Source organism: Tenacibaculum dicentrarchi (assembly GCF_964036635.1).
Lineage (GTDB): Bacteria > Bacteroidota > Bacteroidia > Flavobacteriales > Flavobacteriaceae > Polaribacter > Polaribacter dicentrarchi.
This window is the reverse complement of sequence record NZ_OZ038524.1, coordinates 2,153,357-2,268,699: the sequence shown is the minus strand read 5'-3', so window position 1 is coordinate 2,268,699 and position 115,343 is coordinate 2,153,357. Positions and strand designations below refer to the sequence as shown.

Annotated in this window: 87 protein-coding genes, 7 tRNA genes and 2 pseudogenes (2 of these 96 running past the window's edge); 52 read left to right on the top strand and 44 right to left on the bottom strand. The window is 30.2% G+C overall.

Annotation, left to right across the window (positions count from 1 at the left end):
- Positions 1 to 1,134, bottom strand: the 5' portion of a protein-coding gene (locus tag ABNT14_RS09815; RefSeq protein ID WP_101903042.1) for an NAD(P)/FAD-dependent oxidoreductase. Its footprint begins 423 nt before the window's first position; 1,134 of the gene's 1,557 nt are visible here — the first part of the coding sequence; it begins with the start codon at positions 1,132 to 1,134; its stop codon lies off the left edge, out of view.
- 124 nt (positions 1,135 to 1,258) lie between these two features.
- Between ABNT14_RS09815 and aat the strand changes: the two genes are divergently transcribed.
- Complete coding sequence (gene aat, locus ABNT14_RS09810; protein ID WP_101903041.1) at positions 1,259 to 1,882, top strand: leucyl/phenylalanyl-tRNA--protein transferase; 624 nt, start codon at positions 1,259 to 1,261, stop codon at positions 1,880 to 1,882.
- Between the two features lie 3 nt (positions 1,883 to 1,885).
- On the opposite strand, the gene ABNT14_RS09805 is transcribed toward aat, so the two are convergent.
- From ABNT14_RS09805 to ABNT14_RS09790, 4 genes are all read right to left on the bottom strand, one after another.
- Positions 1,886 to 3,481, bottom strand: a complete 1,596-nt coding sequence (locus ABNT14_RS09805) for a hypothetical protein (RefSeq protein WP_101903040.1) — start codon at positions 3,479 to 3,481, stop codon at positions 1,886 to 1,888.
- Positions 3,482 to 3,625: 144 nt separating this feature from the next.
- On the bottom strand, positions 3,626 to 5,569 hold the full coding sequence (locus ABNT14_RS09800) for a CocE/NonD family hydrolase (protein ID WP_101903039.1): 1,944 nt from the start codon (positions 5,567 to 5,569) through the stop codon (positions 3,626 to 3,628).
- Between the two features lie 482 nt (positions 5,570 to 6,051).
- On the bottom strand, positions 6,052 to 8,544 hold the full coding sequence (locus ABNT14_RS09795) for a zinc-dependent metalloprotease (RefSeq protein WP_101903038.1): 2,493 nt from the start codon (positions 8,542 to 8,544) through the stop codon (positions 6,052 to 6,054).
- Between the two features lie 150 nt (positions 8,545 to 8,694).
- Positions 8,695 to 10,554 carry a peptidase M61 gene (locus ABNT14_RS09790; RefSeq protein ID WP_101903037.1) on the bottom strand — a complete coding sequence of 620 codons (1,860 nt, stop codon included), beginning with the start codon at positions 10,552 to 10,554 and terminating at the stop codon, positions 8,695 to 8,697.
- A gap of 125 nt (positions 10,555 to 10,679) precedes the next feature.
- Between ABNT14_RS09790 and ABNT14_RS09785 the strand changes: the two genes are divergently transcribed.
- Together ABNT14_RS09785 and ABNT14_RS09780 are read left to right on the top strand one after the other, a co-directional pair.
- Positions 10,680 to 12,815, top strand: coding sequence for a YgiQ family radical SAM protein (locus ABNT14_RS09785; RefSeq protein ID WP_101903036.1), 2,136 nt, complete (start codon positions 10,680 to 10,682; stop codon positions 12,813 to 12,815).
- A 166-nt stretch (positions 12,816 to 12,981) separates the two neighbouring features.
- Complete coding sequence (locus tag ABNT14_RS09780; protein ID WP_101903035.1) at positions 12,982 to 13,809, top strand: GIN domain-containing protein; 828 nt, start codon at positions 12,982 to 12,984, stop codon at positions 13,807 to 13,809.
- 90 nt (positions 13,810 to 13,899) lie between these two features.
- Here the strand turns inward: ABNT14_RS09780 and ABNT14_RS09775 are convergent, their stop codons facing one another.
- Together ABNT14_RS09775 and ABNT14_RS09770 are read right to left on the bottom strand one after the other, a co-directional pair.
- A complete protein-coding gene (locus ABNT14_RS09775; RefSeq protein ID WP_101903034.1) occupies positions 13,900 to 14,811 on the bottom strand; it encodes a hypothetical protein in 912 nt (303 codons plus the stop codon).
- A gap of 49 nt (positions 14,812 to 14,860) precedes the next feature.
- Entirely contained in the window at positions 14,861 to 15,943 is a 1,083-nt protein-coding gene (locus tag ABNT14_RS09770) for a DUF6688 domain-containing protein (RefSeq protein WP_101903033.1), read from the bottom strand.
- A gap of 172 nt (positions 15,944 to 16,115) precedes the next feature.
- On the opposite strand from ABNT14_RS09770, the gene ABNT14_RS09765 reads away from it, so the two are divergent.
- The 8 genes from ABNT14_RS09765 to ABNT14_RS09730 all read left to right on the top strand — a co-directional run bounded on the left by ABNT14_RS09765 (position 16,116) and on the right by ABNT14_RS09730 (position 21,908).
- Complete coding sequence (locus tag ABNT14_RS09765; protein ID WP_159459547.1) at positions 16,116 to 16,286, top strand: hypothetical protein; 171 nt, start codon at positions 16,116 to 16,118, stop codon at positions 16,284 to 16,286.
- Between the two features lie 71 nt (positions 16,287 to 16,357).
- Positions 16,358 to 18,220 carry a hypothetical protein gene (locus ABNT14_RS09760; RefSeq protein ID WP_101903032.1) on the top strand — a complete coding sequence of 621 codons (1,863 nt, stop codon included), beginning with the start codon at positions 16,358 to 16,360 and terminating at the stop codon, positions 18,218 to 18,220.
- Positions 18,221 to 18,447: 227 nt separating this feature from the next.
- Positions 18,448 to 18,621, top strand: coding sequence for a hypothetical protein (locus ABNT14_RS09755; RefSeq protein WP_159459546.1), 174 nt, complete (start codon positions 18,448 to 18,450; stop codon positions 18,619 to 18,621).
- Positions 18,622 to 18,731: 110 nt separating this feature from the next.
- Positions 18,732 to 18,983 (top strand): hypothetical protein, encoded by a 252-nt coding sequence (locus tag ABNT14_RS09750; RefSeq protein WP_101903031.1) that lies wholly within the window; start codon positions 18,732 to 18,734, stop codon positions 18,981 to 18,983.
- A gap of 21 nt (positions 18,984 to 19,004) precedes the next feature.
- Positions 19,005 to 19,211 (top strand): DUF6140 family protein, encoded by a 207-nt coding sequence (locus tag ABNT14_RS09745; protein ID WP_101903030.1) that lies wholly within the window; start codon positions 19,005 to 19,007, stop codon positions 19,209 to 19,211.
- An 85-nt stretch (positions 19,212 to 19,296) separates the two neighbouring features.
- Complete coding sequence (locus ABNT14_RS09740) at positions 19,297 to 21,033, top strand: hypothetical protein (protein WP_101903029.1); 1,737 nt, start codon at positions 19,297 to 19,299, stop codon at positions 21,031 to 21,033.
- A gap of 2 nt (positions 21,034 to 21,035) precedes the next feature.
- Positions 21,036 to 21,560, top strand: coding sequence for a hypothetical protein (locus ABNT14_RS09735; RefSeq protein WP_101903028.1), 525 nt, complete (start codon positions 21,036 to 21,038; stop codon positions 21,558 to 21,560).
- A gap of 3 nt (positions 21,561 to 21,563) precedes the next feature.
- A complete protein-coding gene (locus ABNT14_RS09730; RefSeq protein WP_101903027.1) occupies positions 21,564 to 21,908 on the top strand; it encodes a hypothetical protein in 345 nt (114 codons plus the stop codon).
- 175 nt (positions 21,909 to 22,083) lie between these two features.
- On the opposite strand, the gene ABNT14_RS09725 is transcribed toward ABNT14_RS09730, so the two are convergent.
- Positions 22,084 to 22,168, bottom strand: a tRNA-Ser gene (locus ABNT14_RS09725).
- A 128-nt stretch (positions 22,169 to 22,296) separates the two neighbouring features.
- Positions 22,297 to 22,381 (bottom strand) — tRNA-Ser (locus ABNT14_RS09720).
- 291 nt (positions 22,382 to 22,672) lie between these two features.
- Here ABNT14_RS09720 and aroC point away from each other — a divergent pair.
- Complete coding sequence (gene aroC / locus ABNT14_RS09715) at positions 22,673 to 23,734, top strand: chorismate synthase (RefSeq protein WP_101903026.1); 1,062 nt, start codon at positions 22,673 to 22,675, stop codon at positions 23,732 to 23,734.
- A 139-nt stretch (positions 23,735 to 23,873) separates the two neighbouring features.
- On the opposite strand, the gene ABNT14_RS09710 is transcribed toward aroC, so the two are convergent.
- The 8 genes from ABNT14_RS09710 to ABNT14_RS09675 all read right to left on the bottom strand — a co-directional run bounded on the left by ABNT14_RS09710 (position 23,874) and on the right by ABNT14_RS09675 (position 32,164).
- Positions 23,874 to 25,511 carry a pyruvate dehydrogenase complex dihydrolipoamide acetyltransferase gene (locus tag ABNT14_RS09710; protein WP_101903025.1) on the bottom strand — a complete coding sequence of 546 codons (1,638 nt, stop codon included), beginning with the start codon at positions 25,509 to 25,511 and terminating at the stop codon, positions 23,874 to 23,876.
- A gap of 3 nt (positions 25,512 to 25,514) precedes the next feature.
- Positions 25,515 to 26,510, bottom strand: coding sequence for a pyruvate dehydrogenase (acetyl-transferring) E1 component subunit alpha (pdhA, locus tag ABNT14_RS09705; RefSeq protein WP_101903024.1), 996 nt, complete (start codon positions 26,508 to 26,510; stop codon positions 25,515 to 25,517).
- Between the two features lie 142 nt (positions 26,511 to 26,652).
- Complete coding sequence (locus ABNT14_RS09700; protein ID WP_101903023.1) at positions 26,653 to 27,333, bottom strand: hypothetical protein; 681 nt, start codon at positions 27,331 to 27,333, stop codon at positions 26,653 to 26,655.
- Between the two features lie 233 nt (positions 27,334 to 27,566).
- Positions 27,567 to 28,259: a M15 family metallopeptidase gene (locus tag ABNT14_RS09695; protein WP_101903022.1), complete on the bottom strand. Its 693-nt coding sequence runs from the start codon at positions 28,257 to 28,259 to the stop codon at positions 27,567 to 27,569.
- 35 nt (positions 28,260 to 28,294) lie between these two features.
- Positions 28,295 to 29,581, bottom strand: a complete 1,287-nt coding sequence (locus tag ABNT14_RS09690; RefSeq protein ID WP_101903021.1) for a DUF445 domain-containing protein — start codon at positions 29,579 to 29,581, stop codon at positions 28,295 to 28,297.
- A gap of 89 nt (positions 29,582 to 29,670) precedes the next feature.
- Positions 29,671 to 31,359 (bottom strand): PspC domain-containing protein, encoded by a 1,689-nt coding sequence (locus tag ABNT14_RS09685; protein WP_101903020.1) that lies wholly within the window; start codon positions 31,357 to 31,359, stop codon positions 29,671 to 29,673.
- Positions 31,352 to 31,696 (bottom strand): PadR family transcriptional regulator, encoded by a 345-nt coding sequence (locus tag ABNT14_RS09680; protein WP_101903019.1) that lies wholly within the window; start codon positions 31,694 to 31,696, stop codon positions 31,352 to 31,354. The genes ABNT14_RS09685 and ABNT14_RS09680 overlap by 8 nt, the downstream gene beginning before the upstream one ends.
- Positions 31,697 to 31,714: 18 nt before the next feature.
- Positions 31,715 to 32,164 carry a DUF4870 domain-containing protein gene (locus ABNT14_RS09675; protein ID WP_101903018.1) on the bottom strand — a complete coding sequence of 150 codons (450 nt, stop codon included), beginning with the start codon at positions 32,162 to 32,164 and terminating at the stop codon, positions 31,715 to 31,717.
- Positions 32,165 to 32,384: 220 nt separating this feature from the next.
- Between ABNT14_RS09675 and ABNT14_RS09670 the strand changes: the two genes are divergently transcribed.
- Together ABNT14_RS09670 and ABNT14_RS09665 are read left to right on the top strand one after the other, a co-directional pair.
- Positions 32,385 to 33,734 (top strand): pentapeptide repeat-containing protein, encoded by a 1,350-nt coding sequence (locus ABNT14_RS09670; RefSeq protein WP_101903017.1) that lies wholly within the window; start codon positions 32,385 to 32,387, stop codon positions 33,732 to 33,734.
- A gap of 28 nt (positions 33,735 to 33,762) precedes the next feature.
- Positions 33,763 to 34,227, top strand: coding sequence for a DUF4442 domain-containing protein (locus ABNT14_RS09665; RefSeq protein WP_101903016.1), 465 nt, complete (start codon positions 33,763 to 33,765; stop codon positions 34,225 to 34,227).
- Between the two features lie 74 nt (positions 34,228 to 34,301).
- Here ABNT14_RS09665 and ABNT14_RS09660 read toward each other — a convergent pair whose 3' ends face one another.
- Both ABNT14_RS09660 and ABNT14_RS09655 read right to left on the bottom strand, forming a co-directional pair.
- Positions 34,302 to 35,699 (bottom strand): TlpA family protein disulfide reductase, encoded by a 1,398-nt coding sequence (locus tag ABNT14_RS09660; protein ID WP_101903015.1) that lies wholly within the window; start codon positions 35,697 to 35,699, stop codon positions 34,302 to 34,304.
- A 159-nt stretch (positions 35,700 to 35,858) separates the two neighbouring features.
- On the bottom strand, positions 35,859 to 38,411 hold the full coding sequence (locus tag ABNT14_RS09655) for an ATP-dependent Clp protease ATP-binding subunit (RefSeq protein ID WP_101903014.1): 2,553 nt from the start codon (positions 38,409 to 38,411) through the stop codon (positions 35,859 to 35,861).
- Positions 38,412 to 38,711: 300 nt separating this feature from the next.
- On the opposite strand from ABNT14_RS09655, the gene gyrA reads away from it, so the two are divergent.
- On the top strand, positions 38,712 to 41,222 hold the full coding sequence (gene gyrA / locus ABNT14_RS09650; protein ID WP_101903013.1) for a DNA gyrase subunit A: 2,511 nt from the start codon (positions 38,712 to 38,714) through the stop codon (positions 41,220 to 41,222).
- Positions 41,223 to 41,240: 18 nt separating this feature from the next.
- On the top strand, positions 41,241 to 42,476 hold the full coding sequence (locus ABNT14_RS09645; RefSeq protein WP_101903012.1) for a tetratricopeptide repeat protein: 1,236 nt from the start codon (positions 41,241 to 41,243) through the stop codon (positions 42,474 to 42,476).
- Positions 42,477 to 42,559: 83 nt separating this feature from the next.
- Here the strand turns inward: ABNT14_RS09645 and ABNT14_RS09640 are convergent, their stop codons facing one another.
- Entirely contained in the window at positions 42,560 to 43,372 is an 813-nt protein-coding gene (locus tag ABNT14_RS09640; RefSeq protein ID WP_101903011.1) for a C40 family peptidase, read from the bottom strand.
- Positions 43,373 to 43,402: 30 nt separating this feature from the next.
- Positions 43,403 to 44,578: an acetyl-CoA C-acyltransferase gene (locus tag ABNT14_RS09635; protein ID WP_101903385.1), complete on the bottom strand. Its 1,176-nt coding sequence runs from the start codon at positions 44,576 to 44,578 to the stop codon at positions 43,403 to 43,405.
- Between the two features lie 95 nt (positions 44,579 to 44,673).
- Between ABNT14_RS09635 and ABNT14_RS09630 the strand changes: the two genes are divergently transcribed.
- From ABNT14_RS09630 to ABNT14_RS09590, 9 genes are all read left to right on the top strand, one after another.
- The gene (locus ABNT14_RS09630; RefSeq protein WP_101903010.1) at positions 44,674 to 46,722 is read left to right on the top strand and encodes an HD family phosphohydrolase; all 2,049 of its coding nucleotides are present in this window, start codon (positions 44,674 to 44,676) and stop codon (positions 46,720 to 46,722) included.
- A gap of 100 nt (positions 46,723 to 46,822) precedes the next feature.
- Positions 46,823 to 46,906, top strand: a tRNA-Ser gene (locus tag ABNT14_RS09625).
- Between the two features lie 17 nt (positions 46,907 to 46,923).
- Positions 46,924 to 46,998 (top strand) — tRNA-Pro (locus ABNT14_RS09620).
- 30 nt (positions 46,999 to 47,028) lie between these two features.
- Positions 47,029 to 47,102 (top strand) — tRNA-Arg (locus ABNT14_RS09615).
- 816 nt (positions 47,103 to 47,918) lie between these two features.
- Positions 47,919 to 48,506 carry a restriction endonuclease subunit S gene (locus ABNT14_RS09610; RefSeq protein ID WP_101903009.1) on the top strand — a complete coding sequence of 196 codons (588 nt, stop codon included), beginning with the start codon at positions 47,919 to 47,921 and terminating at the stop codon, positions 48,504 to 48,506.
- A gap of 262 nt (positions 48,507 to 48,768) precedes the next feature.
- The gene (locus ABNT14_RS09605) at positions 48,769 to 50,283 is read left to right on the top strand and encodes a type I restriction-modification system subunit M (protein WP_101903008.1); all 1,515 of its coding nucleotides are present in this window, start codon (positions 48,769 to 48,771) and stop codon (positions 50,281 to 50,283) included.
- Positions 50,267 to 51,514 (top strand): restriction endonuclease subunit S, encoded by a 1,248-nt coding sequence (locus ABNT14_RS09600; protein ID WP_101903007.1) that lies wholly within the window; start codon positions 50,267 to 50,269, stop codon positions 51,512 to 51,514. The genes ABNT14_RS09605 and ABNT14_RS09600 overlap by 17 nt, the downstream gene beginning before the upstream one ends.
- A 151-nt stretch (positions 51,515 to 51,665) precedes the next feature.
- Complete coding sequence (locus tag ABNT14_RS09595; RefSeq protein ID WP_101903006.1) at positions 51,666 to 54,920, top strand: type I restriction endonuclease subunit R; 3,255 nt, start codon at positions 51,666 to 51,668, stop codon at positions 54,918 to 54,920.
- A 4-nt stretch (positions 54,921 to 54,924) separates the two neighbouring features.
- Positions 54,925 to 55,632 carry a M48 family metallopeptidase gene (locus tag ABNT14_RS09590; RefSeq protein WP_159459544.1) on the top strand — a complete coding sequence of 236 codons (708 nt, stop codon included), beginning with the start codon at positions 54,925 to 54,927 and terminating at the stop codon, positions 55,630 to 55,632.
- A 77-nt stretch (positions 55,633 to 55,709) separates the two neighbouring features.
- On the opposite strand, the gene ABNT14_RS09585 is transcribed toward ABNT14_RS09590, so the two are convergent.
- The 5 genes from ABNT14_RS09585 to ABNT14_RS09565 form a co-directional block, all read right to left on the bottom strand.
- On the bottom strand, positions 55,710 to 56,993 hold the full coding sequence (locus ABNT14_RS09585) for a DUF3987 domain-containing protein (protein ID WP_101903004.1): 1,284 nt from the start codon (positions 56,991 to 56,993) through the stop codon (positions 55,710 to 55,712).
- Positions 56,974 to 57,291 carry a hypothetical protein gene (locus ABNT14_RS09580; protein WP_101903003.1) on the bottom strand — a complete coding sequence of 106 codons (318 nt, stop codon included), beginning with the start codon at positions 57,289 to 57,291 and terminating at the stop codon, positions 56,974 to 56,976. Before ABNT14_RS09580 ends, ABNT14_RS09585 begins: the two co-directional genes overlap by 20 nt.
- 1 nt (position 57,292) lies before the next feature.
- Positions 57,293 to 57,580 carry a helix-turn-helix domain-containing protein gene (locus ABNT14_RS09575; RefSeq protein WP_101903002.1) on the bottom strand — a complete coding sequence of 96 codons (288 nt, stop codon included), beginning with the start codon at positions 57,578 to 57,580 and terminating at the stop codon, positions 57,293 to 57,295.
- A gap of 151 nt (positions 57,581 to 57,731) precedes the next feature.
- On the bottom strand, positions 57,732 to 58,694 hold the full coding sequence (locus ABNT14_RS09570) for a hypothetical protein (RefSeq protein ID WP_101903001.1): 963 nt from the start codon (positions 58,692 to 58,694) through the stop codon (positions 57,732 to 57,734).
- Positions 58,695 to 58,699: 5 nt separating this feature from the next.
- Positions 58,700 to 59,962 carry a tyrosine-type recombinase/integrase gene (locus tag ABNT14_RS09565; RefSeq protein ID WP_159459543.1) on the bottom strand — a complete coding sequence of 421 codons (1,263 nt, stop codon included), beginning with the start codon at positions 59,960 to 59,962 and terminating at the stop codon, positions 58,700 to 58,702.
- 751 nt (positions 59,963 to 60,713) lie between these two features.
- On the opposite strand from ABNT14_RS09565, the gene ABNT14_RS09560 reads away from it, so the two are divergent.
- Positions 60,714 to 63,944 (top strand): Eco57I restriction-modification methylase domain-containing protein, encoded by a 3,231-nt coding sequence (locus ABNT14_RS09560; protein ID WP_101902999.1) that lies wholly within the window; start codon positions 60,714 to 60,716, stop codon positions 63,942 to 63,944.
- A 262-nt stretch (positions 63,945 to 64,206) separates the two neighbouring features.
- Here ABNT14_RS09560 and pafA read toward each other — a convergent pair whose 3' ends face one another.
- The gene (pafA, locus tag ABNT14_RS09555) at positions 64,207 to 65,847 is read right to left on the bottom strand and encodes an alkaline phosphatase PafA (RefSeq protein WP_101902998.1); all 1,641 of its coding nucleotides are present in this window, start codon (positions 65,845 to 65,847) and stop codon (positions 64,207 to 64,209) included.
- Between the two features lie 119 nt (positions 65,848 to 65,966).
- Here pafA and ABNT14_RS09550 point away from each other — a divergent pair, with 119 nt between their 5' ends.
- The 4 genes from ABNT14_RS09550 (at position 65,967) to ABNT14_RS09535 (ending at position 67,819) form a co-directional block, all read left to right on the top strand.
- Positions 65,967 to 66,710 carry an MlaE family ABC transporter permease gene (locus ABNT14_RS09550; protein ID WP_101902997.1) on the top strand — a complete coding sequence of 248 codons (744 nt, stop codon included), beginning with the start codon at positions 65,967 to 65,969 and terminating at the stop codon, positions 66,708 to 66,710.
- Positions 66,711 to 67,475 carry an ABC transporter ATP-binding protein gene (locus tag ABNT14_RS09545; RefSeq protein WP_101902996.1) on the top strand — a complete coding sequence of 255 codons (765 nt, stop codon included), beginning with the start codon at positions 66,711 to 66,713 and terminating at the stop codon, positions 67,473 to 67,475.
- 134 nt (positions 67,476 to 67,609) lie between these two features.
- Positions 67,610 to 67,682, top strand: a tRNA-Lys gene (locus tag ABNT14_RS09540).
- A 54-nt stretch (positions 67,683 to 67,736) separates the two neighbouring features.
- Positions 67,737 to 67,819 (top strand) — tRNA-Tyr (locus tag ABNT14_RS09535).
- A gap of 56 nt (positions 67,820 to 67,875) precedes the next feature.
- Here the strand turns inward: ABNT14_RS09535 and ABNT14_RS09530 are convergent.
- The 5 genes from ABNT14_RS09530 to ABNT14_RS09510 form a co-directional block, all read right to left on the bottom strand.
- Positions 67,876 to 68,427: a sigma-70 family RNA polymerase sigma factor gene (locus tag ABNT14_RS09530; protein WP_101902995.1), complete on the bottom strand. Its 552-nt coding sequence runs from the start codon at positions 68,425 to 68,427 to the stop codon at positions 67,876 to 67,878.
- 354 nt (positions 68,428 to 68,781) lie between these two features.
- Positions 68,782 to 69,240: an FKBP-type peptidyl-prolyl cis-trans isomerase gene (locus ABNT14_RS09525; RefSeq protein ID WP_101902994.1), complete on the bottom strand. Its 459-nt coding sequence runs from the start codon at positions 69,238 to 69,240 to the stop codon at positions 68,782 to 68,784.
- A gap of 41 nt (positions 69,241 to 69,281) precedes the next feature.
- A complete protein-coding gene (locus tag ABNT14_RS09520; protein WP_101902993.1) occupies positions 69,282 to 70,895 on the bottom strand; it encodes an amidohydrolase in 1,614 nt (537 codons plus the stop codon).
- 37 nt (positions 70,896 to 70,932) lie between these two features.
- Entirely contained in the window at positions 70,933 to 72,732 is a 1,800-nt protein-coding gene (locus ABNT14_RS09515; protein WP_101902992.1) for a hypothetical protein, read from the bottom strand.
- Between the two features lie 27 nt (positions 72,733 to 72,759).
- Positions 72,760 to 75,783, bottom strand: a complete 3,024-nt coding sequence (locus ABNT14_RS09510; RefSeq protein ID WP_101902991.1) for a tetratricopeptide repeat protein — start codon at positions 75,781 to 75,783, stop codon at positions 72,760 to 72,762.
- A gap of 136 nt (positions 75,784 to 75,919) precedes the next feature.
- Between ABNT14_RS09510 and ABNT14_RS09505 the strand changes: the two genes are divergently transcribed.
- Positions 75,920 to 76,603 carry a cell division ATP-binding protein FtsE gene (locus ABNT14_RS09505; protein WP_101902990.1) on the top strand — a complete coding sequence of 228 codons (684 nt, stop codon included), beginning with the start codon at positions 75,920 to 75,922 and terminating at the stop codon, positions 76,601 to 76,603.
- Between the two features lie 99 nt (positions 76,604 to 76,702).
- On the opposite strand, the gene mdh is transcribed toward ABNT14_RS09505, so the two are convergent.
- The 6 genes and pseudogenes from mdh to asnB all read right to left on the bottom strand — a co-directional run bounded on the left by mdh (position 76,703) and on the right by asnB (position 85,289).
- Positions 76,703 to 77,629: a malate dehydrogenase gene (gene mdh, locus ABNT14_RS09500; protein WP_101902989.1), complete on the bottom strand. Its 927-nt coding sequence runs from the start codon at positions 77,627 to 77,629 to the stop codon at positions 76,703 to 76,705.
- Positions 77,630 to 77,768: 139 nt separating this feature from the next.
- A complete protein-coding gene (gyrB, locus tag ABNT14_RS09495) occupies positions 77,769 to 79,706 on the bottom strand; it encodes a DNA topoisomerase (ATP-hydrolyzing) subunit B (RefSeq protein WP_101902988.1) in 1,938 nt (645 codons plus the stop codon).
- Positions 79,707 to 80,056: 350 nt separating this feature from the next.
- Positions 80,057 to 81,748: pseudogene (locus ABNT14_RS09490) on the bottom strand (biotin/lipoyl-containing protein); the annotation flags it as partial.
- An 845-nt stretch (positions 81,749 to 82,593) separates the two neighbouring features.
- Entirely contained in the window at positions 82,594 to 83,175 is a 582-nt protein-coding gene (locus ABNT14_RS09485) for a hypothetical protein (protein ID WP_101902987.1), read from the bottom strand.
- A gap of 63 nt (positions 83,176 to 83,238) precedes the next feature.
- Positions 83,239 to 83,403 carry a hypothetical protein gene (locus tag ABNT14_RS09480; protein WP_159459542.1) on the bottom strand — a complete coding sequence of 55 codons (165 nt, stop codon included), beginning with the start codon at positions 83,401 to 83,403 and terminating at the stop codon, positions 83,239 to 83,241.
- Between the two features lie 221 nt (positions 83,404 to 83,624).
- A complete protein-coding gene (asnB, locus tag ABNT14_RS09475; RefSeq protein WP_101902986.1) occupies positions 83,625 to 85,289 on the bottom strand; it encodes an asparagine synthase B in 1,665 nt (554 codons plus the stop codon).
- A 371-nt stretch (positions 85,290 to 85,660) separates the two neighbouring features.
- Here asnB and ABNT14_RS09470 point away from each other — a divergent pair, with 371 nt between their 5' ends.
- The 9 genes and pseudogenes from ABNT14_RS09470 to recQ all read left to right on the top strand — a co-directional run bounded on the left by ABNT14_RS09470 (position 85,661) and on the right by recQ (position 94,995).
- Positions 85,661 to 87,052 (top strand): anthranilate synthase component I family protein, encoded by a 1,392-nt coding sequence (locus tag ABNT14_RS09470; protein ID WP_101902985.1) that lies wholly within the window; start codon positions 85,661 to 85,663, stop codon positions 87,050 to 87,052.
- Positions 87,053 to 87,240: 188 nt separating this feature from the next.
- Positions 87,241 to 87,819, top strand: coding sequence for an anthranilate synthase component II (locus tag ABNT14_RS09465; RefSeq protein WP_101902984.1), 579 nt, complete (start codon positions 87,241 to 87,243; stop codon positions 87,817 to 87,819).
- A gap of 13 nt (positions 87,820 to 87,832) precedes the next feature.
- Positions 87,833 to 88,822: an anthranilate phosphoribosyltransferase gene (gene trpD, locus ABNT14_RS09460; RefSeq protein ID WP_101902983.1), complete on the top strand. Its 990-nt coding sequence runs from the start codon at positions 87,833 to 87,835 to the stop codon at positions 88,820 to 88,822.
- A 26-nt stretch (positions 88,823 to 88,848) separates the two neighbouring features.
- Positions 88,849 to 89,209 (top strand): annotated as a pseudogene (locus ABNT14_RS09455) (four helix bundle protein).
- Between the two features lie 29 nt (positions 89,210 to 89,238).
- Positions 89,239 to 90,027 (top strand): indole-3-glycerol phosphate synthase TrpC, encoded by a 789-nt coding sequence (gene trpC / locus ABNT14_RS09450; RefSeq protein ID WP_101902982.1) that lies wholly within the window; start codon positions 89,239 to 89,241, stop codon positions 90,025 to 90,027.
- A gap of 2 nt (positions 90,028 to 90,029) precedes the next feature.
- On the top strand, positions 90,030 to 90,692 hold the full coding sequence (locus ABNT14_RS09445; RefSeq protein ID WP_101902981.1) for a phosphoribosylanthranilate isomerase: 663 nt from the start codon (positions 90,030 to 90,032) through the stop codon (positions 90,690 to 90,692).
- 29 nt (positions 90,693 to 90,721) lie between these two features.
- The gene (gene trpB, locus ABNT14_RS09440; protein ID WP_101902980.1) at positions 90,722 to 91,897 is read left to right on the top strand and encodes a tryptophan synthase subunit beta; all 1,176 of its coding nucleotides are present in this window, start codon (positions 90,722 to 90,724) and stop codon (positions 91,895 to 91,897) included.
- A gap of 7 nt (positions 91,898 to 91,904) precedes the next feature.
- Positions 91,905 to 92,672 carry a tryptophan synthase subunit alpha gene (gene trpA / locus ABNT14_RS09435; RefSeq protein WP_101902979.1) on the top strand — a complete coding sequence of 256 codons (768 nt, stop codon included), beginning with the start codon at positions 91,905 to 91,907 and terminating at the stop codon, positions 92,670 to 92,672.
- A gap of 214 nt (positions 92,673 to 92,886) precedes the next feature.
- Positions 92,887 to 94,995: a DNA helicase RecQ gene (gene recQ, locus ABNT14_RS09430; protein WP_101902978.1), complete on the top strand. Its 2,109-nt coding sequence runs from the start codon at positions 92,887 to 92,889 to the stop codon at positions 94,993 to 94,995.
- A 69-nt stretch (positions 94,996 to 95,064) separates the two neighbouring features.
- Here recQ and ABNT14_RS09425 read toward each other — a convergent pair whose 3' ends face one another.
- The 4 genes from ABNT14_RS09425 to ABNT14_RS09410 all read right to left on the bottom strand — a co-directional run bounded on the left by ABNT14_RS09425 (position 95,065) and on the right by ABNT14_RS09410 (position 100,404).
- Positions 95,065 to 95,487 (bottom strand): hypothetical protein, encoded by a 423-nt coding sequence (locus ABNT14_RS09425; protein WP_101902977.1) that lies wholly within the window; start codon positions 95,485 to 95,487, stop codon positions 95,065 to 95,067.
- 119 nt (positions 95,488 to 95,606) lie between these two features.
- Positions 95,607 to 99,047, bottom strand: a complete 3,441-nt coding sequence (locus tag ABNT14_RS09420) for a methylmalonyl-CoA mutase family protein (RefSeq protein ID WP_101902976.1) — start codon at positions 99,045 to 99,047, stop codon at positions 95,607 to 95,609.
- Between the two features lie 71 nt (positions 99,048 to 99,118).
- Positions 99,119 to 99,442 carry a hypothetical protein gene (locus tag ABNT14_RS09415; RefSeq protein WP_101902975.1) on the bottom strand — a complete coding sequence of 108 codons (324 nt, stop codon included), beginning with the start codon at positions 99,440 to 99,442 and terminating at the stop codon, positions 99,119 to 99,121.
- A gap of 77 nt (positions 99,443 to 99,519) precedes the next feature.
- Positions 99,520 to 100,404 carry a LysR family transcriptional regulator gene (locus ABNT14_RS09410; RefSeq protein WP_101902974.1) on the bottom strand — a complete coding sequence of 295 codons (885 nt, stop codon included), beginning with the start codon at positions 100,402 to 100,404 and terminating at the stop codon, positions 99,520 to 99,522.
- A 79-nt stretch (positions 100,405 to 100,483) separates the two neighbouring features.
- Here ABNT14_RS09410 and hutH point away from each other — a divergent pair, with 79 nt between their 5' ends.
- From hutH to ABNT14_RS09385, 5 genes are all read left to right on the top strand, one after another.
- Positions 100,484 to 101,971 carry a histidine ammonia-lyase gene (gene hutH, locus ABNT14_RS09405; protein ID WP_101902973.1) on the top strand — a complete coding sequence of 496 codons (1,488 nt, stop codon included), beginning with the start codon at positions 100,484 to 100,486 and terminating at the stop codon, positions 101,969 to 101,971.
- Between the two features lie 14 nt (positions 101,972 to 101,985).
- The gene (locus ABNT14_RS09400) at positions 101,986 to 104,022 is read left to right on the top strand and encodes a urocanate hydratase (protein WP_101903384.1); all 2,037 of its coding nucleotides are present in this window, start codon (positions 101,986 to 101,988) and stop codon (positions 104,020 to 104,022) included.
- An 11-nt stretch (positions 104,023 to 104,033) separates the two neighbouring features.
- Positions 104,034 to 104,579 carry a DUF4136 domain-containing protein gene (locus tag ABNT14_RS09395; protein WP_101902972.1) on the top strand — a complete coding sequence of 182 codons (546 nt, stop codon included), beginning with the start codon at positions 104,034 to 104,036 and terminating at the stop codon, positions 104,577 to 104,579.
- Positions 104,580 to 104,682: 103 nt separating this feature from the next.
- Complete coding sequence (locus ABNT14_RS09390; protein ID WP_159459541.1) at positions 104,683 to 104,847, top strand: DUF5522 domain-containing protein; 165 nt, start codon at positions 104,683 to 104,685, stop codon at positions 104,845 to 104,847.
- A gap of 74 nt (positions 104,848 to 104,921) precedes the next feature.
- Positions 104,922 to 105,641: a DUF4197 domain-containing protein gene (locus ABNT14_RS09385; protein WP_101902971.1), complete on the top strand. Its 720-nt coding sequence runs from the start codon at positions 104,922 to 104,924 to the stop codon at positions 105,639 to 105,641.
- A 153-nt stretch (positions 105,642 to 105,794) separates the two neighbouring features.
- On the opposite strand, the gene ABNT14_RS09380 is transcribed toward ABNT14_RS09385, so the two are convergent.
- The gene (locus ABNT14_RS09380) at positions 105,795 to 106,589 is read right to left on the bottom strand and encodes a LytR/AlgR family response regulator transcription factor (protein WP_101902970.1); all 795 of its coding nucleotides are present in this window, start codon (positions 106,587 to 106,589) and stop codon (positions 105,795 to 105,797) included.
- Between the two features lie 282 nt (positions 106,590 to 106,871).
- On the opposite strand from ABNT14_RS09380, the gene ABNT14_RS09375 reads away from it, so the two are divergent.
- The gene (locus tag ABNT14_RS09375) at positions 106,872 to 110,105 is read left to right on the top strand and encodes a SusC/RagA family TonB-linked outer membrane protein (protein ID WP_101902969.1); all 3,234 of its coding nucleotides are present in this window, start codon (positions 106,872 to 106,874) and stop codon (positions 110,103 to 110,105) included.
- A gap of 20 nt (positions 110,106 to 110,125) precedes the next feature.
- Positions 110,126 to 111,595, top strand: coding sequence for a RagB/SusD family nutrient uptake outer membrane protein (locus ABNT14_RS09370; protein WP_101902968.1), 1,470 nt, complete (start codon positions 110,126 to 110,128; stop codon positions 111,593 to 111,595).
- Positions 111,596 to 111,690: 95 nt separating this feature from the next.
- On the opposite strand, the gene pyrF is transcribed toward ABNT14_RS09370, so the two are convergent.
- Entirely contained in the window at positions 111,691 to 112,518 is an 828-nt protein-coding gene (gene pyrF, locus ABNT14_RS09365) for an orotidine-5'-phosphate decarboxylase (protein WP_101902967.1), read from the bottom strand.
- 63 nt (positions 112,519 to 112,581) lie between these two features.
- Here pyrF and ABNT14_RS09360 point away from each other — a divergent pair, with 63 nt between their 5' ends.
- The 5 genes in view from ABNT14_RS09360 to tpiA are tightly spaced (at most 35 nt apart) and all read left to right on the top strand, a layout consistent with a single transcriptional unit that may run on beyond the window.
- Positions 112,582 to 113,658 carry an ABC transporter permease gene (locus ABNT14_RS09360; RefSeq protein WP_101902966.1) on the top strand — a complete coding sequence of 359 codons (1,077 nt, stop codon included), beginning with the start codon at positions 112,582 to 112,584 and terminating at the stop codon, positions 113,656 to 113,658.
- Between the two features lies 1 nt (position 113,659).
- Positions 113,660 to 114,154: a TlpA family protein disulfide reductase gene (locus ABNT14_RS09355; RefSeq protein WP_101902965.1), complete on the top strand. Its 495-nt coding sequence runs from the start codon at positions 113,660 to 113,662 to the stop codon at positions 114,152 to 114,154.
- Between the two features lie 26 nt (positions 114,155 to 114,180).
- The gene (locus tag ABNT14_RS09350; protein WP_101902964.1) at positions 114,181 to 114,678 is read left to right on the top strand and encodes a thioredoxin-like domain-containing protein; all 498 of its coding nucleotides are present in this window, start codon (positions 114,181 to 114,183) and stop codon (positions 114,676 to 114,678) included.
- A 29-nt stretch (positions 114,679 to 114,707) separates the two neighbouring features.
- Positions 114,708 to 115,199, top strand: coding sequence for a TlpA family protein disulfide reductase (locus ABNT14_RS09345; protein ID WP_101902963.1), 492 nt, complete (start codon positions 114,708 to 114,710; stop codon positions 115,197 to 115,199).
- A 35-nt stretch (positions 115,200 to 115,234) separates the two neighbouring features.
- Positions 115,235 to 115,343: the 5' portion of a triose-phosphate isomerase gene (gene tpiA, locus ABNT14_RS09340; RefSeq protein ID WP_101902962.1), read on the top strand. 650 nt of this gene lie beyond the right edge of the window; 109 of the gene's 759 nt are visible here — the first part of the coding sequence; its start codon is at positions 115,235 to 115,237; the stop codon falls past the right edge of the window.

Sequence of the window (115,343 nt, the reverse complement as noted above, 5' to 3'; positions counted from 1 at the left end):
AAATTCTAATCCTTTTAAAGCACCAAAATGTTCGTATTTTCTAAAATCTTTATCAATATTTAATTCAACAACAATTCCTGAGTTTGCAAATTTATTATTTCTTCGAGATGGAGACATTCCATTTACAACAACTTCACCATTCGCAGTTGCAGCTGGTACAATAAATCCACCAGGACACATACAAAATGAATAAACTCCTCTGTTATTTACTTGTTGTACTAAACTATAAGCTGCGGCAGGTAATAATTCATCTCTTTGACCATCACAACTATATTGAATTTGGTCAATAATTTCTTGAGGATGTTCTACACGAACTCCCATTGCAAATGATTTTGCTTTTAATAAAATATTTTTTCGGTTTAATAATTCGTAAATATCTCTAGCAGAATGACCAGTTGCTAAAATTACAGAATTAACAGTCATTTCGTTACCATTATTTAATCGTAATGCTTGTATTTTGCTACTTTTTATAACAAAATCGGTAACACGAGTATCAAAATGAACTTCTCCACCATATTTTATAATATTCTCACGGATATTCTGAATAATTTTAGGTAATTTATTAGTTCCAATATGTGGATGTGCATCAATTAAAATATCTTCTGTAGCTCCATGATATACTAAATTTTCAAATATTCGACGAACATCACCACGTTTTAAACTTCGAGTATATAATTTTCCATCAGAATACGTTCCTGCACCACCTTCACCAAAACAGTAGTTAGAATCTTCATTTACAAAATGCTCTTGATTAATAGCACGTAAATCTCTACGACGGTCTTGTACATTTTTTCCACGTTCTAAAACAATCGGTTTATAACCTAGTTCAATACAACGAAGTGCAGCGTACATTCCCGCAGGGCCAAACCCAATAATATGAATTTCTTTTGCATTTGAAACATCTTGATAATTAAAGATATAATCAGGTGTATCAGGCAAAGGTTCATTTATATAAACAGCTACTTTATAATTAAAAATCACATCTTTTTTACGTGCATCAATCGATTTACGTAATACTTTTACCGTAGTTATGTCTGAAATAGCGATTCCTAATTTTATAGAAGCTTTCTTTTTTAAAATATCAGCTTTCTTTTCTTCTATTAAATTAACGCGTAGTTGAAGTTCTTTTACCATTTTGCAAAATTATGCAAAATAATATAGATTTGATTAGATAGCTCTTTATTTTGATAAGAATTATTGATGTATTTTTTTGTGATTATATTTGTGATATTTATTAATATTTATAAGTGTTTTTTAGATGATTTGGTTACCTGAAGAAATAGTATTTCCACCACATGAATTTGCAAATGAAGAAGGAGTTTTGGCATTTGGCGGCGATTTATCGGCAGAACGTTTAGAGTTTGCTTATAAAAATGGAATTTTTCCGTGGTTTAATGAGGGAGAGCCAATTGTTTGGTATGCGCCACCACAGCGTATGGTTTTATTTCCTGATGAGGTAAAAGTTTCAAAATCTATGAAACAGGTTTTGCGAAAAGATAATTTTGTAATTACAGAGAATAAAGCTTTTAATGATGTTATTTTTAATTGTAGACATATTAACAGAAATGACCAGTTAGGAACTTGGATTACTGATGATATGGAAGATGCTTATATTAATTTACACGATAAAGGAATTGCAAAATCGATAGAAGTTTGGCAAGATGATAAATTAGTAGCTGGCTTGTATGGTATCGATTTAAAAAATGGTGTTTTTTGTGGCGAAAGTATGTTTAGCAAGGCTAGTAATATGAGTAAAGTGGCGTTTATTCATTTGGCTAAAAACTGTGGATATAAATTAATAGATTGCCAAGTTTATAACGAACACCTAGAGAGTTTAGGTGCTCGTGAAATTGATAGGAATGATTTTTTGGAGTTGTTATAGTTATTATTTCCTATATTTTATTTTTACTTTTTTGAACATCGTTTTGTTATCACTAACGTTTAGAGGTTTTCCTGATGCTGTAGTTACATTTTTTAGAAATACCTTTTTTGTTGTGATATAGTGAAATTCTTCATCGAAAAAAAGGTTAGATATTTTTGGATTGAAATCTGAAAAAATATTAATGCCTTCATAATTTTTTGGGTATTTTGAATCATCAATATAAAGATTTTCTATAGTGATTCGCTTAGGCATATAGCAGGTATAACCAAAATTGTGTCTTCCATAATTTTCCCCTCCAATTAAATTAATATTATTAGATTTTCTTTTACTAGGTGAGAAAATTACATCATTAATAATGATATCACCTTGCCATGTACTACCGTAGTCAGAACGTAAATTTACAAGGTTGTTTCCGTAAATAGTAGAATTTTTAATAGTTAAAATTCCAGTACCAATAACACTAATTCCCATATGTCCGAGTGTTGAGTTTTGTATAGTGGCATTAGCAACTCCCATATGAGCATCAAATCGAGAAAGAGTACAATTATCATAAATAATATTTTTACAATAGTTAGCTCCCATAATTCCCCAGTACTTTTTATCATTAATATCATTTGTTTGGGTACAATTTATAAATGATATATTAACAGCACGTGTTATTAAAATATCATAAGAGCCCATTGAACTATGTTTTCCATTTGAGTTAATAGTTACATATTTTTTGTGTCCAGATAGAACTGTGTTTTTTACAGTTACATTAGCACAGTCACGAATACTAATAAAGCCTGCATAAGGCGCACCATGACTTCCTTCACCTATAATTTTATGTTCAAGACCATCTACAATAACATTAGACCGTTTAATTATAATGTTTCTACTATAGTAAGTGTATTTAGATGGAGCTTTATTTGCAATTGTTGTAAAACAACCTCCTGTTATTTTTAAAGGTTTTTCATCTATAGGTAAAGCGGTTATTTTTGTTATTTTATCAAAATTCCATATTACGGGAGTATCTATATTTCCATTTTTATCTACAAGAAGAATATCTGTTTGAGAAGCTCCATTGTTTTTATTGGCTCCATATCTGATGTAGCGTTTTATATTTGAATTTTTAATAGTAACTAAACAGTTTTTAGGTAGGTTAGCCTTAATTTTTTTCTGATTTTTTTTAAGTGAAGATATTCCTTCAATTTTAAAACGTTTTTGTTTAGAACTAACTAGAAAAATAGATGATTTAATATCTTTAACTTCTGTATCATCAATAATAAAATTAGCTGTTCCAAAATCAGTATCAGTTAAAATATTTATAGGCTGTTTTTTTCCTGAAATATAATATGTTGCTCCATCATCAGCTTTAACTGTAAGATTATGCTTATTAGCAAATTTATGAGTTGCTGAAATATTATTTATATCATCTGTTTTACCATCTCCTATAGCACCAAAGTCGCTATAATGTACAAATCTATTAGCTTTAAATTTAGCAATATCTATTGAAGATATATTTATATTTGATTTTTTATTTTTATACTTAACTTTAACTTGCCCATACAAGGTTATTTTACATGTAAATAATAAGATTAATAAAGGTAGATATTTCATTTTTTCAAAGCATTTTTTATTTTAAATAATGTTATTTATAGTGAATCTAGTATTTTTTGAGCGGATAAATTTAGCTTGAATTAAAAAACCTCGCAATAAAAATCACGAGGTTTTTTTATATTAAAATTATATCAAAAAAAGTTATTATTCCAAAACAGAAAACTCAATACTAGAATCTGAAAAAACAGTATGTGTTTGGTTTTTGAAATCTTTTTCATCGGCTTTAAAAATGTTGTCAACATACGTTTGAGGATTCAAATCAATTAAAGGAAACCACGTACTTTGCACTTGAATTTGTAATTTATGTCCTTTTTTAAAGGTGTGAAAAACATCTTGTAATTTAATATTTACAGCTGTTTTCTTGTTTGGCGTAAACGGTTCAGGTTTTGAAAAACTGTTTCTAAAACGCCCACGCATCACTTCACTACGAACCATCATATGATAATTACTTAATTTTAAGTGCGTTTGCATATCTTTATTATCATTTTTGATATCAGAAGGATGTACATCAATAACTTTTACAATCCAATCGGCAGATGAACCTGTTGTTGCTACGTTTAATTTTGCTAAAATATCTCCTGCTAAAGTAAAATCTTCGGATAAAATTTCTGTTTGATAAACCAAAACATCAGGTCTTCGGGCAGCAAAACGCTGGTCATCAGTCATGTATTTTCTTGGTGTGAAAACAGTTTTTATATCTTCAGAATAAGGAACAGGATGTTTAACATCACTTACAAATTGTACTTTTGAAGTTCCTTTTTTATCCGTAGTTAATTCTTGATTTTCTGATAAGAAAAAAGATTGTTTTTTTACGCTTTTAGGAGGCCAAACATCGTATGATTTCCATTCTTTTTTTCCTGTATCGAAAACATAAGCTTCTGGTAATCCGCTATTTTTTGAACCGTTTTCTTTTAAGAAATGATTGAAGAATTTAGTTTCAATATTTTTTTGAAAATTTAATGAAATAGAATCTCCAAAATAATAATTTCCAACTGTACTAGCTACTTTACTTCTAGACCATCCACCGTGGTCCCAAGGACCAAAAACCAACGTATTATAATTATTTGGTTGATGCTTTTCGATGTTTTTATACGTTTCTAAAGGACCGTATAAATCTTCGGCATCAAACCATCCACCAACAATCATAGTTGCTACTGTTGAAGGAACTTTGTTTAAATGTTGAATAATTCCTTTGCTTTGCCAAACGCTATCGTAATTAGGATGTTCAACGATTTCTTTCCAGAAAAAATCATCAATTTTATCGGTATTCTTGTTTTTATCAGAAGCGATTTTAGTATCTAATTTATCATATTGAAAATATTCGTTTAAGTTTTTTAAAGGACCTTTGTCTAAAAAAAACTGATATTGGTCTTTTGTTTTCATCTTCGGAAAAGAATACCAAGAAGAATCTGTAGGTTGGTCTTTATAAGTTCCGAATAATGGAATTGCGTTAAAATAACTTAGTAAAAATGCACCATTATGATGAAAATCATCAAAAAAGAAATCGCCAATACAAGCTTGTGGAGATGCAGCCTTTAAAGCAGGATGTGCATCAATTGCTGAAATAGTTGCATAATGTCCAGGGTATGAAGTTCCCCAAGTTCCAACATTTCCATTATTGTTTGGCGTGTTTTTAACTAACCAATCAATCGTATCAAAAGTATCGCTTGTTTCATCGGTTTGTTTAGCTGTTTTATTAGGGATGTAAGCACGCATATTGTCGTAAACACCTTCGCTCATCCAACGACCACGAACATCTTGATACACAATAATATTTCCTTCTTTCATTAAAATAGGGTTAGGAGCTATTTTAGTTTTGAAAGCATCTTTTCCGTAAGGTCGACAACTATACGGAGTTCGTTGTAATAAAATAGGATATGTTTTTGATGTGTCTTTTGGTGAGTAAATAGTAGTGTGTAGTTTTGCACCATCTCTCATAGTTATTTTTACTTCTTTTTTAGTGAAGTTATCTTTTACATAAGTGCTTTTTACAGCTTTTTTTTCTTCGGATATTTTAGTGGTACTTTTTGGTGTACAACTACTTATTACAAGTAGAAGAAATAGTGAAAATTTAAGAAGTAATTTCATGCGGTTTAATTATTTAGGGAGTAAATATAAATAAAAGAAGTTGTATTGAAACCGATATTAAAAATCAGTTTCGATACAACTTCTAGGAAAGGTTTTAGAACCTGTTTAATTCATCTGAAAAAAATATCACAGAAAAATAAGGAATCGCATTTGTCAACCTGAATTTAGTTCAGGTTCGCATCCTGATTTGCCGTGTTTTTTAGCTTTTTTTTGATGATTATTGTCAATTCGAGTGATTTTAATAACTAAAAGGAAAAAAATCACTCGAACTGACAGTGTCTTTATTGATTTTTGCAATAAAATTAAAATAGGCTCTAAAAACTTTATATATTATCTTTTATATTTTAAAAATATCTAAAAATTCCTAGCCCCGATTGAGCAATTGTTTGAGCTCTTTTTTGTTTTTTCTTTTTAAAAAAACAAAAAAAGCGAGTGCGGAAAGCGGGAAATAGCTTCAAATAATTTTAAAAGATAAAAACAGCTTATTTAGGATCTAAAATAGTATTTATTCTATCTAAAACATCTTGTAAATGATAACGAGAAATATTGTTTTTAGCAATACTTAACGCTCTTTTACTATCTGTTTTTAAACGTTTTAATTCGCCTCTAACAACCGATTTAATATCCGATTGGCTAATATTTACTGCGGTTTGCTTAAAATATCCGCCGTTATTATGTCCTTTTTGATTTTTAGCTTTGTTTAATAAAAAATCTAAACGATCTAAATGGGCACGTTGTAAATTTCTGCGGTACGCATCAATGGTTTTACGGCTGTATAATTCGCTCCAAATTCCTTTACGCAAATCTTGCATCATATTTACAAGGGTGTAGGCTTTTGCACCGTTTAAGGTTTCGTTTTCAATTAAACGCGTCATTCTACCAGTTTTTAAAATACGATTTAAGGTTCTTGTTTGTAATTTTCTAATACGTTGATCAGCACCTGAAAATTGTATTTTATCAAAAATATTTTTATCTAATAACCAGTTTGGCGTGTTAAATAATTGCTCGTTTACAAATTTCAAGGCATTTTTCTGATGATTTTTAGAAACATGTGTATATACAGCGCCATTTTGATTTGCGGTTTTGTAATTTTCGTAAACACCACCAATATTAGAACTTACATGTCCCATATAGCGATTAAATTGCCCTAGTAATTGCCCATACATGGTTTTTAATTCGTCGTAATTTTCGCCATCTTTAGTCGTCCATTTTTCTAAATTTGGTAAAATACGCTGTAGGTTTTTAATTCCGTACGCACTTGCTTTTATAGCATTATCACCTAAATCTTCCGTTTGTGAACTCGGGTCGATAACATTTACAACTTGCTGATGTCCGAATCTATAAATAGGATTATCTGCTTTGTCAAGAATCCATTTATTTAAGGTTTTCTTTTCGTCTTTTGCTGATGTATTTAATATTGGACGATATCCCCAACTGATGGCATATTTATCGTAAAGCCCAATATTTGGCATTAAAGCAACGCCTTTATCTTCAGGCTGCGCGATGTAATTAAAACGAGCATAATCCATAATTGATGGCGCTGTTCCGTATTTTTTGGTAAAGCTTGCCGAACGCAAAGAATCAACAGGATAGGCTACTGAACTTCCCATATTATGAGGCAATCCAAGGGTGTGCCCAACTTCGTGAGACGAAACAAAACGAATTAAACGCCCCATAGTTTCTTCTTTAAATTCCATGCTTCTAGCATCAGGATTTATAGCGGCAGTTTGAATAAAATACCAATCGTGCAATAAAGTCATTACATTATGATACCAGTTAATATCCGATTCTAAAATTTCACCAGAACGAGGGTCGCTTACATGAGGACCGTTGGCATTCGGAATTGGCGATGCTAAATAACGCACCACAGAATAACGTACATCTTCAGGGCTCCAATCAGGGTTTTCTTGCTTTGTAGGCGCATCTTTTGCGATAATTGCATTTTTAAAACCAGCGGCTTCAAAGGCTACTTGCCAATCATTAATTCCTTGTTTGATGTATTTTCGCCATTGTTTTGGAGTGGCATCATCAATATAATAAACAATTTGTTTTTTAGGTTCAACCAATTCTCCGTTGTTGAATTTTTCAAGGTCTTGTTCTTTAACTTCTAAGCGCCATCTGTCAAGATATTTTACAGATTTACTTTTTTGAGCGTCTAAACCGTAATCAGTTTGCGACCTGGCAAACCATCCTACACGCTGATCAAAATAACGGCGTTTCATTGGTTTTTTAGGTAATAAAATCATTGAATTACTCAATTCCATTGAAATAGCACCAACACTTTTATTAGCAGGTGCTGCGCTAGAAACATAGGTTTTTACGTGTCGAACTTCAATGTTTTTAGGATAACTGCTAATGCGTTCAATATAAGAGCGCTTTGCATCCATTTTAGAAATTTTGTATTCTTTTCTGCTTCTTTGAGGGAAGCCAATCGCTTTTACATCGGTTTTAAATAAAGAAGAAACATCGATTACCGTAGCGGTTGAATCTTTGCTAAATGCTTTTATAGGAAAAGAGTATAAAATTGGCTCAAAGTTAGAGTTTACCACAGCTTTATGAACAGGAAGCAGGCTGTCGGCAACCACATTATAAGAAACTACTTTTAGTAAAATATTTTTTTGCTTTTTTTGCCAACGTAATACTTGTGTGTTTTGTTTTCCACCACCAAAACCAACACCGCTGGCTGTTTTAGCAATTCTAGTAACCATTAGCATTTCACGATTAAGTAACGAATCAGGGATTTCAAATAAAAATTGCTGTTCTTTTTGATGTACTTTAAATAGCCCGTTGTCGGTACTGAATTTTTCAGTAACCACTTTGTTATAGGGTTTTATAGTATTTTTATCGGGCTTCGGTTTTGCCTTGCTTATTTCTTTCTTGTTTTTTTTCTTTTTGAACCATTGTGCATTTGCTTTGGATGAAAAGCTGATGCAAAAAACTACAAGAAGTAGCTGGAAGAATATTTTTTTTATCATAAATAAAGGGTTTTAAAAAAATTTATCGAAATTATTAAATTGCTGTTTGTAAAATATTAATTAAATGTTAAAGTAAATGGTATTTTAAATAAAAAAGACAGCTAATTAGCTGTCTTTTTTGTGAATTATAGAATAGTGAAATCGCTTTTGTTAGTTTTTTAACCAAGCGTTTCTTAAAACTACTTTTTTGTTATCTGCAGATAATTTTTCAAGAACCAAACCAGTACTTTTAGTAGTTGGCTGTGTGTAATTTGCTGATAATTTTAAAAGTTTTCCGTTTCTAGTAACGTCCATTTTTATAATATCGCCTTGTTTCCATTGCATTGTTTTTCCTAAAATAGGACGGATGTTTTCTAATGATATTTTTTCATTATTAACACTTTCTAAAATATCGCCAGCTTTAATACCTAAAGCAGTTAATGCTGAGTTTGTTCTGATGGTAAAAAATACTTTTTTATTACTATTTACAGAAATAAAAGGCTGTCCTTTTGAATCGATAAAATAGGCTGAATTTTCTGTTTTTGTTTGGTTTTTAACCCCCACTTTTTCAAAATAAGTACCGTAGTTAATAGGCGTAGCTCCTTCTACATGATTTTTGAAAAATTCGCCAACCGAAGGATAAGTCATTTTTACGATTTCAGCAATAATATTTTCATCTTTAAAAGCCTTGTTTTTTCCGTATTTTTTAGATAAATCAAGCATTAAGTTTCGAACTCCGTAGGTTCCGTTGCTTTCTTCTCTTAAAATAATATCTAAACACATACCAATTAATGCGCCTTTCTGATATACATTATTGTAGTTTTTAGCATATTTAGGTTCTAAAATGTTTTTACTCATTTTGGTAAAAGAGATGGCATCGTTATAATTTAATGATCCAGCAATTTTTGAATTCATTTCATTGATAAATTCATCTTCAGAAATTAAACCTTGATTCACCTGAAAAAGATTTGCAAAATATTCTGTCATTCCTTCGTACATCCATAAATGTTCTGACATTTCTGCTTGGTTAAAATCAAAAGAATGAATTTCTTCAGAATGTACAGATAACGGAGAAACAATATGGAAAAATTCGTGGGATACCGTTCCGTTAATCATATTACTTGCAAATTGTTTTTTGCTCATGGTTTCAGGATACACTACTGTTGTTGATGACCTGTGTTCTAAAGCGCCATATCCTTGAAATTTATACATTTCAGGATCAAATAAATAGACTAAAACATTGTATTCATTTGTAGTTTCAAAACCTTTTAAAAAGTTGGTTTGAGCGGTCATCATTGTTTTTAAAGCGTCCTTTAAATCGGTTGCTTTGTGTGCGTTGTTAGGCGAATAAATAGCTAAATTTACTTCAATTCCGTTCACCGTAAAACTCACGTTATTAAGTGGCGCATACATAATCGGATTGTCTGAAATTTCATCATATCGAGGTGCTAAAAACACATCTTTACTGTTATCAGTTTTTGAGGTGTTTTTATTGATTAATGATGAGGTTTCGTATAAATGGGTAGGATGCGTTATTGAAATTTGATACGGCAACTCTTTTTTATCATTAAAATAACCGATAAAACCAGGTAAATTTAATAAGAAATTTTTGTCTTCTTCAATATTCGTACCCGCCATTACATAGATGTTATGGTCTTTTTTTGAATCGAAAGTATCATCAACCCAATACGATATTTTATCCATGTTTTTAGCATTGTTAATTTGCCAAGAGTTTTCGTTTAGTTTTTTAATCGCTAATTCTTTTCCGTTATAATCAAAAGCTTTAAAATTTGAAACAAACTTCCCATAATTACTCATGGTATAGGTTCCTGGAACAATTGCAGGAATATTATAAATTATAGTTTCTTCTTTTATTTTCTGTGGATTTATAGCGACCATTATTTTATCATCAACAACCGTATTTAAATCGATATTTACAGCAATAGTTTGGTTGTTTTTTTGCACCGATTTATAGGTAGAACAGCTAGCGAATAAAGCTAAGGAAACGATTCCAAGTATAATTTTTTTCATGATAATGTTTTGTTATATATAATTAGTATCCTAAAAATAGGATAAGTTACATTTTTTATTACTAAATTTAACATCTTTTTTTAAGCTTGGTAATATCAACTAAAACGTTGTACCTTTGCAGCGGCATGGGAATAAGACGAGTTTCAGATTGGTTACCGACTACAAATAAGGAGGTTAAGTTAAGAGGATGGGAAGAATTAGATGTAATTCTCTTCAGTGGAGATGCATATGTAGATCACCCATCATTTGGTCCGGCAGTAATAGGACGAATACTAGAAAGTTATGGTTTGCGAGTAGCAATTGTACCACAACCTAGTGTAAATGATAATTTACAAGATTTTGAGAAATTAGGAAAACCCCGCTTATTCTTCGGAGTAACGGGCGGATGTATGGATCCGATGGTGAGTAATTATACGGCAAGTAAACGTCGTCGTGATAAAGACGCATATACACCAAATGGTGATAAAGGGTTTAGACCTGATTACGCAACATCGGTATATTCAAAAATATTAAAAGAAAAATTTCCTGACACTCCAGTTTTAATTGGAGGTATCGAGGCTTCATTGCGTCGTGTCACCCATTACGATTATTGGTCTGATAAATTATTACCAACTATTTTAGAAACATCTAAAGCAGATATGTTGGTGTATGGAATGGGTGAGCAGCCTTTACGAGAAATTGTAGAGTTGTTGCAAAAAGGTGTGCCGTTTTCGAGTTTAAAAACGATAAAACAAACCGCTGTTCTTATTGATGAAAATGAAAATGTTCCGAAGAATAAAAATTGGCAGGATGTAGAAATTAATTCTCACGAGGCTTGTTTAAAGGATAAAAAAACATTTGCATCGAACTTTAAAGTAATAGAGCAGGAGTCGAATAAATTATATGCACGTCGTATTTTTCAAAAGGTTGGTAATAAAAAACTGATGATTAATCCGCCTTGTGCAACAATGACCGAAGGAGAAATTGATGCTTCTTTTGATTTGCCTTTTACACGATTACCGCATCCAAAATATGACAAGCGTGGACCTATTCCTGCGTTTGAAATGATTAAATTTTCGATAAATATTCACCGTGGATGCTTTGGAGGATGTAGTTTTTGTACAATATCAGCACATCAAGGAAAATTTATTGCTAGTAGAAGTCAAGAATCGGTATTAAAAGAAGTCGATACCGTTACTAAAATGGACGATTTTAAAGGGTATTTATCTGATGTTGGTGGACCTTCTGCGAATATGTATCAGATGAAAGGAAAAATCCAATCTATTTGTGATAAATGTGTTGCACCTTCTTGTATATCGCCTGTAATTTGTAGTAATTTAGATACTTCGCACAAGCCATTAACAGACCTTTATAAAGCTGTTGATGCGCATCCGAAGATAAAAAAATCATTTATTGGAAGTGGTATCAGGCATGATATGTTAGTACCTGAATTTAATAAAAATGCCGACCCAAAAGAGTTAGATGCTTATACAGAAGAGGTGATGACAAATCATGTTTCTGGGCGATTAAAAGTAGCACCAGAACATACATCTGACCCTGTTTTAAAATTAATGCGTAAGCCGTCATTTAAATATTTTCATATGTTTAAAGATAGGTTTGACCGTATTAACATTAAAAAGAAATTAAAGCTTCAGTTAATTCCTTATTTTATATCGAATCACCCAGCCTGTGAAAAAGAAGATATGGCAAACTTGGCTGCCGAAACAAAAGACATGGGGTTTCAACTAGAGCAAGTGCAAGGGTTTACACCTACGCCAATGACAGTGGCTACGGTAATTTATTATAGTGGATATCATCCTTATACTTTAAAACCGACAAAAACACCTAAAACAGCGAAGGAAAAAGAAGATCAGCATAAATTTTTCTTTTGGTATAAAAAAGAAAATAAAGATTGGATTCGTAACACACTAAATAAGGTAGGGCGAACAGATTTACTTAAAAAATTATTGCCTGAAAATAATTCGTGGAAAAAGAATACAGGAGCAAAAGATGCTAAAAATACCTTTGACGATGCGGTTCCTTTTAACAAGCGAAAAAGTAAAAATTACCGATCGCCTAAAACAGCTATAAAAAATAGAAGAGATACAAAAAGTGCTAAGAATCAATTGGATGAAAAAGTACCTTTTAATCAACGAAAAAATAAAAATTATAGAGCACCTAGAGTAAACGCAAAAGAAAGCCAAAATAAGGGTGGTTCTAAAACGGATGCGAAAGAAACTAAAAAATATAGCACACCTAAAAATAAAAAAAGGAGAAGGTAAAATTGTTTTTGAAAGCGTAAAAAATATTTAAAGTCAATATAAACCTAGTGTGTAAAAGCACTAGGTTTTTTTATGAGGATTAAAATATATAACTAGTGACTTAATGATGGTTTAGGGGTCTTAAATATGGTTTAATAACCGTTAACTATAATTTAAAATTAATACCATGAAAAAAATAATTTTAGTCGTATTTTCAGTAATGATTAGTAGCGTAATACTTGCTCAGGATAAACAGAAAATTAAAGGAAATAAACAGGTAATAACAACGAGTAAATCTATTGATAAAGCGTTTTATAAAATTGAAATTGACGATGCTTTAGAGCTAAGTATAAATCATGCTGATAAAAACAGTTATGTATTAACTACCGACAAAAATTTACATGAAGTTATTAATTTTGAGGTAATAGACAGTGTTCTTAAAATTGCAACAACGCATAAAATAGCAAGGAGTAAAAAACTTAAAATAGCATTAGATTTTGTAAAACTTGAAAAAATTACCTTAAAAAATGGGGCTAAAATAAAAGGAGACGGAATATTCAATTCAAAAGTAATGCATATTGATTGCTATAACTCAAGTGAGTTTGAATTAGATTTAAAAGCGGAAAAAGTTATTGTAAATATGCTTGGAAAATCAAAAGGAACGTTAAAAATAAAAGGAACAAACACCACTTTTTTAATGTCGGACAAAGCAAGGTTAGAGGCTCATGTTTTAGCCGATAATGTTACCGCTAAATTAATAAATTCAGCCGATTTAAATTTAGAAGGAGAAGCTAAAAAAGCAACATTCAGTTTAAAAGAAGCTGCTGATATGAAAGCAAAGGAAATGAAAATTTCGGAGGTAGATATATATACTTCAGGGAGTGCAGATGCTTCTATATATGCAGGAAAAAAGTTAATTTTATATGCCCAAGGTAAAAGTGAAGTAGCAATATATGGCGAACCTACAATAGAATTAAAAGGCTTTAAAGGGACGGCTAAACTTTTTAAGAAGTAAGCAGTGACCCAAAAGTATCATTTATTTTAAAAGCTATATTACCTAGGTAATGTAGCTTTTTTATTTTATGTTTTTTGAAAGAATAAATGATTAATAATATTTATATAAATGTTTGATTTTGTCATTTTCAATTACTACAACACGTTTGTTTTTATCGTATTTAGTTAGTAAAGCAGGAGTGTCATCTTTGTATAAAATTTCATCTAGTTTTACCGAATTGGAATTTAAATCCATACCATAATTTGTAAAATAAGTATTTATAATTTTACCATTATTATCTAATTTATATCCTTTGATAAAAAAATAAGTACCAGCTATTGCTTTTATTAATTTTATAGTTGACAGATTTTTATTAAATGTATAATATTCAATAAAGTTACTATCAATAGGTTTATTATAATTTGTTTTAATAATTTCTCCTTGATTATTATAAATAAATTTATGACTAAATGTATTATTAGATACTATTAAGTTCTTATTATTAGTTTCATATTTTGTAATCGTATTTTTATCTGTAGCAAAGTATGTTAAATATTTTGTTGATTTTATCTTTTTAGAGTTCTTGTAGGCTTTAGTATTTTTAATGTAGTCAATTAAACCATTCTGATTATAATTAATTTTATACGAGCCATTTCTTTTAGAATATAAAGAGTCTAATCTGCCTTTTTTATCAAAGTAGTAATCGTATAAATCATATGTTGTTGAACTTGTAATCTGCTTAATATTTTTAGGAATAGTATAAATACCTTCAATATTCATATAATAACTTGGAGCAATATCTTTAAATATCAATTCTTCAGATAATTTATTAATAATAGAATTTTCTATTATTAATTGATTTTTTGAGTTTTTAAGCGAAATATTTAATGAGTTATTAAATGTAATATTAGTTTCAATATATTCATTTTTTGGTATTTCTTTTACTATTGGTTTTGTGGTTTTACAACTATATAAAATAGCTATTAATGATATGTGAAAAGTTAATTTTATGTATGTTTTCATATTAAGTTATTGATAATTAGTGTGTAAAAGTACTCATTTTTTAGAAAGTTTATCTGTATTGTCTTTTGATTAATTCTTCTGGTTTTGTGCAAAATAGATATAGAAAAATAATAAATAACCATTCTAGTGGTTTCATTAATATATAAGTTATATCAGATTTGAAAGTTGTATTTATAACTTTCGATAAGTTATAACCATAAGTGTCATAATTTTTACGAATAAAATGATGTGTTTTCGGATAGTGAACCTGAATAACATCTTCAAAAGCATTTGCAATCATTAATTGCCTATTTATTACAATTGGTTTTCCATGTCTTTTTCCTATTCTTATCGGTTTTACAATAGTTGGATTTCCGCATGCTGCAACAGTACATAAATAGTGTCCTTTATGGTCTAATGCTGGTGGATGTGATTGTTGAGAAAAACGCCAAGTTGTAGTATCAGTAAATACTTTTATCATACTGTCAGCATCTTGTCCAAATAGCATTAAAATGATAGTTATCACACAAAAAACAGGGAAAATTAATAATAGTATTAGTAAAGGGTATGATTTTATTTTGAAAAGTATTTTATGTAAGTAATTTAATGTGGAGTTTTTGTATTGATACTCATTAAAATGATTAGCAACAATATTAAAGCTTTTAGCCAATATGTAAATAGCACTAATACTAGATATTAGCGGATAAAATAAAAAAAATGTTATTGCATTATTGTTTGTTGAGGTATTAATAAGCGAGGCGGAATTGAATTCAAACATATCATTTGAATACGATGTTTGAAGGATGATAAAAACGTTTAAAATAACACCAATAACTACAAAAATAGTTGCAATAATCCATGTAAGTGGTGGTAGTGTGTTGCTTTTTTTCCAAATTAAAATTTTAGAAACAACATATAAGATGTAAAAAACAAAAACAGTGAGCATATGTTTTTGCCCCAGTGGAGTATAGCCTTGGTCTATTGGGTCTATGGCTATGTTGTGTTCAGCACTAACTAGCAAGCAAAACGAAAAAGGAATAAAAGCAATTAAATGAATGATAGCACTAATAATACTACCTGCTGATGCTTTTAATTTAATAGCAAAAAAGAGAAATATTATAAATAATAAGAAAATAATTAGTAAAAATGACATAATATAAATATTTAGAGTATCTAAAGTAAAGAAAATAAGGGGCTAATAAATAGTTTTGGTTTTTTATTTAACGTTCGTAGTGTTTTAAAAGATGTTAGAAAGTAAACTCAATTATCAAAAATTTATTTAGTTATATTTGAAGGATAATTGCTATCAATAAAAAAAACATTGCATGTTAAAAAATATTTCTATTCATAAAGCAACATTTCACTATGCTTTTCAGATGGATATTGAAGAAAATCAAGATGTATTAGAAGATATTTTATCTACTGAAAAATTTATATATCCGCTAAAAGATAAAGATCATTATTATTTATATGATGTATCAGAAAAAAAAAACTAGATAAAAACTTAAATCCTGAAAATTTTAAAATAGATACTACCGCAGAAGTTGTTAGTTTTACAGGCGTTCCTATGGAGTTAATTGCGAACATAAAACTTCCTGAAAAAGTTGCTGTTTTAATATTTGAAGGCGGAGATTTAATGCCTTTGCAAATGGGGAAAACCCCCGAAGGAGATGCTTTGTGGAAAACGATAATGAATTATATCCGATTATATCCTTTTAATGAAAATTTTTCAGAAAGGATTTTGATGGAAAATGAAATCAGAAAACTATACACAAAACTTCCCTCACATATTGCTGATTTTGGGCTGACAACATTATTTCAGAAAATAGAAGCATCCAACATTACCAAGTTTACAATTGGTTGGGCGTATTTTTCAGAATTGGATTTTAAAATACTTTCAAAATTAAACCAATTGGAAAGTTTAAGTATTTTATATTGTTATAATGATGCCATAAAATACTTGCCAAAAAACTTGAAGGATCTACAAATATTTGGAACTACAATTCAAAAATTATCTGAAATAAACCTTAATCTTCCAAACTTAATTGACTTAAATGTAAGCGGAAATGCACTTAATACATTAGATACTTTACATACTTTTCCAAGCACTCTTGAAGGTTTAGATGTAAGTAATAATCTAATTAAATATTTTGATATTAATGAATTACCTGAGGATTTAGAATATTTAGAGCTGTCAAATAATTTAATTACTAACGATTTTTTTAATCAAAAGGCAATTCATGAAAATTTAAAATACTTACTATTAAGTAATAATGAATTAATTATTACAGCATCGATATTGCATTTAATTTTAGAAATATTTCCGAATTTAGAAAGTTTAGAATTACTTGATAATGAAAAAAAAGGAGTTCCATTCGAACTTTTTGACGATTATGAACATCCAAATTGTTTGAAAAATGTACAGTATTTTTTAGAAGGTATTGATCTTCTTGTTGATCATGATTATGAAGAATTTTTAAGTGTATCGAAATTAAAAAAAATAAATAATTCAAGTGATTTAAACGAATTTATCGAAGTTAAATGGCAAGAAAATAAATTTCCATTAAGAATAATACTCGAACATCTTCAATATGAATTTTCTAAGTATTTTTTTAAAATGCCTTTTTTTACCAAATATATAAACGGAATTTATTGTTTTATCGCACACGATAATTGTGAGTTTTTACTCTATTTTGAAGAAGAAACCAAACAAATTACCCTTAAAATACAAGCCGATACTTCAGCGATTGTTGACTTCTATTTTCATAAATATTTTAAAGAAATAAATACGATTATTTCTTTAAATTCACATATCGATATATTGCCGTCAGTTAGTTGTAGTAAATCGTGTGATTTTCTAAAAGATTTTTGTAACAAAGTTTATAAAGTAGATTACAAAATTAAATCGGATGTTATTCTTAAAAAAGAAACCGAAAACATTAATATATTAATCAATAATAGAAGTATTGAAGGCGTTAATGATGACGGAAAATTTGCTGGAAATAAATACCAAGAAATACAAAATATTGCTTTTATTTTAATTTCGGGTAAAAGTGCCTATCCTTTTATTATCAAAAATGGTGTTATAACAAATGCCTTAAAATTAACTGAAAATTCAGAGTATTACTATTGTTTAACATTAAGAACCGCACTTGACAAGGAACTTTATATTAAAAGTATTACTAATAAATACTTGAATAGAAATGGCTTAGTTGAAGGAGCTATTTTTATAGACAATAATGTTAAAAAGAAATTATCTTGTTTTGTAAATCCGCATTATTTTAAGGTGAAAGACAATATATTAACGGCCACTAATTTAGAAGATTTTAAATTAGCTGAAAATCATCTGAAAAAAATAAAAATAGAGGGTAATAAATATTGTCATTTTACTGTTGACAATGCTATTATTGAGCTTAAATATAGTCATTAATTTACCATAGTTCTCTTATTGATGCGATGCTGAACTAAATTCAGCATGACGATTGTCTATTTTGAAAAACTCTTAAGTAATACACTTAGGAGTTTTTTTATACCTCAAATTTAAGTGCAATTTTTTTCTGTTCAGCCCTGAACACATTGTTTTCAAGGTATTTGTATGTTGCATCTTTGTGTTATTAAGAAGGAATGAATTTAAGTTAAACAATTAAATTGAAAAAGATGGCAGAAAATAAAATGAACAATGGAGTAGCGGTTACGGGAGTAGTAGGAGCAGTAGGAACAGTTGCAACAGCTGTGATAGGAACAACTTTAGCAGCACCACTAGCTATTAGTGCTGGTGTTGGATTAGCTATTTGGGGAGCAGTTGAATTATTCAAAAGTTCTAAACAATAAAAGTTGAGTTAGATTCCGAAAAACGGTGTAAAATTTTGAATATATCTTTTTCTGAAATTCTACTCAAATGTGAAGTTAAACTTATTTGGTGAGCCAATAAATTAAAAAAGATGATAAAAGTATATCAAGCCGTATTGCGTCATTCAATTCTTACGATATCGAAAAAAACAGATAAAGTAGCATTGACAATTTTCCTAAATCAAAATACTGATATGGAAATTACTGTTGGCGGATTGGCTATTAATACGATTATCAGGCAAGCGTATAATTATTACATGGGAAAAAAGGATTATAAAAGTGCGTATTTAATATTAGCAACCTATAAGCCCGAATTATATAAATATCAAACCAAAAACAAGTAAAATTAATTAAATCTAAATATTATGGCAACGTTTCAAATTACATTAAAGAAAAAATTATACATCGACCGACAATGGGTTGAACCTGGAATTTCTGTAACCGTGGTAACTCCTGGAACAATCGTTTGGACAACCGATGGAAAACAACAAATTATCAACGCTTTTAGTAGAATGTATGGGCTTACAATTTCACTTGCCGATGTTTCTATGAATACTTTTAGCGTCAGTTAATCTTTAAAATGAAAGCAATTTTAACGCCTGTTTTAGTTCAAAATAGGCGTTTATCGAAATTAAAGTTAAAACACATATAATATAGATGACACATAAAGAAATTATAAAACCAAATATCGATAACCTACACGCTAAATTAGTAGATGCAATTATAAAAAAAGCGCAGAAATTACATGTAGATTCAGAGGTTATTACTAGAAGAATGCTTGTTGATTATTTAAATTATACATTAGAAATCAATTTAAAAGAAGGGCTTCATATTAAACAACTTTTAGAAGATGCTTATATAAAAGGAGCATATTCGTCTAGTATTCAAAATGCGATTGTAAATAATATTTACGATAACGATGGACGAAATAAAGTTTTTAATCCTAACCGTGTCGCACAACGTGTAACTGCTTTAGATATTCAAAATCCTGAAATAGATTTAAATGATTTTAAACTAATTGAACACGGAACCGAACTTGTAAAACAATTTGATGGAACTTCCGATATTCAGGCTATTCAATCGAATATTGAAACATTAAAACCTAAAGGAACAATTTCTTTAACAGGAAAATTTAAAGTTGAAGCAAGAAGAGAACACGCTTTTAATATCCGAAAAGAATATGCTAAAATTATCCAAACTCATGAGGTTGTAAAAGATATTAACCTAAATTTAGTCGATGATTTTGATAAAACTAGAAACAAATTAAAATTAGTTCGAGAAGATTTATTAAATCTTTTAATCGATTTATTCGGAGACCAAATAAAGGTAACAGAACCTGAATTATTTGATGTTTCTGGTATTAATTGGGAAAATTTTGAAGATAGCTACGCCAAATTAGATACTTTTTTTGCCTGTATTGACCAAAATGTTGAAACCTTTAAAGGTTCTCATCAACAACATATGGCGGATATTTCTCAATCAGGAAAAAATCAATTTAATAGTTTTATGAATCAAACTACTAAATTATCAAATAAAGGAACTTTAAAATCTCAAGATATAAAAGCTGCTGCTGGAGTTGCCGCAGTTGGGTTTTTAATAGAAGGTGGTTTATCTATCGCAAAAGCAAGAACTGAAGCCAAAAAAACAATTGCTCAAATAGATTTCGATATTGAAAAACTAAAAGAAGGAATGCAAGGCGATGTTCAAATAATTTTAGATGATATTCTAAAATTAGGGCGATTTTATTCAGAATTAAAAGATAAATTAATTCCTCAATTAGAATTATTCAGCCAGGTAACGGTTAAGAAATTAACCAATGATATTGCTCCTTTATACAAACAAATTATTTCAAATTCAGAAATAAAAAAATTACGAGACAGCAACCAAAATTTAATGACAGAACGTCGAACGATTCAAGCAGAATTAGCCGACCAAAATGAACAAATTCAACTTCACGAACAAGAAGAAGAATATTTAAAAGAAACCATTAAAAATCAACAAGGAGAACGTCATTTTTTAATGTCTTTACAGCCTGTTGAACCAAATCCTTTTTATAAAATAATATCTCCTAGTAAATCAAAAAAATTGTACAATCATACAATAGAAAATTGGACATCTTTTTGTAAACCGTTTATCGAAAATTTTAAAAATTTACAAGCAAATCTTGTTGAAGAAACGAATATAAAAGAAGAAAAAATTACTATTGTTGAACAATTAATCAACAGACAAAACACTGTTGAACAAGAGTTAAAACAAAATTCTCAAAAAATAAAAACCGTTTTCGAACAAGCAGGAAATAAAAGCGTTTTAAAAGATTTATTAACTCAAATTAGAGATTTTACAATTTCATCAAAAGGAGTTCTTGAAGTAAATATATCAAAAGAACTTATTTAAATATGGAAAATCAACTAATCACACAAACAGCAGTAAATCAAATGAGTACTGTTGAAAATAAGGTTTTTTTAACAGAGAATATTCACGCTATTTATGATGAATTAATCTTAAATAATGCTGATAATCATCAAAAAATAATTAAATCGCTTGTCGGTAAAATGGATAAAGACAAGCGTTTTAACAAGGTTGATGATCATATAAAACAAAAAATTGCTTTAACAGGATTGGCTTGTTTGTCGGATGTTATCAAAACATACGATTTAACTAGAAAAAAGAATTTTCTTCAAAAACAAAACAAACAAGTAATGGATTTGTTTTTGAAAAATTACGACCAAAAACTTGAAAATTTAAAGCAAGAAATCAAGAAAAATAAAGAAGATTTTTTAGCCTTAAAAAATAATGCTGATAATATGTCTTTAGGGCAATTAGCCAATCAAATAAATGAATTTCATAACCCAAATGCTATTACAGAAGTAACCAATCAAGATGTTGATGATTTACTTAATGGAGGCACTTTAGAATTTTAAAATATGTTTACACAAAAATTTATAAAAGAGAATTTTTTAACAAAAAGCCAAGTTTTAAAGGCATATCTTTTAGGTAAAGAAGACCGATTATTTATAGAAAATCCTGACGATTGGGAAAATAAAAAACCAAGACGTATGTTATATCGAATAAATTATTTTTTAGCAATATTCTTTACGTTATTTGTTTTGGTGAGTATTTCAGAAGGAGGATTAACAATAGGAATTTTTATAGCTTATTTAATTATTTTGTTGAAACCACTTGTTCATTATTTTGCATTAGAAAATAAGAGAATTAAAATGAATATTTTTCTGTATAAAAGATTATACGGAATGGACGAACAAGAATAAACCAATAATAAAAGGGGGGAATTTGCAATATTTCTGAAAAAGAGAAGAAGTTGAAAAAGAAACAAAACGTTGTCAATTATATTGATAGCGTTTTTTTTTTGGCTTAAAAAATGAAAGCTTATTATATAACATAGGCACAAAAAAAATCCTCACAATCAAAGATTATGAGGATTTGCGGAGAAAGAGGGATTCGAACCCCCGGTCCTGTTACAGACAACGGTTTTCAAGACCGCCGCATTCGACCACTCTGCCATTTCTCCAGACAAGCTAAAAATAATTCCTTTTAGCGGTTGCAAATATATAACCTTTTTTTAAATTACAAAAACATTTATTGTTTTTATTTTTTTAGCATAAAAAAAACCGAAACAATTATTTGTTTCGGTTTTTGCGGAGAAAGAGGGATTCGAACCCCCGGTCCTGTAACAGACAACGGTTTTCAAGACCGCCGCATTCGACCACTCTGCCATTTCTCCAGGCATACTAAAAATAAATCCTTTTAGCGGTTGCAAATATACAATCTTTTTTTAGTTCTAGAAAATAAAAAATGTTTTTTTTAATTAAAAAAAATTATTACTTACTATTGTGTGTTTTATGTTTTTGTTTATGAGTAGGTTATGTGGGTGAAAATGTTTTAAAAAAAATAGATAGATATAATATACAAAAGAGACTATCAGTGTTATATTTATACATATTTCACTAGTTTTTACTGTTTTCATTAAGAGAATTATAATTTTTAAATTACTTTCGTTTTAAAATTAAGAAGCATGTTTAATTCATTTGGAAATATATTAAAAGTAACAACTTTTGGTGAATCACACGGAACGGCAATAGGTGGCGTTATTGATGGTTTTCCAGCAGGAATGGACGTAGATTTTGAGGCTATTCAACAAGAGTTAGACCGTCGTAAACCGGGGCAATCTAAAATTGTAACTCAGCGTAAAGAACCTGATACCGTTGAGTTTTTATCTGGAATTTTTGAAGGTAAAACAACAGGAGCTTCTATTGGTTTTGTAATTAAAAATACCAATCAGAAAAGTAAAGATTACAATCATAATACTAATGTATATCGCCCATCTCACGCCGATTATACCTACGATAAAAAATACGGAATTAGAGATTATAGAGGTGGAGGACGTACCTCGGCTCGTGAAACTGCAAATTGGGTGGTTGCAGGTGCATTGGCAAAACAACTCATAAAACACATAAATATTAATGCTTTTACCTCATCGGTAGGCGATATTTTTATTGATAAACCATATCAAGAGTTAGATTTATCTAAAATTGAAAGTAATATTGTTCGTTGTCCTGATGAAAAATCAGCAGAAACAATGATTGCTAAAATTCATGAAATCCGAAAAGCTGGCGATACTATTGGAGGTACGGTAACTTGTGTTATTCAAAATATGCCTGTTGGATTAGGCGAGCCTATTTTTCATAAATTACACGCCGAACTAGGAAAAGCAATGCTTTCAATAAATGCGGTAAAAGGTTTTGAATTTGGTAGCGGATTTTGTGGTGCTAAAATGAAAGGTTCTGAACACAATGATGTTTTTAATGAAGATGGAACAACACAATCTAATTTATCAGGTGGAATTCAAGGAGGAATTTCAAACGGAATGGATGTGTATTTTCGTGTAGCTTTTAAACCCGTAGCTACGATTATGACAAATCAGCAAACTATAAATTCTGATGGTGAACTAACCGAAATTAAAGGAAAAGGTCGTCATGACCCTTGTGTTGTACCAAGAGCTGTACCAATTGTAGAAGCTTTATCTGCCTTGGTTTTAGCTGATTTCTATTTGATAAATAAAACAAGAACTGTTTAATATTTGTTTTATAATCTTGATTTTCACAGTTATGCGATGCTGAACTAAATTCAGCATGACGAATTTTAAAATAGTTGTAAATAAAAAAAGCCCGAGCAAATTGCTTGGGCTTTTTTAGTAAAATATGTAAGTTAAAAACTTATGCTAACATAGTAACAGGGTTTTCAACAAAAGTTTTTAATGTTTGTAAGAACTGAGCACCAACTGCACCATCAACCGTTCTGTGGTCGCAGGCTAAAGTTAATTTCATCGTATTTCCAACAACAATTTGACCGTCTTTAACAACTGGTTTTTGTACAATTGCACCAACAGATAAAATAGCAGAATTCGGCTGATTGATAATAGAAGTAAAACTTTCAATACCAAACATTCCTAAGTTAGAAACTGTAAAAGTACTTCCTTGCATTTCAGCAGGAGCAATTTTCTTGTTTCTAGCTTTACCAGCTAAATCACGTACCGAAGCACCAATTTGAGTTAAACTTAAAGCATCTGTATGTTTTACAACAGGCACTACTAAACCTTCATCAACAGCCACGGCAACACCAATATGAATATGACTGTGGAATAATGTCGTATTATCAGTCCAGCTAGTATTTACGTTTGGATGTTTTTTTAATGCCATCGCACAGGCTTTTACAACCATGTCGTTAAATGATACTTTTGTATCAGGAACGGCATTAATTATTTTACGAGAAGCCATTGCGTTGTCCATATCTACTTCAATATTTAAGTAGAAGTGAGGCGCATCAAATTTAGAATTTTTTAAAGCTTTCGCAATTGCCTTACGCATTTGAGAATTTTTAACTTCTGATGTGTTTTCTTCACCAGCGATTGCAAAATTAGCAATAGCTTCTGTTTTAACAGCTACAGGCGCTTCAACTTTTGCAGCAGCAGGAGTATAGTTTTCTACATCCTTTTTAACAATACGTCCGTTTTCACCAGAACCTTTAATTGCTGTTAATTTAATTCCTTTATCTTTTGCTATTTTTTTAGCTAATGGAGAAGCAAATATTCTTCCAGTAGAAGTTATTGTAGTTACTGTTTCAGTAGTAGCTATTTTAACTTCTTCTTTAGGAGTTTCTTCTTTTTTAGTAGCTATTTTTTCTTCTGATTTTGTATCAGTAGAAACTGTATTTCCTGAATTTAATGCATCAAGTACGGTAGCAACATCTGTACCTTCTTTACCAATAATGGCAAGTAAAGTATCAACAGGAGCAGCTTCTCCTTCTTGTACACCAATGTGTAATAAAACACCTTCGTTAAAAGATTCGAATTCCATTGTAGCTTTATCTGTTTCAATTTCAGCTAAAATATCACCCTCTTCAACTTTATCACCTACATTTTTTAACCAAGAAGCAACAGTTCCTTCTTCCATGGTATCACTTAAACGTGGCATGTTAATTACAATAGCGCCTGCTGGCATTGCTACTACTTCACTTTTTACAGCCACTTCTTCGTTAGAAGTTGTTTCAGCTTTAGGAGCTTCTTCAATTTGAGGAGCAGCAGCACCGCCGTTTAATAAAGCAGTAATATCTTCGCCTTGTTCACCGATAATAGCTAATAAAGTATCAACAGGAGCCGATTCACCTTCCTGAACCCCGATGTGTAATAAAACACCTTCGTGAAAAGATTCAAATTCCATGGTAGCTTTGTCTGTTTCAATTTCAGCTAAAATATCTCCTTCTTCAATTCTGTCGCCTACATTTTTTAACCAAGAAGCAACAACTCCTTCTTCCATTGTGTCGCTTAAGCGAGGCATGTTTATAATTGTAGCCATGGTTTATTTTGATTTTATAAATGGATAATCTTCTTGTTCATATACCATATCATGTAATTGACTTACTTCAGGATATGGAGAATCTTCAGCAAATTTTTCACATTCACTTACCGATTCTTTTACTTCTTTTTTGATAGCTTCAATTTCATCATCAGAAGCATATTTATTTTCTTTAATGATATCTAATACTTGGGTAATAGGGTCAATTTTACGGTATTCAGCAACTTCATCTTTGGTACGATAATGTTGAGCATCCGACATTGAGTGACCTCTATAACGGTATGTTTTCATCTCTAAGAAAGTTGGTCCTTCACCACGACGAGCTCTTTGAATAGCTTCATCTACCGCTTCGGCAACTTTAATAGGATTCATTCCGTCAACAGGTCCACAAGGCATTTCGTATCCTAAACCAAGTTTCCAAACATCGGTATGATTTGCAGTTCTTTCAACAGAAGTTCCCATAGCGTATCCATTGTTTTCAACAATAAATACTACTGGTAATTTCCAGTTCATAGCCATATTAAAAGTTTCGTGTAATGAACCCTGACGAGCAGCACCATCACCAAAACAACATAATGTTACGGCATCATTTCCTTTATATTTATCACCAAAAGCTAACCCTGCTCCTAATGGAATTTGACCACCAACAATTCCGTGTCCACCATAAAAACGGTGTTCTTTTGAAAAAATGTGCATAGATCCCCCCATACCTTTAGAGGTACCAGTAGCTTTACCATATAATTCTGCCATTACACGTTTAGGGTCTTCGCCCATACCGATAGGTTGTACGTGGTTACGGTAAGCGGTAATCATTTTATCTTTAGATAAGTCCATTGCGTGTAATGCACCTGCTAAAACAGCCTCTTGACCGTTATATAAGTGTAAAAACCCTCTTACTTTCTGTTGAATGTAAACAGCGGCTAACTTATCTTCAAACTTTCTCCAGAAAAGCATGTCTCTATACCAGTTGATATAGGTTTCTTTAGTGATTTTATTCATTATATATTAGTTGTTTATTTAAAAGTTTGTTTGTTGCGTATGTCTTAAAACGCATCTACAAAAGTAAGTAGTTTTTAGTAATTTTAAAAAAGTTCTTGTTAAAATTTACACACAGTTTTTTTTATTATTAAAAGGACTTAAATTATTGTTTTTCTTTGGCAATAATAATAGTTGCTTTTGCTCCTGTAGCCAAGTTCCATTGGTTGGCAGAAAGTAGTGTTCCTGTTTTATTATAAATTTTAAACCCGGCGGTATTTGGTCCTGAAGTTCCTTGGTTTAGGGCTAAAATATTTATGGTGTTAATGCCTTGACTTAAAGATATTTTAAAAGATTGATAACGTTTTTTTAGAATTAAGTTTGTAACCACAGGAATATTGTTTACTAAAATAGTAACTTTATCGCCATCAGGATATTGAAAATCTCTACAAATAATCGTAATACTTTTATCTTTAGTGGTAAAACTCCCTAAATCTTGATCAATAATAGGGTATACATATCGTCCGTTTATTTTTTTAAAAGCTTTTAAATATTGTTCTTCCGCAATTTTAGCTTTTGTTAAAATCCCTTTGCTTTCAAAATCTTTTTCGGCTTGTTTTTTTTTATACTTTCGTTGTTGTTTGCTGTGTGCGTTTTTAAAACCGTTATTATTTTTAAAATCTAAAGATGTTGGTTTTTGAACTTCTTTAGTAGCATTAGGAATACTATTAAACGAGCCTGAGTTATTTTTTGTGTTTCCAAAAGAAGCATCAAGTTGTGCAAAACTATTTGAGCTTATACTTACTGCAAAAACTACTATAAAAAAGTGTATTGTTTGTTTTATCATATCAAAAGAAATCTGAACAAATATAATGCCGTTGTTTTTTGTATTTCTGAATAAATCGTTAAAACATATTTATTTGAAGCAATTTCCCGCTTTTCGCACTCGCTTTTTTTATTTTTCAAAAGAAAAAAATAAAAAAGAGCTCAAACAATTGCTACAATCGGGGCTAGGCATTTTTACTTTTTTTTGTAATTAATTTAAAATTAAAATAGTTCTTTACTTTTTAATAATATCCATTATTTAACAGGGAAACTAAAATAAGTTTTAGGAAAAGGTTCAAATCTTAAAGTAAAATGCCACCATTCTTTAGAGTAGGGTCTAAAATTATATTTGCGCATTACAGTTTGTAATAACTGCCTATTTTGTTTTTGTTTTTTTGTTAATTTTTGATAAGAAATATGCGAAGAAATTCCGAAGAAATCAAAAGGACTTCCCATATCTAATTCGTTTCCAGTTTTTAAATCGATAATTGTTAAATCGACTGTACTACCACGAGAATGACCCGATTTTGAAGAAATATATCCTTTTTTAAACAAATGCCTTTTATTGATATTCGGATAATATTCTTCTTTCATTAAAGTATCGTTCATAACACGTGCCCATTTTACAAAATGATTTACGGCAGTTTGCGGACGATAAGCATCAAATATTTTAAGACTTAATTCTTTTTTTAATAACTCTGCTTGTACTTTTTTTAAAGCTATTGCTGTTTTTGTGGTGCAAATAACAATGCTTTCATCATAACCATTTACAGATGCTCCTAAAAAATTATTATCAGCACAATATCGAAGTTCTTTTTGAATAGTAGGAGCAATATCTTTTAAATACGAAAAATTTTCAGGAAGTTTTTGCTGTTCTTTTATAAGTGTTTTTTTTTGTGCGTTAGCAATAAAAGAACAAAATACTAATAAATAAAATAGTTGTTTCATTAAGCAAAAATAAGTAATTTGTTTTGTTGTGAAAATTACAGGCTTAAAACAGTTGTTTTTATGATATATAATATCATTCCAACGACACCTCCAACAATTGCACCATTAAGTCGAATATATTGTAAATCATCACCAACTTTATTTTCAATTTGTTTAACCAAATCTTCGTTATTTAATTTTTCTAAACTATCAGAAACTGTGTTTGCTATTAAATGATGATTTTTATGAATTATCGAAATAAGTCCTGATTTTAAATTTTGATTTGCTTTTTCAATAATTTCTGAATTATTAGAAATATCGCTTATAATTTGAATTGATTTTTTCTTGATAAATTCAATAAGAACGCTTTCATTGTTGTTTAAATCTTTTTTAAATTTATTTTGTGCTGAATTTAATAATTTAGCAACAATACTTTTTGATTCAATATTACTGATTAATTTTTTTTGTATATTTTTAATTGAAGCAAGTGCATTTGGATTTCCAATTTCTAATTTTTTAGCAAAATGAAGTAATTCATTATCTAACTTTTTACGTAACGGATGTTGTTTATCTTTAGTTATTTCTGTTAATAAATCATTTATTGATTTTATCAATTTATCAGTTATAGATTCATTATTTAATCCGCCTAATTTTTGAGCTGTATTTACAGCTAAAAGTTTAAAAGTGCTTTCTTTTTTGATATTTTCAGATTGTTTAGTTACATTTTTAAGTAGCATTTCACGTGTTTCATTATTATTAATAGTTTTAGAAATACTAGATAAAGCAACTGTCCATAATTTTGAATGTTCTTTATTTTTTAGTGCTTTTTGTAGCCAAACCCCCAAAGGTTTTCCAATTTCAATAGTGTCTAATTCTTTTTTAAATATTTTTTCTAAATAAGGAGCAAGTTCTGAAAAGTTGGTGTTTTTTGAGATATTTAAAAGTATATCTTGTAAAAAATGAATGATTTTTGAAACATTTTTATCATCTTTTAAAGTATCTAATATTTTATCAGCAATAGCAACTGAATTTATTTTTTCAGATAAACTTTCTTTTGATAACCATTCATTAGAAACTAAATCAACAATTCCGTTAGAAATTTTAGTTCTTGATTTTACAATAATATTAGTATGTTTTTTTATAAAAGGTATTGGGATTTCGGCAAATAATGCTTTTACAGCAAACCAATCGGCACAGCCACCAACAACAGCCGCTTCAAAACCTGCAAGTGCTATGTGCCAAGCGGTATGTGTTAAAAATTCGGTTTTAATACCAATTATTAACAATAGCATTCCAATAGTTGCTATAATTAAAGAAAGAGCGCCTTTTTTTGGGAGTTTCATTTTTTATGTAAATATAAAATTTTAGAGCTAAAAAAGCCAAAGCATTATTGCTTTGGCTTAGTAAAAAAAATATTGGTTATAGAGTTATTCTATAAATCTGAGTTAGAATGAAGGCTATCATCATTATCATTATCGTAATTATTATTATCATTATTATAGTTATTAGGAGATTTACAATCTGTACATTCAAAACCTTTTGAGGTCATTTTAAAATGATGATTTGCCATATCACGGTCATAAATATCTTGAGTATTTTTAATATCATCAATAAATTTACGAGAAGAATTTTCAAAATAAATAGTTGTACCTTCAGCAATATAAACAGTTGCTTTAATTTCTTCGTCTTTCCAAATATTTTTATAGGCACTTAAAAAGAAGGCATCAAAAATAATTGTATTGTTTGTTATGTTAAAATTGTAGTTAATTTCTTTGGCGTTATCATTTGCTTTATTTCGTTTTTTTCCTTCGGATGTTCTTTTAATTTCGATATAAGCATTACCTGTTTCACTTTTACGAACATCGATATTTACATCGTTAGAATATTTCATTTTAACATCATTAATAACTACGTCTTCAGCGTTATTTCTATTGCTTAAATTGTGATTATAATAAATATTATCATTATTAACAACTCGAATTTTTAAAGGTTGTTCTTTAGTATAAGTAATATTATGTTTACTCACATTAACACCGTTATAAGCATGAGTCGTAGCATATTCGATACCTGAAAAACTAATAGTAAACAATGAAATTAACCAAACTCCTAGTAATGTAAAAACAGTTGTTGTGTTTAATTTTTTAATTGAAGGAGAAAGTATTCTTAATCCTAAGATAAATAATACCATCATTGGAATTCCAATTAATAAAAATAATGAAATAGTCAATAACCATTTAGGTAGCATAGCATCATAAAAAAATGGAGGATATTGTACAAAGTTATTGTCAACATTTAAAATTTCAAAACTACCGATTGAAAATGCTCCAAATAATAACGAAAGAATAGTAATACCAGCAATGAAAATTAAAAATACGCCTATAAATTTACCAAATATTTTAAATAATGTACGTAAAATTTCGCCTATAATACCTATGAAATCTTGTAATTTTGAGTTTGTTTGTGAGCGTATTTTTTCATAATCGGCACTTGAAATTTTATCGGTAATATCATTAGCTCCGTCTTTTAATTTTTCAGATAAAGATTCAAATTCGTCTCTAATTTTTTTTTCAATATTATCAATGTTTACTGGTTCGCCTTGCATCTGTAATTTTTCAGAAGTTGTTTTTGCTTCTGGTAATAAAACCCATAAAATAATATAGGCTAAAGGCGAAAACCCAGAGGCAACTAAAATGATAAAAGTAATTCTAATCCAAATAACATCAATATTAAAATAATGAGCAATACCTGAACAAACTCCACCTAAAAATTTGTCATCACCATCTCTAAATAATTTTTTAACGGTTCCTTTTTTTGTTTTATAATTAGGTGAATAATTATCGGTATAATCGTCTTGTGTGTCGGAATAATCTTCAGGTTGTCCCATAATTGTAATGATTTCTTCAATATCATTTTCATTAATAACCTGACGTACATCTGTTATTTTTTCAGATAAAAGCTCACTAATACGCGCTTCAATATCTGAAATTATTTCCTCTTTTCCTTGTGGGTCATCGCTTAAAGAACGCCCAATTGCTTCTAAATAACGTTTTAATTTCTGATAAGCAATTTCATCTATATGGAAGAAGAACCCGCCTAAGTTTATGTTTATTGTCTTATTCATTATTAGTTGATTTTTTAGTAGTTACTAGGTTTACTGCGTTGACTAAATTACTCCAAGTGTTGTTTAATTCTTTTAAAAATAAGTCTCCATTTTCTGTTAAAACATAATATTTTCTTGGAGGTCCAGAGGTTGATTCTTCCCATCTGTAGCTTAATAAACCTGCATTTTTTAAGCGAGTTAATAGTGGATAAATTGTTCCTTCAACGACAATCATTTCTGCACTTTTTAATGTTGATAGTATTTCAGAGGTATAAGCATCACCATTTTGTAAAATCGATAAAATGCAATATTCTAAAACCCCTTTTCGCATTTGTGCTTTTGTATTTTCAATCTTCATATACCGCGATTTATAAGGTTATTTTATAAAATTAATTGTAAAAGGGTAGTGGTATTCTTCTCCTTTATTTGCTTTTATTGAAGCGATAATAATCAACGCTATTTTACTTATCGAAATCAAACAAAAGAATATACTTGTAATAACTAAACCGATAATTGTACTACTATTTTGAAAAATAAAATCAGTTTCAAAATCAAAGGTTGGTTGATTATAATTGTAAAAAAAACCTCCGAATAAAAAACCGAATAAAAGAAAGCAAAACAGTGTGATTGTAATTATAATATACAAGCCAAAACTGATATTAAAGTTTACAGCTTCTTTTCCATGTTTATCTAAAAATAAACTTCTATCTTTTAAAGTTTGCCACAATATTAAAGGTGTTATAATGCTTCCTAAAGGAAATAAATATCCTATAAATGCGCAAATGTGTATTAAAAATGCATTGGTATTTTCGTTGTTGTTTTGCATGGCTATATTTTTATATACTACTTGATAATACAAATATATGTCTTTTAAAAGGTACTTTGTATTACATAGTACTATATTTAACGTTTTATTAACATTTAAAGCTTATATGAATATTTTTTATAGAAGCTGTATAAAATAGCTGAAGTTGTTGGTCTCGTTCACTTTAAAAGGTATTCAGTTCGAATATTATTTGTAAATTGATAAAAAAATAAAATAGCGAATGTTATCTGAAAAAATGTTAAAATATTTTTTAACAACAAAATATGAAGATGTTGGAGCTGAACAATATCAATTTCTTTTAGACAATTATTTTACTCAACCAAAAGATGATTGGTATGAAGAAAAAGATATTAATGGCAGAAAAGAAAAGATTTGGGATAAAACAAAAGTTGCAAGATTTTGGATGTTGATACGTGAACATGCGATGAAATTTGGCATTGAAAATAAAAAATTTGATTTTAGTAAATTTGTTTTTCCTGATTTTGAAAAGTCAGATTATAAAGAAAATAAAGATGGTACATCAAGATTTACTAAAAATTTTTGGAATAGAGGAGAATCAAAAGAATTTTCAGAAGATGTAGAGTTTTCATCTACTAAATTTTTAGGAGAAGCTGATTTTAGTGGAACTTTATTTAAAAAAAAAGTAGGTTTTAATGCTGTCTTTTTTGAAAAGGCTAATTTTAAAGAAGCAAAATTTTCAAAGGAGGCTAATTTTTCTTTTTCTAAATTTTCAGGAAAAAGTATTTTTAGTTATTCTAAATTTTTAAGTGAGACTGATATTTGTGAGGTTACATTTTCTGGAGAAGCTGAATTTAATAAAACTAAATTTTTAGCTCCAACTAATTTTCAATTTACATTTTTCTTAGAAAATATTTCTTTCATTAGTACGAATTTTTTAGAAAAGTGTAGTTTTTGGGGTATTAATTTTACGAATAAAACTATTTTTAGAGGCGTAAATTTAAAAAATGCAATTTTTGGTCAATCAGATATTACAGAGGTAAAATTTAAAAACTGTATATGGAATGAAAATAGTAGTAGAATTATTTTAAATTATGAAAAAGGACTCGGTTTTGAAGATGATTCAAATTATAAAGAACTAGAAGATTTATATCGTCAACTTAAGGTAAATTTTGATAACTCAAAAAATTGGGAGTTATCAGGAAAAGCTTACGTTAGTGAAATGGAAATGCGTAGAAAAATTTATCAAAATGAATTTTTGATAAATATTAAGAGTTTTCATCCGATAAAAGCATTTATAGGATTAATAAATTGGTTTTTATTTATTTTTTACAAAGTTTTTGGAGGTTATACACAAAATTACATTCTACCGTTCTTATGGCTTTCACTATTATTTACTGTTTTTTTGTTGGTCTATTCAGATTATTGTTTTTTCCAAGAATATTGTGAATGTAATTTTAAACCTTGGAAAGAAGCCATAGACGCTAGTTTTCCTTTTTTTAAATCGGATAAAAACTCACAACATTTAAAATGGAATTATTTTCAAAAAATAAGTTCATCGATTCTTTTAATATTTTTTATTTTGGCTTTAAGAAAACGATTTAGACAATAAAAATAAGTAAAAATATAAAACATAAAAAATGAAGTTTACACCCAGAAAAATAAATCTATTTACGTTATTAAAATTACCATCGGCATATATTTGTGGAATTAGAGTAAAGTCGATTTTTGAAGAAAAATCAACAGTAGTAGTAAAACATCGTTGGATAAATCAGAATCCATTTAACAGTATGTTTTGGGCAGTTCAAGGAATGGCGGCAGAATTATCTACAGGTATTTTGGTTATACAAGCTATTGAGGCATCAAATGAAAAAGTATCTATGTTGGTTACTAACATGAATGCAACTTTTACCAAAAAAGCAACTGGAAAAATACAGTTTTCATGTAATGATGGATTATTAATAAAACAAGGGATTCAAAAATCGATTGAAACAGGCGAAGGACAAACAGTTTTAGTAACTTCAGAGGGGGTTAATAATGAAGGTATTTCGGTGTCAAAATTTGAATTTGAATGGAGTTTAAAAGTAAAATCAAAAGTTATTTAATTATATATATTGTAATTTTAATCAAAAAAAACCGCAACTAATTGCGGTTTTTTTTGAGTTTTTGAAACACTAGACTATATTCCTAATTCATCAAATATACTTGTTAATTTTTCTCCTTGAGAAGGTGCAGGTGCATTTGGACTTACAATTGTTCCATCAGGTGCAATGATTATAAACTTAGGTAACCCTTTAATTAAGAATTTTTGAGCCCATTCTAGTTCGTTTTGTTTTTTACCACTAAACAGTTGAATACCTGTCATTTCTCTGTCAATTATTGTTTGCTTCCATTTTTCATGTTGTTTTTTATCATCAACACTAATACTTACAAACGTTAATTTTTTTCCGTGATATTCTTCTTCTAAATTCTTTAATAAAGGAATTTCTCTTTTACAATATGCACACCAAGTAGCCCAAACATCAATGTATAAATAGTTTCCTTTATTTAATAAATCATCTAAAGAAGTTGTTCCTCCTTTATAATTTTCAAAATTCACAAATTTAGGAGCAGGTTGTCCTTTAGCAGTCGCTTTTAATATATTATAAGTATCAGAAATTTCTTTTTTATGTTTTTCATTTGTTGAGTACAACATAAATTTATCATGAAATTCTTTTAAATGAGGTGTAAAAGTAATTCCATTTTTGGCATTTTTATATAATAAATCATTTTTAGCAACAGCACTATTAACTTCTTTTTGTGTGGTTTTTAAATATGTTAAATAATAACATTTACCTTCTTCATTTTTTTCTTTTGCTAAAAGTTTTAACTGAGTTTCTAACATTTTACGATATGAATAAGAGCTAAGATAGTCTTCATCGCTACTGTAGTTAAAATTTTTAAGAGGATCGGGAAAATTAGGAGAAACTACAAACTCTTCATTTTCAGATAACATTCCATAATAACTTTGATAATTACTTAGATTTCTTAAATATTCATAATTAATATTCTTAACTTCTTTTTTTAGAAATTTAGTTGGTAAATTATTTGCTATTGAAAGTGTAATTAGAGCTTCTTTATATTGATCCATTTTATTTAAGAAATCAGTTTCTTCTAAGGAGAATAGCTGGTTTGCGTTTACTAAAATTTCAGAAAATTTGACCTTTTTTTCGGCTAAATATTTATTAATATTAGCTGTTGTTCCTTTAAATTTAACATCGTTAATATTTTTGTAATCAGCAATTATATTTGCATCTACAGTGTCGTTAAGGTATAAATTTAAACTAGCTCTTTTAGCTTTAAGTATAAGTGTATAGTAGTTATCTCTATCAATTCTTACAGTATCAGAAAAAGCTCCTGTTTTTTTATTAACTTTTATCTTTTGTTCAAAGTTAAACCCTGTTAAAGTAATTTCTCTTTTTTTGAAATTTTCAATTTTTCCAGATAAAATAAGATAATCTTTTACTGGTTTAGGTTTTTCTTCTTTACAAGAAATAATGCTAACTCCTATTAGTGCTAAAAGTAGTATTTTTTTCATCGTTTACTGTTTATATGAATTGGGGTTTTTAAAGCTTCAAAGTTACTTTTTTTTAGTATTTTACCAAAAGATACAAAGAAAAAATAAAATTGGCTTCAATATAGTTTTAAAAAATAAAACTCCCAAGTAAATACTTAGGAGTTTTTATTTTAATTGTTATTATTCAGATATTTCTGTACGCGACTCTGTAGGTTTTTTGCCTTTATCAATAGAGATAATTAGTTTATTAGTTTCATCATCTAAATCCATCGAAATAGTATCGCCTTCGTCTAGTTTAGAATTTACAATTTCTTCTGCTAAAGCGTCTTCAATGTATTTCTGAATAGCTCTTTTTAAAGGACGTGCACCGTATTTTTTATCAAAACCTTTATCAGCAATATAATCTTTTGCTTTTTCACTTAAAACTAATTTATAACCTAAATCGGCAATACGAGCTAATAATTTTTCTAATTCGATATCAATAATTTTATGAATATCTTCACGTTCTAGGGCGTTAAAAATAATTACATCATCAATTCTGTTTAAAAATTCAGGAGCAAACGATTTTTTTAAAGCTCCTTCAATAATGCTTTTTACGTGGGCATCTTCTTGGTCTTTTTTAGATGCTGTACCAAAACCAACACCGCTACCAAATTCTTTTACTTTACGAGCACCAATATTAGATGTCATAATGATAATAGTATTTCTAAAATCAATTTTACGACCTAAACTATCGGTAATATGTCCGTCATCTAAAACCTGTAAAAGCATGTTAAAAACATCAGGATGTGCTTTTTCAATTTCATCTAAAAGAATTACAGAATAGGGTTTTCTACGAACTTTTTCAGTTAATTGCCCCCCTTCTTCGTAACCTACATATCCAGGAGGTGCTCCTATTAAACGAGAAATAGCAAATTTCTCCATGTATTCACTCATATCAATTCTAATTAAAGAATCGGCAGAATCAAATAATTCACGCGCTAATACTTTGGCTAGTTGTGTTTTTCCGACTCCTGTAGAACCTAAGAAAATAAATGAACCAATAGGTTTATTAGGGTCTTTTAAACCAACACGATTACGTTGAATTGCTTTTACTACTTTGGTAACTGCTTCATCTTGACCAATAACTTTACCTTTAATCATGTTTGGTAAATCGGATAAACGATGACTTTCAGCTTCGGCAACTCTGTTTACAGGAATTCCTGTCATCATAGAAACTACCTCAGCAACATTGTCTTCAGTAACAATTTCACGGTTTAGTTTAGAGTCTTCTTCCCATTGATTTTCAGCAGATACTAAAGCTGTTTCAATGTTTTTTTCATCATCACGAAGTTTTGCTGCTTCTTCGTATTTTTGTCCGTTTACTGCGGTTGTTTTATGTTTTCGAATTTCTTCAAGTTTAGCTTCTAGTTCTAAAATTTGTTGAGGTACAACAATATTTGTTATATGAATTCTAGAACCAGCTTCATCTAAAGCATCAATAGCTTTGTCAGGTAAAAAACGATCGGTCATATAGCGATTGGTTAATTTTACACAAGATTCGATAGCTTCATCGGTAAATGACACTTGATGATGAGTTTCGTATTTACCTTTAATATTGTGTAAAATTTGGATAGTTTCTTCAACTGTTGTAGGCTCAACAATTATTTTTTGAAAACGACGTTCTAAGGCGCCATCTTTTTCAATATTTGTTCTGTATTCATCTAAAGTTGTAGCTCCAATACATTGAATTTCGCCACGTGCTAAGGCAGGTTTTAACATATTTGAAGCATCTAAAGAACCAGTAGCGCCTCCTGCACCAACAATGGTGTGAATTTCATCAATAAATAAAATGATGTCATCATTTTTTTCTAATTCATTCATCAGCGCTTTCATGCGCTCTTCAAACTGTCCACGGTATTTTGTACCAGCAACTAAGCTAGCCAAATCTAAAGAAACAACTCTTTTATCAAATAAAATTCTAGATACTTTTCGTTCTACAATTCGTAAGGCTAACCCTTCTGCAATTGCTGATTTACCAACACCAGGTTCACCAATTAACATTGGATTATTCTTTTTTCTTCTACTTAAAATTTGGGATACTCGTTCAATCTCTTTTAAACGCCCAACAACAGGATCTAATTTTCCTGCAACAGCAAAGGCAGTTAAATCACGACCAAAATTATCTAAAACAGGGGTTTTAGATACCTTTGCTTGTTTTGACTTAGAACCTTGTTTTCCAAAAGGATTAGGATTTTGGTTAGAAGGAGTATCTTCGGAAGGTGTTTCGGCAGTTGGTGCAGAAAAACTATCTTCTATATGAAGTTCTTTATAAAGGGCTTTTGTAATTTCATAACTTACATCTTGTTTTTGAAGTAATTTTGTAGCAGGGTCATTTTCATTACGTAAAATACATAACAATAAATGTGCTGTATCTATTGAATTACTTTGATATAGTTTAGCTTCTAAAAAAGTTGTTTTTATAGCTTTTTCAGCTTGTCTTGTAAGGTGTAAACTCTTTTTCTCTAGGTTTTCTGTTGATAACGTAGTTGGATTTAGCTTTTCTAATTTACTACGCATCAATTCTAAATCTACATCAAAAGTAGTTAAAATTTCGATAGCTTTACCATTTCCTTTTCTAATTAAACCTAGTAGTAAATGTTCTGTTCCAATAAAATCATGACCTAAACGTAAGGCTTCTTCTTTACTGAAAGTAATTACATCTCTAACTTGTGGTGAAAAATTATCTTCCATAAAATTAATTTGTATAGTTAGTCTGTTTTTTTCTTAAAAATAACAAAAAATATGCCACTACTTTTTAGTGTATATTTATTAGCGATTCTTTGGTGTTAAATATACGTTGTTAATGTTTAAAAACCATTAATATCTATACTTAAAACAATAAGTATAATTTTTGTATAAAAGAAGGCTTTGTAGTATCTTGCAATGTTTTAAGAAATACAGCTGATTTTAGCGTATTTTGTAAATGAGTTTTATAAGTGTAAAGTTCATTTTCTTTATAAAAATGATAACTAATATTTTAAAGAAATATATATGGCAGATGGCGAAAAGTTGATTCCGATCAACATTGAAGAGCAAATGAAATCAGCGTATATCGATTATTCGATGTCGGTTATTGTATCAAGAGCATTACCAGATGTAAGAGATGGATTAAAACCAGTTCATCGAAGAGTTTTATTCGGTATGCACGAACTAGGTATTAAGGCAACAGGTTCATATAAAAAATCTGCAAGAATTGTAGGGGAAGTACTAGGTAAGTATCACCCACACGGTGATACATCTGTATATGATTCAATGGTTCGTATGGCACAAAACTGGAGTGTACGTTACATGATGGTTGATGGGCAAGGAAACTTCGGTTCTGTTGATGGAGATTCTCCAGCAGCAATGCGTTATACCGAGGTAAGAATGCAAAAAATATCCGAAGATATGTTAGCGGATATTGAAAAAGATACTGTTGATCATCGCTTAAATTTTGATGATACTCTACAAGAGCCAACCGTTTTACCAACTCGTATTCCTAATTTATTAGTAAACGGAGCATCAGGTATTGCAGTAGGTATGGCAACAAATATGGCGCCACATAATTTAACTGAAGTGGTTAACGGTACTATTGCTTATATCAAAAATAGAGATATTGAAATTGATGAGTTAATGGAACACATCAAAGCACCAGATTTTCCTACAGGAGGAACAATTTATGGGTATGAAGGTGTTAAAGATGCTTTTCATACGGGTAGAGGGCGTATTGTAATGCGTGCCAAAACTTCTTTTGAAGAAGTAAAAGCAAGAGAATGTATCGTTGTTACTGAAATTCCGTATCAGGTTAACAAAGCAGAAATGATTAAAAAAACTGCTGAACTTGTTAATGATAAAAAATTAGAAGGAATTGCTAATATTCGTGATGAATCTGACAGAAACGGAATGCGTATTGTGTACGTTTTAAAACGTGATGCAATTCCGAATATCGTTTTAAATAAATTGTTTAAATATACTCAGTTACAAACATCATTTAGTGTGAATAATATTGCACTTGTAAATGGTCGCCCTGAGCAATTAAACTTAAAAGAATTAATCCATTATTTTGTTGAACATAGACACGAAGTAATTGTTCGTAGAACAGAATTTGAATTAAAGAAAGCACAAGCAAGAGCACATATTTTAGAAGGATTAATTATTGCTTCAGATAATATTGATGAGGTAATTTCAATTATTCGTAGTTCTAAAAATGGTGATGAAGCTCGTGAACGCTTAATTGAGCGTTTTGAATTAACTGAAATTCAGGCAAAAGCAATTGTTGAAATGCGTTTGCGTCAATTAACAGGTTTAGAGCAAGATAAGTTGCGTGGTGAGTTTGATGAAATTATGCTAACAATAACCGATTTAAAAGATATTTTAGCCAATGAACCAAGACGTTATCAAATAATTACCGATGAATTAATTCATGTTAGAGATAAGTATGGAGATGAGCGTCGTTCTGAAATTCATTACGCAGGTGGAGATATGCGTATCGAAGATATGATACCAAACTCTAAAGTAGTCGTTACTATTTCGCATGCAGGATATGTAAAACGCACAAATCTTGATGAATATAAAGTTCAGAATAGAGGAGGACGTGGGCAAAAAGGAGCAACGACTCGTAATGAAGATTTCTTAGAACACTTATTTGTAGGAACAAATCATCAATACATGATGTTCTTTACTCAAAAAGGAAAAGTGTTCTGGATGCGTGTGTATGAAATCCCCGAAGGAGGAAAAAATACCAAAGGTAGAGCACTTCAAAATTTAATCAATATCGAATCTGACGATAAAGTAAAAGCATTTTTAGTTACCGAAGATTTAAAAGATGAAGAATACATCAATAGTCGTTACGTAATTATGGCAACTAAAAAAGGTCAGGTTAAAAAGACTTCTTTAGAACAATATTCTCGTCCAAGAATCAACGGAATTAACGCAATAACCATCAAAGAAGGCGATGAACTTTTAGAAGCAAAATTAACTACGGGCGATAGCCAAGTAATGCTTGCGTTAAAATCAGGAAAATCGATTCGTTTTGAAGAAGCTAAAACCCGACCAATGGGAAGAACTGCCTCAGGAGTTCGTGGAATAAGTTTACAGCATGATAACGATGAGGTAATAGGAATGATTGCTGTAAATGATATGGAAAGCAATATATTGGTGGTTTCTGAAAAAGGATACGGTAAACGCTCGAAATTAGAAGATTATCGTGTAACAAATCGTGGTGGAAAAGGAGTAAAGACCTTAAATATATCAGAAAAAACAGGAGAATTAGTAGCTATTAAAAATGTAGATGATTCAAATGATTTAATGATTATTAATAAATCGGGGCTTACTATTCGTATGGCTGTGGAAGATTTACGTGTAATGGGACGTGCAACACAAGGAGTTCGTTTAATTAATATCAAAGAAAATGATAGCATTGCCGCAGTTGCAAAAGTAATGCGTGAAGAAGAAGAAGTTCAGGAGTCTGAGTCTGAAATTGGCACGGAAATTGAAAATAATACAAACGAAGATCAAGAATAACAATTAATAAGAACGACAATGAAAAAACAATTAATAACACTTTCTTTAGGATTAGTATCATTAGGGTTATTAGCTCAAAAATCAGAGTTAAAAACCGCAGAGAAAGCTATAAAAAAATCAGATTATAAAACAGCAATTACTACCTTAAATGCTGCTGAAAAATTAGTAATGGATAAAGGGGAAAGTAAATACACCTCTAAGTTTTACTTTTTAAAAGGAAAAGCATTAGCAGCGACAAAAGACTATCAAAATGCAGCAACAGCATTAAATAGTTTATTAGCAATGGGTAAAACCAAGTATTCAGAAAAAGCAAAGCCTATTTTGAATACCATGATTCAAGAGGTTTCAGGGAAAGCAGTTGATTTATATAACAATAAAAAAGATTATAAAAACGCTGCTGAAAACTTTTATTTAACGTATTTATTAAGTCCTAAAGATACTTCGTTTGCTTATAATGCAGCAATATCGGCAACACAAGCAAACGAATATGATACAGCGATTAAATATTACAAAGAGTTACGTAAAATTGGTTATACAGGTATTGAAAATCAATATTTAGCTACCAATAAATTAACTGGTAAAGTTGAAAACTTGGGAAGTAAGAAGCAAAGAGATTTAATGGTTAGGTCTAAGCAATATATTAAACCTGAAAATAAATCAACAGCATCTAAATCGGCTACTATTGTTAAAAACGTAGCATTATTGTTAAAAGAACAAGGAAAAACCGATGAAGCTATTCAGGCATTAGCAGAGGCAAGAAAAGAAAATCCAAAAGATTTAAATTTATTGTTAAACGAAGCTGATATGTATATTAAGCTTAAGCAAATGGATAAATTTGGAGAGTTAATGAAAGAAGCTATTGCTTTAGATCCTGAAAACCCAACATTATACTATAACTTAGGAGTAGTTAACTTCAATGAAGGTATGATTGATAATGCTAAAAAATATTACAAAAAAGCAATTGAATTAAATCCTAATTACGGAGATGCTTATATGAATTTAGCCGTTGTTGTATTAAATAAAGATAAAGCAATTGTCGATGAAATGAATAAAAATTTAAACAACTTTAAAAAGTATGATGCTTTAGCATTAGAACAAAAAGAAGTTTATAAAGAGGCATTGCCATTTTTAGAAAAAGCAGATACAATTAAAAGAAGTGTTGATACTGTTAAAACATTAATGAACTTATATGAGGTTTTAGAAATGGAAGCCAAAGCAACAGAATATAGAACTTTATACAAAGCAATGAGATAGTATTTAAACGAAAGTTAATGAATATCTATTTTACTAAAAAAAAACCGAAACTTTTAAAGTTTCGGTTTTTTTATGCTTTTTTTCTATTCAAAAAAATGTTTTATAATTCTTAATCGATGCGTATATTTTTTAGAATCTACATTGTAAATACCACGATGATCTAGCGTGTCAATCCGAACTTTTCCGTGTGCATGAATAATGGTGTTGTTTCCTAAAATAATTCCTACATGCGTTATTTTTATAGGATTTTCATCAGTAGAAACATTAAAACAGGTATCAAAAAAAGCAAGATTTCCTGCTTGGCTCTCTTCAATAAAATTTAACGTTTCGCCTTGGGTTACTTGGTCTTTAGCATCGCGTAATAAATTGTAGCCAGCTAATTTATAAACCATTTGTGTAAATCCCGAACAATCAATTCCAAAAACAGATTTCCCACCCCATAAATACGGTACGTTTAAAAATAACAGTGCCGTTTTAATAATGGTTTGCTTTTTATTGTAAATTTCACCTTGATAAGAATATTTTTTTTGGTCGATATTAAATGTTTCATCCTTTAAAAAAGGCAGTCTTGCACCTAAAGGAATCATTATTTGTTGTTGTTTTTTAGAATCTTTATCAAAATTCTTAAAATTAACAAGGTTTATAAAGTTACCTGAATAGTTTTTATGTTCTTCGGATGCTAAAGTATTATACATTTCTTGGCTAATTTCTTGATATTGTTTAGTATCAATAAATCCTTGATATTTATCAAAAGCTAATTCAATTTTAGTCCAATTATCTTTTTTTTCTAGTATTTTAAAAGCTTCACCAAAAAGCACTTGATTTACCATTTCTGAAGTATCACTAGCTTCAAAACGCATGGGAATAATACTTAAATTACAAATTCCAAAAAACATAATATTACGAATTTTTAAGGTTGAAAAATATTATATTCTTTCAATAACGATTGCACTAGCGCCACCACCACCATTGCAAATAGCGGCTGCACCAATTTTGGCATTTTTCTGTTTTAATATTGATGTTAAGGCTATAACAATTCTTGCTCCTGAAACACCTAAAGGATGTCCTAAAGAAACCGCTCCTCCGTTTACATTTACTTTATCGGCAGATAAATTTAAAATTTTCATATTAGCTAAGCCAACTACTGAAAAAGCTTCGTTTAATTCAAAATAATCAACATCATCAATTGAAATATTTGCTTTTGATAATGCTTTTGGTAAGGCTTTTGCAGGCGCTGTTGTAAACCATTCTGGCTCGTGAGCAGCATCGGCATATCCTTTTATTTTAGCTAAAGGAGTTAAACCTAATGCTAGGGCTTTATCAGCAGACATTAAAACCAATGCAGCAGCACCATCATTAATTGTTGAGGCGTTTGCAGCAGTAACCGTTCCTTCTTTGGTAAAAGCAGCACGTAAAGCAGGAATTTTATCTATTTTTACATTTTTATACTCTTCATCTTCAGAAAAAATAATTGGTTCGCCACGGCGTTGAGGTATTTCAACCGACACAATTTCATCGGCATATTTTCCTTCTTTCCAGGCATTTGCAGAACGGCTGTACGATTCTATAGCAAAAGCATCTTGTTCTTCTCTTGAAAAACCATATTTTGTAGCGCAATCATCGGCACAAACACCCATGGCTACTTTTTGATAGGCATCAACTAAACCATCTTTTTGCAAACCATCTTCCATGGTAATCGAACCAAATTTTGAACCTGTTCGAGCGTGTTGATAATGTGGAATCATACTCATATTTTCCATTCCTCCAGCAACCACAATTTGAGCATCGCCTAGAGCAATTGTTTGTGCGGCTAACATAATGGCTTTCATTCCTGATGAACAGACTTTGTTAATCGTAGTGCAAGGAACGGTATTAGGTATTCCTGCAAAAATAGCTGCTTGACGTGCGGGTGCTTGCCCTGTACCTGCGGAAACTACATTCCCCATAAAAACTTCATCTATCATTGTAGGATTTAAGTTTATTTTTTCCAGTGCACCTTTAATTGCCACTGCTCCTAATTTTGGTGCAGGTATGGTTGATAAACTGCCTAAAAAACTACCTATTGGTGTTCTTGCTACTGATACAATAACTACTTCTTTCATATGTTTGCGTATAATTTCTTCTGCTAAAATAACCATTTTATAACAAGTACTCAAATAATAGAGAAAGGTTATATTTACAAATCTAAACATACAAAATGAACAATTTTATAAATAAATTATACAAGAACAATACGATTATTTACAAAATATTATTGTTTTTAATTTCGGTAGTGGCAATTGTATATTTATTCCCTAAACAAGGTCAGTTTAAATATGAATATACTCAAGGTAAACCTTGGCAATATGATAATTTATATGCTCCTTTTGATTTTGCTATTCAAAAAACAAGCCTTGAAATTACTCAAGAAACGAATGAAATTAAAGCGAGTGTTAAAAAATATTTTGTGTGCAATCAAAAAGTAGCTAAACAAGTATTAGAAGCTTATAATAATAAAATTATGCTTGCAGATTCATTACCTGTTAATGACATTGTACTTCTAAAAAAAATAGGGAAGACTATTATTCATAAAATTTATAACTACGGATTTTTAGATGATTCAAGTATTACAAAAGCAACCAAAGAAGAGTTTGTTTTTTTACGAAAAGGAAATTTAATTGTAGATATTCCTTTTTCAAAATTACTACAATCAAAAGACGTATTGAAGTTTATTTCACAAAACACATCTGAAGTTAACAGTGTTAATCAAAACATTCTTTTAAGTCATTTATCAGCCGTTATAAAGTCAAATGTAGTATTTGATACTAAATATAGTGACAAGGAGCTAAACGAGGCTTTAAAGAAAATTTCGTCTGCTAAAGGAAAGATTTCAAAAGGAGAATTAATACTTTTAAAGGGAGATATTGTAGCAGGTAGAAAATTAACAATTTTGAAATCGTATGAAAAAGCATCGAGCTCACAACTTTTAACAAAATCAAACTATAATTGGATTGTTTTCGGATATACCATTTTAGTAGCATTGGCATTGTTAATGTTATTGTTGTTTTTAGAAAAATACCGTTTAGAAATTTTTAATGATAATAATAAAGTAACCTTTATCTTTTTTAATGTTTTTTTTATAATTTTAGCCCAAACACTAGTGGTTAAGTACAATTCAGATTTTTTATATGTAGTTCCGTTGAGTATTTTGCCAATAATATTAAAAACTTTTTTTGATGCTCGCTTAGGCTTTTTTACTCATGTGCTAACAGTATTGTTATTGGGTTTTATAGTGCCAAATAGCTTTGAATTTATATATCTTCATATTATTGCAGGGATTGTAACCATATTAACGATTTCAGAACTTTATAAACGGGCTAGTTTATTTATATCGATTGGGCGAATTACCTTAATTTATATGATTACTTATTTTGCTTTTTCCATTATAAAAGAAGGAAGTGCCGATAAAATAAATTGGAGTTATTTTGGTTTATTTGCTGCCAATGGATTGCTATCTTTTTTAGCAGTTTTCTTTATTTATTTTTATGAAAAATTATTCGGATTAGTTTCTGATGTTGCTCTGTTAGAATTGTCAAATACCAATTCAACATTGTTGAGAGATTTAAACGAAAAAGCACCAGGAACTTTTCAACATTCTATGCAAGTGGCAAATTTAGCCGAAGCTGCCGCTAATGAAATAGGGGCAAACTCTATGTTGGTAAGAACAGGTGCATTATATCATGATATTGGTAAAATGGCAAATCCCTTGTATTTTGCCGAAAATCAAGCAACAGGCGTAAACCCCCATCATGATTTATCACCAAAAGATAGCGCCCAAATAATTTTAGAACACGTTATTAAAGGAATTGAAATTGCAAAGAAGCATAAATTACCAGACAGAATTATTGATTTTATTAGAACACATCACGGAACAACAGTTACCTATTATTTTTACAAGCAAGAATTAGAAAATAATCCTGAAGGATTTGTTGATATTAAAAAGTTTCAATACCAAGGACCAATTCCTTTTTCAAAAGAAACGGCTATTTTAATGATGTGTGATGCTGCCGAAGCGGCTTCAAAAAGTTTAAAAGAACCAACAGCACAATCTATAGATAATTTAATCGATAAAATTATTGAAAAGCAAAAAAACGATAATCAGTTCGTAAATTCGAATATTACCTTTAGAGAGATAGAAAAAATAAAAAAAATTATTAAGAGTAAGTTAATGAGTATCTATCATTTACGTGTAGAGTATCCAGAATGATTAATTTTTTTTTAAAAAAAACTTGTGAGATCTTTTAATTCGTTATATATTTGCACTCGCAATTCGAGACTATTAATTTTAATAAGTTTTGAATCACTCAGGAGAGATGGCAGAGTGGTAATGCAGCAGATTGCTAATCTGTAACCGGGTAACTGGTTCCAGGGTTCGAGTCCCTGTCTCTCCGCAATTAAGATGACTAATCGGGGTGTAGCGTAGCCCGGTCATCGCGCCTCGTTTGGGACGAGGAGGTCGCAGGTTCGAATCCTGCCACCCCGACACAGTTGTACGTAGCAACTTTAAAACTACGGGCTCTTAGCTCAGCTGGATAGAGCACCTCCCTTCTAAGGAGGCGGTCGGAGGTTCGAATCCTCCAGGGCTCACTTAAACCCTTGTTAATCGTTTGATTATCAAGGGTTTTTTGTTGTTTTTAAATTTTATGTGTCAGTAAACGTGTCAGCAATTTTGTCGTTTTTATGGCAGAAAAAGATGTATTATAATTTTATAAAAGTCATTTTATAGTCAATTAAATAAAAATTGATTCACTCGATACGTGTTTTAATAAGTGTTTGAAAAATAGGAAAAGAACTAATCGTAGTTTTTAGAAAACGTAAAAAAATAGCACTTAAAAGCTAGATTTATACTTCATCCCATATAAAAAACAGAATTTCACGAAAACAGAATTTACCGAATTTACCGAAAACGTAACACGATAGTACTTAAAAGCTATATTCTATAGTTTCGTCTTATAGAAAAAACAGAATTTCACGAAAACAGAATTTACCGAATTTACCGAAAATGTAACACGATAGCACTTAAAAGCTATATTCTATAGTTTCGTCTTATAGAAAAAACAGAATTTCACGAAAACAGAATTTACCGAATTTACCGAAAATGTAACACGATAGCACTTAAAAGCTATATTCTATAGTTTCGTCTTATATAAAAAACAGAATTTCACGAAAACAGAATTTACCGAATTTACCGAAAACCTAAAACAATAGTACTTAAAAGCTATAATTCAATACAGATTATTTTTAAGAGTATATAATTTAAAAATATTTATCCTGTAAATACTCCAAGTATAACTCAATAAAATCAAGATGTTTTTAAATTTGAAAACCGCTACAATAAAATAAAATCAAATTTTAAGTTGGTTTTCTGAAAAATATTTTTACATTTGCTTTAAATTAGAAACGATGTATAAAGATATTTTAACAACAAAACTTGGTGATATTACAGAGGTGCAATTTGGTCTTTATCAAAAGAAAGAAATGAAAGGCGATGTAAAGTACTTGACTTCTAGCCATTTTGATAAGTATCTTAATCCAACTTTGTTTAAAAATAGTTTTGTTGAGTTGAAAGATAAAGATAGTAAATTTTTATTGAAACCGAACGATGTTATATTAGCAGGTAAAGGGCAACGAATATTTGCTTGGGCATATGAAGAAAGTTTTGGAGCGGTAATGCCATCATCATTATTTTATATTATAAGAACAGATGCAACTAAAGTAAATGGTCATTATTTGGCTTCTATACTTAATTCTAGTCAAAAACAATACGAATTAACTTTACTGGGTTCTGGTTCATCAATAATATCTATAACAAAAAAAGAGTTGCTAGATTTAGAAATACCATTGCCAACATTAGAAGCACAAAATAAAATTGTAAATATTGAAAAATTATTAGATAAGGAAATAAGTATCGTAAACCAGATACTTGAAAAAAAAAGAGCACTTAAAAAAGGGATTTTAAATCAGTTATTAACGAATAAATCAAAAATATAAAAGACATAAAAAAAAGTCTTTAAAACTGGTCGAATTAAAGACTTTAAGTTGGTATTGTTTACACTCAGTGGCTTGTCACCGAACTGATAAAAACAATGTTTGTGGAAAAACAAAAATATACCAATCTTATCACATATCAAAATAAGGATATTTAGACTCGGACTTACACAGGCTATTCCGAAAATATAGCGTGTATTTTTAAATATTTAATACATCAAATAAAGAGCGGTATTATTTACCGCTCTTTTAAAAAGAAAACAAAATGAGTAAATTAATAGAGTCACACACAAGTAAAGTTAAATTATCAAAACAAGATATAAATAATAAAGTTTGGAAAGCCTGCGACACCTTTAGAGGAACAATAGATGCAGGACAATACAAAGACTACATACTTACAATGCTTTTTATTAAATACATTTCAGATGTAAATAAAGAGAAAAAAGAAGCCTACGAAATTAAATACAAAGGAAATCAGGATAGAATTGATAGAGCTCTTAAACATGAACGTTTTGCATTGCCTGAAAAAGCATCTTTTGACTATTTGTATTCTCAACGTAATGAAAATAATCTTGGAGATATTATAAATATAGGTTTAGAAGCTTTAGAAGAAGCAAATAGAACCAAACTAGAAAAGGTATTCCGTAATATTGATTATAATAGTGAAGCCAATTTAGGGCAAGTAACAGACAGAAATAGACGTTTACAGCATCTTTTAAAAGATTTTCAAGACCTAGATTTAAGACCTTCAAATCTTGAGGGAAATGATGTTATTGGTGATGCGTACGAATATTTAATTTCAAACTTTGCCGCTGGTGCAGGAAAAAAAGCAGGAGAATTTTATACAGCATCAGAAGTATCAGTATTATTAGCAAAATTAGTAGAACCAAAGGCGGGAGACCGTATTGCTGACCCAACTTGTGGTTCTGGTTCATTATTGCTTAAAGTTGCCAAAGAAGTTGGAAATACAAACGTATCTTTAAACGGACAAGAAGTAAACGGTTCTACTTATGCGCTGGCTCGTATGAATATGTTTTTGCATGAAATGGATAATGCAAATATCCAATGGGGTGACACGATTAATTCGCCTAAATTAGTGGAAAATGATACCTTAATGAAATTTGATGTCGTTGTAGCAAATCCGCCATTTTCTTTAGACAAATGGGGAGCAGAAGACGCTTCATCAGACAGGTATGGGCGTTTTCATAGAGGTGTACCGCCAAAAAGTAAAGGTGATTACGCCTTTATTACGCACATGATAGAAACCCTAAACCAGCATGGAAAAGCGGGAGTTATATTGCCTCATGGTGTGTTATTCCGTGGAAGTAGTGAAGGGAAAATAAGAAAACAACTGATTGACGAAAATCTTTTAAAAGCCGTTATAGGTTTACCAGCAAACTTATTTTTTGGTACGGGGATTCCTGCATCTATTTTAATTTTTGATAAAAATAAAGGAACTAATACAGACATCTTATTTATTGATGCTAGTAACGGTTTTGAAAATGGAAAAAACCAAAATAAACTTAGAGAAGAAGATGTAAACAAAATTTACAACACCTTTTCTGAATGGAAAACCGTTGACAAATACAGCTACGTTGCAACGCTAGAAGAAATAAAAGAAAACGATTACAACTTAAACATACCAAGATACGTTGATACTTTTGTAGAAGAAGAACCTGTAAATATTGCAGAAACCCAAAAAGAAATAGTTGCATTAAAAGAAAAATTAAACCAAGTAGAATCTCAAATGGAGGTTTATCTTAATGAAATGGGATATTAAGATGGAGCTAGAAAAAAAATTACCTTACGGATGGAAAATTGTTTCAATCGGAGAAATATTTGAATTTAAAAATGGATTAAATAAGGAGAAAAAATTTTTTGGAGAAGGTACACCAATTATCAATTACAAAGATGTTTATAAAGAAACAGCTTTAAATCTATCAAATGTTAAAGGTAAAGTAACAGTTGATAATAATGAATTAGAAAGATATAGTGTTAAAAAAGGTGATGTTTTTTTTACTAGAACATCAGAGAGTGTAGAAGAAATTGCTTTCTCTGCTGTGGTTATTGAAGAGATTCCTAATGCTGTTTTTAGTGGTTTTGTACTTAGAGCTAGAGATTTTAGTGAAAAACTTGATAATAATTTTAAACGATATTGTTTTAGTGGTTTTGATGCTCGTAAGGAGATAATTAGAAAAAGTACATATACAACAAGGGCTTTAACTAATGGAACTGTATTATCTGAAGTTAAGCTTTTAATCCCCCCATTAAAAGAGCAACAAGAAATAGCTAAAATCTTATCGACATGGGATGAAGCTATCGAAACCACGCAAAGTCTTATAGAAAAATTACAATTTCGTAAAAAAGGGCTTATGCAAGAATTGTTATCGGGTAAAAAACGATTGGCAGGGTTTAGTGAAGAATGGGAGGAAATGAGATTAGGAGAGGTAACTAATCGAATTACAAAAAAGAATACTGAATTAAATGACACAGTTATAACTATTTCTGCTCAACGTGGATTTGTAAGGCAAGAAGATTATTTTAAAAAGCGTGTTGCGAGTAAAACTTTATCAGGTTATTATTTAATTGAGAAAGGTCATTTTGCTTATAATAAGAGTTATTCAAAAGGTTATCCTATGGGAGCTTTTAAACGATTAGACACATTAGAAAAAGCTGTTGTAACGACTTTATATATTTGTTTTGAAGCAAACGAAAATATAGATTCAGACTTTTTATTAAACTATTTTGAAGGTGGGATGATAACCAAAAATTTAACAAAAATAGCACAAGAAGGTGGACGAGCTCACGGATTATTAAATATTGGGATAAATGAGTTTTTCGCTTTAAAACTTACTGTTCCTTCTTTATCCGAACAAAAAGCAATATCAAAAATAATAGATTTATCAGATATTGAAATATCAGAAAAGAAAGCCTATTTATTACAATTGAAAAATCAGAAAAAAGGCTTAATGCAACAATTATTAACAGGAAAAAAACGTGTAAAATTTTAAAATTATAATAGCTACCATTTTCCCGCTGTCGGGAAAATGGTATGCATAAAATCATTTTGCCGATGTCGGGAAAACGATATAAATGCCTAAAAAGCAAAAAAATATTACCAAAAGCTATGAAAAAGAAAAAAAATAAAACGACACCAAATTTATGAGTACACCATCGTATATAGAAGATAATGTATCGCAAATACCCGCATTACAGTTGCTTATAAATATGGGTTACCAATATGTAAGCCCAAAACAAGCAGAGCAATGGCGTGGCGGAAAATCGAAAGTATTGTTTACTGAGGTATTGCGTAAGCAGTTAAAAAAAATTAATGTTATCAATCGTAAAGGTAAAGAATATGCTTTTTCAGATGCGAATATTAATTCAGCAGTATTAGCGGTAAAAGATTTACCTATTCAAGATGGTTTTATCAATGCAAATAAAACCTTTTATGACCTTATTACCTTAGGTAAAGCCTTTGAACAAAGTATTGATGGCGATAAAAAAAGTCATACCATAAATTTTATAGATTGGGTAAATCCTGCAAATAATATTTTTCATGTTACAGAAGAATTTTCAGTATTAAGAACAGGAAGAACAGATACTTATAGACCCGATTTAGTGTTGTTTATTAATGGTATTCCTACGGTAATAATTGAATGTAAAAGCCCTTCGTTATCAGGCGTAAAAGCTCCCGTATCATTAGCAATAGAACAACATATAAGAAATTTTACCAAAGATGGAATAAGGTCTTTATATGTATATTCAAGTATTTTAATGAGTATTGCTACTAATGATGGTAGTTATGCTACAACAGGTACAAGTAAAGAATTTTGGGCAAAATGGAAAGAGCAATTTACATCAAGTGAAACAGAAAAAGCCTATTGGTTAAAACTTAAAGCGCTTAAAAATAAATCGTTGGAAGAAGCTCAAAAAAATCTGCTTTTTGAAGAACGAACGGAGTATGTACGCAAAAGTTTTGATGCTATTGATACAGAAGAACGCTTGCTAACCGAACAAGACAAGTTAATTTATAATTTATGTCGTCCAGCACGATTGCTAGATTTGATACTAAATTTTACCTTGTATGATAACGGTACAAAAAAAGTAGCAAGGTATCAGCAGTATTTTGGTGTTAATAATACGATAAATCGTGTTACAAAATTAGATACTACAGGAAAACGTAAAGGAGGTGTTATATGGCATACACAAGGAAGCGGTAAGTCGCTTACTATGGTGATGCTTGCCCAAATGTTGGCTTCAAATGCTACTATTTTAAATCCGAAAATTATTTTAGTTACAGACCGTATTGACCTTGATGACCAAATATCAGATACGTTTAAAAAGTGTAAAAAGGAAGTTCGTCAGGCTAAAACAGGAAAGCATCTTGCAGAACTTTTAGAAGATAGTGATGATGCTATTATAACTACTATTATAAATAAATTTGAAGCTACTGTAAAGAATAACAAAAAGCCATTTACATCTGCTGATATTTTTGTGTTAATTGATGAAGGTCACAGAACGCAATATGGTACGTTTAATGTAAGTATGCAACGTGTATTTCCGAATGCTTGTTTTTTAGCATTTACAGGTACGCCTTTAATGAAAAAAGAAAAAAGTACTGCTACTAAATTTGGTGGCTATATTGGTAAACCATATACGGTAAAAGATGCTGTTGAAGATGGTGCTGTAGTTCCTTTATTATATGAAGGAAGACACACTCAAATTATGCTAAATGAAGCGCCTTTAAATATTTATTTTGAAAAATTAGCAGAACGCAATAATCTTACAAAAAGAGGACGAGCAAAACTGAAACAAAAATTTAACACAGTAAATGAGTTAAATAAAACAGACCAAGTAATTTATGCCAGAGCCTTAGATATTAGCGAACATTACACTACTTTTTTTCAAACACATAACGACAATTATAAACCAAAAGCACAATTAGTAGCACCCACCATTAAAACAGCTTTATTATATAAAGAGTATCTTGATGATATAGGAATGGTAAATTCAGCCGTTGTGGTAACACAATCTGACCAGCGAGAGGGAACAGAAGATGGTTATTTTAATGAAAATGAAGATAAGCGTAGAGAAGATAAGTATTTAAACGCAATGATTGATAAACATGGTGATTTAAAAACCTATGAAAAAAATATTATAAATGATTTTAAAAGCCGTGATATACCAGAAATATTAATTGTAGTAGCAAAACTTTTAACAGGTTTTGATGCACCAAATAATACTGTTTTATATTTATGTCGTTCACTTAAAGAGCATACATTATTACAAGCAATTGCACGTGTAAATAGAGTATATCCAGGAAAAGAATATGGTTATGTTGTTGATTATTATGGTAATTTAGAAAACCTTGATACAGCTTTAAGCACATATTCTAACCTTAATAATTTTGAAGAAGAAGATTTAGATGGTGCAATAACGAATATAAAAGATGAAATAGATAAATTACCACAAGCACATTCGGAGTTATGGGATATTTTTAAAACGCTAAAAGGTAAAAATTTAGAACCTACAGCATACGAAGAACATTTATCGCCAGAAGATGTAAGAAATACATTTTATACAAAGGTTTCACAGTTTGCAAGATTATTAAAATTAGGGTTATCTTCTGTTGATTTTGTTACAAAAACAGCCAGTAATAAAATTGATATGTATAAGCACGATGCTAAATTCTTTTTAAAATTACGTGTTGATGTAACTAGGCGTTATAATGATGATATAGCTTATAAAGAATTTGAACCACAGATTCAGAAACTTATAAATAAACACATTACTACAGATGGTGAAGTAATGAAAATTACGGAGCTTGTTGATATTTTTAATAAAGAAGATAGAGATGCTGAGGTTGAAAAAATAAAAGGGAAAGCTGCTCAGGCAGACCATATTGCTAGTAGAACTGTAAAAGCTATTAATATTAAAATGCAAGAAGACCCTATTTATTATAGAAAACTTGCAGACCTAATTAAAGAAACTATTGCCGCATATCATCAAAAGAGAATAGACGAAGCAGAATATTTAAAAAGAGCTAAAGAGCAAGAGTACGAAGTTTTTAATGGACATTCAAAAAATGTACCAGATGAATTAGTAAACAACACAGTAGCTATAGCATTTTATAACTTTAGTACAAGTATTTTTGATGATATAGCATTGTTAAAAACATCATTTCATATCGAAGTAAGTTTAACTATTGATAAAACAGTAAAACAATACATTTACTTGAATCAGAAAAAAATAATAGATTGGCATAAAAATGAGGATATAACAGGTAAAATTAACATAGAGCTTGGTGATGTAATTTATGATTTACATCAGAAATTTGATATAGATGCCGATTGGGATAAAATAGATAATTTAATAGAAGAATGTTTGAAAGTAGCAATTTTTAAATATAAATAAAACTTTGGAGTTTAATCGCATTATATATGGTAATTCTACAATTGATTTTCAATTAATTTATAGGAATCGAAAAACACTTGGAATAAAAGTACATCCTGATGGAGAGGTAATTGTTTCTGCTCCGTTAGATGCTACTTTAGAAAAGATAATAGAAAAAGTAAAGAAGAAAGCACAATGGATTTTTATGCAAAAAAGGTTCTTTTTGAATTATCAGCCACGAACATCAGAAAAAACATATCAGAGTGGAGAAGGACATCTTTATTTAGGGAAAATGTATCGATTAAAAGTAACGGAGTCAAATAATAAATCTATAAAATTAAAAAGAGGCTATATCTGTATTGAAACTAAGGATAAAACCCAAACAAATAAAATAAAAGAACAGCTTAACGAATGGTATAAGTCAAAAGCTATTCTTCATTTTAATACTATTTATAATAGTCGATTAGGATTGATTAAAGAATTATCAGAAAAAGAAACCTCACTTAAATACAAATGGTTTAATAATAGATGGGGAAGTTGTTTTAGTGATGGAACTATTTATCTTAATATAGAACTTATAAAAGCACCTAAAGAATGTATTGATTACGTCTTGATACATGAAATTTGTCATCTTAAATATCATAATCATAGTACATTTTTTTATGAATTATTAGGTGAGAAATTACCTAATTGGAAAAAATCAAAAGAAAAATTAGAGAAGCTTTTATCTTAATTTTACCTATTGCATTACTTGCATTAGTTGCACTTCAAATTTAGGTTGTGCAGATAATGCAAGTAATGCAACGGTAATTAATAGATTTTTCGATATAAACCTCTTTCTATTTTACTAAAAATAGTATTAATATTTTTACTTAAAAAATCTTTTATAGTTCTTTCAGGAATACCTTCTAATTTTGCTAATGCAACAATTTCATCTGTTCTAAATTTAGTGTTTAAACCTTTATAAATTCTTTGTTGTTGTTCGTTTAATTTTGTTAAAGGGTCTTTTTTATTCATTAAAGAATTTACTTTTATTGCGTTATCAAAATAATATTCTGTTAATCTGATGGAACATTGAATAATAAAGAAATCTATTTCATTTTTAATTCTTCCAAAACTACCCCAGTATATTAATTGAAGTATTATTGCAAATCTTAAAGCATAAACTTCATATTTAGCTTGAATTGATGTTTTAACTTCTGAATCAAAATACTCAACTCTCTTTGTATTTTGCCATTTAATTAAGTATTCTTTTGCTTTTGATGTTAAAACCATTTCTTCGGGTTGGTCATTTATACACGAAAAATCCATTAATTTATTAAGTAGATGTGTATAATCGTCCATCAATGATTTATCAATATCTTTATCGCTCCAAATAATAGGTTTTGGTTTTTTATTTATGGCAAATAACATTCGTTCTATAAAACCGTTATTACTTCTATTATCTTTTGCTAAATCGGGTAATAACTTTTTTTGAACACCTCCAATAATATTTACAAAAGAATTATCTAATCTAACAGGTTCATCCCCTTTTCTATCTACTGAAATAGCATTACCACTCCAAAGACTTAAATAAGTTTCTTGTTCTCCAGAGCTTTTACTGTAGCGTCCGAAACTATTAATCCACCCGAATAATTCATCAGCAACAATGGTAACACCTTTTCCATTTGTTGCATGAATTTTGATAAGTGATTCAGGTGTAAAATCATTTAATAATGATTTTACATATAACGGTTTTTCTTTGGTTTTTTTTTCGTCTAAATCGAATGAATTGTATTCTTTTAATAAAGATATATATTCTTTATATGTTCGTTTTTCTTTTTCTGAAATTGGTTTAAAAGCTAAATTTAAAGGATGCGTTTTTACATCTCCTGCGTTTCCAACTAACGCAAAAAATAGATTGCATTTTACATTAAATCCCTCTTTAAACTTTAATATATGGGAATTTCCTATTGCGTTTGATATTGCGCATAAAATTGCGCTTGCAAAATATTCAACAGGATAATTAAGATGTTCATTTGCTTCTTGAATTAATTTAACAATTCTATCAGGAAAAATATCATACGGAAAATCGCTAATTTCTTGGTATTCCATACATTTTCGGATTAAATTGATTTTTATCAGTTTTTAAATCTTCAAAAAGAATTTCTATTCTTACTCCTAAAAGACTATTGTCTCTTTTGTATAATTCATCAATATTATTTTGAATTATTTGCCAAGGAAATCGAGGGTCTTTATTTAAAAGTCTTTTGATATTTGAAAATTGATTAATAAGAGCTTCGTTTTCTCTTATTAAAAAATAATCTGTTAAAGAATTATATCTTCGGTATAAGTTTTCGTCAAATTTATCAACAAGAATGGATAGGGTATTTGTTATATTTTGATTTTCCATTTTACTTGCTGATTTTAGTTAAAGAATTTTCTACTTCATTGCGTTTAAATCTTTTTTTATTTCCTATTCGGTAGGCTGATAAAATTCCTTTTTTTGTCCAGTCATCAACAGTAACAATAGAAATAGATAAAATTTCAGCTACATCTTGCCTTGAAATCCAAATAGTAGGTTCTTTAGGTTGAAAGTGTATTTTAAAATTATTTAATTTTTCTTCAACACCTTGTAAAATTGATTGCGTTAAATCTTGTGTTGTTGTCTGTAAAACTAGCGTTGCTTTTTGTTGTATCATAATTTTATGGTTTTAATTATGATGCAAAGTTCAAAAAAAATAAAAGCAATGTTATTCTCTCAAAACTCTAATTTATTCTCTCAAAATTCTACTTTGTTCTCTCAAAATTCTAATCTGTTCTCTTAAAATTCTAATTTATTCTCTCAAAATTCTACTTAATGCTTAAACACTTCATTTCTATCTTTTTATAAAAATCATCAGCTATACTTGAATAAGAATTTCCGTTAGATAATTTTGTTATAGGTTTAATTTTATATTCTTTAACTAACATATCTATAAAATCTTTTAGATTAACTCTAACAATAAATATAGGGTACTTTTTTGTAGGTGATTTAGGTTTGTATTCTTCTGCTAATACCGTATAAAAAGCATGACAAATAGGTTTAAACTTCCTATCAATAGGTTCATTATTTTCATTTACTGCTGAGTGTTCTTTTAAAAAATTGGCAAATAATTTTTCTGTTTCTAAATTTTTAAAAACTAAAGGATATTTAGATGCTTTTTTAGAAAGATTATCTTCTAATTTAATTTGAGGACTTGTTGTTAAATCACTTTTATTTTTACTGTTTAAATTTTCATTATTAATATAATTCAATTCATCTCTGTTTCTTAAATACTCTAAAATTAAAGTATTACTCAAAAAACGATAGTAAGATATATAAAAATATCCTCTTCTATTATCTTTCAACTTATCGTGAACGTACTGATATATTTCATCAATACCGATATTTTTGATAGCATAAGAACGGAACTCTTTTTCTGATTTTTTGTAATAAAAATAAGCTATTGAATCACTAAGTTCTTTAGAATATTCACTCATTTTTTTTGATAAAAATATTTTTTGTGTTTCAGAATCAATGCAATTTTCAAATTGAACTTTTATATTGAAACATTCTCTTTCGACATCAATATTTTTACATACTTCTATTATTTCATTAAAAACTTCCTCTCTAAATTCTTTTTTGAAAACTTCTGGCTGAAAACGAGTTTGATTACTATCTAAATCCATTTTAACATTATTATCGAGTACATCCATCTCAATAAATAATTCGTGAATCTTTTCAGTTTTAAAATATTTCTCTTTCCCTATAAAAAAACCTTTATATTTTCCCATTATATTTATTTCTTAAAAAAATTATTATCTGCAATTTTCAAAGCTCTTTCTTTTGCTCCAATTTTAATATAGGTTAGAAATACTTTTTCTGTAGTATGCCCGCTAATTGCCATTATATCAAGTGTTGGCATATTATTAATATAGGCATTAGTACAAAAAGAGCGTCTTCCTGTATGATTTGTAATCATTTCATATTTATATTTTGTTTCTTTAATAATATTACCTCCTTTATTTGTGTTATAGCTTATTTTAGTATTAATATTGGCTAATTTACCTATTTCTTTTAATGATTTGTTAATATGTTGGTCAGACATTTTTTTTGGAAAGTTTCCGCTATTTTTAGTTATAATATCTGCCACTTTTGGATGAATAGGAATCGAAATAGGTCTATTCGTTTTAGTAACAATAAGGTTTAATAATTGATAGCCATTTTGAACTTCGATATTATCTTTAGATAAATTATTAAAATCTGAAACTCTTAATCCTGTATATGCACCAATAATAAATAAATCTCTTGCGTTATCTAGTTTTTTATCATTTGATAAATCTAAGTTTATCATACTACTAAGTTCTTCTTCATTCAGATATATTTGAAATGATTCTCCAGTAGGTTTTATAAAATTTTTGTTTTTGTACGTTAAATTTGTATTTATACCTTTTTCAGTGGCATCACTTAAAAATACTTTAAGTGTTTTAATATAATTTCCTATTGTATTAGGTGTAAAATTTTTTTCCTTTAAAAAAGTTATAAAATCATAATAAAAATCCATTGTTATTGATTCAAAAGAAATAGGGTATTTATTACATTCTTCAAACTCTTTTAATACTTTAATAGTTCTTTTGTAAGCTAAAATAGTTGTTTTAGATATTGGTTTATCATTTATTGTTCTTCTTTGAGAGTCTTCAATAAATTGTTCAGCTTGAGAGTAAAGTGTAGGAACTATTTTTTCTTCTTTTCTTCCAAAAAATTCTTTAATATCATTTTTTAGATTTTGTTTAATTTCAATAGGGTTTTCAGTATCAGATAAGAGTACTTTATTTAAAATAAAATTTTCAAATTCTCTTAATCTATTATTTATTACATCTTTGATATTTGAAACTTCAACTCGGTTTCTAACTCTTTGTTTTTCTTTATCCCAAAATAGGGGAGCTATTTTAATTTTTGTAGTTCCTCTTAATTTTTCATCTCTTGATAAATTGATACGAAAATTAATAGGAGTTTCTTTTTTTGTATCAGTATTTCTTATGTAAAAACTAATCTTAGTCATTCTCTTTTTTTTGATAATATAAAGGTACATTATTTTATTAAATGTGTCAGCAAATGTGTCAGCAATTTATACATTTATCTTATTCTGCCTGTATTGTAGTGTGTTTTATTTGTAGTTTTAATAGGTGTTTAGGCTTGTGTTTAAAAGGGTTTAGTTATGTTTAGTTATATTTGTATTGCATCCTCCAGGGCTCACTTAAACCTTACTAGAAATAGTAAGGTTTTTTGTTGTTTATTAGTTTCTGTATCTGTATTTTTTTTGAAGCAATTTCCCGCTTTCCGCACTCGCTTTTTTTTGAAGAAAAATCAAAAAAAGAGCTCAAACAAAGCTTCAATCGGGGCTAGGCATTTGTGCTAATTTTGATAAATCCATAAATAAACTATAATTATACCAAACTCTACCGAGGAAGTTCGAGTGATTTTTTCTTTCAAAAAATTGTATCGATACAGTTTTAATTACTTTTAATCATTAAAATTACTCGAATTGACAAGAATCATCAAGAAAAAATGGAATAAATACGGTAAATCAGCATGCAAACCTGAAATAAAATCCCTTTAACAGATTCGATTTGTTATTTTTCTGTTATAAAACTTTTTTTAGATGAAATTTAAAAATTTTCTAAGCATTTTTAAAGATTGTTAGTGTTTTATTAGTGCTTTTTTTTTAAAACTATCTGAATAACTTATTACAAATAATAATTGCACATCATTTTTTTTAAAGTAATTTTATCAGCAATAAAAAAAAGCTATAAATGTCATTATTTCAAGTATCCGTATTAAAAAAACATCTTAAACTTCAGCAAAAAGAAGTACTAGAAAAAGCCTATAAAAAATATACAAAATATTTTCTAAATCCGACGATACAAGAAAATATCAGAAGCTCAAAAGAAGAAGAATATCAAGGTATTTTTTTAACGGAATTATTTGTGAATATTTTAAATTATACCCTAAAACCAAATGCCGATTTTAACTTAGTTGCCGAATATAAAAATCAAACCAACGCACGAAAAGCCGATGGTGCTATTTTAAACGATAACATTGCTATTGCAGTTATCGAATTAAAAGGTACAAAAACTAAGGATTTAGAAAGCATCAGAAAACAAGCGTTTGATTATAAAGCAAATCAAAAAGGCTGTGTTTATGTGATTACTTCCAATTTTGAAAAATTACGATTCTATATAAACGATGCCACCGAATTTGAAGAATTTAATCTTTTTGAACTTACCAAAGAACAGTTTCAACTCTTGTATTTGTGCTTGCATAAAGATAATATTTTAAATAATATTCCTTTAAAAATTAAAGAAGCATCCGTAGTTAAAGAAGAACAAATTACAAAAGATTTTTATAACGATTATTCGCTTTTTAAAAGAGAATTATATCGAGATTTAGTAAAACAGAATTTAAAGAATCCTATTTTTAGAACCGAACAGGAAAAAGAAAATATTGATAGTATTAATAAAAATATCAAATTAAGTCTGTTTAAAAAATCGCAAAAATTAATTGATAGGTTTCTGTTTATTTTCTTTGCCGAAGATAGGGGTTTATTACCGCCAAATTCAACACTTCAAATCCTTGAAAATTGGGATAAATTAAAAGATTTAGATGTTGAAGTTCCTTTATATAATCGCTTTAAATTGTATTTTAAATATTTAGACACTGGTAGAGAAGGAACAGATAAAAAAGCCGAAATTTTCGCTTATAATGGCGGACTTTTTAAACCTGATGCCGTTTTAAATTCGCTTATTTTAGATGATAAATTACTATATAAACATACTAAAAAATTATCGGAATATGATTTTGATAGCCAAGTTGATGTAAATATTTTAGGACATATTTTTGAAAATTCGTTAAATGAAATTGAAAGCGTAAATGCCGAAATTCAAGGTTCAAATTTTGATAAACAAACAAGTAAACGTAAAAAAGATGGTGTTTTTTATACGCCAAAATACATCACAAAATATATTGTAGATAATACCGTTGGTAAACTTTGTACCGAAAAGAAAATTGAACTTGGTATCAAAGAAGATGACTATTTTAAAGGACGAAAAAACAGACCAAAAACAACGATTATTAAATTAGTTTCGTTCTTAGATGTTTATAGAGAATGGCTGTTAAAACTGACTATTTGCGACCCCGCTTGTGGTTCGGGAGCATTTTTAAATCAAGCGTTAGATTTTCTAATTAAAGAGCATACCTATATTGATGAGCTAAAAACCAGGCTTTTAGGAGGTGGTTTTGTATTTCCTGATATTGAAAATAAAATCCTTGAAAATAATATTTTTGGGGTAGATTTAAACGAAGAATCCGTAGAAATTGCAAAACTTTCGCTGTGGCTAAGAACCGCACAACCTAGACGTAAATTAAACAACTTAAACAGCAATATTAAATGTGGAAATTCTTTAATTGATAGTAAAACCGTTGCTGGTGATAAAGCTTTTAATTGGGAAAATGAGTTTTCTGAAATATTTGAAAATGGTGGTTTTGATGTAATTATTGGAAATCCGCCGTATGTTCAATTACAGAAGATGAAAGAACTTTCATTAAAAATTAAAAATATTGGATATAAAACGTACGAAAGTACAGGAGATTTATATTGTTTATTTTATGAAAAAGGTAATGAAATATTAAAAGAAAAAGGTCTTTTAGGTTTTATTACTTCAAATAAATGGATGAGAGCAAATTATGGTAAAAGTTTAAGAAAGTATTTATTTGATAATACTAATCCATATAAATTATTAGATTTAGGTGCTGGGATTTTTGAATCTGCTGTTGTAGATTCAAATATAATTATGTTTGAAAAAAGTAAAGTTGAAAATTTTATAATTTCAAGTATAGATATTTCTAAAGAAAAAGATGTAAAAGATTTAATTTCTTTTGATAGTTTCTTTGTTGATATTAGTCCTAAAAATGATGATGTATGGACAATTTCATCAAAAGTAGAACAAAATTTAAAAGCAAAAATTTTAAAGAAAGGTATCTTATTAAAAGATTGGAATGTTGGAGTAAAATACGGAATTAAGACAGGATTAAATGAAGCGTTTATTATTGATGAAGAAAAAAAGAATGAATTGATAAGTTCTGATATTAATTCAAAAAAAATTATAGAACCTATTTTAAGAGGAAGAGATGTTGATAGATATAAAATAGAATATCAAAATTTGTATTTATTAAATGTTCATAATGGTTATAAAGAAATTCCTAAAGTTGAAATTGATGATTTTCCAGCTGTTAAAGAACATTTAAAAATGTATGAACCTAAATTATCTAAAAGATATGATAAAGGTTATACTCCTTATAATCTAAGAAATTGTGCATACATAGATTCTTTTTCAGAAAAAAAGATTATTTGGAAAGAAATGTCTTCAAAACCACCTTTTGTTTTAGATACAAAAAAATATTTTACAAATGATACTATAACATTTATAACTGGCGAAAATTTAGAATATTTATTAGCAATGCTAAATTCAAAAGTATCGTTTTATATCTTTTCAAATTATTATTCTGGAGGTGGTTTAGGTTCTAAAGGAATCAGATTTAAAAAAGATTTTTTATCTAATTTGCCAATTGCTAAAACTTCGGATGAAGTTCCATATATAAATAAAGTAGAAGAAATTCTTTTATCAACAGAGAAAATTCAAAAAGTAAATAACAAATTCCAAAAGTATGTAAAGCAAAAATTTCAATTAGAAAAGTTATCAAAAAAGCTTCAAAACTGGCACGATTTAGAATTTGGCGATTTTATAAAAGAACTCAACAAGGCGATAAAAAGCAATAATAAAGAACTTGTAAAAAACGAACTGCCAATAATTCCCGTACTTACAAAACTAGATGAAATGGATTGGATGGATGTTTTTACGGTTAAAAAATCCGAAGCTCAAGCCTTACAAACTCAAATAAATCAAACCGATAAAGAAATTGATGCAATGGTTTATAAATTATACAATTTAACCGATGCTGAAATTGCGATTGTAGAAAATAGTTAGATATTTTCATTAAACAATAAAACTTAAAAAGCTCCTAATGGGAGCTTTTTAAGTTTTTAAAGGTAAGGCTTACAACAAATAATATATTGAGCGAATCCTTTTAAATAAGTATAAAATGTGACTTTTTGTAAAAAAAGGTGTCTAATAATTTAGAAAGATGCTTAGCAAAAGTTATTGCGTAAACAAAACATTAAAAAAATAATTATGCCCCCTCTTATATTGTAGTTTTTTTTGAGGCGCTCATTGAGCGCCTCTTAATTTTTTAGTTTAAAACTTCTTCTATAACTTTTCCTGTGCTACCATTAGGAAACTCAATTTGAAGTAAATTAGAAAGTGTAGGAGCAATATCAACAATTTCATATTTCTTTTTTGATGCCCCTTTTTTAATACCGTTTCCGTAAAAAATTACAGGAATATGTGTGTCATATGAATATCCTGAGCCGTGGGTAGTTCCTTTTTTAGGGTAACTAACCGTTGATGGGGTAGGAACAAGCATTACATCACCTGAAAATTTTTGATTATATCCGTTTTGTAACGAGTTTAAAATACCCGTAGTAAACGAGGTTGTTTGTAAAGTTCTAGCGGTTGCAGTTTTGTAAATTCCTTTGTAATTAATTACTTCATCGGCTATTTTTTGAGCTACTTCATTTTTATTTAATTTTAAAGCTTCAATTTTATTTTTATCTAAAAAAATCTGAAAGTTTGAAATATTTTCAACCAAGGCATCTGAATTAAAATATTTTTTGGTGATATTATTTACAAAAGCAGTAAATTTTTTATAGCTAAAATAATTGGCAGGAATTTTAACCGACTGCAAATAAGCAGGCACTTGAACTGCTGCGTGGTCGGCTGTTAAAAATAAGGTGTAATTTCCTTTACCAACTTTAGCATCTAAAAATTGAAATAAAGAGGCTAAATCTTTGTCTAAGCGTAAATAAGTATCTTCAATTTCTTTAGATGCAACACCAAATTGATGCCCAACATAATCGGTAGATGAATAACTAACAGTTAAGAAATCGGTATAATCAGATTGCCCTAAGTTTTCGCCAATAATGGCTGCTTTTGCAAAATCGGTAGTTAAAGAATTTCCTGCAGGAAGCCCTTTTATAATACTGTAATTATTGTTTTTAGCTCTTAATTTAGGAATATTATGCGGAAATACAGGTTTTTTTTCACCCTTAAAAGCTTGTTCAAAATTGTTGTCATCAGCAATACTTTCGGTGTAGGTATTTATGTTGTATAAGGTTTCCCATGGCTGGCTTAAATAAGTATCTGCAATTTTCGCCTTATTAAATTTCTGTACCCATTTTGGCAATTTATCCGTATAATATGACGAGGTAATCCAATCACCTTTACTACCGCCATCAAACCAATATGCACCGTTTGCAGTATGCCCCGCAGGTAAAATTGCCGAACGGTCTTTAATAGCAATACCAATAGTTTTTCCGTTCATATTTTGTGCCAATCGTAATTGGTCGGTAATGGTGGTTGTTAGCATTCTTTTAGGCGATTTTTTTCCGCCATCGCCATTGTTTCCAACAGTTTTATAAGTGCTATCGTCAACACAATACACCGATTTTTTTAAGTATTTATCATACCAATTATTACTGATAATAGCATGATTTATAGGTGTTGTTCCTGTGTAAATAGAGGTATGTCCAACAGCGGTATAAGTAGGAATGTAGTTGTAATGAGCATTTTCAAGCGAAAATCCTTCATTTAATAAGCGATTAAAACCATCAGTACCATATTTACTAGCAAAACGGGTAAGATAATCGTAACGCATTTGGTCGATAACAACGCCTACGACTAATTTTGGTTTTTTAGGAGTCTTTTTTTTAGGAGAAGTAAAACTACATAAGCAAACGATAGCCAAAGTAGCTAAGGGTATGAATTTTTTCATTATAAAATTTAAAAAGTTATAAAATCAAAGGTAGGTAAATGCACACTAAAACTAATAATAAAGCCAAGAGTTAATGGTTTTTTAATACTTTAGCCAAAAGAAAAAATAGATTCGTTTAAATGAAGAACTACATTGAGCATATAGGTACGTATATTTTAATGCTAAAGCAAGTTTTTACAAAGCCACAGCGTGCACGTGTTTTTAAAGAAGCATTGTTTAGAGAAGTTGATGAATTGGGGCTTAAATCATTAGGAATTATTTCCTTTATTTCCTTTTTTATAGGTGGTGTAATTGCCTTGCAAACCGCCCTGAGTTTAGACAGTCCTTTTATACCTGATTCATTAATCGGATTTGCCGCAAAACGCTCGATGATTTTAGAATTTGCACCCACATTTTGTTCTATTATTTTAGCAGGAAAAGTAGGGTCATATATTACATCAAGTATCGGATCTATGCGTGTTACCGAACAAATTGATGCCTTAGAGGTAATGGGAATTAACTCTTTAAATTACTTGGTATTACCTAAAATAATAGCCACGGTATGTTTTTATCCTTTTCTGATAATATTAGCGATGTTCTTAGGAATTTTTGGAGGATGGCTTACCGGAATGCTTTCGGGGCTGTTTTCAGGAGTAGATTATATTATAGGCTTACAAATGGAATTTGACCCATTTTTAATAACTTATGCGATGATAAAAACCTTAATTTTTGCATTTTTAATAGCTACTGTGCCTGCATATCACGGATACTATGTAAAAGGAGGCTCGTTAGAGGTGGGTAAGGCAAGTACGCAATCGGTAGTTTGGACAACCGTACTTATTGTAATTGCCAATTATTTATTAACACAAATGTTATTAACGTAAATGATAGAAGTAAAAAACTTACATAAAGGATTTAATGGTGTTGAAATTTTAAAAGGAATAAGCACCACTTTTTTACCAGGAGAAACCAGCTTAATTATAGGAACAAGTGGTTCGGGAAAAACAGTTTTTTTAAAATCGTTAATAGGATTACACATTCCCGAATCAGGAACTGTTACTTATGATGGTTTGGTAAATACAGCAATGACAGCAGCTGAAAAACGAAATTTTCGTAAAGAAATAGGCATGGTTTTTCAAGGAAGTGCCTTGTTTGACTCACAAACCGTAGAAGAAAATGTAATGTTTCCTTTAAAAATGTTCACCAAGCAGATAGAAAGTGAAATGTTAGACAGGGTAAACGTTGTTTTAAAACGAGTAAACCTAGAAAATTCGAATAAAAAATTTCCTGCCGAATTATCAGGAGGAATGCAAAAAAGGGTGGCAATTGCAAGAGCTATTGTAATGAATCCTAAATATTTGTTTTGTGATGAGCCTAATTCAGGTTTAGACCCGCAAACCGCAACGGTTATCGATAATTTAATTAAAGAAATTACCGATGAATATCAAATAACAACCATTATCAATACACACGATATGAACTCGGTGATGGAAATAGGGGAGAAGATTGTTTTCTTGAAAAATGGCTTCAAAGAGTGGGAAGGATCGCATAAAGAAATTTTTAGAACAGATAACGAGGCTGTAGTAAACTTTGTATATTCGTCTAATTTGTTTAAAAAAGTACGGGAAGCCTATTTATTAGAAAAATAATTTAAAAGATAAATAATTGAAAAACAAACAGCTATCAAAAAACTTAAAAAAAACTTATTTTTTTTTGTTAAAAAGTTTGGTAGAACTCTAAAAAGCTTGTATATTTGCAACCGCTAAGCAGAAAACAATATAATGACCTGGTAGCTCAGTTGGTAGAGCATCTCCCTTTTAAGGAGAGGGTCCTGGGTTCGAGCCCCAGCCCGGTCACTAAAGCTTCTCTTGTTAAAAGAGGAGCTTTTTTATTTTTTATGCAAAAGCTTTGGGGAGATACCAAAGCGGCCAACTGGGACGGACTGTAACTCCGTTGTCTTACGACTTCGCAGGTTCGAATCCTGCTCTCCCCACAAAACTTTCATCTTTTATAAAGCTGAAAGTTTTTTTATGCCTTATTTTTTGATTTTTACCCACAAACTTTGCAGTCGTCTTTGTCTTGTATTTCGCCAACAAGTTTACCATTTTCATTTAAAACAAATCCGCAACAATCCATAAATCCTTTTGCTATGAGTTTACGAGCTCGTTGAATTTGCGATTTTGTGGTGGGTAAGCTTTGTTTTAAGGTATCGGCAACTTCTTGTTGCTTGAGTCCTTTAATATCGGATAAAAACAACGGATCTCTATATTTTTTAGGTAAGTTTTTTAAAATCCCTTGTAAACAATCTTTTTCGGTATGTGTGTCTGATTTTTGGAGTGTTTCTGTTTTTAAATTAGCCAATTCATTGGCTAATTTAGCTGTTTGATTATTGCTTTTAAAATAATCGATTATAGTATTTCTAGCAATGGTAAAAATCCAAGGTTTTAACTTGGTAATATCTTTTAAGCTGTGAAGTTTTGTGTGTATTTTAATAAAAGTATCTTGTAGAATATCATCGGTAACGGCAGTATTTTTTACCTTACTTAAAATAAAATATTTTACATCGCTTGCGTATGTTGCCCAAACTTGCTTTGTTGTCATCTTCTAAATTTACGAAAATGTCATTACAAAGTCAACAGTACTTGCTACTTTGTAATGACAAAAATTAATACCTAGTTTATTTAGCAATTACAATTATTGCAGGTACAGTTTTCACAGGTACAATTAGCACAGTTTCCTGTTTTACATCCGTCACAATTACAGTTACAGTTACATTGATTTTTATAGTTGGTCATGGTAATTTGTTTTTAAAGTTCATATAATAGACTTTAAAAAGCTTAAAAAGATGCACTTTTTTGATGAAATATTTTTTAAACCTTAAATTAAAATAAAAAGACACTTTAAAACGATTGTCTTAAAGTGTCTTTTTTGTAGATGTTATGCTTTTTGCTAAAATTATTTTACTTTTAAAAGTTTGATATCGAAAATTAAAACAGAGCCACCAGGAATTCTTGACCTATTTTGACTACCATACCCTAATTTAGAAGGTACTAAAAGCATTCCTTCGCCACCTTCTTTAAAATAGGTAATTCCTTCGGTCCAACCAGCAATAACTTGTTGTAAGTTAAATGAAATACCATTGCTATTTTGATCGAAAACGTTACCATTTAAAAAATAACCTTTATATGCCACGGTTACTTGTGAGTTGCTAACAGGTTTTGCTCCTGAGCCTTCCTTATTTACAATATAGTATAAACCTGACTCAGTTTTTGTTGCTTTTAAATTATTATCGGCAATATATTTAATAATATCAGCTTGGTTTTGCGCATCAAAATCACGAACATCATTTGATGATGATGAGCCACAAGAAAAGAATGAAGCGATAAGTGTTAATAAACATACTATTTTTTTCATTATTGATTGTTTTAAATTACTATAAATATTAAAGGTTAAGATTAGTGTACTTTTTGACCATTTACATACGTTGCCATAACTTTTGTATTGGGAATTTTATCGGCTGTGACAGTCATAATATCATTTTCAAGGATGATAAAATCGGCAATTTTACCAATTTCAATACTTCCTTTTTCGGTTTCTTCAAAGTTAGCGTAGGCATTCCAAATAGTCATTCCTTTTAAGGCATTTTCTCTAGATAAGGCATTTTTTATTTGATATCCATCTTTAGGAAACCCTTTTAAATCTTTTCTGATAGTAGCGGCGTAATAGGTATAAAGTGGGCTTACATTTTCAATCGGAAAATCAGTTCCTAAGGCAACTTTACCATATTGATTTAATAAATCGTTATAGGCGTAAGCACCTTTTATTCTTTGAGCGCCCACACGGTTTTCTGCCCAATACATATCGCTTGTAGCGTGTGTTGGCTGAATAGAAGGTAAAATGTTTTTAAAATGATGAAAATCTTGCGGAGCGACAATTTGAGCGTGTTCAATTCTCCAACGACGGTCTTTTTTGTTTTTTAACGCTTTGTTATAAGTTTTTAACATTACATAATTGGCAGAATCGCCAATAGCGTGGGTGTTCATTTGGTAGTCTGAATCGGCAATTTTTTGAGCTAAATTCTGTAAGTTTTCATACGAATTAACCAACGCTCCAAAATGCCCTTTTTTATCAGTATATTCACTTTTTAAAGCCGCACCACGAGAACCTAAAGCTCCATCAGCATATACTTTTACAGAACGTACATGGAGTCTGTCGGTTTTTACAACTCCTTTATTTAGATAATAATCTAAGTTGGTTTTATTATTAGAAATCATGGCATAAACACGCATTTTTAAAGCGCCTACTTGCTGTAAACTATCAATTAATTCAATAACTTGTTTGTCTAAACCAGCATCGTCAACGGTAGTTAACCCAACTTTAAAACAAATTTTTTCAGCATCTTTTAACGCTTGAATTTGTGCTTTTTTACTAGGTTTAGGAACATTGATAAAGTTCATAGCATTGTCAATTAATACGCCAGTGAGTTTTCCTTTTTTCTGAAGAAATTCACCACCTTCAATTTTTGAATCAATGTTAATTTTAGCCATATCAATAGCCACCTGATTTACCAACATTGCATGTCCGTCAATTCGACGGATAGCCACAGGAATTGTAGGGAATAATTTATCTAATTTTTCTTTGGTAGGAAATTCTTTTACTTCCCAGTCGTTTTGATCCCATCCACGACCTGTTATAAAATCGGTATTTTTTTCTTTTTGAAATGCTACCAATTTTTCAAGTACTTCATCATAACTTTTTGTGCCGACTAAATTTACTTTTTGCTGTTGTAATCCTAAGCCATAAAAATGACAATGCCCATCGATAAAACCAGGGTATATAGGCTTGTTTTTAGCATCTATAATTTGGGGTGCGCTGTACTTTTTTTGAATATCATTATTGCTTCCTATATCGATAAATTTACCGTCTTTAATAGCAAAACTTTGGGCTTTATCAAAGTTTTTATTAACAGTGTATATGGTTGCATTAATAACAATTAAATCGGCTTTTTTATGGGTTTTACAAGACAGTAAAAGGCTAAAAATAAGCCCGTAAAATAGTGTTTTTTTCATGTAGAATTTAGTTTTTTTTTAGAGCTAGCTATTTTGCTTATAAAATAGTATCAAATTTCCATGTTAATCCTGCCATAGCTTGAAAGCCTTGTACGTTAAAATTATGGAAGCGCTGATATTCGTTGTTTAACACATTATTCAGGTTTAAAAACACCGAAAATGAATCGCTAAAATGATAACCACCATTAAAGTTGATGTCAAAATAACTGTCTAAATTTACCGTTGTAAACGTTTTTTGGGGTAGTATAGTGTGTAATTTTTCTTTTCGTTGTCCTACAAAAAATAAGTTTGTACCCGCAAACCATTTATCAGTTTTATAAGTTCCAAATAATTCTCCTTTTATATTAGGTGTATTCCAAGCTTCTAGTTGGGTAGTTAAAGTAAATTGATTGTATTGCCCGTTTAAACCAATGCTTAAGTTTTTAATACCATCAAAAGCAAGTTCACCAAAGCCCGAAATAACGCTAACATTATCGTAATTGGTATTAAAAGAGTTTCCGTATTCATATCCAAAGAAAGAAAAAGCATTGCTTCCTGCATTGTTTTTTCCGTTAGATTTTGATTGGTTTAAAGATAAAAAAGCCTTGTTTTCAATATCAGCATAGCTTGCTTTTAAATGATAACTAAATTGATGCTTTAACTTCCCTCTAAAACCTGCGAAAGCTTCATATTTACTAGTTTGTAATAATTTTTGCGTAGGAGAAATATAAGGGTTTTTAGTGGCTAAATCATGATAATTATTGGTTTTTAAATTACCAGAAGCACCTATATACATATCTAGTGTATTTGTTATAATAGGGTAGGAAATTTGAATATCAGGATAGATTAAAAATTGATTGGTACTTTTTTCTATATCCATAGAAAAATAACTTTTTGCCCCTATTCTAACCGAAAAATTATGTGCTAAAAAATTATAACTAGGATGTATTCCTGCGGTAAAAAAACCATGTTTTAATTGGTCTTGTGTTTGGTAATTATTATTGAAATTAGTACCTAAATAACTTAAAGTTGTATTGATATATAGGTCATTTAATTCGCGATGTATGTTATCTAAAGGGAATTTTAAAAGGGCATTTCCATCAACTAAAAATTCACTACTGCTTAAAATATCAGAAAAAAATGATCCTGAAATTTTTGCGTGCTCTAAAGAAGAATCTTCTATGTTAATTTCTCCGAAAAGATTAAAAAAGTTGTAAGCTTGTTCGGGTTCTATACGGCTAGTTGTAGCATCTGTAAAGGTTATGTTTTTTGGTAAACCATACCAATTATGTTTATTTCGATTTGCATCAATACCAGCTTTCCAATTGTAATATCGTTCGTCTTGTACGTAAAATAATTTCAATCCCATAGAGTAATAAGTGCTGCTAAGTGGTTTTTCTACAACAGGATTAGCGGAAAGTAAAAATTTTAAATAGGCACCAAATTCACCACCATATCCATCATTATTTTTGATATAGGCTTCTGCAAAAGGCGTCATTTTTGTACCAAAACCAAGCGAAAAATAATTAGGATATAATTCTTCTTTTTTACCTAAATCAACTTTTTTCATAACGCCACTTTTAGGAATAAAAGTAGAGGCAACAGGTACTGAAAAGATAGTGTATTCTAGGGCTTTTCTCTGAGTTTCTTTGGTGTGTTTTATAAATGGTTTTTGTTGTATTTTAAAAGCATCTGTAATTTTAGGAACATAGGAAGTAACAACATTTACAACCTCTGTTTTTATAATACTATCTTTTACAACTACTGGTTTTTCGGTTGGTGTTTTTTCTTGTGAATTAGCAATCGTTGTTACAAATAAAACAAGTAAAACAAGGTGTTTTTTTATTAATTTAATCATTGAACTATTTTTTGTTTTTAACAACTTTTACTGTTGGCTATTGTTAATTGATTCGTTAGTTTTAGCTTCTTTATTTTTAATTGCTCGAAGCTCATTACTAGCCTGCTCTGTAATGTCTTTATATTGGGTGAAATTTTTAATAATATTTTCTAAAATATAGGTTGCCTGATAAGCATCATTTAAGGCATTGTAATTTTTCGCCATAATAACATAACTTTTAACCCCCCAATATTTATAAGAGGAATAATTGGCAATTAAATTTTGTACTGCTTTATTAGAGTTTTCAAAATCTTTATGTTCGTTTAAAAAGAAGGCTTTATAATATAAACTTTCTGCTTTTAATTCGCCAGTAGCATTTTTACTTACCTCATTAAAATATTCTTGAGCAGTGGTAAAATCATTTGTTTTAAAAGCCGAACGGGCAATAATTATTTTTGCATCATTAGAAATATTGGCGTCTATTTTTGAAGTTGCCAATACTTTTTCGGCATAAGAAATTGCTTTTGAATAGGCTTGTTTTTTATAATAACCCTTCATTAAATTACTTTGAGAAAAAACAATATTCTGAGGGTAATTTGCTGCTTTTTCTAGTTTTTCTAAAATAGGTATCCCATTTTTCCAATCCTCTTTTTCTAAGTATATTTTAGCAAGCTTAATTAAAGATTCTTCTGTAAAGGCGTTTTTATCTTTACCAATTACATAGTTATAATGAGGTATGCTATTTTGATGTTTTTTGGTGTTATTGTACGATTGAGCTAAGTAAAAATGGGCTTTTAAAGTGTGTATTCCTGAAGGAAAAGTGCGAAGGTATTTGTTAAAACCTGCAATTGCTTTGTTGTTATTATTCTCTAAGAATTTATTTTCAGCCGCCTGATACGTGGCGTTGTCAAGCTCTGCATCGGTAATATTTATAAAGCTGATATCTTTAGCCCATGTGGCATATTGATCTACCTTACCAAGGTCAATATATATGTTTTTAACATTGCTAACTGCCTGGGATGCCTCTTTTGAATTAGGGTGTTTTGCTACAATTTCCTTGTATTTTACCAAGGCTTTTTCATTTTGATTTTCATTATTATATAACAATCCTTGACGTAAAAGAACACTAGGTATATAATGGCTATTTTTATGTTTTGATAACAAGTTATTATAGCTTTCTTGTGCTTTTGTCGGGTTATTAATCGTGGTGTAGGTTGTTGCTAATTGAAACAAGGCATCATCTTGTAATTGCGAATCTTGATAAGTATTAATAAGGGTTTGTAAGGCTTTAATTTTCTGATTATTCTTACCCATAAACCCGTAACTCATAGCGGTTTGATATTGCGAATAATCAGCGCCAACACCAGCCTGATTAATTACTTTTTTATACGAGCGGATCGCTTTTAAAAACCCTTTGGAAGCATAAAAAGAATCGCCTAGTCGGTTCGAAGCATCATCGTTTAAATCGGTGTTTTCTGTTTTTTTATCTAGAAAAGCCTGAAAATAAATAGCCGAATTTTGATAGTCTTTTAATTTAAAGTAGGTGTAGGCAATATGGTAGGTTAGTTTTTTAGATTCGTCAAAATTAGTACTAGTAATTTGTAAGAAATTAGTCAAAGAATTTTGATAATTTCCTAATAAATAATCGGTTTCTGCTAACCAAAAAAGCCCTTTGCTATGAACGGTTTCATTTTGCGATAAACTTGCTTTTTCAAAATAAGGTTTTGCTATTTTTAAGGTGTTTTCATTAAATAATTGAATTCCTCTATATAAAGAAACCTCTTTGGCAAGTTCTTTGTTTTTGGCTGATTTTGTGGTTGCTAAATAGGTTAAAGCTCCTTGATAATCTTGCTGATGTAAATACGAGGTAATTAATAAATCACTAATTTCATTAGCGCTTTCATTGTTTGGGTATTTAGCTAAAAACCCTTTTAAAACCTCAGGGACGCTTTGGTAAGGATTTCCTAATTCATAACTTAATTTAGCATAATTTAACGAGGCACTTTGAGTTATTTTTGCATCAAAATCCATTTCGCTAGCATTTTTAAACGCATTTAAAGCTTCCATTTTTTTTAGTAATTCTAAATAACATTCGCCTAAATGATAATAGGCATTTTGTGCTACTTTATTATTTCCATCAATAATTTTATTGAAATTACCGATAGCTTCTTTATAGTTTTTTTGCTGATAATAGGCGTATCCTAAATAATAATAATCGGTATTTGTCCATTTTCCTTTAGTTCCTTTGTAGGCTTTTAAATATGGAATTGCAGCATCGTATTTTTTTAAGTTGAAATAACTTTCTCCAATAATTTTAGATACTTGAGAAATTTCTTTTTTATCTTTTGATTTCGTTAAAAGTTCTTCTCCAATTTTTACTGATTTATCAAAACGCCCTGCCTTAAAACTAATATCTAAAATATAATAATTTGCTTTTGCTTGGTAGGTAGCATCATTAGCTAATTTACTTAAATTATTTTCTGCTTCGCCAAAATTTTCTTGTTTGTAGGCAATATATCCGAAGTAATATCGTGCATCATTACCATAAATAGGATTCCCTAATAAGCCTTTAAAATGCTCTTTTGCATCTTTTAAATAATTAGAAACTAATAGGGCATAGCCCATTTTATAATTTAATTCGTCTCTTTCAGGACTACTTAAAAGGTCTTCATTTACTTTTTGATACCATTTTAAGGCATGTGCAGCTTTTCTATTGGCAAAATAATAGTTACCAACTTTTAAAAAAGCTTTTTCTTTTTTGCTATGATATGGGTAGTTTCGTACAAAAGCCAGCACTTTATTATTAGCGTTACTTTGTGTTAATTTTATGGCGCACATAGCATCGTAGTAATCAGCATCAGCTTTGCTATTTCGGTGTGTTTTTGCATTTTCAGAAACTTCTTTAAATAATTCTTGTGCAGCTGAATACGCCTTGTTATTGTATAGCTTTACAGCCTTGTAATAGGTGGCGGTATTCGCTGAATTAATAGCAGACTCTTGTGCTATAATAATGCTTGGAAAAGCCATAAATAACAATAGATAACAGCTCTTTTTATAATAACTAAATTTCATATTTTTCAAGTATCTAAGAAGTATAACGTTCTTTTTTTATTTTTGTTGGAAAACGATGTGTTAAAATACGCATCAAAAGTAAGAAATGTTATATAATTAAGTAATAAAATTTTAGATTTGTAAAAATCAATTAATTATGGAAAAACCTGTTTTACATCTTGAAAATGCGGCTATTTATCAGCAAGAAAATTTGGTATTATCAAAAGTAAATTTCACATTAAATAAAGGAGATTTTTATTATTTGATAGGAAAAACAGGAAGTGGAAAAAGTAGCCTGTTAAAAACCTTATACGCTGATTTGCAACTACAAGAAGGTATTGGCGAAATAGTAGGTTTTGATTTAAATAAAATTAAGGAAAAAGATATTCCTTTTTTGAGGCGAAATCTAGGTGTTGTTTTTCAGGACTTTAAACTTTTAAACGATAGAAATGTTTTTAAAAATTTAGAATTTGTGCTAAAAGCCACTGGTTGGAAAAATAAAATGGATATAGAAAATAAAATCTATGAGGTTTTAGATAAAGTAGGGATGAAGCAAAAACAGCATAAAAACACCTTTGAACTTTCAGGAGGAGAGCAACAACGAGTTGCAATTGCAAGAGCTTTATTAAATGACCCTGAATTAATTTTAGCAGATGAACCAACAGGAAATTTAGACCCTAAAACATCGTTAGAAGTAATGGAGTTGTTAAATGAAATTCATAAAAGTGGAAAAACTATTTTAATGGCAACTCACGATTATCAGTTAATAGTAAAGTTTAAGCAAAAGACATTAAAATGTGAGGGGGGAGAACTTTTTGAAGTAATACAACAATCTGTTTAACCTTTATTAATTCGAGTAATTTTAGATTAAAATAGTATCAAAAATAAAAACCCGTATAATTCAAATTATACGGGTTTTTTATCGACATAAGAAACTTTTTTATAAGTTTAATGCAGCATTATTATTTTTAACAGCTTCAGCAGAAGAAGCTAATTTTGTTTTTTCATCGTCAGATAAATTAATTTCAACGATTTTTTCAATCCCGTCTTTTCCTAAAACAACAGGAACTCCGATACATAAATCAGATAAACCAAATTCACCATCTAATAATGCTGAACAAGGAAATATTTTTTTAGTATCACAAGCAATCGCCTGAACCATTCCTGAAACTGCTGCTCCTGGTGCATACCAAGCAGAAGTACCTAATAAACCAGTTAAAGTAGCACCTCCAACTTTGGTGTCTTGCAATACTTTTTCTAATCTTTCTTCTGATAAAAACTCAGAAACAGGCACAGAATTACGAGTAGCTAAACGTGTTAAAGGAAGCATTCCTTTATCAGAATGACCACCAATAACCATTCCATCAACATCAGAAATAGGCGCACCTAAAGCTTCTGCTAAACGGTATTTAAAACGTGCAGAATCTAACGCTCCACCCATTCCGATAATTCTATTTTTAGGTAAACCAGTAGCTTTGTGTACTAAATAAGTCATAGTATCCATTGGGTTAGATACTACAATAATAATCGTGTTTGGTGATTGCTCAACTAAACTAGAGGCTACCATTTTTACGATACCAGCATTAATTCCTAATAATTCATCACGAGACATTCCTGGTTTACGAGCAATACCAGAGGTAATCACACAAACATCAGAACCCGCAGTTTTACTATAATCACCAGTGGTACCAGTAATTTTAGTATCAAAACCATTTAAAGAGGCTGTTTGCATTAAATCCATGGCTTTACCTTCCGCAAAACCCTCTTTAATATCAACTAGTACAACTTCTGATGCGAAATTTTTAATTGCAATGTACTCTGCACAACTTGCACCTACAGCACCTGCTCCTACAACTGTTACTTTCATATTTTTATATTTTAATTGTGATGATTAATTTAGTTGTACAAAAATAACGATTTGAACACCGAAATAAAAACAAAACCCTATTGAAGTTTTCAATAGGGTTTGTTTTTATTTATAAATTTTCATGTAATATTAAATATTATTACGCATCAATATTAGCATATTTTGCATTTCTTTCGATAAAATCTCTACGAGGTGGAACATCATCTCCCATTAACATAGAGAAAACTCTGTCTGCTTCGGTTGGGCTATCAATAACAACCTGACGCAACGTTCTAAATTCAGGATTCATAGTGGTGTCCCACAATTGTTCTGCATTCATCTCCCCAAGACCTTTATAACGTTGTATGTTTACGTTTCCGCCTAATTTTTGAGCAATTAAATCACGTTGATTGTCATCCCAAGCATATTCTTTTTTCTGTCCTTTTTTAACTAAATATAAAGGAGGCGTAGCAATATAAATATATCCTTGCTCTACCATTTCACGCATATATCTGAAAAAGAAAGTTAAAATTAAGGTAGCAATATGCGAACCATCGACATCGGCATCACACATAATAACCACTTTATGATAACGTACTTTTGATAAATTTAAAGCTCTAGGATCTTCTTCTGTTCCGATAGAAACACCTAATGCGGTAAACATATTTTTAATTTCCTCGTTTTCAAAAACCTTATGTTGCATGGCTTTTTCAACATTTAAAATTTTCCCACGTAGCGGAAGAATTGCTTGGAAGTTTCTGTCACGTCCTTGTTTTGCTGTTCCACCTGCCGAATCTCCCTCAACTAAGAAAATTTCACATTTTTCTGGGTCAGTTTCTGAACAATCAGATAATTTTCCAGGTAAACCACCAATCGACATCACTGTTTTACGTTGTACCATTTCTCTGGCTTTACGTGCAGCGTGTCTTGCGGTTGCAGCTAAAATTACTTTTTGAACAATAGTTTTAGCATCATTAGGATTTTCTTCTAAATAATCCGTTAACATTTCTGAAACAGCTTGCGATACTGCGGCTGAAACTTCTCTATTTCCTAATTTTGTTTTAGTTTGACCTTCAAATTGAGGTTCTGCAACTTTTACAGAAACAATGGCGGTTAATCCTTCACGGAAATCATCACCAGCAATTTCGAATTTTACATTTTTTAGTAATCCTGAATTATCAGCATACTTTTTTAAAGTTCCTGTTAACCCACGTCTAAAACCAGATAAATGTGTTCCTCCTTCGTGTGTATTAATATTATTTACATACGAGTGTAAATTTTCAGCATACGAAGTATTATAAACCATGGCAACTTCAACAGGAATTCCGTTTTTTTCACCTTCCATAGAAATTACTTTGGAAGTTAATTGCTCACGGGTAGAATCTAAATATTTAATAAATTCAGGTAAACCTTCTTTACTATGAAATGTTTCAGATATAAAGTTTCCTTCATCATCTGTAGTACGTTTATCAGTTAAGGTAATGGTGATACCTTTATTTAAATACGCCAACTCACGCATACGAGTTGCCAACGTTTCGTAATTAAATACAGTTGATTGCTTAAAAATAGATGTATCAGGTAAAAAAGTAACAATAGTTCCTGTAAAATCGGTTTCTCCGATTGTTTTTACAGGATATAATGCTTTTCCTTTAGAATATTCTTGTTGCCAAACTTTCCCTTCTTTATGTACAGTTGCTGTTAAAAGGTCAGAAAGTGCATTTACACAACTTACCCCAACTCCGTGTAAACCTCCAGAAACTTTATAAGAATCTTTATCAAATTTACCACCAGCACCAATTTTTGTCATTACAACTTGTAATGCCGAAACGCCTTCTTTTTTATGAATTCCAACAGGAATACCACGACCGTTGTCTTTGGTTGTTATAGAATTATTTTCATTAATTGTAACCTCAATGGTATCACAATAACCACCCATTGCTTCATCAATAGAGTTATCGACAACTTCATATACTAAATGGTGTAAACCTCTAATACCAACATCACCAATATACATTGACGGACGCATTCTAACGTGTTCCATTCCCTCTAGGGCTTGGATACTTGATGCATCATAATTTTTTTTATTTTCTTCGCTCATTGTAAAAAAAGACTAAAAAAGAGTTAATTAAGTTTTGTTTCTTCCTTTTTTTATCCGAAAATAAATATTAAAATATTTTTCTTCGGATAAAAAAATCAGCTTGTTTTATAAAATATAAAGTTGAATCTATCTATAAAACCTAGTATACAAAAATACGAAAAACCAAGCTGATTTAAAAGCTTTTTAGCGATTGATATGTTCATTTAAAGTAATTTGTATTTTTTATTATAATGCTTTAAAACGGCTTAAAAAGACTTAGAAGGGGTGTTTGTTGTTTTTCAAAAGCGTATAAAATAAATTAATATAAAAATGGCGCAAAAGCGCCATTTTTAGTTGTTAAAATATCTTATTTATTTTAATTTAATAATTAAATCATCAGCATATACCATGTTTCCTGCTTTTAGAATAATTTCATCGATACTTGTATTTTCGGTAGCCGTAATGGTGGTTTCCATTTTCATGGCTTCAATGATAAATAAGGGTTGATTTTTGGTTATTTTATCTCCTTTTTTCACTAAAATAGTAGAAAGCATTCCTTGTAAGGGCGCGCCAATTTCTTTACTGTTATTTTTATCCGCTTTAGCGTGAATTACTTTATCTATTTTAATAGAAGTATCTTTTATTTGAACCGATCTACCTTGACCATTTACTTTAAAATAAACAGTAACCATTCCGTCTTGGTTAGCCTTACCGACAGAATCTAAGGTAATTAACAATGTTTTTCCTTTGTCTATTTCAACATTAATTTCTTCGTCAATTTCCATTCCATAAAAGAAATTTTTGGTTGGTAAATTGATTAAACTATCATATTTTAAACGCTTATTGTAAGCATCGGTAAAAACTTTTGGATATAATTTATAGGATAAAAAATCAGTAATATCAATAGGTCTGCTTAAATCTTTTTCGAATATTTTCTTAAAATCCTTGTATTCTTTATCAAAATCTAAAGTTTTAATATGTGCGTTTGGTCTGTCGGTATAGGGTTTTTCATCTTTTAAAATAAGTTTTTGAAGCTCTTTTGGAAATCCGCCAACAGGCTGCCCTAAATCTCCTCTAAAAAAACTCACTACCGACTGCGGAAACGAAATAGTATCGCCACGTTCTAACACATCTTGTACCGTTAAGTTATTACTTACTAGATATTGTGCCATATCGCCCACAACTTTTGAACTTGGGGTAACTTTTACGATATCGCCAAAAAGATGATTTACATCGCCATACATTTTGGTAATTTCATAAAAACGATCTTCCAAACCTAAAGCCTGTGCTTGTGGTTTTAAATTTGAATATTGCCCCCCAGGAATTTCATGTTTAAAAACCTCTCCAGAACCTGCTTTTAAACCAGATTCAAAAGGATAGTAATATTCTCTAACGGTTTCCCAATAATTAGAATATTTGTTTAAAGAATCAATATTTAAATCACTTTCACGCTCGTTGAATTTCATCATTTCGACAATCGAATTGAAATTAGGCTGCGATGTTAAGCCCGATAAACCACCAAGCGCTACATCAACCACATCAACGCCAGCCTCAATAGCTTTCAAATAAGTAGCCGATTGAATGGAAGAAGTATCGTGGGTATGTAAATGAATTGGAATGTTAATTTTTTGTTTTAATGCCGAAACTAATTCGAAAGCGGCATACGGTTTTAGCAAACCAGCCATGTCTTTAATGGCAAGAATGTGCGCTCCAGCATTTTCAATATCTTTGGCTAATTGCGTATAGTATTTAAGGTTGTATTTGGTGTTTTCAGGGTTTAGAATATCGCCAGTATAACAAATTGATCCTTCGGCTAAACCATTTGTTTTTGTGCGAACGTGCTCAATACAAGGGGCAATTGATTTCATCCAGTTTAAGGAGTCAAAAATTCTAAAAATATCGACACCATTTTCCCATGATTCTGCTACAAATCGTTCAATTAAATTATCAGAATATGCTGTGTAACCTACGCCATTTGAACCTCTAATTAACATTTGCAATAATATATTGGGCATCGCTTTTCGTAATAAACGCAAGCGTTCCCAAGGGTTTACTTCCAAAAAAACATATTCATTGCTTTTTGTAACAATAAAATCTATTGAACAAGTATTTAAATTCAAATCTTTTGTTAAACAAAAAATCTTGTTTTCTAATTCTTTTGTGATTTCTATTGGCACATTCCTATTAGGTTTTGTATTGTTGTAGTTTCTATAATCGACCTTTGTTTGTTTATCATTTTGAGAAAATATTGCCATAGGATACAGTGTTTTTTTATACATAAAAACCCGTATTTCATATTTTTTCTCAATCATTTCTTGTAAAAACATAGGTATAAAAAAATCACTACATTGATTTATCATTTTTTGTGTAATTAAAATTGTACCAACAGAACTGTATTGGGTATTTTCAATTTTAAACCATACTGGATGATATAAATCTTTAGTTATTATTTTTTTAGATTTGCAATAAAATTCTTGTAATTTTTTTTTACTAGAAGTAATGAGTGTATTTGGAATGTTCAATCCATTTTTTTTGGCCTTAACTAAAACATCTAGTTTATTGTTTTCAACTTCTTTTTTATAAGACCCAATATATTCAACTTGGGTATTTAAAAAGTTTTCAAAAAAATAAAGTAAAACTTGTTCATCTATTTTCAACTTTTCATCTAAATTGTTATATGTTGTAGTAAATCTGAAATTTATTTTTGCTCTTCTATGCCAAACTTTTTTTATATCTAATGAATTTACATCATCAAAAGAGATATTTGTACTATTACCTATTTCAAAACTATTTATTATATTGAATTTATTAGAATTAAATATTTTGAAATTATAAAAAGAATAACTATGTAGCCAATCAATAACATAATTAGTTGTTAGGTCTTTTTCTTCACTTATTAGTAAAACCATTAATTATTGTTATTACGACCATTTATATGAGTGATAACAAATTTATAGGCATTATTACTTAGTCTATTTTTCTTTTTCTCTATGTTAACAAGCGTTCTAATTTCATCCCAATATTGTGGTTGTGAATGTCTAAAAATAGTAGCAGGAAAAAGGTCACCCATTTGATTTTTAATTAATTCACAATTACAATTATCTTTGTTAGGATACCCTCTTTTTTTAATAAGACTAATAAGTAATGGAGTATTAATATTGTCTAATTTAATTTGCTCTTGCATTAAAGAATCATTCTTGATTTTTTCTTTAACAGTAAGAGGTGGTCTTAACTTCATTATTTCAATAGTCTTTAAACTATATTTTTTTCTTTCTTCGGAAGGAAGTGTTTTATAATCTTTATGAGTGTAATTTTTCGTTTTTAAAATAGAATCTAATATTTCTATATAAGGATTGTCTGTCATTACCCCCCTTAACAGCTGATCTTTATATTGCATTTCTTTTAAGTCAACACATAGTTTATTTTTTTTATCTTTTGAACAACTACTTAAACAGCAAAATAAAATTATAATACCAATTACTTTATTCATTTCTTTATTTTTAAAAAAAAGAAGAAGGCTAATTAGCCTTCTTCTAAATACTATGATTAAGATTTAATACTCTGTATATGTTCCATCACAACTTCGTATGTCCTTTCCACTACAGCCAGCGCTTTCATTGGTATAGGTTGTTTTCTCACATTGAACACCACCACCGCTTATAGCGTTTAAGTTTTCTAACTTGTTGTCTGTAAATTTTTCTAAATTTAATTTTTGCATAATATTTTTTTTTTACCTACTCTATTTTTAATAAGCTTTTCGGTTACCGCTTTTTACTCCTGCTAATATATATATAAAATTAAAAATAACTTAAAGTGTTGCTATGTTGTGTTTTATTTATTTTTTTAGTAGTGTTTTTTAATGAAAGAAGCGTAAGTTTGTAGATAAACTTACGCTTTTTAATGGGGGATTATAATTTATTTTGATACTTAATATTAAGTTTAATAAGCATCATCATGAACACTCATAATTGCTCTACCAGATGGTTCGTTCATATTTTTAAATGCTTCATCCCATTCTAAAGCAATAGCGGTACTACAAGCTACACTTGCTTCTTGAGGAACACTTAAAGCAGCGGTATCGCTAGGGAAGTGGTCTTCAAAAATAGTTCTATAGTAAAACTCTTCTTTGTTCGTTGGAGTTTGAATTGGGAATCTGAATTTAGCGTTTGCTAATTGTTCATCGGTAACTTCTTTATCAACAACTTCTTTTAAAGTATCAATCCAACTATAACCTACACCATCAGAAAATTGTTCTTTTTGTCTCCAAGCAACACTTTCAGGTAACATATCTTCAAAAGCTTTACGGATAACCCATTTTTCCATGCGTTCACCGTTAATCATTTTATCCTGTGGATTGATACGCATTGCAACATCCATAAACTCTTTGTCTAAAAATGGTACACGACCTTCAATTCCCCAAGCCATTAAACTTTTGTTGGCTCTTAAACAATCATACATATGTAGTTTGTCTAATTTACGAACAGTTTCTTCATGGAATTCTTTTGCGTTTGGAGCTTTATGGAAATATAAATATCCTCCAAAAATTTCATCAGCACCTTCACCAGATAATACCATTTTAACACCCATTGATTTAATAACACGTGCCATTAAATACATTGGAGTAGAAGAACGGATTGTTGTAATATCGTATGTTTCTATGTTGTAGATAACATCTTTAATAGCATCTAAACCTTCTTGAATAGTGAATTTTATTTCATGATGAACAGTTCCAATATGATCTGCAACTTTTTGAGCTGCAGCTAAATCAGGCGAACCTTCTAATCCTACAGAAAAAGAATGTAATTGCGGATACCAAGCAGTTGATGTATCATCAGATTCAATTCTTTTTTGGGAATATTTCTTTGCAATTGCCGATATTACTGAAGAATCTAATCCTCCAGAAAGTAACACACCGTAAGGAACATCACTCATTAATTGTCTGTGTACAGCCGCTTCTAAAGCTTCTTTAACTTCTGCAATACTTGTTTCGTTATCTTTTACAGCATCGTAATCTCTCCAATCTCTTTTGTACCATTGTACGAATTTTCCATCTTTACTAGACATATAATGTCCTGGAGGAAATAATTCGATTTTCGCACAAACACCTTCTAAGGCTTTTAATTCCGAAGCAACATAAAAAGTTCCGTTTTGGTCCCAACCAATATATAAAGGAATAATTCCCATGTGGTCACGAGCAACAAAGTACTCATCTTTTTCAGCATCATATAAAGCGAAACCAAAAATTCCGTTTAAATCATCTACAAAATCAACACCTTTTTCTTTGTAAAGTGCTAAAATTACTTCACAGTCAGAAGCTGTTTGAAATTCATAAGGGTTTGTAAGGTTTTTAGCTAATTCTCTGTGGTTGTATATTTCGCCGTTTGCTGCTAAAATTAGTTTTTTATCGGCACTAAATAAAGGCTGTTGTCCTGAAGCAGGATCTACAATTGCCAATCTTTCGTGTGCCATAATTACTTTATCATCGCTATAAATTCCGCTCCAATCGGGTCCACGATGTCTGATTTTTTTAGCCATTTCTAAAACTTGAGGTCTTAAACTATCCGAAGGTTGCTTTAAATCAAACGCACATACAATTCCACACATAATTTTATATTTTTAATTTTCTTGTTCTAATTACGTTGCAAATATTAGATATATGTTTGTTTTTATAAACTACAATGTATAATATGGTTACATACTTTAACTTTAAATATGTTTTTTGTTGTTAAATGAAATTTTAAAGCTTGCTTTTAAGTAGTTCTAATGTTGTTTGATAATAAATTACTTAAAATTTAAAAGAAGAAAATAAATTATTAAAATAACTTTCTTATATTTGTCTCATAATGATGAAACAAAACAACATATGGTGGTGGAACTCTCTTAGAAAATAAGTGAGAAGAAACCTGTATGTATATATTATATAAAGAAAAGGCTTATCTCACGATAGGCCTTTTTTGTTTTTAATAATAAATAAAATGAATAAAATAGCATTTAAAACAGTTAGTAAAAAACGAATTGCAGATACAATTACTCCAGTAGGTTTGTATTTACGATTTAGAGATAAATATGCTAATACCTTATTGTTAGAGAGTTCAGATTACCATAGTAAAGAAGAAAGTTTTTCTTTTATAGCTATTGAGCCTGTGGTAACAATGAAAGTAGAAAATCATGATTTTGTTGTTTCTAAACAAGGGAAAATTATTGAAAAAAATACTATTGATAAGAATTTTTATACCTTATTTGATAGTTTTTCAAAATCGGTGGATTTAGATTGTGATCCTGCCTTAAAATCATTTAATGGATTGTACGGTTACTCAACATACGATAGTGTTCAGTATTTTGAAAATATACAATTAAATGTAAAAGACGCTCCGTCTAAAATACCTTTAATGCAGTATAGTTTTTACAGATTTATAATAGCCATCAATCATTTTAATGATGAAATGACCATTATTGAAAATGTAGAAGCAGGAACTGAATCAAGAATTTCAGAAGTAGAAACCATCATTGAAGCACAAGCTTTCAATACTCAAAAATTTGAAATCGATGGAGAAGAAACTTCAAATTGTACCAATGAAGATTTTAAAGAATATGTTGTAAAAGCAAAATCGCACTGTAAAAGAGGAGATGTTTTTCAATTAGTATTATCTCGTCAATTTCAACAAAAATTTAAAGGAGATGAATTTAATGTATACAGAGCATTACGTTCAATAAATCCATCACCTTATTTATTTTATTTCGATTACGGTTCGTTTAAATTAATGGGTTCTTCACCAGAAGCACAAATTAAAATTAACGAAGGAAAAGCAACTATAAATCCAATTGCAGGAACTTTCAGAAGAACTGGCGATATGGCGGAAGATATAAAGCTTGGTAAAAAATTATCCGAAGATAAAAAAGAAACTGCCGAACACGTAATGCTAGTTGATTTAGCTCGAAACGATTTAAGTAAACATGCCGAAAAGGTAAATGTTGAGGTATTTAAAGAAGTTCAATATTTTAGTCACGTAATTCACTTGGTATCGACTGTGCAAGGAAAAATAAAAGGAAATCCGATTGAAATAGTTGGAGATACTTTCCCTGCAGGAACTTTGAGTGGTGCGCCAAAATACAAGGCAATGCAATTAATTGACACCTACGAAAATCAATCGAGAGGTTTTTACGGAGGTGCAGTCGGAATTATTGGTTTAGACGGTTCTGTAAATTTAGCCATTGCCATTCGCTCGTTTGTTAGTAAAAACAATGTGTTATATTATCAGGCAGGAGCAGGAATTGTAATTCATTCTGATGAAGAAAAAGAGTTACAAGAGGTGAATAATAAATTAGCAGCTCTGAAAAAAGCGTTAATTTTGGCAGAAAATATTTAGGGCGTTCGGGCGGGCTTTCCACTATATCTTTTTATTTAGAAAAAAAATAAAAAGGATGCCGTTTCAATCCCTAACGCAAAATTGAGTTTTAAGATATTATTTAGATTATTCATTAATATCTTAAAAAATAAACAAACAAATTGACTTATAAATAACAACATTTATTAGGCAATTACAATTAGAAAAAAATGAAAATATTAATACTAGATAATTACGATTCGTTTACCTATAATTTGGTACACATGGTAGAAGATATTACAGGTAATTTGCCAGACGTATATAGAAACGATGAAATTTCTGTTACAGAGATTGATAGGTATGACGTTATTATTTTATCACCAGGCCCAGGAATTCCTGATGAAGCAGGTATTTTAAAAGATGTTATAAAACAATACGCAGGTAAAAAACCTATTTTTGGTGTTTGTTTAGGTTTACAAGCAATTACCGAAGTTTTTGGTGGAGCAATCGAAAACATGGGAGAAGTATTTCATGGTGTTGCTACTGAAATGGAAATCATCAAAAAAGATGCTGTAATATTTAAAGATGTTTCAACTAAATTTAAAGCAGCAAGATATCATTCATGGATAGCATCTCACAATAATTTTCCATCAGAATTAATAATTACTGCAAAAGACGAGCAAGGAGGAATCCAAGCAATTCAGCATAAAGAATTTAATTTATCGGCAGTTCAATTTCACCCAGAATCAATATTAACAGATGTAGGTGAACAACTTGTTAGAAATTTTTTAAATAACGTTAAAAAATAAAATCTTTTAGAACATGAAAGAAATTTTAAATAATTTATATCAACATAAAAGATTAACAAAACTTGAAGCAAAACAGGTTTTAATTGATATTGCCTCAGGAAAATTTAATGAAGCACATTTAGCGTCTTTTATGACTGTTTTTATGATGCGTCCAATTTCTGTTGATGAGCTTGCGGGTTTTAGAAATGCTTTAATAGAGTTGGCTATAAAAGTTGATTTATCAGAATATAATACTATCGATATTGTAGGAACTGGTGGCGATGGAAAAGATACGTTCAATATTTCAACATTAACCTCTTTTATTGTTGCAGGAACAGGACAAAAAGTAGCAAAACATGGAAATTATTCCGTATCTTCTCAATCAGGTTCTTCTGATATGTTAGAAAGTTTCGGATATCAATTTACAAATGATGAAGCTATTTTAAAATCGCACTTAGAAAAAGCAAATATTTGTTTTTTACACGCACCAAAATTTCATCCAGCAATGAAAGCGGTAAGCGCAACAAGAAAAGAATTAGCGTTAAAAACGTTTTTTAATATGTTGGGTCCTTTGGTAAATCCGAGTTCACCTAAAAATCAATTATTAGGAACGTTTAATTTAGAAGTTGCTCGTTTGTATAATTATATTTTGCAAGAAGAAGGTACTAATTACGGAATTGTACATGCGCTTGATGGTTATGATGAAATTTCATTAACAAGCGGATTTAAGTTATTCACTAAAAACGGCGAACAATTAATTAATCCAGAAGATTTAGGGCAAAAAAGAGTACAACAATCAGCTATTTTTGGCGGTAAATCCGTTGCTGATGCAGCTAAAATATTCAAAAATATTATTGAAGGAAATGGTACAGAAGCACAAAACAGTGTTGTGCTTACAAATGCTGCATTTGCTTTAAAAATTGTTGATAATCAAAAGAGTTTTGAACAAGCATATCAAGAAGCAAAAGATTCTTTATTAGGATTGAAAGCAAAAGAATGTTTAAAAAAGTTAATTACGAATTAGCAATTACGAATTATAAATTTCTTGTGATGAAAAAAGATAATGTAATTCAAACAAAGAGCTATAATTTTGCTGTGAGGATGGTCAAATTTATATAAGCATTTATCTCAAGAAAAGAAAGAATTTGTATTAAGTAAACAATTATTACGTTCAGGAACTTCAATAGGAGCGAATGTAGAAGAAGCAATTGGAGGTCAAAGCAGAAAAGATTTTTTTGCTAAATTAACAATAGCTTATAAAGAAGCAAGAGAATCTCATTATTGGATTCGTTTATTAAAAGATACTGATTTTTTATCTGATAAAGAATCAGAATCATTATTAAAGGATATTGAAGAAATATTAAAGATTATCGGAAGTATTCAAAAAACCATTAGAAACACTAAATCGTAATTCATAATTTTGAATTCATAATTATTTATATGACAATATTAGATAAAATAATAGCCTTTAAAAAAACAGAAGTTGCTAAAATTAAAGCAGAAGTTCCTGTTAGTAAATTAGTGGAAAGTCCTAACTTTAAAAATGCTCCTTTTTCATTAAAAAAGTCATTATTAACCGTAGGTTCAACAGGTATTATTGCAGAGTATAAACGTAAATCTCCATCAAAAGGAATTATTAACGATACATCATCAATATTAGAAGTAACAGAAGGTTATTTAGATGCGAATGTAGCAGCACAATCTATTTTAACTGATACGAATTTTTTTGGTGGAACTATGGCCGATTTGTTAGAGGCTAGAACTGTAAATCAGCAAATACCAATTTTAAGAAAAGATTTTATTGTTGATGGTTTTCAAATTGTTGAAGCAAAAGCAATAGGAGCAGACGTTATATTATTAATAGCTGCTTGTTTAACAAAACAAGAACTTAAAAATTACGGACAATTAGCTAACGATTTAGGTTTAGAAGTTTTATACGAAATACACACACAAGAGGATTTAGATAAAATTAGTGATTTAGATAATAAAATTATCGGAATTAATAATAGAAATTTAAAAACTTTTGAAGTTGATTTAGAACATTCTATCAACTTGGCAGGGCAAATTCCTGATACCGCAATTAAGGTTTCAGAAAGTGGAATTTCAGACCCAAGAATTATTACAGGATTAAAAGAACATGGTTTTCAAGGGTTTTTAATAGGAGAAAATTTTATGAAAACAAAAAATCCTGGAGAAGCTTGTAAAGATTTTATCGCTCAAATAAGATAAATATGAAACTGAAAGTTTGTGGAATGAAATATGTAGAAAATATCCAACAAGTTGCCCAATTGCAACCTGATTATTTAGGATTTATTTTCTATGAAAAATCAAAAAGAAATTTTGAGGGAATTATTCCCGATTTACCTAAGGAGATAAAAAAAGCAGGTGTTTTTGTGAATGAAATCCCTGAAATTGTAGTTTCATTAACCGAAGAATATGGTTTAAATATGCTGCAATTACATGGCGATGAATCTCCAGAGTATCTACAGCGTTTAAGAACTATTTTTGAAGAAAGTATTGCTGATAAAAAGCCGCATTTAAAATATAAAATGCCCGAAATTGTAAAAGTTTTTGGAATTAAAGATAGTTTCGATTTTGAAGTTTTAAAACCCTACGAATCATTAGTTGATTTCTTTTTGTTCGATACTAAAGGAAAAGAGCGAGGAGGAAACGGAATTACTTTTGATTGGGCTGTTCTTCAGAAATATAATTTAACGAAACCATTTTTTTTAAGTGGAGGAATTGGGTTAGAAGAAGTAGCAGAAATCAATAAATTAAAAGCCTTGAATTTACCTATTTATGCTTTAGATGTAAATAGTAAATTCGAAATAGAAGCTGGTTTAAAATCAGTGAAAAAGATAGAAAAGTTTAAAAAAGAGCTTCATGTTTTTTAAAATTCGTGAAGAATACTAAAAATTATAATATGAAATTTCAACCAACTAAAGAAGGATATTACGGGCAATTCGGTGGTGCATTTATTCCTGAATTATTACATCCAAACGTACTAGAATTAGAAGATAATTATATTAAAATTATCGAATCTAAAGAGTTTCAAGACGAATATAAAGCTTTATTAAAAGATTATGTTGGACGTCCTACTCCGTTGTATTTGGCAGAAAGATTATCAGAGAAATATGGTGCTACTATTTATTTAAAACGTGAAGATTTAAATCATACAGGAGCACACAAAGTAAACAATACTGTTGGACAGATTTTAATAGCAAAAAAGCTAGGTAAAACAAAAATTATAGCAGAAACAGGTGCAGGACAACATGGTGTTGCAACGGCTACAGTTTGTGCTTTAATGGGTTTAGAGTGTATCGTTTTTATGGGAGAAAAAGACATTGCAAGGCAAGCGCCTAATGTTGCTCGAATGAAAATGTTAGGAGCAACAGTTGTGCCTGCATTAAGTGGAAGTAAAACCTTAAAAGATGCTACAAACGAAGCAATTCGTTATTGGATTCAGCATCCAGATAGTTATTATTTAATTGGTTCTGTTGTTGGTCCTGCTCCGTATCCTGATATGGTAGCACGTTTACAAGCTATTATTTCAGAAGAAATGAAATGGCAACTAAAAGAAAAAACAGGAAAAGAAAACCCTGATACAGTTATTGCTTGTGTTGGTGGAGGTTCTAATGCGGCTGGTGCTTTTTATCATTACTTAGAAGATGAAGAAGTTGGTTTAATAGCTGTTGAAGCTGGTGGTTTAGGAGTTGATTCTGGTGAAAGTGCAGCAACATCTCAATTAGGGCAAGTTGGTGTAATTCACGGAAGTAAAACTATTTTAATGCAAGATGAATACGGACAAATTACAGAGCCATATTCTATTTCTGCAGGATTAGATTATCCAGGAGTTGGTCCTTTACATGCATTTTTACACGAAACTAAGCGTGCACAGTTTTTAAACGCAACAGATAATGAAGCTTTAGAAGCTGCTTTTGAATTAACCAAATTAGAAGGAATTATTCCTGCTTTAGAAAGTTCACACGCATTGGCAGTTTTATCTAAAATAAAATTTAAAAAAGATCAAGTAATTATAGTGAATTTATCAGGAAGAGGCGATAAAGATTTAGAAACGTATATGAAGCATTTAAAATAATAAGTAGATGAAATTATTAAAAGAAATATTTCAAGAAAAGAAGAATTTACTTTCTATATTTTTTACAGCAGGTTTTCCAAATTTAAATGATACAACTAAAATTATACACGATTTAAGTGAAAATGGTGTTGATTTTATTGAAGTTGGTTTACCTTATTCTGACCCTTTAGCAGATGGAACTACTATACAAGATAGTAGTCATAGAGCTTTGCAAAATGGAATGAATTTAGATGTTGTTTTTGAGCAACTAAAATCAGTAAAAGACACTAATAAAACACCATTAGTTTTAATGGGATATTTGAATCAGCTTATTAAATATGGTGAGGATAAGTTTTGTCAAGCAGTAAAAGATTGCGGTATGAAAACTGTTATTTTTCCTGATTTGCCAATGATTGAATATGAAAATCATTATAAAGCGTTATTCGAAAAATACGGAATTACTAACGTATTTTTAATTACGCCTCATACATCAGAAGAACGTATTCGAAAAATTGATGCACTTACAGATGCTTTTATTTATGTAGTTGCTTCGGCATCTATTACAGGAGCAAAAGGAGAAATATCAACAGAGCAAATTGATTACTTTAAACGAATTGAGGCAATGAATTTAAAAAGTAAATTAGTGGTTGGTTTTGGTATATCAGACAACAAAACATTTACAACAGCTTGTAATTATGCCGATGGTGCAATTATTGGTTCGGCTTTTATTAAAGATTTAGATAAAAATGGCGTAGCAGGTATTTCTAATTTTGTTAGTACTGTTATCAATTCTTAATTTTTATAAAGATGCAATCTGTTTTAATAGTTGTAAATAATATAGTAAAAATGTTTAGCCCCGATTGAAGCAATTGTTTGAGCTCTTTTTTGTTTTTTTCAAACAAAAAAAGCGAGTGCGGAAAGCGGGAAATAGCTTCAAAATATTTTAATAAGTACTTAAAAGAAACGTAGAATTTAATTTCTACGTTTTTTTTTATGATTATTTTTGTGAAATGATACAGCTAACAGAAAAAGATTTATTAGTAAAATTAAAAACTAATTTTGGATACGACAGTTTTCGGTTACAGCAAAAAGCAATTATTGAAAATGTTTTAGCTAAAAAAGATACCTTAGTAATAATGCCAACAGGAGGAGGGAAATCTATTTGTTTTCAGTTGCCTGCATTATTTTTTGATGGAATTACATTGGTAATATCGCCATTAATTGCATTGATGAAAGACCAAGTTGATAGCTTAAAAGCAAACGGAATACCTGCAACGTATTATAATAGTAGTCAATCATCTGAAGAACAAGAAAAGGTTTTTGATGCCATTATTAATAAAACAGTAAAATTAGTATATGTAGCTCCTGAGAGTTTAGCCTTGCTTCAAAATGTATTAAATCAGCAATATATTAGTTGTGTTGCTATTGATGAAGCACATTGTATTTCTTCTTGGGGTCATGATTTTAGACCATCGTATAAACAGTTATCTTTTCTTAAAAAAACGTTGCCAGAAGTACCTATTGTAGCCCTAACTGCAACGGCAGATAAAGCAACTCAAGAAGATATTTTAACACAATTAGCAGTGCCTAATGCTACAAAATATGTAAGTTCTTTTAATAGAGAAAATATTAGTTTAGAGGTGCGTTCGGCAAATGATAGAGTACAGCAGATTATTAAATTTATTAATAAAAAACCAAATGATGCTGGAATTATTTATTGTTTAAGTAGAAAAGCGACCGAACAATTAGCAAGTAAATTAAAGCAACAAAATATTAATGCAAAAGCATATCATGCAGGTTTAGCTTTTGAAGAACGTGCTAAAACTCAAGAAGATTTTATAAAAGATGATGTGCAAATTATTTGTGCAACGGTTGCTTTTGGAATGGGAATCGATAAATCGAATGTGCGTTGGGTAATTCATTATAATATGCCCAAAAACATTGAAGGATATTATCAGGAAATAGGTCGTGCAGGAAGAGATGGTTTGCCAGCCGAAGCGTTACTTTTTCATAGTTATTCTGATGTAATTCAGTTACGTCAATTTATAGCAAATAGTAGTAATCAAGAAGTACAAACAGCAAAATTAGACCGTATGAAACAGTTTTCGGAAGCAACTGTTTGTAGAAGGAAAATTTTGTTGAGTTATTTTGGTGAATTAATCGAGAAAAATTGCGGAAATTGTGATGTTTGTAAAAATCCAGTTCAGTATTTTGACGGAACTATTATCGCTCAAAAAGCACTTTCGGCAATTTACAGATTACGAGAAAAAGAAGCGATGGGAACTGTTGTTGATGTGTTACGAGGGGCAAAAAATGCAGGCGTTTTAGATAAGAATTATCAAACCTTAAAAACGTATGGTATTGGTGCTGATATTTCATGGAAAGATTGGCAACATTATATTATTCAGTTAATAAATCAAGGATTTTGTCAAATAGCATTTCATTTAAATAATAATTTACAATTAACCGATTTTTCTAAAAAAGTACTTTTTGAAGGTGAAAAAGTTCAATTAACAATTCCTGTTGAGTTTAAAAAAGAAGAAAAACTTAGCAGTACTAAAGGGAGAAAAAAATCAATTGTAAAAGATACTTTATTCGAGCGTTTACGAAAGTTGCGTTATCGTATTGCACAAGAAGAAGATATTGCTGCCTATTTAATTTTTAGTGATGCCACTTTACGTGCCTTAGAAAATGAACGTCCGCAAACGGATAGTGCTTTTTTAAGTATTAGTGGAGTAGGGCAACGTAAATTAGAAGTATATGGAGGTGAGTTTATGGAAGAAATTAGGGCTTTTATAAAAGAAAAAAAGAAAGGAAAAAAAGATACGACTTTAGAAACGTATAATTTATATAAAGAAGGTTTTTCTATTGATGAAATAGCTGATAAACGAAGTTTAAAAGCACAAACAATTTTTTCTCATTTATCAAAACTATATTTAGAAGGAAAAGATGTAAATTTAGATAAATTTATAGATGCAAATACTATTAAATTAATAGCAAATGCTAAAAAAGTACTTAAAAATGAAATTGCTTTAAAGCCATATTTTGAATTTTTAGGCGAAAAAGTTCCGTATGAACAAATAAGAATTGGGCTGACTATTTTGCAAAAAAAGGGGTAATTAAAAAAAGCTCAGGTAATTAATTACCTGAGCTTTTTATCTCCCAATTTATAATAAAATATTACTATATTAATGACTAGGCGCTTCTAATAAATTAAGCGTACTAGTATTTTTAATTTTTACTTCTTCAGAGAAATCACCATGAATAATTAAAGTATTTTCATGACGATTAACTAGTTTACTCATTTTATTACGGTTTAATAATAAAACAGTTTTACTACCAGAATGGTCTTTTGCTTCTAAAATGTTTTCACCATTAAATTCTACAATCCATCCACTTTCTTTGATGTTATTCTCGTATTCTAATTCGATAACAGGCATTTTATAAAAACGATAATCTTGAATATATCCTAATGCTATTTTTAAACGTAAGTTACCACCTTCAACAGTATATGAATCTTCTTTCAAGCCAGCATCTTTAAAAGAAAACTTGTTAAAAGCTGGTTTATCCATTGTAATTTCTAACTGTCCTTCTGTTGCGTTTAATATCATAATTTATTTTTTAATATATTAATATAACTTTTAATTACTAGTATAAATTTAGGCTTACTATTACTTTTAATTAATGATATTTATCATTGTTTTTAATTTTTTTATAACTAAATATAAGCTTACATATTTCGTCTGTATTGACCACCAACTTTAAATAAAGTATTTGTAATTTGTCCTAACGAACAGTATTTAGTAGCTTCCATTAATTTATCGAATAAATTTTCATTTTGAACAGCGGATTTTTGTAAAATAACTAGCTGATTTTGCGCTTTTATCTCATTGGCTTTGTTTACTAATTCTTTGGTTTGAATTTGAAATTGTTTTTCCTGTTCGGTTGCACGGATTACTTCCGCAGGTTGAACTGTTGGCGAACCTTTCGAACTTAAAAAAGTATTTACACCGATAATTGGAAATTCTCCCGTATGTTTTAACGTTTCATAATACAAGCTTTCTTCTTGTATTTTAGAACGCTGATACATGGTTTCCATTGCCCCTAAAACACCGCCACGCTCTGTAATTCTATCAAATTCAGTTAATACAGCTTCTTCCACTAAATCGGTTAATTCTTCAATAATAAACGCCCCTTGAATAGGGTTTTCATTTTTAGTTAATCCTAATTCTTTATTGATAATCAACTGAATTGCCATCGCTCTACGCACCGATTCTTCGGTTGGCGTTGTAATTGCTTCATCGTATGCGTTGGTGTGCAAAGAATTACAATTATCGTTAATCGCATATAAAGCTTGTAAAGTTGTACGGATATCATTAAAATCAATTTCTTGAGCATGTAAAGACCGCCCAGAAGTTTGAATATGATATTTTAACATTTGTGCTCTTGAGTTTGCTCCGTATTTATGTTTCATTGCTTTCGCCCAAATTTTACGAGCAACACGACCAATTACCGAATATTCAGGGTCAATTCCGTTAGAGAAAAAGAAAGATAAATTAGGTCCAAATTTATTAATGTCCATTCCACGTGCTAAATAATATTCGACATAAGTAAAACCATTGGATAATGTTAATGCAAGCTGTGTAATCGGATTTGCACCAGCTTCGGCAATATGATATCCAGAAATTGAAACCGAATAAAAATTACGAACCTGTTCTTTTATAAAATATTCTTGCACATCACCCATTAAACGCAAGGCAAATTCTGTTGAAAAGATACAGGTATTTTGAGCTTGATCTTCTTTTAAAATATCCGCTTGAACCGTACCACGAACCTGTGCTAAGGTTGTTTTTTTGATTTCAGCATATACATCCGAAGGTAAAATCATATCGCCAGTTAACCCTAGTAACATCAATCCTAAACCATCATTTCCTTGTGGTAAATCTCCTTGATATGTCGGTCTTTCTAAACCTTTTGAATCATAAATTTCATCGAATTTAGCTTCAACTAAAGCCTCTAAATTATTTTCTTTGATGTATTTTTCACAATTCTGGTCTATAGCCGCATTCATGAAAAAACCTAACAATATCGGTGCAGGACCATTAATTGTTAAACTTACAGAGGTTAAAGCGTGTGTTAAATCGAAACCAGAAAACAATTTTTTAGCATCATCTAAACAACAAATAGAAACTCCAGCATTTCCAATTTTCCCGTAAATATCGGGTCTTTTACCAGGGTCATTTCCGTATAAAGTAACCGAATCAAAAGCAGTTGATAAGCGCTTTGCGGGCATTCCTAAACTCACATAATGAAAACGTCTGTTGGTACGTTCTGGGCCTCCTTCACCAGCAAACATTCGTGTTGGGTCTTCACCAGTTCTTTTAAATGGATATAATCCTGCGGTATAAGGAAATTCACCAGGCACGTTTTCTTGTAAATTCCAACGTAATAAATCGCCCCAAGCTTGGTATTTTGGTAAGGCTACTTTCGCAACTTGTGTATGCGATAAAGATTCATTGTGTGTATCAATATTAATTATTTTATCTCTTACTTTAAAGCTATAAACAGGGTCTTTATATTTTTGAACTTTGGCTTTCCAATTTAAAATTACTTCCCAGTTATGAGGGTCAAGATTTAGTTTTACTTTATCAAATTGTGCTATTAATAATTTTATAAAATCAAATTCATTCTCTGGAGTTTCTTTTAAAATTTCATCTTGTTCTAATCCATTTTTAGATAGAAAATCTTCTTTTATTTCCTTGGGAAGAATAGATAAAATGGTTTGAACAATACCATATAATTTTTGAGCAACAATAACTTGGCTGTCAACTTTTTTATCATAAGCCCTATTACTTTCTGCTATTTCTGATAAATAACGCACTCTTCGTGGTGGAATTACAAAGATTTTTTCAGACATTTCTTTGGTGATTTCCATTTCTGATTTTAAATCAACGCCTGTTTTTTCAACTATTTTATCCATAATACGTTTGTATAGCGTATTCATTCCTGGGTCGTTAAATTGAGAAGCAATAGTTCCAAAAACAGGCATATCATCCATATGAATATCCCATAAATTATTGTTGCGCATATATTGCTTTTTCACATCTCGAATAGCATCTAAAGCGCCACGTTTGTCAAATTTATTAATCGCTACTAAATCAGCAAAATCAAGCATATCGATTTTTTCTAATTGCGTTGCAGCACCAAATTCAGGTGTCATTACATATAATGAGGTATCAGAATGTTCTATAATTTCGGTATCAGATTGCCCAATTCCAGAGGTTTCTAAAATGATTAAATCAAATTCTGCGGCTTTTAAAACCTCGATAGCTTGATTTACATATTTTGATAATGCCAAATTAGATTGACGAGTTGCTAACGAACGCATATAAACACGGTCGTTATTAATGGCATTCATACGAATACGGTCGCCTAATAAAGCACCTCCAGTTTTTCTTTTTGAAGGGTCAACAGAAATAATTCCGATAGTTTTTTTAGGGAAATCTATTAAAAACCTGCGTACTAATTCATCAACTAAAGATGATTTTCCAGCACCACCCGTTCCTGTAATTCCTAAAACAGGTATTTTCGAATTTTTATTTTTTTGATGAATTGCTTGTAACGTTTCTTTTGCTACTTCAGGAAAATTTTCTGCGGAAGAAATAATTCGGGCAATACTTCCAATTTCTTTTTTTGATAGATGATTTATTTCATCTTTTAAAACATCGCCAATGGCAAAATCAGCGGTTTTCACTAAATCGTTAATCATTCCTTGTAATCCTAGTGCGCGTCCATCATCAGGAGCATAAATACGAGTAATTCCATAATCCATCAATTCTTTAATCTCTTCAGGAAGAATTACACCGCCACCACCACCAAATATTTTGATATGACTAGCAGCTTTTTCCTTTAATAAATCGAACATATATTTAAAATACTCGATATGCCCACCTTGGTAAGAAGTCATTGCAATAGCATTGGCATCTTCTTGAATTGCACAATTTACAACCTCTTCAACGCTTCTGTCGTGTCCTAAATGAATAACTTCAACCCCTGTGGATTGAATAATTCTACGCATAATATTTATGGCAGCATCGTGCCCGTCAAATAATGAAGCAGCAGTTACAATTCGTATTTTGTTTGTTGGTTTATAGGGTGTTATTTTTCTCATCCGTAGTGCTTTAAATCAAATTAATGAAGCAATCTACGAATTTATTAAAAAAGACAGTAATTCTTTACGATTTATAAATAATGAATAAAAGCCCATTTTTTCCGAGATTCAAGGTAGTATAAATTATCTTCATTGTGGTAAGATTCTCTTTCAAAACTGATATTTTTATAGGCTAAATAACCATTTTTGTATTTGATATATTTTACAAGCCACTCAATGCCATAAAAAAGATAAAAGAAAATAACGAGTAATTCTAGCTGTTGTTTTAGGTGAATTTTTTCGTGATTTATTAAAATGTAATTTTCTCTTAATTCTTCTTTTTTTAAAAAGATAAAAGGAAATAAAGCGAGGCCAACAAATCCTTTAGGAATAAGAAATTTTGAAATAAAAATCATAAAATTATAAGGGGTGGTTTGTATGTAAAAATAAGCATTTATATTTTGGAGAGTATATTGTTTTAGTAAGCTAGTGGTTAAGGTATTGTTTTTTCTAGTAGCGATTTTAAAATAGGGTTGCTATTATTTTTATGCCAAACAACCGACAAGGTAGTACGTTGTTTGATAGTGGTGAGGTCAATAAATTGTACGCCCATATCGTAGCCATATTGTAACGATTTGGGAACAATTGATAAACCAAAATTATTTTCCACCAATTTATAAATTGAAGCAGCATGAATGGTATTGTGCGATATTATAGGAGCGAATTTAGCATCATCAAAAATTTGCATTACTTTTTCGTGATAAGAAGGACTATAAGACGGATCAAAAAGAATAAAAGATTCGTTTTTTAATGCTGATAATCCTTTAAAATTAGCCGTGTTTACAGGATGGTTTTTCGGTAAAACCAAGCAAAAAGGCTCTTTTAAAATCGGCTGAATGGCAAGTCCTCTAGGCACTCTATCTAGCCTTACAAAACCAATATCAATATCTTTAGAAAGCAGGCTGTCAATTTGTTTTTGATTGTCCATTTCTTGCAATCCGAATTGCACATTTGGGTGGTCTTTTTTAAATTTAATCAATAAATTAGGGATAATTTCTTGCATTGCAGAACCTACATAACCAAAATTCAAATGCCCATTTTTACCTTCCTGTAGTAATTTGGCATGTTCAAAAATATGTGTTAGGTTTTTTAAATTTTGAGTAAGCGCCGTTTTCAAATAACTTCCCGCTTCGGTTAATGCTACTTTTCTGTTATGACGCACAAATAATTGTACTTCTAAATCGGCTTCCATTTGTTTAATTTGTCGGCTTAATCCTGGTTGCGAAATAAACAAGCGTTCGGCTGCTTTTCGAAAGTGTAAACATTCGGCAACTGCTAAAAAATAACGAAGATGGCGTAGTTCTATTTGATTACTCATAGGTATCAATTGATGACTTTTTAAGTCTTATTAGGTATCAAAAATATAAATAACTTTGTGTAAAATAAAATAGATACCAATGTTTAAGTACGGAATAGATACCTTAACGGTAAATAAAGTCATTGAAATATCAGAAGGAACTTTAAAAGCGGTGGTTACAAGCGATGCTGCAATTAAAATAAAGGAATGTAGAAGAAAGGTAGAGGTAATGGCAAATTCAACCGCTGCTGTTTACGGAATTAATACAGGTTTTGGTCCTTTGTGTGATGTGCAAATATCACCTGAGGAAACCAGTAAATTGCAAGAAAATTTATTGATAACCCATGCTGTTGGTGTTGGTAATCCTATTGATAAAGAATTGTCAAAAATGATGATGATTTGTAAGGTTCATGCACTTTGTCAAGGTTTTTCAGGGGTTCGTTTAGAGCTAATTGAACGTATTATTTATTTTATTGAAAACGATTTATTGCCTGTTGTTCCTGAGCAAGGTTCGGTAGGAGCTTCTGGTGATTTAGCGCCGTTATCACACTTGTTTTTACCGTTATTAGGTGAAGGAGAGTTTTGGCAATCCGAAGAAATTATTTCAGCAAGAGAAGTATTAAAAAAGCATGATTTACAGCCTTTAACATTAATGGCAAAAGAAGGATTAGGCTTAATTAATGGTACGCAATTTATATTATCGCACGCTATTTTAGGCTTGAAAAAAATGGAATATGTGTTAGATTTAGCCGACGTTACGGGTGCAATGACTTTAGAAGGATATTCAGGAAATGTATCGCCGTTTAAAGAAGAACTGCATTTAATTCGTCCGTTTAAAGGGAATTTAAAAGTAGCAGAACGCATGAGAATGCTTTTAAAAGATTCTGAAAATGCGACTGATAATAGTTTTCCAAGAGTGCAAGATCCGTATTCGATTCGTTGTATGCCACAGGTTCATGGAGCATCGAGAAATGCCTATGCACATTTAAAAGAATTGGCAGAAATAGAAATGAATTCTGTAACCGATAACCCTATTGTACTGAGTGAAACCGAAGCAATTTCGGGAGGTAATTTTCACGGACAGCCTTTAGCAATGGCGTTAGATTATACATCAATTGCAGTTTCTGAATTAGGAAATATAGCTGACAGACGTTGTTATTTATTGCTAGAAGGAAAGCACGGTTTGCCAAGATTATTAACATCGGCAGGTGGTTTAAATTCTGGTTTTATGATTCCTCAATATACCACAGCAGCTTTGGTTACCGAAAATAAATCATTGTGTTTTCCGCCTTCGGCAGATAGTGTGCCAACCTCATTAGGGCAAGAAGACCATGTTTCAATGGGAAGTATTTCAGGAAGAAAATTCAATCAGATATTAGGAAATATTGATAAAATATTAGCCATCGAATTGATGTACGCAGCACAAGCAATGGATTTTAGAAGACCTAATACTTTTTCTGCGATTATTGAAGAGAATTTTAAGTTGATCAGAAATAAAGTAGCCAAATTAGAAGAAGATCGTGTTTTAAAAGATGATATTAATGCGCTAATTAAGATGGTTAAAAATCAAGAGTTTAAAGTTTGTTAAAAAAAGAAATTATGATGTCATTTAAAAAACAAATTAAGCAAGGTATTCCTAATGAATTACCTGAAATGCCCGTGTACGATTCGTCAATAAATAGGGCTCCGAAACGTAAAGATATTTTAACATCCGAAGAAAAAAAATTAGCGCTAAAAAATGCTTTGCGTTATTTTGATGCAAAACATCACGCTGTTTTATTGCCTGAATTTGCCAAAGAATTAGAAGATTACGGACGAATATATATGTATCGTTTTCGCCCTACTTATAAAATGCACGCCAGAGATATTAAGGAATATCCAGGGAAATGTAGCCAAGCAAAAGCAATCATGTTAATGATTCAGAATAATTTAGATTATGCGGTGGCACAGCATCCGCATGAATTAATTACCTACGGCGGAAATGGAGGTGTTTTTTCTAACTGGGCGCAATATTTATTAACTATGAAATATTTGTCTGAAATGACAGATACTCAAACATTAACCATGTATTCTGGGCATCCGATGGGTTTATTTCCTTCGCATAAAGACGCTCCAAGAGTAGTTGTTACTAACGGAATGATGATTCCAAATTATTCAAAACCTGATGATTTAGAGAAATTCAACGCCTTAGGAGTTACCCAATATGGGCAAATGACCGCAGGTAGTTATATGTATATTGGTCCACAAGGCATTGTGCATGGAACTACAATTACGGTGTTAAATGCGTTTCGAAAAATTAAAAAATCACCTAAAGGAAATGTCTTTTTAACCGCAGGTTTAGGCGGAATGAGTGGAGCGCAACCAAAAGCAGGAAGCATTGCAGGTTGTATTACGGTTTGTGCTGAGGTAAACCCAAAGATTACAGAAATACGTTTATCGCAAGGTTGGATTGATGAAAAAATCACCGATTTAGATGTTTTAGTTTCTCGTGTTCGCCTTGCAAAAGAAAACCAAGAAACTGTTTCAATTGCTTATTTAGGAAATATCGTAGATGTTTGGGAGAAATTTGACAAAGAAAATGTACCTGTCGATTTAGGTTCAGATCAAACATCGTTACATAATCCTTGGGCGGGTGGTTATTATCCTGCCGATATTTCTTTTGATGATGCCAATGAAATGATGGCAAATGAGCCTGAATTATTCAAAGAAAAAGTACAGGAAACCTTGCGTCGTCATGCAAAAGCGATTAATAAACATACTGAAAAAGGAACATATTTCTTTGATTACGGAAATGCCTTTTTATTAGAAGCAAGTAGAGCAGGAGCAACGGTTCATAAAGATGAAAATGATGCTTTTTGTACGGTGGATAATTCAAAATTAGGAAGCGAAGTTTTTGCCTATTCTAGTTATGTGCAAGATATTATGGGACCGATGTGTTTCGATTATGGTTTTGGTCCTTTTCGTTGGGTTTGTGCTTCAGGAAATCCTGAAGATTTAGCCAAAACAGATGCAATTGCTTGTAAAGTTTTAGAGAAAATTAGAAAGAATTCTCCTGTTGAAATTCAACAGCAAATGGCGGATAATATCCAATGGATTAAAGGCGCACAAGAAAATAAATTAGTCGTCGGTTCGCAGGCACGTATTTTATATGCCGATGCACAAGGACGTGCAAAAATTGCCGAAGCTTTTAATAAAGCGATTAAAAAAGGGAAGATAGGAAAGGTTGTTTTAGGGCGTGATCATCATGATGTTTCGGGTACCGATTCGCCATATCGTGAAACTTCAAATATTTACGACGGTTCTCGTTACACTGCTGATATGGCAATTCAAAATGTAATTGGCGATAGCTTTAGAGGTGCTACTTGGGTTTCTATTCATAACGGTGGTGGCGTTGGCTGGGGTGAAGTTATTAACGGTGGTTTTGGCATGCTTCTTGATGGTTCTAAGGCAGCATCAAAACGCTTAAAATCAATGCTTTTTTGGGATGTAAATAATGGAATTGCAAGAAGAAGTTGGGCGAGAAATCAGGGCGCTGTTTTTACAATTAAACGTGCTATGAAGTCTGAAAAAGAATTGCAAGTTACTGTTCCTAATTTTGTAGATGATGCCTTATTTAATACTGATTTTAAACAAGAATAAATCCTACTAAAATGAAATTATCTAGCCTATTTTTTTTGCCAATTATCGCTTTAATGATAACCTCGTGTAGTTCGGTAAGAGTAACAACCGATTACGATACAGAAGCTGATTTTAATAGTTATAAAACATTTGCTTTTTATAAAAAAGGAATTGACAAAGCGGCTATTTCTGATTTAGATAAAAAACGTATTATGCGTGCTATTGAACAAGAATTAACGGCAAAAGGGATGGCTAAATCTTCATCGCCGGATGTTTTAGTGAGCTTGTTTACAAAATCAAGAGAACGAATTAATGTAAATGATAGGATGTATGGCGGTTTTTATTATCCATATTATTATGGCATGATTGGAATGAACGGCATGAACCGAATAAATGTATCTCAATATACCGAAGGAACTTTATTTATTGATGTTTTAGATACTCAAAATAAAGCATTGGTTTGGCAGGGTATTGGTACTGGTGCATTAAGTAGTCGTAGTGTTGAAAGAAAGCAAGCTAGAATTAAAGAGTTTGTAAAAGAGATATTAGCTGAATATCCGCTAGAAAGTAAAAAGTAGAAAGTTAAGATATTTATAATATTTATAAAAAGATGCGTTAATTAAAGAAACTAAAACATTCTTATTAACGTATCTTTTTTTGATATTTGCAGTACGATAAATTATGATAAATAAAATTTTAAAAGCAACTCCCGATGAGTATTATGTAAATGAGCAAGGCTATCGGGTTTTTAAAGAAGCCTATCATTTAAGACGTGGATACTGCTGTAAAAGTGGCTGTAAACATTGTCCTTTTGGATATGATAAAAAAACAGATAGCTTTAAGTAGAATAGAAAAGAGTGTGACAATTACTAATAAAAGGTATCTTAAAAGATAGAAACCAAATAAAATAAAGATTTAAAATGAAAAAAATTATAGCAGTAGCAGTACTAGCAATTTCTTTAACAGGTTGTGCCGAATTACAAAAAGTTGTAAGCCAATTGCCACAAGGAACTCTTGGCGGTGGATTGTCACAACAGCAAATAGGAAATGGTTTGCGTCAGGCTTTAGACAACGGAATTAAAAATCAAGTAAAAAAATTAACTGCTAAAGATGGTTTTTACAACAACCAATTGGTGAAAATTGCCTTACCAGAAGAGTTGAAAAAAGTAGATAAAGGATTGCGTAAAATCGGTTTAAGTAAATTAGCTGACCAAGGATTAAGAGCAATTAATAACACCGCCGAAGATGCTGTTAAAACGGCAACGCCAATTTTTGTAAATGCTGTAAAACAGATGTCTTTTAACGATGCAAAAACTATTTTATTAGGCGATAAAAACGCGGCAACTTCTTATTTGAAAGGAAAAACAACTACTGCTTTATACAGTAAATTTAACCCGGTGATTAAAAAATCATTTTCAAAAGTAGGTGCTGATAAAATTTGGACGAATTTAATCAATAGATATAATAGTATTCCTTTTGTAAAAAGAGTAAATCCGAATTTAACAGATTATGTTACAACCCAAGCTTTACAAGGTGTTTTTACCATGATTGCTGTAGAAGAAAAAGGAATTCGTGAAAAAGCAGGATTGCGAAATACTGCATTATTACGTCAGGTATTTGCGTTACAAGATAAGTATTAAAAAAATATAAATTAGGCTTAAAAGAATACTATAAGCACCTCGTTGATTTTTAAAATTAATGAGGTGTTTTTTTTTGTGGCTATTTTATTTTGAAAAATAAAAAAATGAGTAGAAATGGGGACTTCTAAATTAATTTCACTTGCTTAGGATGTTCTAAAATCCTATAATTTCTTGAAATTCTTTTTTATAACTTTTACTGATACGAAATGTTTTATTGTCATTTATTTTTACATCAGTCTCTCCGTAATTAGAAGCAATTATTTCATCAATAAAATTAGTGTTGATGATTGTTGAACGGTGTATTCTTATAAAGTTACTAGCATTTAATCGTTTTATGATACTAGATAAAGATTCTCGTAGTAAAAATTTACGGTTATCGGTTGTGAAAATTTCAATATAATAACCCGAGGCCGATATATATTTAATCATACTTCTTTCAAGTAAAATTACTTTATTACCTGATTTTATATTGATTTTAGTGCCTTTTACAGTAGTGTTTATTTTAGGTTTTTCTTCAGATTTTTCTTTTATAAAATTTAAAATATTATCTAAGTTACTTTTAAGACTAAATTGATTTTCAATTTTCTTACTTGCTATTAATTTATCTATAGAATTAAAAAAACGGATTTTATTCAAGGGCTTTAATAAATAATCAAATACACCATAATCAAAAGCTTTTAAAGCATCTTTATTTGATGAAGATGTAAAGATAAAAACAGGTTTTTCAGATAGAGTTATTTTATCAATAACATCAAAGCCTGTAGTAACATCATTTAGCTGTGTATCAAGATACACAATATCAGGTTTTAGTGTGTTAATTTTATTAATACCATCAATAGTTGTAGTGCATTGATCTATTACTTTTAAAAAATTAAATTCAGTTAATAGTTCTTTTAAGTTGTCGATAGCTTGTTGGTCGCTATCTATAATTAAGACTGATTTTTTCATATTTTGAGGAAATATTTTATAAAAATTAGTAGTAAAAGCTATTTAATAATAGTATAGGTTATACTACATAAGTTTACAAATTTAAACAATCAATGGTTATTTTAGATACTAAAGTACCAATTTATTGTTAAAAATTAACATTTTTTTTGGTTTTAAAATGGGTGTTAGCCACTTTTTAAAGGTTTTTTACATCAAAATAAAGGTCTTTAGCGTCAAAAGCTTGTTAACGAATAACTATTGCCTTTAAATTTACATCCAATAATAATTAAAATTAAATATTTTATGAATCCACGTTACAAAAACGTATTGTGTATTTTATTTTTTCTAGGTTTTCTAGTAAATGTAACTGCACAACAAAAGATGATTACAGGTACTGTGTCAGATAGTGCTGGTCCATTACCAGGAGTTAATGTTGTAATAAAAGGTACGGTATCAGGTGTTGAAACTGACTTTGATGGTACATATACTGTTAAAGCGGAAGCAAATCAAAGCTTAGTGTTTAGCTTTGTAGGTATGCAAAATGTTACTAAATTAGTAGGTGCAAAAACTACGATTAACGTAGTAATGCAAGAAGATGCAAATGTATTAGAAGAGGTTGTTGTTGTTGGGTATGGAACATCAACTAAATCGGCATTTACAGGTACTGCAAAAGTTGTAAAGGCTGAGGTATTAGCGGCAAAAAGTGTTTCAAATATTTCACAAGCTTTAGCAGGTGAGGCTGCAGGGGTACAGGTTATAAATACTTCAGGTCAGCCAGGTAAATCGGCAACAATTAGAATTAGAGGTTTTGGTTCTGTAAACGGAAACAGAGATCCTTTATTTGTAGTTGATGGTGTTCCTTTTGACGGAGCACTTAATACGATTAATCCATCTGATATAGCATCTACAACGATATTAAAAGATGCTACGGCAACTGCAATTTATGGTTCTAGAGGGGCGAATGGAGTTGTTTTAATTACAACAAAATCAGGTAAAAATGGGGTTTCATCAATTGAATTTGATGTTAAAACTGGTGTTAATTTTAGCAATTTAGCTAGATATAGCACTATTAAATCACCAGAAGAATACATTGGTCTTTCTTGGGAAGCAATGAGAAATAAAGGAGACTTTAATGGTGAAGCTGATGCAACTGCGTATGCAAATGCGAATCTTTTTTCAGGGAAAGGTATTAACAGTGCTTATAATTTATGGAATGTTTCTGATATTTCTAAATTAATTGATCCTGCTACAGGAAAAGTTAGAGCAGGTGTTGCTAGAAAATACACGCCAGAAAACTGGGCTGATTATGGTTTCCAAACTTCTATTAGAACAGAGGCAAACTTAAAAATGAGTGGTGGTGATGATAAAACAAAATACTTTTCTTCTTTTGGTTATTTAGAAGATAAAGGATATGTACTTAATTCAGATTATAAAAGATATACTTCTCGTTTAAATTTAACACATAACCCAACTGATTGGTTAAAAGCAAGTGTTAATTTAGGATATACTTTTGGAAAAACGACTTCAAACGGACAGTCTGAAGATTCAGGAAGTGTTTTTTGGTTTGTTGATAATATTCCTTCAATTTACCCATTATTTACTAGAGATACCAATGGTAAAAAAATTGATGATCCTATTTATGGAGGTCATATTTACGATTTTGGAGATGCAGGACGTGGTTTTGGAGCTTTAACAAATTCAATTGCAAATGCTAAATATAACTTAAAACAATCAGAAAGACATTCGTTAAATGCTAATTTTTCTTTTAACTTTCAATTAGCAGAAAACTTAAGTTTTGAGTCTAGATATGGAGCTCAATATTATAGTTTTATTGATAATGATATTCAAAATCCTTTCTACGGATCGGCAGCTGGATCAGATACTAAAGGTCGTTTATTTAAACAAAACAGGTATGCGGTTACGCAAAACTTCTTAAACATGTTTAAGTATAATACTTCTTTTGGTGATCATAAAGTTGATTTTATCGCAGCGCATGAGTCTAATCAATGGAAAAGACAAAGAGGTTATACTGATGTAAAAAGAGTTGTAAACCTTAATAATGGTTTAGATGATCCTACAAACTATGTAGAAACTGCTGGTAAATCAACAGGATATAGAGAAGAAATAGCTATTGAAAGTTTCTTCGGGCAGGCAAACTATAATTATGATGGTAAATACTTTTTTACTACCTCTGTAAGAAGAGATGGTACATCAAGATTTAAAAACAATAAATGGGGTACTTTCGGTTCTATCGGTGGTTCATGGATTGTAACCAAAGAAAACTTTATGAACGATGTTGAGTTTGTAAACAATCTTAAAGTAAAAGTAAGTTATGGTATTTTAGGTGATCAATCTATCGGTTCAGAATTAAGTGATATTTATGCTGGGCAAAACGGATACGATATTGAAAACTTAGGAGGACAAATTTCACTTCCTGTACGTGCAAGACAAAATGCTGAATTAACTTGGGAAACTTCTAAAATGTTTCAAACAGGTGTTGAGTTTACTTTGTTTGATAACTTAGTTGATGCTTCTTTTGACTACTACGTTAAAAATACAGAAGATTTAATTTTTGACAGACGTTTAGGGCCTTCTTTAGGAGATGCTTTAGAAAAGGTAAATGATGGTAAATTAAAAAATGCTGGTTTTGAATTTGATATTACTACGCATATTATTAATAAGAAAAACTATACGTTCGATGTTTCTTTAAACGGAGAGTTTTTAAAGAATGAATTAACGCAAATGCCTATTGACCCGTCAACAGGAAAGGCTAAGTTATTAGATCAAAGTGGTAACTACGGACGTTCAAAAGGGCATTCATTATTTGATTACTACATGAGAGAATGGGCTGGTGTTGATGCTAACGACGGTGCTGCAATGTGGAATGTAAACTATGTAGATGCAAACAAAAATGATGCTTTTGATAAGGGAGAAGAAATTAAAAACTATAATAAGTTTTTAACAGACAACCCAGATGCTAAAATATCACAAGGAACTACTAAAGTATATTCACAAGCTACACAGAAATATGTAGATAAATCGGCAATTCCGACAGTAAGAGGAGCTTTCAGATTATCTGCTAAAATTCATGATTTTGATATTAGTTCTCAATTTGCATATAGCTTAGGAGGTTATGCTTATGATGGTGCGTATGCAAACTTAATGTCGAACGGTCAAGTTGGAGGTAACAACTGGTCTACTGATATGAGAGACAGATGGCAAAAGAAAGGTGACATTACAAATGTTCCTAGATTATATAGTAACGAAGTTACTGCTGTTACAAGTTCTTCTACCAGATTTTTAACATCTACAGATTACTTAGCGTTAAATAATATAAGAGTAGGATATACAATTCCTGTACAATACATTAAAAAAGCAGGTTTAGGTAGCGTAAACTTATATGCTTCTGGAGATAACTTATTTTTATTAAGTAAAAGAGATGGATTTAATCCAGCAACTTCAGAAACTGGTTCTTCAGATCAATACAGATATTCTCCTTTAACAACATTTGCTTTAGGAGTAAGAATTAAATTTTAATCATTGAAAATTTAAAAAAGATGAAAAAAACAATATTAAAATCTATTGCAGCAGTAGCTATCTTAACGATATCTGTTGGATGTGGTAATGATTTCTTAGAAAAATCACCTACAGGATTTATTAACGTAGAAGATTTTGGAATTTCAGGTAATCTTAATCCTGATGTATTAGACGCTACACTTAGTGGAGCTTATTCTACAATGATTAACCCTGAAACAGGTGGAACTACAAACGATGGTGATTTTGGTCAAAAAGGATATGATATCTATAGTGATATGTTATCTGGAGATATGGCTTTATCATTAAGTTCGTACGGATATTATAGAAGTCTTACAACCTTAGAAGATACGGTTGACTATACAAGATTGACAAATTACAGACCTTGGAGATATTACTACAGAATAGTAAGAGCTGCCAATTTAATTATTAACGGTTTAGGTGATTCGCCAGTAACTGTAGATGCTAAATATGCGCTTGGGCAAGCAAAAGCATTAAGAGCTTATGCGTACTTTTATTTAAGTCAATTCTATATGAAAGAGTACAACCCTAGCACGAAGGTTTTACCTATTTATACAAATCCTGAAACACCAAACGTAGCACAAAGTACTACTAAAGAAGTGTATGAGCAAATGATTAGCGATTTAGAATCGTCAATTACTTTATTAAACGGTTTTGTAAGAGAAACTAAAAATCAAGTAAATAGCGAAGTAGCTAAAGGTTTATTAGCATACGTTTACGGAGCAATGAACACTACGGAATCAAATACAAAATCGTTAGCATTATTAAACGAAGTGGTAAACACTGGAGGTTTTAATGTAATGTCTAAAGATGAAGTTGTTGGAGGTTTTGACGATGTAAACATTAACGGATGGATCTGGGGTGCCGATCTTACTACAGATATGGATTTCGGTTTAGTATCTTGGTGGGGGCAAATGGATGTTTATAGTTACAGCTACCAATGGGCAGGTGATAAAAAATCAATTGACCAAGATTTATATGATGCAATTGATGCTACCGATATTCGTAAAACACAGTTTAACGATAATAAAGGAACTTCAAATCACTTAATACCTAACAATAAATTTTATCACCAAGATAAAAAAATTGGAGGTCAGCAAGTAGTAACTACTGATTATGTTTTCATGAGAATTAGTGAAATCTATTTATTAAGTGCAGAGATGGCAGCAAAAACAGGAAACGAAACTTTAGCTAAAGACAGATTAAAAGCTATCGTTAGTAAAAGAATGCCAGATGCTTCTTATATTGATGCTTTATCAGGAAAAGCTCTTTTAGATGAAATTTATTTCCAGACTCGTGTAGAGCTTTGGGGTGAAGGGAAAAGTTACTTAGCAATGAAACGTAATAAGGCAACTATTAAAAGAGGTGATAATCACTTAAGTTTAGTAGGAAAAGAAATTCCTTATAACGATGAGAGATTAACTTTTGAAATTCCACAATCAGAAATTCAAAACAATCCTTTTATAAACTAATAGGTTTATAGTATAAAACGAAAAAGCACTCAATTTATTGAGTGCTTTTTTTGTTTTTAATTCAAAATAGTAAGCTATTTGTATCAAATATATTTTTATAAAGTATTTAAAACCTCCTTCATCTGCTCTTGTAAAACTGCAGCATTTTTAGCTGCTGCTTGTGCAAAATCTTCTTTATCCGAAGCATAAATAATTCCTCTAGATGAATTAATTAATAATCCAACGTTTTTGTTCATTCCGTATTTGCAAACATCTTGTAAATTACCACCTTGCGCTCCAACCCCTGGAACTAATAAAAAACTGTCAGGCACAATTTTGCGTATTTCTGTAAAATATTCCGCTTTGGTAGCCCCAACAACGTACATTAAGTTTTCTGAATTTTTCCAATTTTTAGACGTTTCTAAAACCTGTTTGTAAAGCTCTTTCTTGTCTGTTTCTACTACCATTTTTGTTTGAAAATCAAACGCTCCTTGGTTAGAGGTTAACGCCAGCATAATGGTATGTTTATCATCAAAAGCTAAAAAAGGTTCTACCGAATCTTTTCCCATATAAGGTGCAACCGTTACCGAATCGAAGGCTAAATCTTCAAAAAAAGCTTTGGCATACATGGTTGAGGTATTGCCAATATCGCCACGTTTGGCATCGGCAATGGTAAAAATTTCAGGATGTTTTTCGTTGATGTATTTGATAGTTTTTTCAAGCGATTTCCAACCTTTTATACCGTAAGCTTCATAAAAAGCGGTGTTTGGCTTATAAGAAACACATAGATGATGTGTAGCGTCGATAATTGCTTTATTGAAGGCAAAAATTGGGTCTTCTTCCTTTAATAAATGGGTAGGGATTTTAGTTAAATCGACATCTAAACCGATGCATAAAAACGATTTCTTTTTGTTAATTTGCGTAACTAATTCTTGTGTAGTCATGTGTTGTTGTAAAAGTTAAGCAAAAGTACACTTTTTTAAGACTTTACATTATCTTTGTTAGATATGTTTCAATATGTAATCAATAAATTTTTCTACGGATTTTTAACACTTTTTGGCGTAGTTACGGTAATTTTCTTTTTGTTTAACGTATTGCCTGGCGACCCAGCAAGAATGATGTTAGACCAACGAGAAGACACCGAACAGCTTGAGAATATCAGAAAAAAATACGGTTTCGATAAGCCTATTTTTACGCAATATTTATATTATTTAAATGATGTTTCGCCGATGTCGTTACACAGTAATAAAGAGGAAGATTATACTTTTTTATCCGAAGGAAAATACACGTTTCAAAAAATAATTGGCATAAGTTCTGTAAATTTGGTGCTTAAATACCCATATTTAAGGCAATCATTTCAAAAAAATGGTAAAAATGTATCCGAAGTAATTACTGAAACCTTACCAAATACGGCTATTTTAGCTATTTTTGCCATTACCATTGCATTATTTTTAGGAATATTTTTAGGGATTTTATCAGCTTTATATAAAGATACTTTTTTTGATAAAATAATTGCTATATTAAGTACTTTAGGAATGAGTGTTCCGTCTTTCTTTTCGGCAATTTTAGTGGCGTGGTTTTTTGGTTTTATATTACATGAACTTACGGGCTTAGAAATGACAGGAAGTTTATATGAAGTTGATGATTTTGGCGAAGAAATACGTTTAAAATGGAAAAATTTACTATTGCCAGCCATTGTTTTAGGAGTTCGTCCGTTGGCGGTAGTTATTCAATTAATGCGAAACTCATTATTAGAAACCTTAAATCAAGATTATATACGAACGGCAAATGCAAAAGGGTTAACCAAGTATCAAATGCTTAAAAAACACGCTTTAAAAAATTCGTTAAATCCGGTGGTAACAGCAATTTCAGGATGGTTTGCTTCGATGTTAGCTGGTGCGGTTTTTGTAGAGTATATTTTTAATTGGAATGGCTTAGGAAAAGAAATTGTAAACTCCTTAAATACGCTTGATTTACCTGTAATTATGGGAAGTGTATTGGTTGTGGCAACTTTATTTATAGGTATTAATATATTGGTAGATATTATTTACAGTTGGTTAGATCCGCGAATTAAATTAAATTAATATGAACTATTTTTTATGTTTTATAGCATTTTTAGTATTGCAAAGTTGTGCTATTTTTCAGCCTAAAGTTTTTACAGGGCAAGCTTTAAATGAAAAATTAGTAACTACAAGCAGAGATTCGATTACTCTAAAAGAAATTTTTGATAAAAATAAAGGAGAAGCCCAATTTATACAAGTTTTTGCAACCTATTGCCCTTTTAGTCAGCGTAGTTTTAAAGATGTGATAGCGTTTCAAGCCGAAAATCCATTGGTAAATTATATTTTTTTATCGGTAGATCATTCTTATTTTGATTGGAAAAGAGGGCTTGAAAATATTAAAAAAAAGAATAAGTTAAAAGGCGCATATTATTATATTCCTAAAAAAGGGAAAGGAGCATTGGCGAATTTTTTAAAATTAAAAACAATTCCGAGGTTTTTAATTGTTGATAAAAAAGGGAAAATTACACTGTTTAAAGCTTCGAGTATTTCTAAAAAAGTTAAAGATAAAACACATTAAAAAAACAAACAAAGATGATAAAAAAGATGATAAAAAAAATAGGCGTTATTTTTGCAGTAAGTTTAGCCTTACTTAGTTGTTCGACTCAAAGCCCGACAGAATTTTCAAAAGAAGCTTTGGCTGATGTTTTTGTAGCTATAAACACTAAAGAAGAAGTGCCATTTAAAGATATTTTAGATAAAAATAAAGGAAAGAAAATATTGATAGATGTTTGGGCTTCTTGGTGTACAGATTGTTTAGAGAATTTACCTGCGGTTAAAAAAGCACAAGAAGAAAACCCTGAAATGGTCTTTTTATATTTATCTCTAGATAGAAAATTAGAAGATTGGCATTCAGGTGTTGAACGCTTGAATATAAAAGGACAGCATTATTTTATGCAATCAGGATGGGAAGGAAGTTTTGCTAAATTTTTAGGGTTAAGTTGGATTCCTCGTTATTTATTAATTGACGAACAGGGTAAAATTATTGTTTTTAATCAAACAAAAGTTTCTGCAATTTTAATGGCTAAAAATGTTAAAAAATAACGTATTTTTAGTGCAAAAAAAATAAACTCATGAAAAAACTTATTTACCTATTTGTTATTGTTTTATTTGCATCTTGTAATACCGAAAAACCTGCGGCTTTTTCAGAGGGTATTTTACAAGAAAAATTTTTAACAACCAACGATAAAGCAATTACTTTTAAAGAAATTCTGGCAAAATATAAAGGAAAAAAAGTAATGTTTGAAGTATGTGCTTCTTGGTGTGCCGAGTGCGTGTCAGGAACACCAAAAATAAAGGAATTAAAAGCTAAAAACCCTGAGGTTGTTTTTGTTTTTTTATCAATAGATAAAACAGTAGCACAGTGGAAAAAAGGAATAACACGTTTTTTTAATATTAAAGGAGATCATTATTTTCTACCTGCGGCACTTAAAGGCGGATATGCAAAAGGGTTAGGGATTAAAGATGTGCCAAGTTATATGGTTGTTAATGAGCGAGGTATTATTTCATTAGGAAATGTAACAGAGCCATTTGACCCAAGGTTGGCAACTGCATTACAAGAGTAGTAAAATAGAAATTAAGAACATAAAAGAGTGTAATTTTGAGAAAAAATATCATTGCAGGTAACTGGAAAATGAATGTAAACCTTGATGAAACTAAAAAGTTAATCAAGCAAATAAATAAGGGAATAAAAGAAGGAGTATCAGATG

Bases quoted from the DNA above. Each gene is read 5' to 3' on its own strand.
- aat (WP_101903041.1), top strand. From the start codon at position 1,259: ATGATTTGGTTACCTGAAGAAATAGTATTTCCACCACATGAATTTGCA.
- ABNT14_RS09805 (WP_101903040.1), bottom strand. From the start codon at position 3,481: ATGAAATATCTACCTTTATTAATCTTATTATTTACATGTAAAATAACC.
- ABNT14_RS09800 (WP_101903039.1), bottom strand. From the start codon at position 5,569: ATGAAATTACTTCTTAAATTTTCACTATTTCTTCTACTTGTAATAAGT.
- ABNT14_RS09795 (WP_101903038.1), bottom strand. From the start codon at position 8,544: ATGATAAAAAAAATATTCTTCCAGCTACTTCTTGTAGTTTTTTGCATC.
- ABNT14_RS09790 (WP_101903037.1), bottom strand. From the start codon at position 10,554: ATGAAAAAAATTATACTTGGAATCGTTTCCTTAGCTTTATTCGCTAGC.
- ABNT14_RS09785 (WP_101903036.1), top strand. From the start codon at position 10,680: ATGGGAATAAGACGAGTTTCAGATTGGTTACCGACTACAAATAAGGAG.
- ABNT14_RS09780 (WP_101903035.1), top strand. From the start codon at position 12,982: ATGAAAAAAATAATTTTAGTCGTATTTTCAGTAATGATTAGTAGCGTA.
- ABNT14_RS09775 (WP_101903034.1), bottom strand. From the start codon at position 14,811: ATGAAAACATACATAAAATTAACTTTTCACATATCATTAATAGCTATT.
- ABNT14_RS09770 (WP_101903033.1), bottom strand. From the start codon at position 15,943: ATGTCATTTTTACTAATTATTTTCTTATTATTTATAATATTTCTCTTT.
- ABNT14_RS09765 (WP_159459547.1), top strand. From the start codon at position 16,116: ATGTTAAAAAATATTTCTATTCATAAAGCAACATTTCACTATGCTTTT.
- ABNT14_RS09760 (WP_101903032.1), top strand. From the start codon at position 16,358: ATGGAGTTAATTGCGAACATAAAACTTCCTGAAAAAGTTGCTGTTTTA.
- ABNT14_RS09755 (WP_159459546.1), top strand. From the start codon at position 18,448: ATGGCAGAAAATAAAATGAACAATGGAGTAGCGGTTACGGGAGTAGTA.
- ABNT14_RS09750 (WP_101903031.1), top strand. From the start codon at position 18,732: ATGATAAAAGTATATCAAGCCGTATTGCGTCATTCAATTCTTACGATA.
- ABNT14_RS09745 (WP_101903030.1), top strand. From the start codon at position 19,005: ATGGCAACGTTTCAAATTACATTAAAGAAAAAATTATACATCGACCGA.
- ABNT14_RS09740 (WP_101903029.1), top strand. From the start codon at position 19,297: ATGACACATAAAGAAATTATAAAACCAAATATCGATAACCTACACGCT.
- ABNT14_RS09735 (WP_101903028.1), top strand. From the start codon at position 21,036: ATGGAAAATCAACTAATCACACAAACAGCAGTAAATCAAATGAGTACT.
- ABNT14_RS09730 (WP_101903027.1), top strand. From the start codon at position 21,564: ATGTTTACACAAAAATTTATAAAAGAGAATTTTTTAACAAAAAGCCAA.
- aroC (WP_101903026.1), top strand. From the start codon at position 22,673: ATGTTTAATTCATTTGGAAATATATTAAAAGTAACAACTTTTGGTGAA.
- ABNT14_RS09710 (WP_101903025.1), bottom strand. From the start codon at position 25,511: ATGGCTACAATTATAAACATGCCTCGCTTAAGCGACACAATGGAAGAA.
- pdhA (WP_101903024.1), bottom strand. From the start codon at position 26,510: ATGAATAAAATCACTAAAGAAACCTATATCAACTGGTATAGAGACATG.
- ABNT14_RS09700 (WP_101903023.1), bottom strand. From the start codon at position 27,333: ATGATAAAACAAACAATACACTTTTTTATAGTAGTTTTTGCAGTAAGT.
- ABNT14_RS09695 (WP_101903022.1), bottom strand. From the start codon at position 28,259: ATGAAACAACTATTTTATTTATTAGTATTTTGTTCTTTTATTGCTAAC.
- ABNT14_RS09690 (WP_101903021.1), bottom strand. From the start codon at position 29,581: ATGAAACTCCCAAAAAAAGGCGCTCTTTCTTTAATTATAGCAACTATT.
- ABNT14_RS09685 (WP_101903020.1), bottom strand. From the start codon at position 31,359: ATGAATAAGACAATAAACATAAACTTAGGCGGGTTCTTCTTCCATATA.
- ABNT14_RS09680 (WP_101903019.1), bottom strand. From the start codon at position 31,696: ATGAAGATTGAAAATACAAAAGCACAAATGCGAAAAGGGGTTTTAGAA.
- ABNT14_RS09675 (WP_101903018.1), bottom strand. From the start codon at position 32,164: ATGCAAAACAACAACGAAAATACCAATGCATTTTTAATACACATTTGC.
- ABNT14_RS09670 (WP_101903017.1), top strand. From the start codon at position 32,385: ATGTTATCTGAAAAAATGTTAAAATATTTTTTAACAACAAAATATGAA.
- ABNT14_RS09665 (WP_101903016.1), top strand. From the start codon at position 33,763: ATGAAGTTTACACCCAGAAAAATAAATCTATTTACGTTATTAAAATTA.
- ABNT14_RS09660 (WP_101903015.1), bottom strand. From the start codon at position 35,699: ATGAAAAAAATACTACTTTTAGCACTAATAGGAGTTAGCATTATTTCT.
- ABNT14_RS09655 (WP_101903014.1), bottom strand. From the start codon at position 38,411: ATGGAAGATAATTTTTCACCACAAGTTAGAGATGTAATTACTTTCAGT.
- gyrA (WP_101903013.1), top strand. From the start codon at position 38,712: ATGGCAGATGGCGAAAAGTTGATTCCGATCAACATTGAAGAGCAAATG.
- ABNT14_RS09645 (WP_101903012.1), top strand. From the start codon at position 41,241: ATGAAAAAACAATTAATAACACTTTCTTTAGGATTAGTATCATTAGGG.
- ABNT14_RS09640 (WP_101903011.1), bottom strand. From the start codon at position 43,372: ATGTTTTTTGGAATTTGTAATTTAAGTATTATTCCCATGCGTTTTGAA.
- ABNT14_RS09635 (WP_101903385.1), bottom strand. From the start codon at position 44,578: ATGAAAGAAGTAGTTATTGTATCAGTAGCAAGAACACCAATAGGTAGT.
- ABNT14_RS09630 (WP_101903010.1), top strand. From the start codon at position 44,674: ATGAACAATTTTATAAATAAATTATACAAGAACAATACGATTATTTAC.
- ABNT14_RS09610 (WP_101903009.1), top strand. From the start codon at position 47,919: ATGTATAAAGATATTTTAACAACAAAACTTGGTGATATTACAGAGGTG.
- ABNT14_RS09605 (WP_101903008.1), top strand. From the start codon at position 48,769: ATGAGTAAATTAATAGAGTCACACACAAGTAAAGTTAAATTATCAAAA.
- ABNT14_RS09600 (WP_101903007.1), top strand. From the start codon at position 50,267: ATGAAATGGGATATTAAGATGGAGCTAGAAAAAAAATTACCTTACGGA.
- ABNT14_RS09595 (WP_101903006.1), top strand. From the start codon at position 51,666: ATGAGTACACCATCGTATATAGAAGATAATGTATCGCAAATACCCGCA.
- ABNT14_RS09585 (WP_101903004.1), bottom strand. From the start codon at position 56,993: ATGGAATACCAAGAAATTAGCGATTTTCCGTATGATATTTTTCCTGAT.
- ABNT14_RS09580 (WP_101903003.1), bottom strand. From the start codon at position 57,291: ATGGAAAATCAAAATATAACAAATACCCTATCCATTCTTGTTGATAAA.
- ABNT14_RS09575 (WP_101903002.1), bottom strand. From the start codon at position 57,580: ATGATACAACAAAAAGCAACGCTAGTTTTACAGACAACAACACAAGAT.
- ABNT14_RS09570 (WP_101903001.1), bottom strand. From the start codon at position 58,694: ATGGGAAAATATAAAGGTTTTTTTATAGGGAAAGAGAAATATTTTAAA.
- ABNT14_RS09565 (WP_159459543.1), bottom strand. From the start codon at position 59,962: ATGACTAAGATTAGTTTTTACATAAGAAATACTGATACAAAAAAAGAA.
- ABNT14_RS09560 (WP_101902999.1), top strand. From the start codon at position 60,714: ATGTCATTATTTCAAGTATCCGTATTAAAAAAACATCTTAAACTTCAG.
- pafA (WP_101902998.1), bottom strand. From the start codon at position 65,847: ATGAAAAAATTCATACCCTTAGCTACTTTGGCTATCGTTTGCTTATGT.
- ABNT14_RS09550 (WP_101902997.1), top strand. From the start codon at position 65,967: ATGAAGAACTACATTGAGCATATAGGTACGTATATTTTAATGCTAAAG.
- ABNT14_RS09545 (WP_101902996.1), top strand. From the start codon at position 66,711: ATGATAGAAGTAAAAAACTTACATAAAGGATTTAATGGTGTTGAAATT.
- ABNT14_RS09530 (WP_101902995.1), bottom strand. From the start codon at position 68,427: ATGACAACAAAGCAAGTTTGGGCAACATACGCAAGCGATGTAAAATAT.
- ABNT14_RS09525 (WP_101902994.1), bottom strand. From the start codon at position 69,240: ATGAAAAAAATAGTATGTTTATTAACACTTATCGCTTCATTCTTTTCT.
- ABNT14_RS09520 (WP_101902993.1), bottom strand. From the start codon at position 70,895: ATGAAAAAAACACTATTTTACGGGCTTATTTTTAGCCTTTTACTGTCT.
- ABNT14_RS09515 (WP_101902992.1), bottom strand. From the start codon at position 72,732: ATGATTAAATTAATAAAAAAACACCTTGTTTTACTTGTTTTATTTGTA.
- ABNT14_RS09510 (WP_101902991.1), bottom strand. From the start codon at position 75,783: ATGAAATTTAGTTATTATAAAAAGAGCTGTTATCTATTGTTATTTATG.
- ABNT14_RS09505 (WP_101902990.1), top strand. From the start codon at position 75,920: ATGGAAAAACCTGTTTTACATCTTGAAAATGCGGCTATTTATCAGCAA.
- mdh (WP_101902989.1), bottom strand. From the start codon at position 77,629: ATGAAAGTAACAGTTGTAGGAGCAGGTGCTGTAGGTGCAAGTTGTGCA.
- gyrB (WP_101902988.1), bottom strand. From the start codon at position 79,706: ATGAGCGAAGAAAATAAAAAAAATTATGATGCATCAAGTATCCAAGCC.
- ABNT14_RS09485 (WP_101902987.1), bottom strand. From the start codon at position 83,175: ATGAATAAAGTAATTGGTATTATAATTTTATTTTGCTGTTTAAGTAGT.
- ABNT14_RS09480 (WP_159459542.1), bottom strand. From the start codon at position 83,403: ATGCAAAAATTAAATTTAGAAAAATTTACAGACAACAAGTTAGAAAAC.
- asnB (WP_101902986.1), bottom strand. From the start codon at position 85,289: ATGTGTGGAATTGTATGTGCGTTTGATTTAAAGCAACCTTCGGATAGT.
- ABNT14_RS09470 (WP_101902985.1), top strand. From the start codon at position 85,661: ATGAATAAAATAGCATTTAAAACAGTTAGTAAAAAACGAATTGCAGAT.
- ABNT14_RS09465 (WP_101902984.1), top strand. From the start codon at position 87,241: ATGAAAATATTAATACTAGATAATTACGATTCGTTTACCTATAATTTG.
- trpD (WP_101902983.1), top strand. From the start codon at position 87,833: ATGAAAGAAATTTTAAATAATTTATATCAACATAAAAGATTAACAAAA.
- trpC (WP_101902982.1), top strand. From the start codon at position 89,239: ATGACAATATTAGATAAAATAATAGCCTTTAAAAAAACAGAAGTTGCT.
- ABNT14_RS09445 (WP_101902981.1), top strand. From the start codon at position 90,030: ATGAAACTGAAAGTTTGTGGAATGAAATATGTAGAAAATATCCAACAA.
- trpB (WP_101902980.1), top strand. From the start codon at position 90,722: ATGAAATTTCAACCAACTAAAGAAGGATATTACGGGCAATTCGGTGGT.
- trpA (WP_101902979.1), top strand. From the start codon at position 91,905: ATGAAATTATTAAAAGAAATATTTCAAGAAAAGAAGAATTTACTTTCT.
- recQ (WP_101902978.1), top strand. From the start codon at position 92,887: ATGATACAGCTAACAGAAAAAGATTTATTAGTAAAATTAAAAACTAAT.
- ABNT14_RS09425 (WP_101902977.1), bottom strand. From the start codon at position 95,487: ATGATATTAAACGCAACAGAAGGACAGTTAGAAATTACAATGGATAAA.
- ABNT14_RS09420 (WP_101902976.1), bottom strand. From the start codon at position 99,047: ATGAGAAAAATAACACCCTATAAACCAACAAACAAAATACGAATTGTA.
- ABNT14_RS09415 (WP_101902975.1), bottom strand. From the start codon at position 99,442: ATGATTTTTATTTCAAAATTTCTTATTCCTAAAGGATTTGTTGGCCTC.
- ABNT14_RS09410 (WP_101902974.1), bottom strand. From the start codon at position 100,404: ATGAGTAATCAAATAGAACTACGCCATCTTCGTTATTTTTTAGCAGTT.
- hutH (WP_101902973.1), top strand. From the start codon at position 100,484: ATGTTTAAGTACGGAATAGATACCTTAACGGTAAATAAAGTCATTGAA.
- ABNT14_RS09400 (WP_101903384.1), top strand. From the start codon at position 101,986: ATGTCATTTAAAAAACAAATTAAGCAAGGTATTCCTAATGAATTACCT.
- ABNT14_RS09395 (WP_101902972.1), top strand. From the start codon at position 104,034: ATGAAATTATCTAGCCTATTTTTTTTGCCAATTATCGCTTTAATGATA.
- ABNT14_RS09390 (WP_159459541.1), top strand. From the start codon at position 104,683: ATGATAAATAAAATTTTAAAAGCAACTCCCGATGAGTATTATGTAAAT.
- ABNT14_RS09385 (WP_101902971.1), top strand. From the start codon at position 104,922: ATGAAAAAAATTATAGCAGTAGCAGTACTAGCAATTTCTTTAACAGGT.
- ABNT14_RS09380 (WP_101902970.1), bottom strand. From the start codon at position 106,589: ATGAAAAAATCAGTCTTAATTATAGATAGCGACCAACAAGCTATCGAC.
- ABNT14_RS09375 (WP_101902969.1), top strand. From the start codon at position 106,872: ATGAATCCACGTTACAAAAACGTATTGTGTATTTTATTTTTTCTAGGT.
- ABNT14_RS09370 (WP_101902968.1), top strand. From the start codon at position 110,126: ATGAAAAAAACAATATTAAAATCTATTGCAGCAGTAGCTATCTTAACG.
- pyrF (WP_101902967.1), bottom strand. From the start codon at position 112,518: ATGACTACACAAGAATTAGTTACGCAAATTAACAAAAAGAAATCGTTT.
- ABNT14_RS09360 (WP_101902966.1), top strand. From the start codon at position 112,582: ATGTTTCAATATGTAATCAATAAATTTTTCTACGGATTTTTAACACTT.
- ABNT14_RS09355 (WP_101902965.1), top strand. From the start codon at position 113,660: ATGAACTATTTTTTATGTTTTATAGCATTTTTAGTATTGCAAAGTTGT.
- ABNT14_RS09350 (WP_101902964.1), top strand. From the start codon at position 114,181: ATGATAAAAAAAATAGGCGTTATTTTTGCAGTAAGTTTAGCCTTACTT.
- ABNT14_RS09345 (WP_101902963.1), top strand. From the start codon at position 114,708: ATGAAAAAACTTATTTACCTATTTGTTATTGTTTTATTTGCATCTTGT.